Here is a 115,343-nt window from a genome sequence, read left to right as displayed (position 1 = left end):
AATCTACAATAAGAAAAATAATTAAACGCCTGAATTCTTTCTTATATCGTTATCACAAAGAAAATCTTATCCAAATCAAAACTCAACGACGAAAAATTTTACTTGTAGGTGACGAGTGTCAGATACATGTTTTGATAAATACGATCTATTGGCAAATATTTCGAGGACGGGTATGGCCATTTCAATCAGTGGAGAAGGATAAAATTACTGGTTTTTTTCGCGGAATAGCTAAGGATGAAGCGTTAATAATTAAAGATATTAGTATTCAACGATTATCTTATATTTTGGCAACAAGACTCATTCGCAGCCAAAAGGGGCATAAGATTCGCTACGCAAAAAAGTGGCAAGAATACATTGGGCTATATGATCATATTGATTTTAGAAATAAATATTCTCAACAGCTGATCAAATTAGGGTTTGACAAAGCTGAAGGCATGTTTATTATTTTAGAGTTTTTTAGTTATTGTAAATTGATCCAAAGCAGTCGACAGGAATCTTTTATTTCCATGAAAGTGTTAGAAGAAACACGAGCAGGAAATGGAGCGCAACTATTATTGAGTGAATTTGAATCTTGCTATGGCAACCTTACTAAGAGAGAGCGTGATCAATTCATAAAACAAACAACTGCGGTCAATATATATGCCGATTTGATCCCCAATATTAAATACAATATTATTGGGTATGATTTATATCGGCAATATGCGAGTCAATATCCCAGATTTATGAAAAAGATAGATAATATTCTTGACTCAATGTACAGAGAGAGGGGCTATACCTTTCTTTTGAACAAACGGTACTTAATCAGCAAATACCTTCTGATTTTTTCTGAATATCAAAATATCGCCCAATACGAAAGGCCAATTACGATCTACCTAGAAACCGATTTGACAGAGATTCTTGAAAATAATTTGATTAAGCAGCTGGAGAATTATTTTTCAAATCATTTCAATATCAAAATATGTACGGATAGTGAACTTCTAAAAAGATCGAATCAACACTTTGATGCTGTTTTTGCCACAAGTGTCATAGATTCTCTAAAAAAAAAGTATCCATTCTTTTTGATCCATCCTTTCTTGACAATGGGAGAGATTCAGGAAATTTTATCGTTTTTGACAAGTCGTACATTAACTAGAAATTGATAGCAGAAATAGAACGAATCAAGTTGGTTGACTAGTGATGATAGCACCAACTTGAACAATTTTTTATCAGAGGATCAAAACTCGAAAATTTTAATCTAGATAAAGGGGATACCATATGATACGTGTATTAGTTTTATGCAAAAATCCTTTGGCTGAGCAAAGGCTTCAAAGCATTCTTCAGCGCTTAAACTTAGAAGTCTACTGTTCGACATGTTTATTACAGCAAGTTTCGTCTAACTCCCAAGTTATTGATTACTTTGATTTGGTTTTTATAAGCGATACTGTCGCTACGGGAACATTAGCCAATATTTTGAAGAGTTTAAAGGCTTGTGATATTTCAATTATCAGAATGGGAAGCAAAAGTAGTTTGAATCATACAGAATTTGATTGGATCGTAAAAGAAATTGATGAATGGATTGATATAGAGGCAAAGGACGAAGAAATAATTGAAGCAGTATCAAATGTTCTTCTTTTGAAAAAGGGAAATGATGCTCCAATTGAAAAAGGTCAGGCTTCTAGGGAGAATTATACTCGATTTGTTTCCAAATTGTCTAAAAACGAACGGAAATTTTTATATCTGCTTTATCAGACGGAGGAAAATATGGTATCTCGCAGGGAAATGTGCAAAAATATCTGGAAATCTGAAGCTACGGGATCTTGTCTTAGTCAGCTTTCTTCTTTAGCATTTCGTGTTAAAACCAAGATGGCGGAGGCAGGGTACGGCGAAGAGGAACTGCAAACATGTTGGGGGAAAGGGTATCATTTAGGCGCCTCGATGGTGGCATTTTTAAAAAACAACTCCTTCTCACAAATATAAATAGTCAATGGTCATAGAGTGTTGACCATTCAGTGGTAATAGCTATCTATCTAATTGGTAAACCGTTCAGGCCCCCAGTCAAAAAGCACCTCTTCCTTGATTTCATTTTAGCTCGAATTCAAGGAGGAGGTGCTTTTTATTCTGTTTCAATTTATTGGATTTTATCTAAGAGTAATTGGGCACAGTCGATTTGGTTCGGAATATTGCCGTCTTCATCTTTGACGCGCCAAATATCAGGAGTGATTTCATCGACGACATACATTTTTCCATCTGTGTCATAACCAATTTCAATTTTGAAATCAATCAAAGTTAAATTCATTTCAGCCAATGCATTCTTAAGAACTTCACCAACCTTGGTTAAAATATCGAGAGCTTCATCGTATTGCCCAGGTTGCAGAATTCCTTTCATTTGACACAAACGATCAGTAATCAATGGATCACCTTGTTCGTCATCCTTTAAAGTCACTTCTAAGTATGGCGGGTCAAAAGGCAGCCCTTCTGGCAAAGTGAACCGACGACACATACTACCCGCAGTAAAATAGCGTAAAACAAATTCCAAATTCGGTACAGTTAACTGACGAACTTTCATGACACCTTTTTCGATATCTGCATCAAGGTAGTGTGTAGGAATGTCATTTTTTTCCATCAATTCAAAAAAGTATTTAGAAACAGTTAAGCCGATTTTTCCTTTTCCATCAACACTGCCGCCGACTGTGTTGGAACCTGGGTCAAAGACGCCATCTTCACCAGTAGCACTATCTTTAAACAATAAGTAGACTTCTTTGTTACCTTCATCAAGTAAGACTGTTTTTGTTTTGCCATCGTACAATTCTTTCATGTTTTTCCCGCCTTCTATAAAATATCAAGTGTTAAAAAAAGCATACCATTTGATATTTTAGCTGTCGATTGTTTTTCGTGCTTTCGTTCGTAAAGTCTGGATAAAGTTCGTGTTTTACTGGTTTGTTGGTTTAAAGTCGATTTAAAAGGATGATACAGATGTTTTTGTTCGGGTTTCAAATAGAAAGAAGACGTTTCGTTAGCATCTACTTAAGAAAACCTTTGAAGGGCGGCGTGTAAAATGTCAGAGCCAGTTTTACGACCATTAACGGATTCTGTGGAGCATTTTATTGAGGGGATTTCCCATCCTCGCAAACAAAAAGAGGCGCGCGAGATGATTGCTTTGTATAGCGAGGTGAGCGGTTTTACTCCGGTAGTTTAGGGGGTGGGATCATCGGATTTGGCCAGTACCATTATCATTATGAAACAGGGAGGCACCTTTGGCGGCTTTTGCACCACGCAACGCTCGCCACAGTATCTATTTAGCACCGATTTTTCCTGAGAAAAAGAACCTATGGGCATGTTTAGGGAAACATAAAGAGACTTTGTCCTGCGTATACATTAATAAGTTAGCCGATGTTGATTTAGCTGTTTTACGTGAGCTGATCCTGGCTTCTCTGGAAGAAATCATGCGGAAAAACGATTTATCCAAACAGAAGTGAAGGATAGAAAGCCGCTAATTTTGATTAAAGTAGCCGTTTCTTAAAAAGCGGGTTGCTTTTCTTTTCTAAAAAATACTCTCTGAATTTTCAATTTTCATTCTTTTCTAATTTGGTATACTTGTTTTATCGAAGAAGGAAGGATTAGTGAAGATGTTGCCGATCATTGCTATCAAGTATTTATCTTTTTATCACTTGCTCATTTTTGGGATTGCCTATTTTATCCTAGACGATATCAAAAGTAAAAAGAGAATCAACTATTTGTTGTTCCCATTGATTGTGTTGTTCGGAATCTTTGTAGGAATGTATTTCACGTATGTTGATTCAGTCGTTTTGTATCTCTTTTTCTTGATTTTATCAGTAAAAAATTCAGAAGAAAGGTCGGTTGTTTCTTCGTTGCTGATTGTTTCCAGTGCCTGCTCATTGGAAATTATCGTAAGTTGGCTAATGAAACCGATGCTTTCTTTCGTTATAGAAAATCCAAGTATGCCCCTTTTTTTAGGGTTCGTTTTGCTCTATCATTGTGTACTATTCTTTGGAATCATCCTTTATAGAAAGTGGCTGTTGCCGCTAATTAGGAGAAAGAAAAAAATCGATCTGCTTGCTTATTTATTAACGATCTCGCTGATCATCTATTTTTCTTATTGGACGATCGTCATCTATGCGTCAACCCCATTTTTAAAAATATTTGTCGCTGTTTTTTATCTCGTATTTATGGTTTTGGGCGGCGTCATTATCCAATCGATTTCAAGTAACCAAGAGTTAAGGATGGAAGCGGAAAAAAGGCAGTTAGAATACGATATCCATCAACGCTATATCGAGGATCTGAAAAATCAATATCAAGGGATTCGAGAATTTCGCCATGATTATGTCAACATTCTAGCTTCAATCGAATACTATATCGAAAAGAAGGAATTTGAATCTCTTGAAAAATTTTTTCATTCAAGTGCCAAACGGACAAAAACGATCTTTGAAAAAGACATGCTGCATGTGGATGAATTAAATAAACTCGATTCGCTCGATGTGAAAAGCATTTTGACGATGAAATTACTGGCGGCACAGGAACAAAATGTCCTTGTACAAATAGAAGCTGATGAAGGGATTAAGATCAATCAGGGTGTTGATTCGGTTCTATTGATTCGAATACTGGGAATACTTTTAGATAATGCGATTGAGGAAGCGGCAACTATTGAGAATGGAAAATTATCGATCGGTATCTTTTCAGTCAAAGGAGATACGATTTTTGTGATTGAAAACAGTGCACGGGAAAAGATCGAACCACTCCAGGATTTAAAACAAAAAGGCTATTCAACTAAAGGTGAGGGAAGAGGACTTGGTCTTTCCAATATCGCTGAATTGACTGCGATGGAGCCAAATATTCTTTTAGAAACGATGATATCTGATCGACGGTTTGTTCAGAAGGTCGTTGTGATCAGTGAGGAGGGTTAGCGATGCTGGGTGTTTTTATATGTGAAGATGATTTGATTCAACGAAATCAAATTGAATCATTTATTCGAACCTATCTGATGATTGAAGAGCTTGATATGACGATTAAATTAAGTACAGACAAGCCGGAGGATATCATTGATTATTTAGATGAGCATCCGGATAACCGGGGGATTTATTTTTTAGATGTAGATTTGAAGTGTGCGATGAACGGTATCCAATTGGGTGCGAAAATCAGAGAAAAAGATTTACATGGGAAAATCGTTTTTATCACGACTCATAGCGAGCTTCTTTCTCTGACTTTTAAGTACAAGGTAGAGGCAATGGATTATATTCTAAAAGAAGGCGAGATTGCCGAAATTCGGGAGAAAATCCAAGATGCACTGATTCAAGCACAACGACACTATCAAAAGGAAGCGACAAAGGGCGATGATTTTGTGCAGTTGAAGATTGGGAGCCAGATTCGTGTGTTTGATCTGCAGCAAGTCATGTTTTTTGAGACAGCATCAACTCCTCATAAGCTTATCCTGCATCTGGACAATGGTACGTTGGAATTTTATGGGAAAATCAATGATGTACAGACTTTGTCCCCCTCGCTTGTTCGCATCCACAAATCTTATGTGATCAATTACAAGAATATTGAGCTGATTGATAAGAAAAAGCGGGAAGTCACAATGAACAATGGAGAGAAATGCCTGCTTTCTTTTCGTTTGATAAAACAGCTTGAGTCAACGATTAAGACAAGATAAGGAGCGTTTAGGATAATTTTTATAAAGTCGATCGAATCCCCTATATAATTAACTGTATCAGGAGGGGGATTGACGATGAAGAAGAAAATGATAGTCGTCTTATTGTTAAGTGTGCTGACAGCGACTCCGGTGTCTGCGTTTGGGGCGGAAAAAGATATGGAGCACCTTGATATTCTAACAGGAGATATCAGGGAACGGGCGGTGACATTGAAGCAATGGTTTAAAGGAGTTCCTCCAAAGACCTATCGAGGAAAACAAAGAATAGATTACTACAAGGCCATTGGCGGCGGCTATATCGGCGTTTACCTATGAGAAAAAGGCTAGTTGTTATTGGTTGCTGTTTGGGACTTCTGCTGCTATTCTTCTTAATGAAAATTAATATTCATATTAGAATCATCCTTATACTGGCGACATTACTCTATCTTTTGATAGATGAGTCGTTGTGAGAAATTAAGAAAGATCATCGTTGTAGATAGCGGTGGTCTTTTTTGTTGTGAGCAATGTTCGAATGAAAAGAAAACTTTTATAGAGTTCTTCGCCAATTCGTGTTTGTTTGTACTTATAATATAAGTAGATGAATCACTTGTTGTACCCGTACTATCTGCAACAAGTTCGATGGATGTTGTAGCGACTTGTTGCAACGAATTGTAATATCCAATTTTAAAAAGCCCATCTATAATAAAGTCATGATCATGATAACGCTATCAAAGATTAAGGCCTTTATTTTAGATAGTTAGGAAGTGTGTCATTATGCTTACCAAAAGACAAAAAGAATTGCTGGAGTTGTTGACGCAGCAGAGTGATTTTCAGACTGTAGAGTATTTTGCAAGTAAACTGGGTGTCTCTAAACGAACAACACATAGCGAATTGGGGATTATTGACGAATATCTTCAAAGCTCGGGAGAATATCTTGAAAAAAAGCGCGGTGTTGGGATTGCACTAAAACGGTTTAAAGAAGTTGGCGTGATCAAGGAAGAAAAAGAAGGAAGTGACCTCTACAATACGTTCAATCGCAGAATCGAAATCATGAATATTCTGCTGTTTGAAGGAAAGGTAGTTAGTTTTAACCACTTATCGGATAATTTCATGGTGAGTAAAACTTCTATTATAAAAGATTTTGAGTTTATCATGAAGATTCTGAATGTTGGATCAAAAATCAAACTATGTAGCGATATTCATGGAACGTCATTATTGGGAACAGAAGAAGATACTCAGAAAGCGTTATTACAATTCAATCGCTATCTATTGAGTAATTCGGAGCTTTATGACGAAGACTTTGCAGAAAAAATCAAGTTGTTGAATTCTTATTACGGAGAAAGTTTGATCAGCGTGTGCTCGAATATTTTGTATACGTATATCCGAGAAAATGTGAACGCTATCTCGGATTATTATGTTCAGAATATTTTGAATATCTTTATTATTCTAGTCTTTAGAATCACTAAAGGGCACCATATCGAGGAGTTAAAGAAATCCGCTTCAAGTGAAACCACCATTTTCTTTGAGGAAAGCGCAGTTAGAATGCTGCATAAAGCGGCCTTGCGGTTAGAACTTTCTTATACCAATGAAGATGTTCACTACTTGTCGTTGCAATTGATCTCGAACCGCTTTGAACCTCTACCAGAAGAAGAGATTGATGAAGTGATCGTTGAACGATTACTATCAAGGGTATCGGCGGCGTTGAATATTAATTTTGCCAGTGACCAGAAATTAGAAGAGCAGTTGAAAAATCATATTCCGCCGATGATCTATCGTTTGCGCTCAAACAATAAAACAGAGAATCCTTTTACTTCACAGATAAAGAATGAATTCTCTTTGACCTTCAACGTCATCTGGGTAGTACTAAGCGAATATGAGCAAGAATTAGGAATCAGTTTTAATGAAGACGAAATCGCGTTTCTAACGATGTATTTCCAAGCGGCAATCGAGCGGGCACGAATGAATCGAAAAATTTTGATCGTTTGTCAAATGGGAATCGCGACTTCAGAGTTGTTGATCAATCGGATAAAAAATGTTTTGCCGTCACTGGATACCTTTGACGTGGCTTCAGTCGCGGAATTAGAACAAATGAATCTGGATGACTATGATCTGATCATCTCTACTATTAAAGTGGATTTTCCCAAGAAGGATGTCATTTTGGTTTCGCCATTTTTGACAAAGGAAGATATTGAACGAATAAAACATTCCGAGTTTCTGCCGACCGTAGACAATGAAGTATTGAAATTAGTTCGGGCCCACCATTTGATGAAATTTGTCGATAAAGACTTTGTTTTTGTGAATACCGATTTTTCTTCTAAAGAAGAGTTGATTGAACAAGTGGGCGATGTCTTGATTGAGAATGGGTTTGTGAGTCAGCAATTTATTCAAACGGTTCAAGAACGGGAAGCATTAGGAGGAACAGACTTGCCTACAGGTACAGCGGTTCCCCATGGAAATTCGACTCATGTTGATAAAACAATCATCGTTTTGATCAAAAATAAAAAGAAGTTTAAGTGGAATAAATATTATGTTGATCTGGTGTTTCTAATCTGTATTGCAAAACAGGATACCTTCCAAACTCGGAATATTTTGTCAGATATTTATAACATCATTGATAGTAGTGAGCAACTAAAGCAATTACGAGAAGCAACCACAAATGATGTGTTGTTTAGAAAACTTGGGAGTGATTAATGTGGAGAATGTTCAGGAAAGCGGTAAAGGTGTCATTACGACGGATTTAATTTTTTTAGATAGCACGTTGGATAATCAAGATGAAGCGATCCAGCATATTGTAGAAACAGCAGAATTTGTCGGATATGTAGAAGACGCTGATGATTTGTATCAGGCAGTGAAAAAGCGCGAAGCAGAGGTTCCGACAGCGATCGGGTATGATATTGCGATTCCTCATGGAAAAACAGAAGCTGTGCTGAAACCATTTATCGCATTTTTAAGAGTAAACAAGGCCTTTCAGTGGACGAAAGAAAATGAAGAAATGGTTCGTTTGGTCTTTTTGATCGGTGTTCCCAAAAATGGGGAAGGAACGATGCATCTAAAGTTTATCTCGCAATTAAGTAAAAAATTATTAGACGATGAGTTTAGAGAAAAGTTATTGACTGAAACAGATAAAAATAAAATTTATGAACAACTACGCTCGATCGAAATCTAAAAAAATGGTATACGGCATGAACATAAAACTTATTTTTCTGAAAGAAAAATAAATACATTAATAGGAATAAGGATGCCAGTTCTGCTTTTTGCAGTTCATCTCAAAGCCAAGACAATAAAAGAGCTACAGAAAAAAGAAGGATGTAAAAGCTAGCAGAATGGTATACGGCATGAACATAAAACTTATTTTTCTGAAAGAAAAATAAATACATTAATAGGAATAAGGATGCCAGTTCTGCTTTTTGCAGTTCATCTCAAAGCCAAGACAATAAAAGGGCTACAGAAAAAAGAAGGATGTAAAAGCTAGCAGAATGGTATACGGCATGAACGTAAAATTTATTTTTCTGAAAGAAAAATAAATACATTAATAGGAATAAGGATGCCAGTTCTGCTTTTTGCAGTTCATCTCAAAGCCAAGACAATAAAAGGGCTACAGAAAAAAGAAGGATGTAAAAGCTAGCAGAATGGTATACGGCATGAACATAAAACTTATTTTTCTGAAAGAAAAATAAATACATTAATAGGAATAAGGAGGAATTTTTAAAATGAAAATAGTAGCAGTTACGGCGTGTCCTACAGGGATCGCACATACGTATATGGCCCAGGAGGCAATTGAAAAAGAATGCAAAAAACGTGGTTACGAAGTACAGGTAGAAACGCAAGGCAGCATGGGGATTGAAAACGAGTTAGAGCAAGAGGACATCGATCAAGCAGACGTTTTGATCATGGCAGTGGCGATTGATGTGGAAGATGGCGAACGTTTTGAGGAAAAAATTGATTCAGGTAAAACGTTAACCGTGGAACCCGGCGATATGATCAAGTATCCTGCTAAATACATTGATGCAGCTGAAAAATTATAAAAAGGGAGACTTATAAAAATGAAAAAAGAGAATAAGTTCGTTAAAGACTTACAAAAAGCCTTTAATACTGGAGTATCTTTCATGCTACCAGCGGTTGTGGTCGGCGGTATTTTCTTAGCGGTAGCCTTAGCTACGGGGAAAGCTACTGATGCTGGGATGGAAATCACCAGTCCCTTCATGCAAAATTTGAATGATTTGGGTGCAGCAGGTTTTGCGATGATGATCCCGTTACTATCGGGTTATATTGCAAATTCATTAGCCGGTAAACCAGGATTAGTTCCAGGGATGATCTTAGGTTTTGTAGCGAATAATCCAATCGGAACAGGGCAAGTTAAGACAGGTTTTCTAGGCGCGATGATCATGGGTGTAGCCGCTGGTTATTTTGTTCGCTGGTGCAAAACTTGGAAAGTGCCTTCAACGATCAAAACAATCATGCCGATTTTGATCGTACCAGTTGTGACGACTTTTGTATTGGGAATGGTTTATATTTATGTCATCTCTGTGCCAATTGGAGTAGCAATGGACTGGCTGGTTCAAGTGCTGGGTCAAATGCAGGGCGGCAGCGCGCTTATTCTAGGTCTGATCTTAGGTGCGATGACCGCTATCGATATGGGGGGGCCAATTAATAAAACTGCGACGGCCTTTACTTTAGCATTGATGGCAGAGGGCGTATATGGTCCCAATGGCGCACACCGAATTGCTTGTGCGATTCCGCCATTGGCAATGGCTATCTCAACATTCATTGATCGAAAAAAATATACGCCAGAAGACAAAGACTTAGGGATTTCCGCATTTTTCATGTCATTGATCGGTATCACAGAAGGCGCGATCCCCTTTGCCGCAAAGGATATTAAGCGAGTGTTGCCAGCGATCATCATCGGCAGTGCTATTGGCGGTGCGATGGGGATGGCTACGGGTGTCGAAGCACTAGTTCCTCACGGAGGATTCATCATTCTGCCGGTAGTGAACGGGAAATTGTGGTATGCGCTTTCGATCATTGTCGGAGCTGTTATCTCAGCCGGAATTCTGCATTTTACGAAGCCGAGTTTAGTTGATGAAAAGAGTAAAGAGAAAAAAGCAGATGCTGCAGAACAAGCAGAGGTAGCGAAGTAGCTTGAACCATCTCCAGTAATTCATTTTAATAATGGCAAAAAGGTTGAGACACATTCACAAAATAGTGAGGTGTCTCTTTTTTAGAGTGAATTTCTTACTGTGTATAAAAATGTCACCGCTCAGTTTACTACCAATCGAGCGCTATAAATAACGATAAAGACATCAAAGAAGTCTGTCGGATTGCAACAAGTTCGACTAAATGTTGCAACAAGTCGAGGTGCTGATGCATTGGCTTGTTGCAGACAAATGTAATATTCACGTCGCTTTTTCCATCCTATAATTTAGGTGTGATAAAGAATGAAGACTTAAATTTAATTACAAGAAATGGAGATGTCAGGAAATGGAAAAGTTACCGATTAAAACAGTTGTAGAAGGTTTGCTAGATCTGCAGGCAACTGGTGAGAGTGCTACTTTACTGGGAATTGGACCGATGTCAAAAAACTGTGTACAGGCGACACTTGAATTATCAAAAGACGATGATTACCCTGTAATGTTTATTGCTAGCCGGAATCAAGTCGATGCGGATGAACTAGGCGGAGGTTATGTGAATGGCTGGAATCAATTCACGTTTGCTGAAGCAGTAGAAGAAGTCGCAAAAGAAATCGGATATGATAATTTGTACTACTTGTGTCGTGACCATGGCGGACCATGGCAACGTGATAAAGAACGAAATGATCATTTGCCGATTGAAAAAGCAATGGAATTAGGAAAGCAATCTTACGTTGCCGATATTGAAGCTGGATTTGACTTGCTGATGATCGACCCGACTAAAGATCCATTTGAAGTAGGAAAAGTCATTCCATTAGATACCGTGTTAGAACGGACCGTGGATTTGATCGAATTCTGTGAACAAGAGCGGAAAGCACGCAATTTACCAGAAATTGGTTATGAAGTAGGAACAGAAGAAACGAACGGTGGATTAACCTCAACGGCAACGTACGAAACATTTATTTTACGTTTAAAAGAAGAGTTGGAAAAACGTGGATTACCAATGCCGACTTTCATTGTTGGACAAACAGGAACGTTGACCCGTAAAACAGAACAAGTGGGAACCTTCAATTTCAAAAATGCGTACGATTTGGCACAAATGGCAAAAGCGTATGGCGTCGGCTTAAAGGAGCACAACGGCGATTACTTGGATGATGTAACGTTATTAGAGCACATCCCATCACAAATAACAGCAACAAATGTGGCTCCTCAATATGGTACCGAAGAAACACGGGCTTACTTAAACCTTGCAGCAGTAGAGGCAAAACTAGTGAAGTATGGATTAGTCAAAGATGTCTCGAATACTCGTGAGGTATTATTGGAACATGCAATCAAGAGTGAACGTTGGAGAAAATGGATGGTCGGTGAACAAAAGGAGCTGACTGTTGAAGAAATTATGACACAGAATGACGCAGAGCTTCAGGCTGAAATCTTAGATATCGCTGGTCACTATACGTTCAATGATGACGAAGTAAAAGCTGAAATCGAAAAGATGTACGCGAATTTGAAAGAGCACAATATTGATGGTCAGCGGTATGTCGTGGATCACATCAAACGTCCAATTCGTGACTATGCTGAATGCTACAATCTGAGCGGTGTTACTAGCCGTATCCGAAATTCAAATAAAGTAAACGTATAGAATTGTTGAGACTTTCACTGTAGCTGAAAGTCTCATTTTTTTGTATAAGGGATAGTCACAGGAGGTAGTAAAGGCCAATGCTCGATTTATCAAATAGCTGTTATTCGCTGCGAGTTTCTGCTATTTTTTCGACAGAAAAGCGGAAACAAGTGCAAATTGAAAAAAATTCTCTTTTTTCAAAGAAAAATAGTGTTTAAAAGTTTATATTTCTTAAGATGTCGGATGCACCTTTATATGTGTGTTTTTCATATTTTCAGAACTATAGACTTTCTGCAAAATAAACCCTCGTGCTTATTATTTGAATAAATAAAATATAACGATGGTAACTAATATAAAAATATCTTTTCGGAACACTAGGTGGGCAAATCCTTTATTTTTTTGAAAAAAGTTGAATACCAAAAATGACCTACTTTAGTGCATGATAGAGAGAATAAAGAAAACGGATACAGTATGAAAAAGGAGCGGTTTGTATGGAGGCAAAGCAATTAACAAGAAGGCAGATTTTCACAATGAAGAGAACGAGTTTGGAAACTAAAATGCACAAATTTTGGCAAGAGAGCCAAAATGTGGATTTATTTGTTGAATATATCGTAGCGATTTTACTACGAAATGCTTTAGTAGTAAGTGACTTTTCATTACCTTGCCAAGAACTTGTGCGGGAGTTGCTTTTTCAAGCTGAGCCGAGTGACACCTTAAGAAACTTATGTCCATTCTTGAAAGACTATGTAAATGAGCAGGAATGGCACACTATCATCAAGCGTTTATATAAAAATGAAACAAAGTACTTCAAAGCCACAAAAAAGACCCGGCTATATGACAGCTATCTTAAAAATAGAGGCACAGCAAAACCTGCGGATACGTATGACAGTTATCTGCTGGTATCGATTTTTGAAGATGCCAACGGGAAAAAACATACTTGGAAGCTAAGAGATGCAGATCCCAAGAATACCCTCGAAGAAGCAAAACGGATGCTTAGAATATTGACAATATTAACGATTTTTCATAACAAGGCAGAAGTGCGCAGCTTTGCAAAATTCCTAGATTGCGAATGCACAGGAACAACAACGATTTTCAGCTCGAAGTCGCCAAAAAAAGAAACCCAGAAGACATCTGCCCAAACGACAGCTGTTGAGTCGGTAAAACACGAGAATGATTTAAAGGATGAACTCAACTTAGCGGCAAGTTTTGATCTGCATTCACTGACTAAGGGCGACTTGATTGTATTGATCGAAAAAATCTTGGCTGAGGCAGCAACTGTTTTGGACGATGAGGTATTTTCTGATTCCAATGAGGAAAATGCTGAGAAATTATCGCCGAATAGAACAATTGGCCAGCAAACAGATTTGGATTCTCGGATTGTTCCTGCGGCTGTAGATAAAAAGGAGAGCCACCAGTTTTCGGAAGCAACAACTAAAGTTTCGCCTGAATCTAATTTGATCCCTTCTTCAGCATCGGCAGCTCCTGTTGCCGAAAAAGAAACAGAAAAACAGGCACCATCTATGAATCATCCAGCTGCTAAAAAAAAGAATAAGTATTATCGACATATTTTAGATAACTTCAATTCAAGGAAAAAAAAGAAATAAACCTCTGATTGACCTGAATGCATAATATACATTCAAAATCTTTTGAGTTTCTAAAAGTAAATGATTAATTAGTTAATGCCGTGCAGATTTGATTGAGTGCGAAGGCAGTGTGGAAATATTTTTTCTGCAACTTCGATTTGTTCTTCAGCTTTTATTGTATAATTATCGTTACAGTTAAGCAGATTGAATTGTATTGGAAGTAAGAATGGTTGAACGTACGCATTGTTTATTTTTCATTCTGATCATAACTTGAAAGAAACTATTTAGGAGAAAAGAGAATGTGCTTATCTTTTATTTTTGATGTGGATGATACTCTGTATGATCAATTAGCCCCTTTCAAACAAGCGTTTAGCGAATGCTTTTCCTTCCGTATCAACAACAGGGGAATTATTGAGGAAATGTTTAAATACTCCAGGAAAATCAATGATTCATTAATGGAGAATACTCAAAATGGCAAAATGAGCGTGTGGGAAAAGCGAATTTTTCGTACGACTAAAACGTTTGAACATTTCAACTATACTTTGAGCAGGGACGAAGCTTTCTTTTTTGAAAAGAGCTATGCAGACTTTCAACAGAAAATAGAGCTGGAAAAATCAATTAGGAGTATTTTAGACTATTGTACAAAGCAAGGATATTTCCTTGGGGTAATAACGAACGGCCCAGGCGAAAAACAAAGAAACAAGATGAGGCTCCTTGGACTAGATCAATGGATTGCTGAGGAGAATTGGATTATTTCTGGAGAAGTAAATGCATTGAAGCCTAACCCTAAAATATTCAAGGTTGCTGAAGAGCGCTTAGGATTAGCTCCTGAAACGAGCTATTATATTGGGGACTCTTTTATCAACGATGTTGTAGGAGCCAAAAAAGTCGGCTGGAATAGCATTTATTTGAATCGTAGATCACATAACTTCGAATACGGAGAAATTATCCCAGATTATACCTTAACTGAATCAATAGAACTTCTAGATGCGATTCATGAAATTGAAATGTTTCAGATCAATACAAAATGAATTTAATGAATACGAGCAAAACGCTATTGGATTGAACTGTTTCAAGTTGAACAGGTTCAGTCTGCGCTTTAGCTTATTTATTGTATAAAGAATTGAAAATCGATAACAAATACTTCCGAGCTTCAGAGAAAAATTTCTTTGAAACTAGGAGGTATTTATTTTTTTTGAAAAATGAATGGATCACTTTACTAGCGCAAATGTGTAGTTCGTATTCAACAGGGTGTTTCTGCAAATATAAGCCGAGAACTATATATTCAATGGCGAAAAATTTTGAGATAATCAAGTTATACAACAGCTGTCATGGTCAACAGTTAAAAAAGAGAGTAAGAACCATCATCAATATGCTTTTTCAACTAATGAAAATTGCAGGATTCATCCTGCAATTTTTCTGTCACTTCAAGCTTTTTAAGCGTTCTGTTCGCTCGATCATCTGGATATCAGCCTCAAAATCCCTACTAATAAAAGTGTTAATTCAGTATTTGCTCAGCCGCGATTCCATTATAGAAAAAATTGCATGATTCATCTTGCAGAATGTTCGGCGCCCACAGCGCAGCGTTCATTATATGATTCAGATAGCAAGAGAGAAAGAAGGGGACAACATGCAATTAGTGAATGGCTATAAGTTGATGGACTATGCGAAAGAAAAGCAGTTGGTCCTACCTGCATTCAACACAACGAATTATGAATTAACAGCCGGTATTATTCGCGGTTACCAGGAAAAAGGAATAGGTGGCTATATCGCAATCTCATCGAGTAATCTAAAACTATCCAGTCCGAAGATCATAGCGGATATGGTCAAGTCAGCGATGAAGGATGTTTCTGTTCCAATCGCGCTGCATTTGGATCACGGGAAAAGTTTTGAAGATGTGAAGGCGTGTATCGAAGCTGGGTTTACATCAATCATGGTGGATGCCTCACATTTGTCCTTTGAGGAAAATATTGAAGAGGTCAGACGAACGGTGGAATATTGCCATTTCTATGGTATCCCTGTTGAGGCGGAGTTGGGAGCGATCGGCGGGAAGGAAGACGATCATATTTCTGAAGAAGATGCCAAAACGAATGCGGCAGATGTGAAAGAGTTTGTGGAAAGAACGAATTGTGATCTGCTGGCGGTTTCGATCGGGAATGTTCATGGAATGGACTTGACGCCGAATTTGGATTTCCCATTACTGAAAGAAATCGCGGGCATTTCCTCAGTCCCATTAGTATTGCATGGCGGTTCCGGAATTCCCTTCGATCAAGTCCGAAGCGCGAAAAAACAAAATCTGATTAAAGTAAATTATGGTTCTGATCTTCGTCAAGCATTTATCAGGACATTCGGACAGGCCTACGAAAGCAATCACAATGAGTTTGACATTATGTCGCTTTCAAGATTGGCGATTGAAAATGTCGAAGCGCGAGTGAAGACAATCATCACTGAAATAAACGAAAAATAGTTTTTAAATCAAGGAGGGGGATAATGTGCTGAATAAACGGCAAAAAGAAATGATTCAAGAATTTGAACGATACAGTCCCTCTTTTTTAACTGCTGACCATTTTGTTGACAAGTTTCATGTAAGTATGCGAACGATCCAATCAGACGTCAAGAACGTGCGAGAGCATTTAACAGCTACCAGTTATGCCGAACTGATTTCTGTCGCCTCTAAAGGCAGTCAATTAATTATTAAAGATTATACGGCATTACAATCAGCGATTTATCAGAAAGAAGTTGTCAGTGAATCGAATCAGTCGGATCGAGTAAGAAAATTATGTGTCTTATTGTTGAATCAGAAAAGACCGATCAATCGTCAAAAATTGCTTGATCAGTTGTTTATCGCATCCTCAACATTAAACACGGATTTGAAGGAAGCCGATCAGCTGTTGAATAATTTTCATTTGAGTGTTGAACGAAAAAGAAATTCTGGGATTTTTATTCGAGGAAATGAATATGATAAACGAAAATGCTTATTAAAACTGGGACACTTGGATATTCATCAGGAGCAAAGCAACATGGGTACCGAAGAAACCATTCGTCAAGATATTGAAACGGTTTTAGTCAGTGTTCTATTGAAACATCATTTCCATATATCAGAAACACTTTTTCAGAACCTGATCGTTCACATTGAGATGGCGATCAAACGGATGAACAATGGTTTTTATATTGGTTCCGAAGAATTTGAAGGAATGGATGACTTTGACTCCGAGATGGAAGTATCGGTAGAGATTTTTCATCGTCTTGCTGAGCGTTCCTTTTTCAAGATTTCGAGGGAAGAGATCCTCAATCTGGCGATCTATATCAAAGGAAAGAGCGACTACGAAAAGGATGATTACATTTCAGAAGAAGTCAATACCTTCATTCTTCAAGCTTTAAAGGAAATTAATGAAAAATTTGATATTGATTTTCGTCAGGAGATTGATTTGCGAATCTCATTAGCGTTGCATTTAATGCCTTTGTTAACGAGGATCGAGTATAACATTCAAAATGAGAATCAATTATTGGATCAAATCAAACAGTCGTTTCCCTTAGGGTTTGATATTGCGGCTTACATGTGTTTGTTACTACAAAATTCAATTGGAAAGAAAATCGAAGAAGGCGAGATCGCTTATCTAGCGATTTACTTCAATCAATATTTAGCTAAGTACAATGATATTTCCGGCAAGAAACGAATTTTGATCATTACAAGTTTGAAGCGCAGTGAAAGTATTCTTTTGCGGCAACGATTCGCTACCTGGTTTTCTAATGAGATTACCGTGTTGACGTTAGTCAATACTCACGAGATAACGTCATTGGATATTGAGGATTATGATGTCATTTTTACAACAGAGCAAACTGAACTGACAGATCAAATGGGTGCAATTTTGATTAGTTTCTTTCCGAGTGAGCAGGAATATTCTAAGATCAAACTCGCTATCGACGGGTTCAACGATAAGTTTGAGATCGTTAATCTATTTGATGAAGAGCTGTTCCATTTTGGACAGTTCACGAAAAAAAATGAAGTGCTGGATAAGATTTGTTCCATCTCCGTTTCAAAAGTTGGCGATAAGGTATTTCAACTAAGAGAGGCGGTTGAATTGAGAGAGGAACTGGGCAGCAGTTATTTTGGAAATGGAATCGCGCTGCCACATCCGATCAATCCGATCCTTGCTGAAACATTTGTCTCTGTGATTCTTTTGAAAAATGAACTTGATTGGGATTCAGACGGCAACAAGGTACGTTTAGTTATGTTAGTGGCGATTGAAAAAAACAATGCGAAAGTATTTCAGCTGTGGAATTATCTAGCCAAAATCATTCAAGAAAGGGGCTTTGTTGACAGAGTCATCAAAGATCCGACATTTGAAAATTTTAAGGAAAATCTTTCCCACCTGCTGGACGAATATATTTAAGACGTAGTTAGTGAAATAGGAGGATGTAGCATGAACTATATTTTTGTGTCCCACGGAGATCTCGCGAAAAGTCTCTTAGGAAGTGCGCAGATGATCGTCGGAAATCAAGAAAATGCTAAGGCATTTGGCTTGTACCCTAAAGATGATATTGGCGGATTAAAGGATCAACTAAAGGCCGCAATTGAAGAATTTGGCGGAGGAGAAGATATCATTTGTTTCACGGATTTGTTTAGCGGCAGTCCCTTCAATGCCGTGGTCGCGTTAATGGGGGATTATCCGATCCGTCATATTACCGGAATGAACCTACCGATGGTACTGGAGGCATTCATGTCTAGAATGAATGAAAAAAATACAGCGGAAGCGATTAGTGCCAAATTATTGAGGGAAGCACCAGCGACCTTTATTGATGTAAATAATTATTTAGGTGTCAATCTAGAAGAATAAAAAATAGGATAGGAGAGAGAATCATGAAAAATATCGTATTTGCCAGAGTAGATGATCGCTTAATTCACGGAGAGGTAGTCACGGCCTGGACGCCAACATACAGCATCAACCACATCGTCATTATCGATGACATCGTAGCTAGCGATCCATTTCAAAAGAGAATTTTGAAAGCGTTAGCACCAACGAAAGTAAGAGTGGATGCCTTTACAACAGAAGAAGGCATCACAGAATTGAAGAAGCCCTTCACCGAAAAAGAACGTGTGTTACTACTAACGAAAACGCCGATCACTTATGCCAAACTCGTTGAAGAAGGAATTGAATTGCCACAGGTGAATCTTGGGGGAATGGGTATCCGCGATGAGCGGAAACCATTTATCAAAAATGTGGCGTGTGACGAAGCGGAAGTCAATGCGATTCGTCAAATGGTAGAGAAGGGAGTCCACGTTTTTTACCAATTAGTACCAGAGCAGCGTTTGATTGAGATTACGAATCTATTATAAAAAAGGAGGAAAAAGGTATGTCGATTTTTCAAGCATTTCTATGTGGGGTCGTGTATTTTCTAGCGATAGGAAATCTGCCCTTCGTCGGGTTATGGTCGTTGCAGCGGCCACTGGTATGCGGACTTATTACAGGTATTATTTTAGGTGATCCATTAACGGGAGCGATGACGGGTGCTTCAATCAATTTAGTTTACTTAGGCTTTATTTCTGCAGGCGGATCAATGCCCGCCGACATGGCACTGGCTGGTATTTTAGGAACAGCGTTTGCGATTACTGGCGGACTGGATGCTAAAACAGCATTGTCTGTCGCTGTACCAATCGGATTGTTAGGGACGATTGTCTGGTATGGGCGGATGACGTTTGGTTCAGTGTTTGTACATGTAGCAGATAATTATATTGAAAAAGGGGAATATCATAAAATTTGGCGAGCCAATGTTCTCTTTCCCCAGCTCATGACGGCACTGATCACGATCATACCTTGTGGGTTAGCCGCCTACTTTGGAGCAAGCTACATTTCTGGACTTATTGAAGCATTGAGTGGAACCGCTTTAACGATCTTTACTGTCATTGGTGGCATGATGCCGGCTTTGGGGGTAGCGATTACGTTGCAATACATCTTTAAAGGTGAAGCACGTGTCTTCTTGTTCTTAGGCTTCATTTTAGCGACTTATTCCGGTTTGGACTTATTACCATTAGGTGTTATCGCTGGGTTGACAGCACTGATCTATGTCCAAGCCACAGGCAATAAATCTGATTCAGAGGAGGATGAGATCTATGAGTAAAGAGACAGAAGGAAGTTTGATTCGTAAGAAAGATTTATTCCGCTCTTGGCTGATTTGGGAAAACCTTCCGCAAACATGCTATAACTACGAACGTATGATGGGACAAGCGGTTGCTCACGTGTTCGTGCCTATCTCAAAACGACTGCATAACGATGATCCGGAAAAGAAAAAAGAAATGATGAAACGCGAAATCGAATTCTTCAATGTCCACATTGAGTTTGGGGCGTGTATCATCGGCATGATCATCGCATTGGAAGAACAAAAAGCCAAAGGTGTCGAGATACCGAGTGAATTTATCACCAGTTTGAAAACGTCTTTGATGGGGCCTTTATCCGGGATCGGCGATACGATTTTTCAAGGAGTACTGATTCCGATTTTGCTGGCGATCTGTATAGATTTGACTTTGAAGGGGACGATTTGGGGCTCGATCATTTACGCTGTAGCCATTATCGCGATTGCTTGGGGAATGAGTTATGCCAACTTCATGTTCGGTTATCGAGCCGGGGCAGACGCCGTCATGGACTTTCTGGAGAAGGGGATTCTGAACAAGGTTCTGCGAGGCGCTGAAATCATGGGATGTATGGTTATGGGTGGTTTGATCTCCAGCTATGTAAAAATGCACGTAGCACTAAAAATCGTCAGCTCCACAACGACCTTTAAGGTTCAGGAACAATTCTTAGATGCGGTAATGCCGAATATCCTGCCATTTGCTTTTACGATGTTGATATATTTCTTAATGAAAAAAGGCTGGTCTTCATTAAAAATCATCGGATTGATCGTGGTTGTCGGGATTGTCACAGGGTTCTTTGGAATTTTAGGATAGGAGCGAGAAAATGAAAGCAATTGTTGAAACTGGAATCAAGCAGCTGGAGATCCAAGAGCTGCCAATGCCTGAGCTTGAAAGCGACGAGATATTAATGAAGGTCAGAGCGAACGGCCTCTGTACCAATGATTTACGTGACTATCTGGGCGACATGAAGTACACCTATCCTAGAATCGGCGGTCATGAATTCAGTGGGGAAGTAGTGGAAATCGGAGATAATGTAAACCCAGAGCATTTTGATGTGGGGGATCATGTAGTGAAATACATTATTCCTGCATGCGGTGAATGTCATTATTGTAAAACAGGAAGAGAAAATCTTTGTCTTGAAGTCGAAAAATCAACGACCTTTCAAAATCCAGATGGTATTTCAGGTTTTTTAGGGATGTCGCAATATGTTGCTGTTAAAGGCCGGGATCTCTATAAATATCCGAAAGAAATACCGTTTACCCATAGTGCCTTTACTGAACCCTTGGCCTGTGTGGTAAATAGTGTGGAGCGAGCACAGCTGATGTTTGGTCAGGATGTTGTCATTATCGGTGGTGGTGTGATGGGGTTATTCCATGTGATTTTGGCAAAATTGTCTGGAACGCGTGTGCTTCTCAGTGAACCCAATGCCGAACGTAGAAAACTGGCAGAGGACCTAGGAGCAGATGTGACCTTTGATCCGACCAAAATTAATGCCGTGGCTTTTGTCAAAGAACAAACAGAAGGGCGCGGCGCGGAAGTTGTCTTCAATACGACTGCACTTCCGCAGATTGCCAAACAGGCACTAGATTTTACCGCGACTGGCGGACAAACTTTTATGTTCAGTTCGCTGCATCCCAATGATCCTGTACCTACCGATATGGGAGCTGTCCATTCTTATGAAAAACTGATTACCGGAACAGTCAGTCCAAAGATCCCGACCTTTTATCGTTCCGTACAATTGATCGCCAAGGGGATCGTTGATGTAACGCCATTATTAGCGAAGACCTTTAATTATACTGAGGCTGTGGCGGCATTCGAATATGCGTTGCGGCCAGAAACACTGAAAACGATCATTACCTTTGATTAGCAGAAAGTGGGAAGAAAAATGTGTGCGTCTGTATATGTTGGATTAGATATCGGAACCACATCGATCAAGGTGGCTGCCTTAACCAAGTCATTAAAAACGGTTTTTGAAGAGCAGTATGCTTATGATTACTTGACTCCTCATAAAGGTTGGATCGAGATTGAGCCGGATATTTGGGTCGATATTGCAGTGAAGGGATTAGGAGAATTATTTCAACGAATTCCTGCCGAGACAGTCAGGGGAATTGGGATCACTGGTCAGATGCACACGACCGTGTTTGTAGACAAACACGGTTTCTCCGTCAGGCCAGCTATCATGTGGAATGATAATCGAACCAAAGAAAACCTTCCTAAAATTAAACAAAGCCTAAAAAGCAGTGAGAAAGCAGCTCATATCGCGAAAATCGTGTCCACCGGCAGCCCCTTAGCCAACTTATTATGGGTGAAGGAAAATGAGCCGACCCATTTTCAGCAGATCGCTAAGTTTTTGATCGCCAAAGACTATCTGAAGTTGAAGCTGACAGGAACCTATACGACTGATTATTGTGATGCTTCAACCTCCTCATTGTATGATTTACATACGGATCATTGGTCTAAAGAAGTGCAGGAACTATTTAAATTGGACAGTCATCTATTTCCGGATATTCGCCCCTCTTCCGCCATTATTGGTGAATTGACTAAAGATATCTGTAAGCGGCTGAATCTTAAAAAGTCTATTCCAATCGTTTCAGGAACCGGCGATAATCCAGCTTCTGCGTTAGTTTCTGAGAGCTTTGAAAATCGGCAGCCGCTGATTTCGTTAGGAACCTCCGGTGTGGTGGTCATTCCTAATAATCAGCATCAATTGAAATCGAACGGGAAGAATGTTGTCGTTAAAATCACTTCAGAAGATGACTCGATCATTACACAGGGAACTGTACAGGCGGGAGCAAAAATCAACAGCTGGTGGCTGGAAAAAATCTTGCGAACCGATAATTATCTGGCAGAACAGGAAAAAATTCCGCTGAATTTGCTTGGAACGAATGAGGTGTTCTTTTTTCCTCATATGAATGGAGAGAAAACTCTTTTTGCTGCTCCTGATTTAAGAGGCGCTTTTATTGGACTAGGATTGGAAACCGGCAGAGCTGAAATGTATCTAGCGGTGTTGGAGGGGGTGGCTTTTGGTATCCGGCAGCTGTTCGAAAGGATGAAAAATGAGGGACAACCAGAATATTTCACCATTGTTGGCGGTGGAGCAAAAAGTGAATTGTGGATCAAAATTTTTGCCAATATTTTAGGGTATCCAATCAAGCGCGTACTAACTTCTCAAGAAGCAGTCCATGGTGCGGCGATCTTAGCAATTATGGGTGTTGAAGGAGAATTTACGTTTCCTGAGAATGACGCCCAGATAATCCAACCTGATCCAACTCTTATTGCAAAATACCAACAACGCTATGAAAAATATTTAAAAATGACTCAGCTGTTACTACATTTCGGAGGTGACGAAAAATGAGGGAATGCTTGCTCTGTTACAGCCCATTAAAATGGATTAAGTTCAAATGTGCTGATGGCTACGTTTGTAAAAATTGTTATGAAAAAGTCAGCACCAATTTCACTCAAACGATCAAATCGAAAAATAAAAAAGAACTTTTGACTATTTTAGCGGACTTGCAAGAAGAGATGGTGGACTCGTCCTTTGAAATTTCTAGAAAGATCAATCAATTGATCTTTTTCGATGATAACAATCAGCAAATTTGTTTGCCGAACCATAAAAAATATACTAAAGAAAATTTGAAGCCAGAGGTTTATCCATTGGCGGCGATTTTAAATTGCGAGGTTGTTGAAGAGGAAATTGAAAGAATTGTGAAAAAAAAGAAGCAGCGTTTAGGGTGTATCAAAGTCGTCCTGCGTTTCGAAAATGATTCGCGTGATATTTGGCTGATTCCCAATTTTATCAATCGGGACAGTATGGCCTATAAAACGATGCGATCGTTAGCAAATAGTATCGTTGCTGAAGTCAAAAAATCGAAGGAGTGTATGGCATGTTAGTGAATATGAAGGAAGCCTTACTTGAAGCTAGGAAAGAGAAAAAGGCGATTGCGGCATTCAATGTCCCGAATTTAGAAATGGTTCGTGCCGCGATTCAAGCAGCCGAAGAGCTCAATGTACCAGTGATTCTGCAGCATGCAGAAGGACATGGTTCTATGATCTCATTAGAAGAAATTGGACCAATCATGCTGCAATATGCTCAACGCAGCAAAGTTCCGGTAGTTGTTCATTTAGACCATGGCCGGAGTTTCAAGGTGATCATGCAGGCAATGAAGCTGGGCTTTACTTCTGTCATGATCGACACCTCTGATCTGCCTTTTGAAGAAAATGTCGCACGAACAAAAGAAATCGTGAAAGCAGCACATAGTTTAGGAGTCAGTGTGGAAGCGGAATTGGGGCATGTTTTCACTTCTTCGATAGGCGGCGGTGAAGGACGCGCACCGGATGATAATCAGATCGGTGATATGGCTATCTATACGGATCCTCTTCAGGCCAAAGAATTTGTCGAAGCCACGGGTGTTGATTGCTTAGCAGTCGCGTTTGGGACAGTTCATGGAATTTATCTGAAAGAACCAAAGCTGGATTTGAAGCGCGTGGAAGAAATCTATGAGGCAGTCAAAATCCCCCTAGTTATGCATGGTGGTTCGGGAGTCGAAGCCCAAGATTATCAAATAGCGATCGAAAACGGCATCACAAAAATCAACTATTATACGTATACGAATAAAGCGGGAGCCATCGCTTTGAAAAACTTCTTGAATAATGAAGACACGCAGGATTATTTCTTAGATCAGTGTATCGATGTAGTGACAGAGGCACTGAAAGAGGACTATGTACAAGCGTTGAAAATCTTTAATAGACAATAGAATAAGCTTCATAAAAGAGTGTAATCAATCGTTTTATGATTATGCTCTTTAAAATTTTACAAAAATAAATAGGGTGGGAATATCTCTAGCTAGATTCTATTGGATTCTCTATAATAAGAGAATGATGTATTTTTGTTAATAAAAGATTAATGAAATAAAGGAGCGTTCAAATGAAAATAGCACCATTCAAAGTGGAATTATGGATGAACGAGCACGAAGATAAGGCGATTTACAATACAGGTGAAACTTGTGTCGATTCGATCAGTATAGATGAACTGTTTAAAATCGCTGGATTGGACAAGCAAGAAACACTCAATGAATTGACACAAAAACGGCTGACTTATGGCCATATTTTTGGCAACCCGCGGTTTAAAAAGGGGGTCGCTTCTCTGTATCAAACGATTCAAACTGAGGATATTACGACGACTCATGGAGCGATCGGCGCTAATCATTTAGTCTTGTACTCGTTGGTAGAGCCTGAAGACGAAGTGGTCGCGATTTTACCGACCTATCAACAATTATATTCTATTCCAGAATCTTTCCGAGCCACTGTAAAGCAGCATGTGTTGACACCGGAAAACAATTTTCTGCCTGACTTAGAAGATGTAAGAAACTTAGTCAGTCAAAAAACGAAACTGATCATTATCAATAATCCTAACAATCCTTCCGGCTCATTGATGGATCGGGATATGTTGGAAGAAATCATCGCGATCGCCAAAGAAGCGGACGCGTATATTCTTTCTGACGAAACATATCGCGGATTGACACAAGACGAGGTGGAAAGTCCATCGATTGCTGATTTGTATGACAAGGGGATCAGTGTCAGCAGCATGTCTAAGGTCTGGTCATTAGCGGGCTTGCGTTTGGGCTGGATCGCGACGAAAAATAAAGACGCTTTGGAGCAATGTCTGCTGCATCGCGATCATAACACTATCAGCTGCGGGATGATTGATGAAGAGCTAGCCGCGATCGCCTTAGAAAATAAGGATAAAATCTTGGCAAGAAACAAAAAAATCATTCGCGAAAATTTAAAAATTCTAAATGAATGGGTAGCTAAGGAGCCCCATATCTCTTATGTAAAACCTCAAGCGGGAACAGTGACACTCCTTTATTATGATTTTGACCGATCAAGCAGATCGTTATGTCTTGAGTTGATCAACAATCATGGACTGCTATTTACTCCCGGTGATTGTTTTGAATTTGAATCTTGTATTCGAATCGGCTATGGCTGCAGGACGGAAGAATTGATCGCCGGCTTGGAGAAATTTTCGGAGTTTTTGGCGACAGTCTAATCATAGAAGAGGTTGCAACAGAAATGGTCAGCTTCAACAAATAAGGAGAGATGGGCGATAGGATCGAACAATCTGAGGAATTCGAGCCATTGTTGCCTGATGAACACTTTCAGTTGTTGTTTGAAGAATTAAGAAATCTAAAGAAGAACATGCGTATTGAAAAAAATATTGGGCAAAAATGAACAGCGGTTGAGAAACCTAGATTTCTTAGCCGCTGTTCGTTTTATTCTGCAGGAAAGCTTTTCTCAAATCGCTGATAAATAATTATCGCGAACAGGCTAAATATTACTGGGCCTATAATTAATGACCAAAAGTTTGAATAGTTTCCAAGTTTTAATGGTTCATAAATTTGAAAGAGAATCGCGATAAAAATGCTGACACAGACACTGAGAGAAAGCAGCTGATTTACTTTCCGTGATTGGATGAACAGGTCAGTTTGACTGGCGATATTTTTACGTAAAAAGAAGAGAAAGCTTGCTGCAACGATAAAGTAAGGAATCGCCCGTGAGACGTTTGTCATATAGGTCAATTGGTTGAATAATTCTGTGATGAAGGAATTATTTGAAGCGATAAATGCAATAGATAAAATCAGTAAAACTGCTTGCACCCACAAAGCTTTTTCAGGCATTTTCCGTTGATTTAAGCGAGTAAACCGTTCGGGCCACAGCTCTTTCGGAGTTCCTTGAATCAGACTTTTCAACGGTCCATAGGTAATAGAGGATAGTAAACTGATATAAGCTAAAAGCATTGTAAGCGCGGTGTAGCGTGTGTAAAATTGTGTAACCAAATACGTCTGATTTGCCGAGAGCTGTAAAGCGGAGGCTACCTCCTGCGACATATTATGAACCAATCCGTACATCAGATTGCCCAGATGAAGAGCGCTGCTTTCCCGCAGTTGACTTAAATCACTTGCGCCGCTCCAAAGAAAGATTCCGCAAACATAGAGCAAAAAGATTACGCCCGCGCTGACAATCACCGCTTTAGGAAATCTAGTGCGGCTTTGTGTCGTTCGATCTGCTAAACTGGCGACAGTATCTAAGCCGCCAAACGCAGTAATCGAGAAAATAAAAAATGGCAGCTGGCCGACTAACTGATTATCGGAAGCTGAAAAAAATCCTCCGGTGTGAAAACTATTGTACAAATTAATTCCTAAAACGGTTGGATTATGCAAGATGATTAACACGTTGCTGACTAGCGACAAGCCTAGGAGTCCGATCATCGCATAGCTGCTGATTTTTAGAAATGACAAGATTGTATGGAAGCCTTGGTTAATCATATAGGTTAATAAAAGAACGATGATAATTGAGAAACCGGCGATCCAAAATTGAGAAAAATAGCCGAACCAATTCAGTTGTCCAGTGTAGTCTTTTCCAAAAAGCAAAATAGATAAGGGAATCGTTAGTTTCATGAACAGACTGATCATCCAAATAAAGTAACTGCAATACCACAAAAAAGCGGTCACGAAAGCGGCTTTGGCCGACAAGGAGTCTTTCAGCCAATCATATATGGAACCGGAGCGATCCCCATACTTCTTGGTATATTGAGCAACGATCAGTGCATAGGGAATAAAATAGCAGCAAGCACTAATAAGGAACCAGGGCAACGATTTGCTGCCCATCATAAAGAAAGCGGTCGTCATACTGGAAAAAGAATAGACCGTCGTAGTAATGATCAAAATCAAGTTTAGCAAGGATACTTCTTTACGCAAGGGGCTCTTCCTCCATTGAAAAATATTTATTTATAGGGTTATTACTGAGACTTTGGTATTATAATAGTGAATTCATGAACGATCAACAAGCCTAAGATAAAAATATAGGGAATTGGAGTAGTCATTATGAGTACCATTCAAAAATGGGTGGAAGAATATCAGCAGCAAGCGGCGTGTGATTTTGTGGGTATCGCCTGCAACGTAGCCGAAGAACATTTACCTAAGGAGATTCGGTGGCTGTATGTGACTGGCAATCATAGCGAGGCATATCAAAAGATCCGTTTGCAAATAGGCAGAGGAATCGCCGGTATGGTATGGAAAACGGCACGTACGCAATTAGATCAAGGGATTCTTGGGCAGCCGGAAAAATTGATCGAGTATCCCATTGCCCGACTCGAAAAGCTGCAGGTTGCTTTAGCCACTCCAGTAATCGATCAAGGTGAAGTGAAGGCGGTATTATTAACTGGGTATCGTGAGAATCATGTCGTTGATTTGGCTGAGCGAGCAGATTTAGAAGCTGTCGCAGTTGAATTGGGACAGTTGTTGAAGGAGGAAATGGATGAGTGAATGGCCTAGGTCATTATTTCATCTCATTCAAGAAGCTGTATGGATCTTGGATCAAGCGGATGAAGTAGTGGCCGCAACACAGATAGCAGAACAAATCGAAAAAGAACATCAATTTAGTGTGAAATCAATTTTAGAGATCAGCCGAGGTGAAGGGTGTGCACTCCACAGCACAAAAGAAGAGTGCTTAAATTGCTCGTTATCTGGTCAAGTTTCGCCTCTGGGATTTCCCTTTGTGCTATTAGATTTAAATGGGAATAGTGAAGAATTTTGGGGAAGCGTTCATCACGAGAACGGACAGAAAATCTTACAAATACGAACCAGATCTGGTTTTTCTAGAGAAGCATCTTTTTTCGATTATTTAAATAATGCGCGGGAATATGAACGAAAAAAAATCGCGCAAGATCTCCACGATGGGATTGCTCAAAGTGTTTATAGTTTAATGCTGGAAACCCGAGGATTGAAATGGCTGTCTGAGGAAGAACAGGTTGAGAAGTTCAAAAAAATCGATCAGCATTTTTCAGAAGTGCTAGCAGAAATCAAAACTATGGCTAGTGACTTGCGTCCGTTGACGATTGATGCGTTTGGGCTGGTTCATGCACTGGAACAATTTATTGATCGAATCAGTGAGATGACCGGATTTGAGATTGATCTGCTGATTGATGGAGAAGAGCCGCCAATCAGTGAAACTGTTCGAATCACGCTTTATCGAATCATTCAAGAAGCCGTCAACAATGCGATGAAATATTCAGGTGAGAACCAAATGGATTTGCATCTTTCTTTTCAAGCAGATGACTTAATGATTGAAATAGAAGACCACGGTGTGGGATTTGATTTGGAGCATAAAGAAAGCGGTTTTGGGCTGGCCAATTTAAAAGAGCGGGCTCACTCCATTGACAGCGAGATAAACATTTATTCTAAACCACAGTGTGGAACGCGGATTCAACTTCAGGTTCCTTTGAAGGAGGTTCTTGAGACATGAAGATTTTAATCGCAGATGATCATATGATGATACGGAACGCTTTGGCTTTCCTAGTTAATGCACAGCCGGATATGGATGTTGTGGCAGATGCTGCGGATGGACATGAGGCGTTTATGATTATTGAAAACAGCGCCATTGATATTGTTTTGATGGACATCAGTATGCCCCCAGGGGAGAACGGTCTTTTGACGACCAAACGGATGAAGGAAACCTTCCCCCAAGTCAAAGTCATCATCTTAACCATGTATGATGACCGTTCCTATGTACGCGAGGCGGTGGAAGCTCAAGCCGATGGTTTCATTTTGAAAACGGCGAATGACGAAACCTTGACTAAAGCTATCCGAAAAGTCCATGCAGGTGAACGATACTACGATGGCTATAGCGAGCAAGAGTTGAGCGAGATTACCTTGGAAAAAGAAGACCCGCTATATGCCAGTCTGTCAAAACGCGAGAAGGAAATCCTGCCCCTGATCGCATTAGGCTATAATAACAAACAAATCGCCGAACGCCTTTTCATCTCTGTTAAGACAGTAGAGGTTCATAAAGCCAATGTCAGAAAAAAATTAAAACTAGAAAGTTACGCGAGTCTATTACAATATAGTTTAAGAAATCATCTGGTTGATTTTTAAAAGAAGCCAGTATTAAACGCTTTAAGTGAGGAGAAGAGAAATGATCGGAATCATCTTTGTTTTACACGGTCGCAAAAATCAACTTTCTAAGGCCAATCTTTCAGTGATTGAAAAAGCCGCGAAGCCGCTCAAGGTTCCTTATGAGGTAGGGTTGTTGGAAGGTGAATTCCAAACATTGGAGGATGCGATTCAGTCGTTGCGAATTCGAGAAGTAGACAAAATCGTTTTCTTACCCGTTTTGCTTTTTCCCGCAACGCATGCAAAGGAAGACCTGCCTGAACGTGCCAAACATGTTCTAGAGAATCAAATACCTTATCAAATTTTACCTACACTAGGCACGACGAAGGCTGTTGAAAAATTTTTAGTCCAGCAAGTTCAGTCCGTGAAAGATTCAGCGGCGGAAGTGTTATTGATCGCCCATGGAACGCCGCATTATCCAGAACCATTTCAGCAATTGGAGCAAATCGCGAGCCAAATGGAAAAACAAATAGATCGGAAGGTCCATCCTGCCGCCTATCATGGACATCATCACTACCAACGGATACTGGAAGAACACAGTGAAGCAATGATCATCCAGCGATTGTTTCTAACTGAAGGGTATCTGGCTAAAAAAATAAAAACTGAAATCGTTGAACAAAGAGGCTCGCGAGATTTCCTATTGCCGACTATGCAAGATAGCGAAGCACTGGTTTCAGCAATTATCGAGCGATTAGAGGAAATTCCATGTATCCAATCTTGATCGATATCCAAGCATTTTCTGTTTTGATCGTCGGCGGCGGGAAAATAGCGACGAGAAAAGCAAAAAATTTAATTGAAGCAGGCTCTGTACCGACGATTATTGCTCCGATAGTTACCGATGAACTACAGTCATTGGCAGAAGCGAAACGGGTGATTATAAAACAGCGTGTGTTCAGAAAGGGCGACACTAAAAATTTTCACTTCATCTTTATCTGTACAAATGACGAAATCACGAATCAACAAATACTCAAGGAAGCCACTCCCGAACAGTTAATCAACGATACCACGAATCAAGCACGAAGCAATTTCTTCAACATGGCCGTCATTAAGGAGCAGGATGCGGCTATCGCAATCACCACTCAAGGAAAGTCACCAACCCAAACCAAAAAATTAAAAGAAAGACTTCAGGATTTTTTAAAGTCAGCGACTTAATGTCGTTGGCTTTTTTTGAATAATTAGGGGATTCCCTTATATAAAATTCGAGCATTTTCCTTTATTGTGATGGTGTGAACAAATAGAAGCCGAGGTGGAGACATTGAAAGAACGTTTAGTGGTAATTGGAAATGGTATGGCAGGGGTGCGTACAGTAGAAGAAATTCTAGAACGTGACGCTGATCGGTATGAAATAACAATTATTGGAAATGAACAATACCCAAATTACAATCGGATCATGTTATCAAATGTACTACAAAAAAAGATGACTGTTGATGAGATCATCACAAATCCAATGGAGTGGTATGGGGAAAATCAGATTGCCCTGATCAATGACGATCCAGCTGTCGGTGTTGATGTAGAAGTGAAAACCGTCACAACCGAAGCGGGGGAAATCATTCCTTACGATAAAATTATTTTTGCGACAGGATCGCATCCTTTTATTCTGCCGATTCCCGGTGCGGATAAAGAAGGCGTGGTAGCTTTTAGAACGATTGATGATACGGCAGAAATGTTAGCGTCAGCGGCTAAATACAAAAAAGCCGTAGTCATTGGTGGTGGTCTATTAGGACTTGAGGCGGCTAAAGGTCTCCAAGAACAAGGAATGGATGTAACCGTAGTTCATTTAGCGAAGTGGCTAATGGAAACGCAATTAGACGAAAAAGCCGGAAAATTGCTGCAGGCGGAACTAGAGGATCAAGGGCTGCATTTTTTGATGGAACACAGTACACAAGAGATTCTAGGAGCAGATCGTGTAACAGGCATGCGCTTTGCAAACGATACGGAAATCGAAACGGATTTGATCGTTATGTCGATTGGTATTCGTCCAGCAGTTGAATTGGCTCGTGAGATTGGATTAGAAGTCAATCGCGGAATTGTAGTAAATGACTATATGGAGACAAGTTTGCCAGATATTTATGGCGTTGGCGAGTGTGTCGAACACAATGGGATCTGTTATGGGTTAGTGGCTCCGTTATTCGAGCAAGGGAAAATCTTGGCTGATCTGCTTACGGATCAAGCAGAAGTAAAGGCGTATCAAGGCTCAAAAACCTTTACTTCCTTAAAAGTTTCAGGAGCAGACCTCTATTCGGCAGGGAATATATTAAACACTGAAGGCATGGACAGCATTGAGGCCTTTGACAGTGCGTCTAGAAAGTATAAAAAGATTTTCCTGAAGGACGGAAAAATCCAAGGAATCGTGCTATACGGAGATACGGATGACGGCAGCCGCTACTACAATATGATGAAAAAGGGACAAGAAATCAGTGAACTCGATTTACAAACGATTGCTGTTCTGCAGGCGATTGGAGAAGGCGCTGGTATGGGTGCTGATGTTATCGAATGGGAAGATGACGAAACAGTCTGCGGCTGTAATGGCGTAGACAAAGGATCAATCCTGCGTTCGATTCGTGAAAAAGGCTTGTCCAGTGTTGCTGAAGTCGGAAAAGTGACCAAAGCTGGTACGTCTTGTGGTAAATGTAAACCACAAGTACAGACTTTATTAGAATATGAATTAGGCGATGCGGTCACTACAGCAACTGGAATCTGTCCGTGTACAGATTTGAATCGAGATCAAGTCGTTACACAAATCTACGCGAAGCATCTATCCAGCACGAATGAAGTATTTGCTGCATTAGAATGGCGCAATCCAGAAGGATGCTCAAAATGTCGTCCAGCGGTCAATTTTTATTTGAATGTAGCATGGCCGGCGGAGCATGAAGATGAAAGAGATTCACGTGTGGCGAACGAACGGATGCATGCCAACATTCAAAAAGACGGAACTTTTTCGGTCATTCCGAGAATGCGCGGCGGTCAAACGACGCCTCAGCAGCTGATTAAGTTGGCTCAGGTGGCTGAAAGATATAATGTGCCGCTAGTAAAAGTAACCGGATCGCAAAGAATCGGTCTTTATGGTGTGAAAAAGCAGGACTTGCCAAAAATTTGGGAAGAACTGGATATGGTAGCTGCGCAAGCCTACGGTAAAGTCTTCCGGTCAGTGAAGACGTGTGTTGGTCAAAGCTTCTGTCGATTTGGCACCCAAAAAACAATGGAGCTGGGTGTCAAGATTGAGGAGAACTTCGAGTATATCGACACCCCTCATAAATTTAAAGTAGGGGTCTCTGGTTGTCCGCGAAGTTGTGTCGAATCTGCGGTAAAAGACTTTGGGATCATTGGTGTAGAGAACGGTTTCCAGATCTTGATCGGCGGCAATGGCGGAACAGAATTAGTTGAAGCGCAGCATTTAGTGACTCTTGAAACAGAGGAAGAGGTTATTGATTTGTGTGGAGCTATGCTGCAGTACTATCGTGAAACAGGAATCTATGGCGAACGAACAGCTCCTTGGGTAGAACGCATGGGATTTGAAAATGTGAAGGCCGTATTATTAGATTCTCAAAAGCGTCAAGTGCTTTGGAACAGCCTTAATCAAGCAATTGCTGCGAAAGAGCGTAAAGACTCATGGGGACCAATTACTAAAGACGTTGATTTAAGGGAAAAAATGTATACCATTGAAAATCCAGAATTAGTAGGAGTAGGTGAATAGATTGTCGAAAGTATTAGCAACAACAAAAGCAAAACTAGTTCCGCGGATTGGCCGTTCAGTTGTTTTACAGGATCAAAAAATTGCGGTTTTCCAATTGTTAGATGGCAGAATTTTTGCAATTGAGGATCATTGTCCCTTAACTAATGGGCCTATCTTAGAGGGCATTGTGTCCGGTGAATACCTATACGAACCGATGCGTGAATACAAAATTTCATTAGTTGATGGGAAAATTCAGGAACCAGATGAGGGGCAACTAAAGACTTTTCCTGTAGAGATCATTGGCGATGAAATCTTCGTTGAGGTCTAGCGATGATTTCATTTGTGGGAGCAGGTCCGGGAGATATTGAATTAGTGACTATCAAAGGGAAGAGACGGCTGGAAGAGGCTGAAGCAGTGATTTACGATCGATTGGTAAATCCGTTGCTGCTGTTCTATTGCAAACCAGATTGCGAGTTCATTTACGTTGGCAAGACGCCTTACCAGAAAAGTATGAAGCAAGAGACGATCAATCAATTGCTGTTAGACACCTCAAAAGAAAAGACCAAAGTTGTTCGCTTAAAGGGCGGAGACCCCGAAATATTTGGCCGCTTGACTGAGGAGCTTGAAACAGCTGCTGGTAAAAATATCGAGTTTGAGATTATTCCTGGTATTACTTCTGCTAGCGGAACGGCGGCCTATAATGGAATCCCTCTGACCGAACGGGGACAAGCAAGATCCGTAACATTTATGACGGGGCATTTGAAAGAGGAGCAATCCGCAGCATTCCCGCTGCTTTCATCAGAACAGACGGTATGTGTCTATATGGGAATTGAGGCCTTACCAGATTTTATCCCCCATTTGTTAAAGAACGGCTTTACAAGCAGTACAAAAATTGCGGTAATCAGCTGGGGGACATATGGTCGGCAAAAGAAAGCGGTAGGGACTCTCTCAACAATATTATCGCTGATTACTGATGAAAAGATTACAAATCCAGCGATGATCCTGATCGGAGATACAGTATCAAGAGAGTCGCAATTTAATTGGTTTGAAAAACTGCCAAAGTTTGGGCAACGATATTTACTTGTTTCTACACGTTCGCCCAATATCGACGAATTGATTCAATATACCAGTGCTGGGGCAGATATTTGGTGGCATCAGGTTGGAGAAAAACGGGATACACGATTCGATGCTGTTAGTGAGCGCTATTTAGCAGAACAACAATTTGAGGAAATCATATTCGCGGATCAAGCTGCGGAGAGGCTGTTTTAATAAGAAAAGGGAGAGTGAAAGGATGTCATTATCACCAAAAGATCTAGTAGATGAGGCGATTGCCCGAGGAAAGGCCAAGGCCAATTACAGCTTTTTGACGATTGCTGTGTTGGGAACGATGGCGGGGATATTTATCGGTCTAGCCGGTGTTGCGATGATCCGTACCATGGGGTCAATGCCCAAAGAATGGGGCACATTAGTGAACTTATTAGGAGCTGTGGTTTTTCCTTTTGGACTAATCTGTTTGTTGCTTGTTGGTGGAGAGTTAGTTACGGGAAATATGATGGCTGTGAGTATGGCCTTGTTTGCCAAAGAAATTACGTTTAAGCAATGGGGCCGGAATATGTTTTTAGTTACGTTGTTTAACTTGGTTGGGGCGGTCGCTGTAGCTGCCTTTTTTGGCTATTTCTCTCAGACGTTGCAAGGAGCTTTTGTTGATCGGACTATTGCAGTGGCTCAAGGTCGTGTCGCGGATGGTCCATTACAAGCTTTCTTATCAGGAATTGCCTGTAATATTCTAGTCTGTACAGGGGTATATATGAACATGGCTTCACGTGATTTTGTAGGGAAAATCTTTGGAACCTGGTTGCCTGTCGCGGGCTTCGTAATCGCAGGGTATCAGCACGTTGTGGCGAATATGTTCTTAGTGGCTGCTGGAGTGTTAGCTGGAGGTGTTACGATCGGCCAATTCATTGAAAATATGGTGTTCGTCTGGTCGGGAAATCTGGTCGGCGGTGGAGCAATTTTAGCCGGTATGTACTTCCTTGCGTTTAAGGTTGGAATGAAACCAAAGACTGAGGGTTTGGAAAACAAGAAGCCTTCGCCTATAATAGTAGAGGAAAAATAATAGATCGAGGCATACTATGAGACAACTAAAAGTGGGTACGAGAAAAAGCCCATTGGCCATGAAGCAGACGCAGATTGTGGTAAATTTATTAAGAGAACGTTGTCCGCAATTAGAAATTGAAATTGTCGGACTTTCAACAAAAGGAGATCGATTGCAACAGGCACCTTTGACTCAAATTGGAGGAAAAGGTGTCTTTGTTAAAGAAGTAGAATATCAGCTCCAGCAAAAAAATATTGATTTTGCCGTACATAGCTTGAAAGACATGCCGGCAGTACTTCCTGACGATCTTATTTTGGCAGCTACTCCTAAACGTGCATTGCCGTGGGATTGTCTGATTTTGAAGGATTCTGCTGTGCTTGAATCAAAAGAGGAGATCGTGATTGGAACCAGCAGTGTTCGAAGGGCAAAACAATTAGGAATGCATTATCCTACGATGCGTTTTGTTCCTATCCGTGGAAAAATTGAGACTCGCTTGGAGAAGATGGTTAAGGAAAAGATGGATGGGACGGTTTTGGCCTGCGCCGGATTAGAGCGGATGAATTATTTTGAACGGTTGCCAGACTATCAAGTATTAACACCTGAAATATGTGTTCCTGCAATCGGCCAGGGTGTTCTTGGTGTTGAGTGCCGAAGAGCGGATCGAGAGCTGTTCGAACTGTTGTCGCAAATTACGGATGAAGAAACACAAGCGGCGGCAATTGCAGAACGTTTTTATCTTCAACAAATGAATGGAAATTGCGATATCCCTATTGGCGCATTTGCGGAAAAAGATGGAAATGATTGGAATTTTTACGCCTTCTTAGCGGAAAATCTAGATTCTCAAGGAAGAAAGATTCATTTGACAGGAAGTGATCCGTTATTATTAGCAAAACAAGCAGTCGCGCGGCTACATCCACAAAGACCATATTGTTAACTCGAGTTGAGGGATTAAATCTAGAGGATAGGCACCTGTTCGAAGGGTGCAACTATCAGACTGAAGTTCTTCCACTGACCGCGATTCATTTTATCCCTATGTCGAAGGAACAAATGCTGCAGCTGAAAAAAAGTCAGTGGGTCTTTTTCACGAGCCAGTCAGCTGTACGAGAAACGTTGAAAGTCGCTGATAAAAAGATAAAAATAGCAGTGATTGGAGAAAAAACTGCGGAAGCGGTCAGAGAATGCGGGAGACAACCGACCTTTATTAGTTCCGTTGAAACAAAACGAGCAATGCTCTCCGAATGGTCAGAACGTTACCAAGAACCGACGACTATTTTCTATCCGAAGAGTCAATTGGCTGATAATTATTTGGAAGACCAACTGAATGAAGATCATGTTGTTACCTCGTTTATTTCATATGAAAATAAGTTTCCAGCAGAGTCTAGCCAAAAATTGGTACATTTATTGCGCTATAAAAAAATTCAAGGGGTCTATCTTACAAGTCCTTCAGCCTGGCGCCGCTTCTTTTCAGTATATCGTTTTTTTGATAATGAATTGGCTATTTTTGTCATTGGAGAAACGACTAGACGAGCAGTTTTGAGTGATGGTTATGCGAGTTCATTAATTACGAACCTTAGAGATCATCGATTTGTTAACGATTTAAAAAGGATCGTACCGTGATTACTTTTATCACGATACAGCCTTTTTTTTTGCGTTTTGGAGAAGGTCTTGTGGTTGAATTTCCCATCTCTAGGAAAAAACTAAGTTTGTGAGCCATACCGGAAATTACCTATAATAAACATGTAAATAAATGAAAGTGGTGAATAAAATGAAAAACATCTTATTAATTTGCGGGTCAGGTGCTTCAAGTGGATTTATGGCGGCGGCGATCAGAAAAGCAGCCAAAAAAAGAAAGGTCGAGGTTATCGTCAAGGCGGCGAGTGAATCTCAGTTGGATGATCGGATTAATGAAATCGATTACTTGTTGATTGGTCCGCATTTGTCCCACATGTTAAATGACCTTCAAGAACAAACAAAGGATAAAAATGTCAAAGCGGCAGTAATTCCACAAGCGGTGTACGGCACGTTGAATGGAGAAAAAGCGTTAGATTTGATTCTAAAATTGGAGGATTAGACTATGATGGATAAAATTATGAATTTTATGACGAATACCTTTGCTCCAAAAGTAAATAAGGTGGTTAAAAATCCTTGGATTTCGGCTATCCAAGACTCGATTATGATCGCTTTACCTTTAGTTTTTGTAGGGTCGTTAGTGACTGTCGTTTCCTTATTAAAAAATATTTTCAGCGGCATGCCGGATTTCTCAATGATCAGCAATTTCTCATTCGGTATGTATGGACTGGTTGTTGCTTTCTTAATTCCTTATTATCTAATGGAGAAAAAAGGGCACGGTGGTCAAAAACTAATTTCTGGTTCGGCCTCATTGGTATTATTCATGATGTTATTATTTCCAACGATGACAGCTGAAGGGGAAGCGGTATTCATCATGTCTCGTTTCGGCGCTACAGGAATGTTCTTATCAATGATCACAGGGTTATTTGTAGCTTTTGTCATGAACTTTGCCGTGAAATATTCTTTCTTCGATGAAGATACACCGATTCCAGATTTTGTGGTTGGCTGGTTCAACAGTTTATTGCCGATTACTTTTGTGCTGCTGGTCGGTTGGTTGATCACTTTCCAATTCAAAATTGATTTCTTTGAAGTGGTTTTACTAGTTTTCAGCCCATTAGCAAGCATTGTCCAGTCGTATCCAGGTTTTGTGCTGTCTGTTTTTATTCCAGTCTTCTTGTATACATTCGGTATTTCTGGCTGGGTAATGATGCCCGTGGTTTATCCAGTTTACATGTCCGGTTTAGCTGCAAATGCCGAAGCTGTCGCAAATGGTGGACAAGCGATGAATATCGCTACACAAGAAACTTGTTATGCCTTTTCTTCCATGGGAGGGATCGGAACCACCTTGGCGTTGTCTGTAATGATGTTGCTGTTAAGTAAATCGGCGCAATTAAAGGCGATCGGAAAAGCGGTGATTATTCCATCGATTTTCAATATTAATGAACCTTTAGTATTCGGCGCACCGATTGCCTTCAATCCGTATCTAATGGTACCGATGTGGATCAACAGTATCATTGTTCCAACGATTGCTTATGTCACTATGTCGTTTGGATTAGTTAACATCCCGTCAAATACATTCTTATTATGGTACATGCCTTATCCAATCACGTCTTATTTAGCGACACAAGATTGGCGAGCAATTGTTGTCTGTGCGTTGATTTTCGTAATTACGTGGTTAGTTTTCTTACCATTCTTCAAAGCCTATGACAATTCATTAGTAAAACAAGAAGCACAAGAGGTTTTGGAAGAGGCGGAAGCAGAGGCAGAGGTCGTTCACTAGAAATAAATAATCATATTAATGAGAAACAGCAGGAGGTCACCTATGGAAGAGACAAAACATTTAGAAGAAAATGATCAATTAAATCAACTGTCGATGAACATTCTTGTTCATGCCGGCAATGCCAGAGATCATCTGGTGCAATCATTAGAAAGTTTAGAAGCAATGGATTTTGGAAAAGCAAAAGAAGAAGTAAAAGCAGCACGCAAAGAGGTCGTGATCGCTCACGGATTACAGACAGACACTTTGCAGTTGGAAGCATCTGGCGAGCAAATTCGTTATTCAACTTTGTTCTGCCACGCGCAGGATACACTGATGACCGCTCAAAGCGAGATATTGATCGGAGAACATCTAGTCCGTTTATTTGCAGCATTTAGTCAAAAATAGCAAACGATTAAACAGTTAATCATATCCGGTTTTCGGATATACAAGGAGGAATTTCATTGAAAAATTATCAAATGCCTAAAGACTTTTTATGGGGCGGAGCGATTGCGGCCAATCAAGCAGAAGGTGCTTATAAAGTAGCCGGAAAAGGAATCAGTTTGGCGGATTTGCATAAGTACTATCCAGATAAAAGCAATGCTGAAATTGCGGAAGAGCAGCATAAAGGAATGTCTTTAGCTGATGTTAAAGCAAACTTAGCTGATAAAGACGGATATTATCCAAAACGTCATGGGATTGACTTCTATCATACGTATGAGTCAGACTTGGAATTACTCAGTGAAATGGGATTCAAAACCTTCCGAACGTCCCTTGACTGGACACGTATTTTTCCTACTGGTGATGAGGATGAGCCAAATGAAGAAGGATTGGCATACTACGATCGTTTAATTGATAAAATCATTGCGTTGGGTATGGAACCGATCATTACCATTTTACATTATGAAACACCTGTCGAGATTACACTGAAATACGGTGGTTGGAATAACCGTAAAGTGATTGATCTATTTGTCAAATACGGAAAAGTTGTTTTAGAGCGTTATCAATCAAAGGTGAAGTATTGGATCGTGATCAATCAAGTCAATTTGATTCAATTTGAACCCTTCAATTCTACTGCGATACCGTATGATACCGTCGATAACTATGAAGAAGCGAGTTTCCAAGCAGTGCATCATCAGTTTGTCGCTAGTGCAAAACTAGCTGCTCATGCTAAAACACTCAATCCTGACATGATGATCGGGACGATGATGGCTGATTGTACAGCCTACCCATATTCTTGTGATCCAGATGATGTGAATTTGGCTTTGCGACGCAACCGGATGCAATATTTTTATACGGATGTTCAATTCCAAGGGGAATATCCGCAATATGCATTAAATTACTTTGCCGAAAATGGCATTCAGTTAGACATTACATCGGAAGATAAACAATTGCTGAAGGATTATCCAATGGATTATTTAGCTCTTTCGTACTACTATTCGCAAATGGTAGATGCTTCCAAAAATACTATGAGTCCATCTTCAGTTACTCCAAACCCTAATTTAAAAGCGAATCCTTGGGGCTGGGCAGTTGATCCGCAAGGACTGTATAATTCGTTGTCACAATACTGGGATCGCTATCACAAATCGATCATCATCGCTGAGAATGGTTTTGGGATGTATGATAAATTAGAAGAAGGTCAAGTTCATGACGATTATCGGATCTCTTATTTATCCGAGCACATCGCACAGATGAAGCGGGCGATGTACGATGGCGCCGATGTTATCGCGTATTGTGCTTGGGGGCCAATCGACATTATCAGCTGTTCTTCTGCTCAGATGGAAAAACGCTATGGCTTCATTTATGTTGACCTAGACAATGAAGGCAAAGGATCGGGTGAACGAATCAAAAAAGACAGTTTTGACTGGTACAAACAAGTGATTGCTTCAAATGGCGAAACGTTATAACCAATTGAAAAGTTGATCTTTATGATCAACTTTTCTTTGAATGGAGGTGTAAACGTGCTGACAAAAAAAGAAAAAGAGTTGATTGATTATTTAACGAAGAAAAACCGCTGGGTAACTTCTGATGAACTAGCAGAATTTAGTAATTGCACGACTCGAACAATTCGCAATCGTGTCGCTAGAATTAATCAGAATAATCAAGCGCTCATTTTGACCAGTCATTTAGGCTATCAATTAAATATAGAAGCAAAGGTTCAGGGAGATGGAACAGAGGATCGCAAATCTCGAATCTTTTTAGAGCTGTTGAAACATTCTTCGGAAGGCGTTGATTTTTATGAATTGGCTGAAAAATTATATATTTCAGAATCAACATTGAAAAATGATATTCAACAATTAAAAAAAGAAATCACCAATGATGCCATTCAAATTGTTTTTGAGCAAGAATATATCAAACTTACAGGTCCAGAACGGGCAAAAAGGCGTTATCTTATTTCGCTTTTATACAATGAAAGCGACTTGCAGGAAAAGCTTAAGGTAAGTATTCAGCAAATGATTGGTTATATTTCATTAGAGAAACTGCAGCAGACGATCCAAGAGGTGTTATCTGAACACAAGATTCAAATCAATCAATACTCATTGAACAATATTGTCTTACATTTTGCCATCAGCATTGAACGAATTCGCCAAGGGCATAGTCTGAAGAAAAGCTTAAATAATGACCAAGCACAAAGCAGCCCAGAATTTTTAATAGCTGAAGAAATCAGCGATAAGTTGGCACAACAATATGACATTCATTTTTCCCATGCAGAGCTAGAGCAATTGTCCCTATTATTTATTGGAATGCAAAATGAAACATTGACGAAACAAAACAGTCAGCAATTATCGCATTTTGTTGATCGGAAGATCATCACTGCCCTACAGGATGTTCTGGCAGAAGTCGAGCGAACATACTTAGTCGAACTGCATGATGAAGAATTTTTCAATAAGCTGGCGATCCATTTACAAAGTCTCTATTACCGCTCCCATTACGAAACATTCACACGCAATAGCAGCTTGTTAGATTTGAAAACGGCCTATCCATTAATCTATGATTTAGCTGTGTACATCTCTTCCTTGATTCAGGATCGGCTAGATATTTGGTTCAATGATGATGAGATATCTTTCATTGCTTTACATATAGGTTCTTTTCTTGAAACACAAAAGAATTTCCGTAATCAAGTAACCATTCAGCTGGTTGTGAATGATTATCATGATATCGGTGCTAATCTCAGTAAGCAAATTGAAGAACGTTTTGGAGAAAATGTTAATGTTTTAGTGACAGAAAAGTGGAAAGCAGCTGCTACAGATCATGATTTATTATTGACGACTGATCGAAAAACGGCTTCTGAGTATGCGGGTTCGGTTTTCATCCATCCATTTTTAACAAGTAAAGACATCAAAAAAATTGAAAAACGAATTGACTCATTAAAGTCGCAACGCGAGAAAAGACGCATGTATCAGGCGATTGAAAAATTTATTTTGCCGGAACTATATTTTAATCAGATCGATCCGGCTGGCTTGAAACCCATCGAAATCCGTAAACAGATCAATCAGCGGATGGTAAAAGAAAGGTTTGTCGACGAAGGTTTCCTTGAAAGAGTGGAAAAACGTGAACGAATGTCTCCTACGAGTTTTCCTTCTGGAATCGCGGTTCCCCATTCGGTCGAGTTGGAAGCCGAAAAAAGCGGCGTTGCGATCATGACGTTACAAGAACCGCTCGTTTGGGCTGATCATACGATCAAGCTGATTGCTTATATCGCGATCAATAAAGATGAGGCAAATGAATTCAATGATTTTTTTGAGAAATTTATTGAGATCGTTTCAGAACCGATCAATACAAAGCAATTGAGTATGAGTGAGGACTATGAGGAATTTGTCTTGCGATTAAAAACGATGGTGGATGCGGATGAGTAAAAATAATTTATCGCGCGTAATCTTAGTGATTGTTGGAACTATCTTGATGGGGATCGGCATCGAAATAATTGTGACCGCCAATCAAGGGTTTGACTCAGTCAGTACGTTGATTTTAGGATTAATGAATTTTTCATCGATTCCATTCGGCCGTTGGAGTCAATTGATCAGCTTACTATTCTTATTAATTACCTTTTTTTACAAACGTGATATGTTGGGAATAGGCAGTATTATCAATACTTTATTAGTCGGTGAGACGATCAATCAAACAGCTTCGATGATTCAATCAATCGATTTTTTGCAAAATAATATTTTTGCTTCATTCTTAGGTTTTTGTGTCATGGCACTGGGAACAGCAATCTATTTAACCGAAGAATTAGGATCAGGGCCGTTGGAAGGGATGATGTTTTGTGTCTGCGACCTTTTACAGGTATCTTTACAGAAGGGGAGAGTTATACTCGATTTTCTAATCGTTAGTATTGGGGTTCTGTTAGGTGGAACATTCGGAGTTGGAACAGCTTTCGCCATTTTTTTATTAGGACCTTTGATCCAAATCTGCTTATCGCTTATAAAATATAGAAAAGTTTCTATGCGTATTCGCAGAAATAAAAAGCAATGGTCTGAATAATACGATTACTACGGAAAAGCCGGAACCAACTTTCTCTTATAGCAATATCAATAAAAAATTCCTCTTATGGCTTGTTTGGATAAACTCAAACGGATCATAGGAGGAATTTTTTTACTATTAAGGAAGTATAAAAATTTTATATAAATAAATCGCTAAACTGCAGTGAAATACATGTCCGGTTTTACAAACTAGCTTTTGAGCAATAAGCAAAAGCTGAGCGAGTTCGCGAAGCCTTTCTTAATCAGGTTTGTTTTCTTTTAGCGTTTGAATGACTTCTCTAACTTTTGAAATCGTATTTTGAGCATTTTTTCGATTATGGAACATAAGAATCACATACAAAGAGTCAATGATACTTAATTGTGCGATCCGCGAGGCTAATGCTTCAGAGCGAAATTCGATTTCCGCAGAAATGGAGATAAAGACCACATCCCCCAATTTTGCCAGCGGTGAGTTTGCTTGACTGGTCACGACAATTACTTTTGCCCCGTTTTTCTTAGCTGCCTCAGCAATATGAATGGTCTCTTTAGATTTACCCGAATGGGAGATAAACATCGCACAGTCTTCTTCTGTAAGTAGCGAAGCTTCCATCAACTGAAGATGATAATCCGTGCTGTGCCCAACAGGGATAGGAGAACGTAAAAATTTATGATAGGCATCCGTCGCCACGATTTCAGAACCGCCTACGCCAAAGAAATACAGACGCCGAGACGCAGAAATCATTCCGACCGCTTTATTTAAATCCACTTCTTTCAATAATTTTTTCGTGTCGGTCAAAGTGGTCATATTTGAATCGAAAACTTTTTGTGCCATGACTAATTCAGAATCATCTTTTTGAACATTTTCGTGGATTGTAATCGCGGTCAAATCGTTTTCTTGTTTCAGCATAGCCATCTTAAAATCTTTAAATCCATTGAAACCCAATTTTTTTGTGAATTGAAAAAAGGTAGAGTCGGCAATACCCAGTTCAGCGGCGAGGTCGCTAATAGAACTATGGCTAACCTTACTTGGATTTTCCAATATGTAGTCGGCGATTGCTTGTTCTTTTGGGCTAAAGTCTTTGTACATTGATTTAATTTGCAAGTGAATAGGGCTAGACATTGGCACCCCTCCTTCATTGGAATATCTATTTATTCATAAGATACTAGGAAACGAAAAAAAAATCAACAAAAATATTTTTTATTTTTTTTGTTTACAAAAAAATATTTTTTTGTATAATAGAGTCATAATATGTATGCGTTATCAGAAATCGGTTTCTATGTTGTGAGTCAATGTGAAGAACGGTTTGAACGATTTATAAAGAAGGAGATGGAGCAAATAAGGCCAGTTGATTAAGGTGGTACGGAAGTGAATTTGTCAGTCAAGAATCAAACAAGACTAAAGGAGCTTTGAGGATGGGAAAATACAAAATAGCGATTGTAAATTCAAGTAGTTTTGGCAAGATTTTTCACGATCAGTTGGAGCGGCTTGAAAAAATCGGTGAAGTTCGTTCATTTACTGTTGATGGAGAAATCGGCGGACAGGAATTAGCAGAATTGTTAACAGGCTACAATATCATTATTGCAAGTGTCACACCATTTTTTACGCAAGACTTTTTTGATCATAAGGATGAACTTATTTTGATTACCAGACATGGAATTGGTTACAACAATATTGATATTGAAGTTGCTCGCAGCCATGACACGATTGTTTCGATCATACCGGCTTTAGTAGAACGAGATGCGGTTGCTGAAAACAATATAACGAATCTGCTAGCGCTGTTGAGAAAAACAGTCGAAGCCGATTTGAGTGTTAAGAACGACAGCTGGGAGGATCGTGCTAACTTTGTCGGTCGGACGCTTTTCAATAAAACAGTTGGTGTCATCGGTGTTGGCAATACGGGCAGTTGTGTCGTAGAAACATTGCGAAACGGATTCCGTTGCAATGTCTTAGCTTATGATCCATACAAATCGCCATTGCACATTGAAAGTTATGGGGCCAAAAAAGTCGATCTGCCTCAATTATTGCAGGAATCAGATATCATTTGCCTTTGTGCCAGTTTAAATGAAGAGAACTACCACATGATTTCTACTAAAGAAATCAATCAGATGAAAGACAATGTCTATCTTTCCAATAGTGCTCGCGGAGCGTTGCTGGATGAAGAAGCAATTGTCGATGCTTTAACATCTGGAAAAATTGCTGGTTTGGCGACAGATGTTCTAGAAGAAGAGCCGGGACGGAAAGATCACCCTTATCTGACTTTCAACAATGTGGTTATGACTCCCCATACTTCTGCTTATACGATGGAATGTCTACAGGAAATGGGCGCAAAATGTTTACGTGATGTCGAGGATGTTGTTGCAGGGAAAATCCCTGAGCGTTCTGTTCAAGCGGAAAGCAAGGTTGCCAATTAGGAAGGAGCGTACGGAATGTTAACCGATTTAAAGGTTAAGGTTGGGCCGCAGTTTTATCGGTATCATATCGGTGCGATTGATTTTGTACCGGATCTATTACAAGAATTTTCAGCGAATAATGTATTAGTGGTTCACGGTCAGATTTCTTTTGAAAAGGCCAAACCTTTTCTGAGTTTTCTAAACCAAGAAACCTATAACTTTCATTTTTTACAATACACTGGCGAATGCAGCTATTACGGAGCGGAACGAATTGTTAAAGCGGTGAAGGATCATTCGATTGATTTCATTATTGGTGTAGGCGGGGGGAAACTGACTGACCTGGTTGGATATGCAGCTCATATAGCGAATGTGAATTTCGGAGTGATTCCTACACTAGCTAGTAATTGCGCACCTTGGACACCACTCTCAGTGATGTATAAGGAAAGCGGGGAATCTGAAGGAAAAAGTGAACATTTCTTGCGGCAGGCTAGCTTTTTCATTACAGATCCTGAGCTGGTTGTGGATGCACCAGTGAACTATTTTGTCGCCGGTTTAGCAGATACAATCGCAAAATGGTATGAATCAGATGCGATTTTACAGCAAGAACATTTGAAGAACGAGCCCTTTTTACAGTTAGCGGGATATACATCAGAACTTTGCAAATCCGCAATTTTAACCAACTCTGTTAAAGCGATCCAGGATATGAAAGCTGGTGAAGCGACGGAAGAATTCATTCATCTTTCGGAAATTGTCTTTGCGGTCGCCGGGCTAGTTGGCGGATTGGGTGACAAGTATGCTAGAAACGCGATCGCCCATGCGATGCATGATGGAATGAGCAAGTACCTTCCGAACAGTCATGATTTCTTGCACGGAGAAAAAGTAGCTTACGGCATTTTTTATCAGTTAGCAGTTGAACAGAAATGGGGGCAAATTGATGCATTACTGCCATTTTATCAAGAATTAAACTTGCCAATGTCATTAAATCAAATGAAGCTCTTTCCAGACGACGAAGCAGTCATTGATCAAATCACAGCATTTATTGATTCGAAAGAAAAAGTTCATCTGCTGCCAATACCAATTACAGTGGATTTATTGAAAAAATCCATTTTTGAGTTAGAAGACTATCTCAATAAGAAATAAATGGACCGAAAATCAGTGTTATTACGATGAGAACCAAATTATTTTTAAATACATTTATACGAACTAGGAGGAAATTATGGATACTTTAAGTGTAATGCAGAGTCTGTTGATTGCTTTATGGGTCGCTGCAGTAATGTCAAGGTGGCTTGGAGGTGGGGCAACCCTAACCCTTCGTTTTTCACCTCTTATGACAGGTTTGGTTGTCGGAATCATCATGGGAGATGTTGCTCAAGCGATGATTGTTACAGCTGCTTTGCAAATGATTTATATGGGGGTTTTCTCTCCAGGCGGATCTATGCCGGCGGAACCATCAATTGCTGCGGCAATTGCGGTGCCAGTAGCGCTGCTAGGCAATTTGAAGCCGGAAGCGGCGATTGCGGTTGCGGTGCCAGTCGGTTTGCTTGGAAGCTATTTATATCAATTCCGTTTCTTTATCAATACATTCTTAGGAAAATATACCGATAAGGCCGTTGAAGATCTGAATGCAAAGGCGATGAAACGCTCGATCATTTTATATCCAACGATTGCTTCATTTGTTCTATTTGTTCCATTAGTATTTATTGCTCTTTATTTAGGAGCACCAATTATCGCCGATGTCATCAATGCTTTAGAAGGAACCGTAGTCATTCATATTTTAGAAGTGGTCGGTGGTGGTTTAGCTGCTATCGGTATCGCGACAACGGTCTATGTTATTGGCCGAAAAGATTACATGGTCTTTTTCTTCCTTGCTTATTTCATGAGTGTTGTATTGAAATCACTTGAGATTACCATGGTTACTTACGCTATCTTTGGGATTTTGATCGCCTTGATCTTCGTGCAATCACAAAAAGGAAAAGGTGCTGCTCCAGCTGCAGAATCTGCGGGCTCCGGTTCCAGTGCGTCCTTTGATGATGACGATGATTATGATGACGGATTTTAATTAGCATACGAATTAGGAGGGAAAAACATGACGGAAGTATCAAATAATCAAGCAGTAAATAATAATTTAGCACCTGAAGAAATTACTAGTAAAGATGTTACTAAAGCGTATCTAAGATGGCATTTCGCCAACGAAATTCCTCACTCATTTGAACGCTACTTAGCACCATCCTTGCTATATGCCATGATGCCGATCTTGAAAAAATTATATAAAGACGATGATGCATTAAAAGCGGCCTATAAACGCCAACTGCTCTTTTTCAATACACAGTTGAGCTGGGGCGGCGGGGTTATCACTGGTTTGATGTCATCAATGGAACAACAACGGGCGCAAGAAGAGTATGAGAAAAAAGAAATACTGATGCAAGATGATTTAATGTACAACACAAAAGCTGGTTTGATGGGAGCATTGGCCGGAATCGGTGATGCGATCGATTCAGGAACTGTTCAATATATCTTCATTGCGATTGCTGTACCGTGGGCGCAGCAAGGTAGCGCGTTAGGCGCGTTATTCCCATTCGTATTCTTTGCCCTTTATCAAGCGGCATTAGGCGTTTTCTTTGCAAGACAATCATTCACGATGGGACGAAACGCAACTGGATTAATGCAAAGCACGGGTGTCCAAACGGCCATTGAAGCACTCTCGGTACTAGGTTTGTTCATGATGGGGATTTTGGCCGGAAACTATGTAAAAGTCGAATCGACGCTAAAATTTGCGATCTCAGGGCGAAAGTTTGTTATTCAGGAGATTCTTGACCAGATCGTTCCAGGTATTTTGCCTTTAGCAGTCGTAATGGGTGTGTATTGGTTCTATACGAAGAAGGGCTTGAAAGTAACCCAAGCATTGCTTTGGCTGACCTTAATTTTAATCGTTTTAGCCGGCGTCGGAATCTTATAATTTAAAAAAAAGTATCTCTTTCATTGCTCTCAACTAGAACAATGAAAGAGAAAATCTAATCTGAAAAGGAAGTGTGTTAAATGGGTGTAGTTAATTTAGCTCGAGTGGATGAGCGTTTAATCCATGGACAAGTAATGATGACCTTATCACAAAAAAGTGGTGTAAACTCGATTTTTGTCGTTGATGAAGTTGTAGCAAAGGATAAGTTTATGCGGGATTTGTATAAGAATGCAGGTAGTCGAACTGGTCAGAAAACGATCGTGATCACACCAGAAAAAGCAAAATTCTATTGGGATGAGTTCAATTTTAAAGAATACAACTGTATTTTGATCACAAAAACAGTAAGTGTAATCTATGAATTAGTAAAGCATGGCGTTCCAATGAAAGAATTGAATATCGGCGGAATCGCTCAAAAGGATCCTGAAAAAGATTTATTAGTAACAAAATCCGTTTATTTAAATAAAGAAGATGCGGAAAGATTAAAAGACATGAATGAAAATTATGGTGTTGAAGACATTTATTTCCAGGCAACACCCTCAGCACCGAAGTCTAGTTTGAAGGATGTATTAAAACAATTTGGTCTTTAAGAGGCGCTAACTGAAAGAACAGGAGAGAGAACGGATGGAGCAAACAGAGGTATTCAAAGATTGGCTTTTTCGGTATCAATATGTTTATCGGCTGCGTCGAACAGAAAAGAGCAAAAAAAGATTTCTTGGAGCGTTGGTAACAGATATCGCAAAAATGCGGGAAGATGTTCAAGTAATTGAATACAATCAGCAGAAGAAATATGCTGCGCAAAATGTTTATGTCGGCGACATCAAGCAGGCTGATCGAGTGATTTGCACCTTCTATGATACTCCTCCTGAAAGCGTGGGTTCCTATCAGTTGTTTGATCGTAAAGATCAAGCTAGAAAGACTACCAAGTTTATTTTAGCGAGCACAATACTCGCGATTCTTTTAGGCATCATCGGCACGCTGATCTATATGCGCTTTTCGGCAGATTCCTTCAATTTCAATTCACCGAGTACGCTTGTGATCATGGCGATCTATGCAGGATACTTTGTATTATTTGGAAAAATTACCAAAGGATTGTCAAACCGAAAAACGCTGGTTCGCAATACGTCGTCGCTATTAGCAATGCTAAAAATGATCGCTGAAAACAAGCAAAAAAATATTGCCTATGCTTTTCTAGATGAGGGAAGCTATGGCAATAAAGGATTGGATGAATTACAAAGTCAGGTCAATGGAAACTGTAAAATTTATTACTTAGACAGCGTTGGTGCTGCGGCACCTTTGCATTTAGTTGGCGAGTCGCCAAACCTTCGAATGACCAATGAAAACATTGACTATCAATCTACGGAACAAAAGATAAGCTATATCTTCAGTGCTAGAAGAGATCAAGAGAACTCAGCGTTCTATTTAGATCCAGCTGATTTAAAACAGAAACAGCTGAATATGGAAAATATCACCACTGTAACGAGTTTGTTTCAGTGAGAAAGTGGAGGAATCCTATGTTAGGAATCGTAATTGCTACACATGGAAAATTAAGTGATGGTTTGAAAGACGCAGCGGAAGTGATTATTGGTGAAACCAATAATATTGCGACAGTTAATTTGAATCCTGGTGATGATGTTCAAGAATTAGGAATTCAAATTGAAGCGGCGGTCAAAGCGGTAGATAAAGAAGCCGGAGTAATCGTGTTAACAGATTTAGTTAGTGCGAGTCCTTACAATCAATCTGTCTTGATTACTAACGGATTAAATCAAGAACTGCAAGAAAAAGTATATGTTATCGGCGGCGTAAATTTGCCGATGCTGCTTGAAACGATCAATCATCAAATTTTGAGTACACCTGTAGCAGAGGCTGCGCCAGCGATCATGGCCCAAGGTGCAGATAGTTTAGACATCTGGCATGCTTCAGAAGTTGAAGAAGCTGATGACGAAGACGACTTTTAAATCAGAATGGGATGCGAACAGTGATCCTATGGATTTTTTAGGTTAGATATTTTGACACATACTAAATAGGAATAGGAGACTAGAATTAATGAGATGGGGCTTTAGATGGTATGGAGAGAAAGGCGACTCCATTCCTTTAAATCATGTTAGACAAATCCCAGGCATCAATGGTGTCGTCGGCACATTGCTGAATAAGCTGCCAGGTGATGTGTGGGAAGTTTCTGAGATACGAGAGTTAAAAAAATCAATTGAAAAAGAAGAATTAGAATTATTAGGGATTGAAAGCGTCGCGATTCATGATGCGATCAAGGCGGGAACAGACGAACGCGATCATTATATCGACAATTATATTCAAACAATTCGAAATCTTTCTGAATGCGGAGTAGATTTAATCTGTTACAGCTTCAAGCCGATTTTTGGCTGGGCGAAAACAACTCTTAATTATGAAAATGAAGATGGCAGTTTTGCATTGTTGTACGATCAAGCGGTAGTAGACAATATGGAACCAGGTGATATGTATAAATTAATCAGCAGTCAATCTAAAGGGTTCCAATTATCTGGTTGGGAAGAAGAACGTTTGAGTAAATTCAATTCGCTAGTCGAGATGTATGAAGGTGTAACGGAAGAAATTCTGTTTGAAAATTTGAAGTACTTCCTCGAAAGAATCATCCCGGTTTGTGAAGAGGCTGATGTGAGAATGGGGATTCACCCGGATGATCCGCCGTGGGAAATTTTTGGTTTTCCACGAATTACCAAGAATCTAGATGATTTGCAACGCATCATCAATATGGTGGATTCTCCGTACAATGGTATTACTTTGTGTACAGGAGCATTAGGCGCGGATCCTAATAATGACATGGTGAAAATCGTTCATGCCATTGGTGATCGAATCAATTTTGTTCATTTTCGTAATGTGGAATTTTTAGGTTACCGCAAGTTCAAAGAAACCGCTCATCCATCTACTGAGGGTTCACTTGATATGTATGCGATCATGGAAGCTTTGGTGGAAGTTGGTTTTGACGGCGTGATCCGCCCAGATCATGGACGAACGCTTTGGGGGGAAGTTGCCAGACCAGGGTATGGATTATACGATCGAGCGATGGGCATTACTTATATGCAAGGATTACATGAAGCGATCACCAAAAACAAGAAGAAAGATGCGTAGAAGGTGAGAGAAAAAATGCCAGTAAATACAAAGCATAAAGTCTATGAACAACTAGCACAAACTCAATTATTGCCGCTTTATACCGCAACTGATTTAAGCTATTTACCTAAAGTTGAAGAGATTCTGTTAGAAAATAATGTCCCTTTAATTGAAGTAACTTTCCGCAGTGATCTAGCTGCAAAGGCAATCAAGCGATTATCAAGGTCTGGTAAGCTTATCGTTGGAGCGGGGACGGTTCGAACATTAACAGAAGCAAAAATCGCTATCGGAAATGGCGCGCAGTTCATTGTTTCACCGGCAATCGTGCCTTCTGTGATTGAATATTGTTTAGAACAAGCTATCCCGGTCTTTCCCGGTACTGCGACACCAAGAGATATCCAACTAGCGTTAGATTACGGAATCCATGTAGTGAAGTTTTTCCCGGCAGATATTTATGGCGGATTGAAAGCGATCAATGCATTAAGCGGGCCTTTCTATGATGTGAAATTCTTACCGACCGGCGGGATCAATGAAGAAAACTTTGTTGAATATCTTGAGAACCCGCATGTATTGGGAGTGGGTGGTTCATTCATTCTTTCAGAAAAAGTAATTAAAGCAGACGACGGGAAGACAATGAATCAAATCCTCCAGTCACTGGTGGCTAAGATAAATTAGTTTAAGAATTTAAAACTGAACATCCATGCAACCATTCTTGAAAAAGAGAAAAGGACATGGATGTTTTTTGTTTGATTATTAGAAAAGAACACTCTTCATAATAACGCCACATTTTTTTCTAACTTTCCATAAAAAAGCTCATAGCTTTTTCAAAAGTTTGGCGTAAGATGAACTTAACCCTAAAAATAATTCTTTTTCCCCTGTGAAAGCAGGAACCCCCAAAAAATAGAGTCGACGCAGAGGCGTCGGCTCTATTTTTGTTCATTATATTGAAAAGATTGTTTTTATGTTAGCTATATACCCACGCATTAGCGAGCTGCGGCATAAGCTGGTCTAAAGAATATTTTTGCAGATAGTGTTCTTTCTCCGGCCTATCGTTTGGATCATAAACGATCAACTGATCGCTTTGCAGATCTTTTTTAATCACCATGATGTGACCGACATCCGTGAATTCTCCTGGATTGACGGAAATCACTAGTGGTTGATTTTGATTTAAGTGTTGTTGAATTTGTGCTTGATCTTTGCCGAGATCTTGAATATTCAGGCCATAATTTTGAGCAAAGGCAGCAAAAATGGACCACGCCGTTCCTTGACCATTTTCATAATAGCGATCACCGCTCCATTGCAAGATTTCAGTTGGATAAACGGTTCTTTTTTCCTGATAGGAAAGAATCATTGCTAAAGAAGTAATCGCACAGCCATTCGTAGCTAAATCATTTTGATCAGATCCGCTGCCATAGGCTTTGCTAGCCCACCGTGAGTCTGTTTGGAGCAATAATGAGAAATCTTGACCATGCTCTTGCAGATATTGGTTGGCACTAGCTGAAAAATCTTGCTGACTATTGGCTTTATTATTGAAGGGAAAGAATCGAGAAGAAAGAATCCCCAGACTAGCGATCACTAACACAATTCCGAATAAAATTGAAAAAGGTCGAGTTCTTCGCCTCATAAAAAACACCTCCACTCTTTTATTAAAACGAAAAAAGAGTAAGGTGTCATCGGTCAAAAGTTGTAAGTTATTCAAATTCCTCTAATTCTAGGCTGAGTTCTTCCCAACTTGAAAGCTGTTCTTCTTGTTCCGCTTTTTTTGTTTCCAGCTCATTCGTTAGTTCCAGTAGTTGAACATGGTCATTCAAAATTTCTGGCTGACTCATTTGCGTTTCCAGTTCATCGATCTTTTCATCTAAAACAGAAAGATTCTCTTCAATTGCTTCGACCTTGCGCCGTAAACTGCGGATCAATTTTTGCTGTTCCTTGTCTTGATAAAATTTCTTTTTCGGAGCTTCAACAGGAACCGCTTCTTTTGCTTGCAATTCAGCAATTTCTTCTTCTTCCTTTTTCTTTTCCAAATAGTAGTCGTAGTCGCCAAGATATAATTTGCTGCCTTCTGGAGATAACTCGATTACTTTGTTAGCAATACGATTAATGAAGTAGCGGTCATGAGAAACGAATAGCAGCGTTCCTTGATAATCAATCAAGGCATTTTCCAAGACTTCCTTATTGTCAATATCTAAATGGTTGGTCGGTTCATCCAGAATTAAAAAGTTTTCTTTATTCATCGATAATTTTGCTAAAGCAACCCGAGCTTTTTCACCACCGCTTAATAAGGGAATTGTTTTTTCTACATCTTCACCGCTGAAAAGAAAGCCGCCTAAAACATTCCGAATATCTTTTTCTGGAGTAGTGGGATGCTCATCCCAAAGTTCGGCCAAAATGGTCTTATTGCCATGCAAATCAGCTTGTCCTTGATCATAGTATCCGATAGTAACGTTTGTTCCAAAATGAGGTTTTCCTTTAATAAATGACAATTGTCCAATCAAAGATTTCAATAAAGTAGACTTTCCGATTCCATTCGGACCAACTAATGCAATCGCATCTTCACGCCGAATATCTAGATCGATTGGTTCAGATAATGTTTCTTCATATCCAATCGCAGCTTCTTCAACCTGTAAAACGACGTTGCCAGAAATTTTATCAATATCAAACATGAATTTTGCTGATTTTTCCTTGCCATCGGGTCTGTCTAAGCGATCCATTTTTTCTAACGTCTTGCGTCGGCTTTGAGCTCGCTTCGTTGTTGAGGCACGTACTAGATTACGCGCAACGAAATCCTCTAATTTCTCAATTTCTACTTGTTGCTTTTCGTAAGCCTTCCAATCAGTAGCAAGTTGTGCTGCTTTCAAGTCTAGATAGCGAGAATAGTTCCCAGTGTAGTGTCGAATCTTGTGACGTGAAATCTCATAAATTTCATTAACGACCCGGTCTAGAAAGTAACGGTCATGAGAGACGATCAGCAGTGCGCCTGAATATCCTTGCAAATAATCTTCCAGCCAAGCCAATGTTTCAATATCCAAATGGTTGGTTGGTTCGTCAAGGATCAAGATATCGGGTTTAACTAACAACATCCGAGCTAAAGCTAATCGTGTTTTCTGGCCACCAGACAAAGTATTGATTTCTTTATCATAGAAACTTTCATCAAATTTGAATCCGTGAAGAACACTACGGATTTCATTTTCGTAGCCATAACCATTTTGATCATTGAAATCATGTTGAAGTTGATCATATTCTTTTAATAAAGAAGCGTAACGACTGTCGCTTTCGGGTGTTTCCCCGATTGCGACTTCCACTTCACGCATTCTTTTTTCCATTTGCCGCACCTTATCGAAGGCCTTCAGCATTTCGTTCCAGATAGTTTCGGCTGAATCTAGACCCGTATCTTGAGCCAAATAGCCTAAGCTTGCTTGTTTATTTTTGATAACCTGTCCAGCATCTGGGGCTTCGATATTGGCGATGATTTTTAATAGGGTAGATTTACCGGCTCCATTCCGGCCAACTAACCCGATGCGTGCTTTACTAGCCACTTCTAAATGTATATTCTCAAATAAAGTATCAGCGCCAAAGTAGCGCGCGATTTGATTTGCTTGTAGTAAAATCATTGGATATCTTCCTTAAATTTATTTTTCCGAATGGATTCAGTCTAACATATTTTTGAAGACCTTGCGATTGGAAGCGGTCATTTCGATAAATCGTGATTTTTTCACAAAATTTCGAGCAAGTGCGTTGCAATTTCACTAAGATTCTTGCTATTATAGTGCAGTAGTCAACATTTACGAAATTTTTTAATAGAGGAGAGTTATTGTGAAAGAACATTCAATTCCAAAAGCGACTGTTAAACGATTGCCGTTATACTATCGGTATTTGCGTATTTTAAATAATGCTGGAAAAACCAAAGTATCATCTACAGAACTAAGTGAGGCGATCCAAGTCGACAGTGCAACGATCCGTCGCGATTTTTCTTACTTTGGTGAGCTAGGCAAACGTGGATATGGATACGATGTCGAAGATTTAATGCATTTCTTTGGTAAAATCTTAAACGACGATCAATTGACTAATGTAGCATTAGTTGGTGTAGGTAATCTGGGCAGCGCCTTATTGAAATTCAAATTTCATCAAAGCAACAGTATTCGTGTAAGCTGTGCCTTCGATGTCAAAGAAGATATCGTGGGACGCATTGTTGATGGTATTCCAGTATATCCATTAGATAATATGGTAGAGCAGATCAAATTGCAGCAAATAGAGATTGCCATTCTTACTTTGCCAGCACAGCAAGCGCAGCAAGTTGTTGATCAATTAGCTGATGCAGGAATCAAAGGGATCTTGAACTTTACTGCAGCTCGATTGACTGCGCCAGAAGATGTAATTATCCAAAGCGTTGATTTGACCAATGAATTACAAACATTGATTTACTTCTTGCATCATAATACAGATAACAAATAAAAGACTGCGCAATTAAACCGACCTCCAAAAGCTAGACCAAAAATCTAACTCTTGGAGGTCGGTATTTTTATAGCTGAATCTAGCTTCTAATTCAAATTGAAAGTGTTCCAAGAATATTTATCAGCAGAGATTCCTTCAGTCAACAAATAGAGATAAATAAGAAATGGGGGGAATCCTACCATGAGTTTATCAAAGTATGTCTTCTGAGTGCTCATTTTTTTTACTTAAATAAACTTTGATAGTCCGGTGTTTCTGAATCTTTTGGCAGTTGTTGTAAAAGACCTTCCATTGATTTGAAATCTATAAAACGAGCCTGCCGCGCAATTTCTTTTCCATTATGATAAACCAAAACAGCGGGTACTGTTAAAACTTCAAAAAAACCGGCCAATTCTGGTTCTTGCATAATATCTAAATGATGAAATGGAATATCGTAGTTTTCAGCAAGTTCTCTTGCTTTCGGCTCATCCACGTGGCAAATGCTGCAGGTCGCTGAAGAAATAAAGACCACATTATTTGTTTCATCAATAAGGGATTCTTGAACACTGGTTAAGTGATTCATTGTAGACTTCCTTTCTTGAAACTATACTTACTATCTGTAAGATAATCAGATTTGGTCAAAATGTCAATTTTATTGTCTGATAGAAATAGTTGTTTGATTCCTTAAAAAGCGTTATACTCTCTATTGTATCGCGGGTGTAGTTTAGTGGTAAAACAGAAGCTTCCCAAGCTTCCGTCGCGAGTTCGATTCTCGTCACCCGCTTCAATGGAATCACCACAGCTAGATTAGCTGTGGTGATTTTTGGTATTAAGTACTTTTCTTTTAATGGACTCTTGCTATTCAAACCGTGATTGATGTATGCTAAGGGTGATGTGAGGGGAAACCTTCACTTAGGGTAATATATCCTGATTAAACCAACGTTTGTGGCTGAGCGTTGGTTTTTTTATATGTTCATAAAAAACGGATTATGCAAAAAAGAATAATTCTGATTAAAAGAAATTGATTTAAGACGGTTACTTTAATGTAGGAAATAGTTTGCATTAGAAAAGCAGATTTTTCTATTTTAAAATTGCTAGAGTTCTTGTGAAGTGAGAGATATACTATGAGCAAATAATCGAATAAGGGAAAAAGATAGACCTTAAAAGCTTTTATCGCTGGTTAAGGTGACTCAGCATAACTTTTACTGCAGTACTTCATGGTTTAGGAATTCTTTTTTATACTTGATTACCTGCTGAAGTTCCGGTTCAGTTTGGATTTGATGGAGAAGTAAGCAGTTGGTGATATAAAGTTTTTCTTTTTCCACCCCTTTTATTATTAGTAACTTCAATCAGTAGAAGTAAATATGTTGACGTGAAGTATCCCGTAACGAGCAAAGAGAACCAATTGCACAAAATTATTCTATGCGCTCAGCTGTTAGAATAAAAAAATCCTCACGAGGAGGATTAAATTTTAAAATCGAATAGACTAAGAATCAAAAGCAGCAGTGCCGGCAGCATTGAATTCATCGTATTTAACATCAAGTGAACAATTATAGAGTTCCAAATGTTTTTGGATAACAGATAAATCAAACCCAAATAAACGCCGAGAGCCATATAAGGAATCATGGCATAAATATTACCATTAAAATTATTCCAATGAACGAGCCCAAATAAAATTCCTTGAATGAAAAGCATCAAGATACGTAATACTTTATTCGTTAGTTTTCCCAATAGTAAATAACGAAAGGTCAGTTCTTCTGCAAAAGGAGCGATGAAGGGTGCAATTGCGGCTAAAACAGTCCAACTTGGACTAAGAGCTTGTGGAGAATAGGCTGTCGAAGAGCGGAGTTCAAGCAGTTCGCTTGGAATCAATCCGCGAACAATACGCAGTAGTAAAAAGATACCTGCGACTAATAAAATGCTTATTAACAACCTTCGGAAAAGTTTTTGCCGATACAATTTCCATTGAATCTTCAAAAAATCATGAAATAAATAAATCATAATTAGAAACCCAGACATGAAGAGCAGCGTGGATGACAATAACGCAATCTTAGGATCTTCTGTTAAGTGAAAGAACGGGAAAATATAATCGCCAATCCATAATTCTAATGGAATGATACAAAGGCCCCACCATTGTTTTCTATTTGTTTCCATGTTTTATCCCCCTTTCTTTTTTTAGTTTAAAAAAAGAGAAGAATTGTGTAAAGCAATATGAAATAATAATAAATTTGTTTCTGAAAATTTTGGTATACTTATAAAAAGGGAGGGAGATTGTGTTGGATTATCAAATGCAGAAAACGATGGGGAAATGTTTTCGCAGTAAAGGTTCTAGTATTACTGGAATCGTTCGAATCTTGGGAAGTTGGTATGATTATAAAGTGATCAATGGGCCGCCTGAGTCGGAAGATATGCTAGAGGTCATTGATTTTACTAGCCGAGAGTTATTCGTCATCATTAATAATAATTTAGAAGAAAGCGATGTGAATTATATTGTTAATTTTTAATATCATCTTACTTGCGATTGTAGTTATTGTGCTTTTGTTTATCATCAGTCAATTAGTCGTGATCGTACAACAAGGAGAAGTCAAGGTTGTTGAAAGTTTTGGTAAATATGTTAAAACATTAGATCCTGGATTGCATTTTTTGATTCCAATTTTGTATGTGGTTCGTCGACGTGTTTCGTTAAAACAAACTCCGATCCAAATCGAACCTCAAAGTGTTATTACTCGGGATAATGTAATTGTTGAGATCGATGAAGCAATCAAATATCATGTGACGGATGCAAGAGCATTTGTATATGATAATGAAGATTCAGTTACCTCAATGATCCAAGATTGTCAATCGAACTTACGGGGAATTATCGGTAAGATGGAGTTGAATGAGGTGTTGAACGGTACCGAAGAGATTAATGTAAATCTTTATGAAAGTGTGAAAGATATTACTGCGGGTTACGGTCTCTCGATTGACCGAATTAATATCGGTGAGATATCAGTTTCAGATGAAATTGTGAACTCCATGAATAAATTAATCACAGCAAGTCGAGACAAAGAATCATTGATTACGATCTCTGAAGGTAAGAAGCAATCTGTGATTTTAGAATCGGAAGCGAAATCATCTGAAATGCAGATTGATGCAGAAGCACGGGCAAGACAAACAAAAATCGATGCCGATGCACGAGCGGATCGGACACGGATTGATGCGGCAGCAGAAGCAGATCGAATTGCAAAAATTACTGAAGCTGAGACTGCCCGGATCAAAGAAATTAATAAAGCAATTGCTGAAAGTAATTTAACAGATGAAATGATTGCATATCTGGGAATTGAAGCGTTCAAACATGTCGTTGAAAACAATGGGAATACCGTGATTATGCCAAGTAATCTGACAGAACTCGGAAATGTGCCGGCAATCAAGGAAATCTGGCAGCAAACGAAGTAAATACATTTATCATTATAGAAATAAAGAAAAACAGCCGCAATTTTTGAAAATTGTTTGCTAATCTGTCAAATAGATTTTTAGGAAAAAAGAATCTGATAGAGTATAGTAAGATGGTATTTACTGGAAATCGAATTTATTCTTCTTTCTAGAAAAAATAAATTCTGTAATTGGATTTAGGAGTTGAAATACTATCATAGTAAAAAAACAGACCTCGAAAATTATTTCGGCAATAGTTGTAGTGTTAGCAGGGATTTATGGCATTTATTCACAAGTAACCTCTAACAATGAAGCGAACGAGGCAGTAAAAGAAGTAACAGTTAATCAAATTTCAGAACTTCCTGATTATGACGGAAAGCATCAAACGATTCAATTGAACCAGAATAAACCTAATTTTTCTAAAGAGGATCTTTCGTTGGAAAAAGGGACATGGACACGCTTTTCCAATTTGGATCAACTGAATCGTGTCGGCGTTGCAGACGGGATGTTAGGGAAAAATCTGATGCCCCATCAAAAGCGAGAACGGTTATATGTAAAACCGACTGGCTGGCATCAGAAATTTTATAATGATAAGCCGTTGTATAACCGAGCACATCTGATTGCTTATCAATTTTCCGGAGAGAACAATAATTTGAAAAACTTGATGACTGGTACAGCTTCAATGAATGATCCAGGAATGAATGACCATGAGATTGAAATTGGAAACTATATCCGCGAAACCAATCACCACGTACGTTATCGCGTGACACCGTACTTCAAGGGAGACGAATTAGTCGCTCGTGGAGTTCAAATGGAGGCGCAAAGTATTGAGGATAATCAAATCTCGATTAATCTCTTTATATATAACGTTCAAGAAGGTATTAAGATTGATTATCAGAACGGGTACTCACAAAAATAATAGAAGAAAATCAGCCGAGTTTGTCTTGGCTGATTTTTTTATAAAAAGAGCACTGTGGGACAAGAACGTAGCTATTTGGTTAGGTAAAATTAATAATGTCCACGAACTAATATAAAGAAGGCTGGTGTTATTATGCAATGGAGCGAGCTGTTTAACGCTGATCGGGAACCGTCAGAAAAACAAATTACAGATTTTATTTCAAATCCCTTATGGATTGAACTGTCTGATCATTTAAGACAAACGTATAATGTAAAACCAAAACATGTTTATAGTGGTTGCTCAATGGGCGATGGTTATTGGAAGGGATGGAACATTAAGTTTAAAAAGAGTGGAAAAGCCCTATGTACCGTTTATCCAAAACAAGGTTACTTTGTGGCAATGATTTCTTTCAGTGTGAAAGAGTTGGATAAAGCAGATGCATTGGTAGAACTTTGTTGTGAATACACTAAGAATAAGTATCAGCAAGCTAAGAGCAGTAAACTAGGGAAATCAATTTCTTTTGAGGTAACCGATGAAAAAATATTGCAAGATATCAAAGAGCTTGCTGCATGCAGAGCAGAATCAACTAAAAAATAAATTTCTAACCGCCTAAGCTATTTTCTTAGGTGTTTTTTTGAGCTATTTTAAACTTGATATTGCTTATAGACTTTAAATGATTGAAAATAGAGTAGGAAATCTAAAATACCAAATAAAAATTTATATCATCTATACAATTTTTTATGACTATTATTTAATCGTTATGCAGGAAGACTTGAGAGTAAAAAGCATGAATAGGAGTTAGCAAATGGAAGAGTATCAGAGAGCAAGATACAGGGCAACGGCATTGAGTTTGAGTAAAAAATTAGAGCGCCGTAACTTTCAATCAATTATTTGCCAAAACTTGGTTGAAGCAAAAGAACAAGCTTTGCAAATCATCGCTTCAAAGAAATCAGTAGCTTTTGGTGGGTCGATTACAGTAGAGCAGTCAGGTATCATTGAAGCCCTTTACAATCGCGGTCAACCGATGATCGACCGCGAAAAAACGAGTTCGCCGGAAGAACGACATCAAGTAATGAAACAGGCGTTGACAGCCGATTATTTTTTGACCAGTATAAATGGTGTTACGGAAGATGGAGAACTAGTGAATGTTGACAGTGTAGGAAATCGCGTTGCTGCTATAACATATGGGCCTGACAAAGTGTTAGCCTTTGTCAGTATGCAAAAAGTTTATGGCAGTTTGGATATGACTGTGGAGATGGTACGAAAAAACACAGCCCCGTTAAATGCCCATCGCTTGGGATTGCAAAAGACACCTTGTATTAAGAAAGGTCTTTGCGGAGATTGTCTACAAACGGAATGTATCTGTAATACAATCGCAATTACACGACGATCAATGGTAAAAGATCGTATCGTCATTTTTTTAATCATTGAAGAAGTTGGCCTATAGTATTAGTAGAAAAAGTAAACAAAAAACCGAGGGAAATCCTCGGTTTTTTAGCTGCTATTAATTTAAAGCGCTGCTGTTTTCCATAACTTCATCAATCAAGCCGTAAGCTTTTGCTTCTTCAGCAGACATGAAGTTGTCACGATCTGTATCGCGTTCGATCACTTCGATTGGTTGACCTGTGCGCTCAGCCAAAATATTATTCAAACGTTCGCGTGTTTTCAAGATATGACGTGCAGCAATCTCGATTTCTGTTGCCTGACCCTGAGCTCCGCCCAATGGTTGATGAATCATAATCTCGGCATTCGGCAATGCAAAACGTTTGCCTTTAGTGCCGGCTGTTAATAGGAAGCTACCCATTGAGGCTGCCATACCAAGTACAATCGTTTGTACGTCAGCTTTAACAAAATTCATCGTGTCAAAAATTGCTAAGCCGGCAGAAACACTGCCACCTGGCGAGTTGATGTAAAGGTAGATATCTTTTTCAGAATCCTGGGCATCCAAGAAAAGCAACTGGGCGATGATGGTATTCGCCATATCATCGTTTACTTCGCCGCTTAACATGATGATGCGGTCTTTCAATAAACGAGAATAAATGTCGTAAGCGCGTTCGCCACGAGATGATTGTTCAATGACTGTAGGGACTAAATTCATAGTGAATCCTCCTTAAAATATTGTTCGTAAATTATTTTAGCACAAACAAGGTTAGATTGCTAAAACTTAAAGAAAGTATACAACGTTGGTCAGTTTTGGTCAAATAGAAGGCATCGTTCTTTTAAACGGGTCAAACTATCCTAGAAACAGAAAAATATGGTACTATTAATGACGATGATAACAGGATGTCAGATTGCCACATTATGTAAAATGCCAGTGGGATGATGAGCGTGTTGAAAATCAGTTGATTTTTTTGTAAGAATTAATTTTAAAAGTATGAAAGCAGGAGGGAAAAACGTGGAAATCGCATTTATTGGACTAATCGGCGTATTGATTGGAGCAGGATTAACGGGAATTGCAGTCTATTTTGTTTTTAAGTATATCGACCTACGCCATCAGCGTGAAAGAGAGTTAGAGCACCAGGTTAAAGAAATTGAAACAATTAATCTCTTAAATAAAAAGGTTAATGAAATTTTATCCAAACGGAATGTTTTAATGCAAGACTATGTAACGTTTAATTCATTTGATGACTGTTACATTACGATCGATGATTTCATTTACTTGAATTCTTTTGCCGCTCAGAATAATTTTTATTTACCAAATTATTTGATTGAAGAATTTTTCAAAAATATTTCTCATCGCAAAGTTATTTTATCTCCCGAAGAAACGGTTAAAATCGGTGGATATACTTACAAAGGCGGGCGGATCGTTATGGAGACTTTTTCTGAACAGCTTCTGGAAATTTTAGACGAAAAAAAACAGCAGCTATCTCGATCAACAAAGCAACCTTTACGCTATTTCAAGGTACAGTAACATGTTGCTGTAAAATTGTGAACAGATTTGAATTATTTTAGGTAATTACGAACGAGGTGATATTAGATGACAGTAATTATTGCTCATCGCGGGAGTGCAGGGACTCATCCAGAGAATACATTGCCAGCGTTCATGGAAGCGGTACGGACTGGTGCGGATGGAATCGAATTGGATGTTCATCTAACTGCTGACCAGCATTTGGTTGTCATCCATGACGAAAGTGTCGATCGAACAACTGATGGCAAGGGTCTGATTAGAGAGTTAACATTGGAAGAAATTAAGAAATTGGATGCAGGAAGTTGGTTTGATGAGAAATACCAAGCAACTAAAATATCCACATTGCAAGAAGTTTTGAATTTATTGCTGCAGATGCGTTTCCGCGGCTTTTTATGTATTGAGATCAAAACAAATAAGTTTCATTATCCTGGAATTGAGGAGAAAATTTCTGAAGTCATGACAAGCAAGACTTGGCCCTTTACTTATTGGTACACGAGCTTTAATGTGGATTCATTGCGGATCATGCATGAGTATGAACCGAACGCACAATATGATCTAATTCAAAAAAATGATTTAGAAAAATATCAAATTGTATTAGATACTGATTTTATTGAAGGACTTCATCCAAGCTGTGATTGGGTTAAACAACATCCCGAGGTCGTTGAAAAATTTGAAAAATCAATTCGCCCATGGACACCGAATCTTTATGAAACTATGATGACTTGCTACGAGAATAATCTAGCGGGTATCATTACGGACTTTCCGGAAAAAGCACTCCGTACGAGAAGCAGGTTCAAACAATGAAAGTAATTGCAATTGTTGGACCGACGGCTGTTGGCAAAACCAGCTTAAGCATTGAACTGGCTAAACGTTTCAATGGAGAAATTATTAGTGGCGATTCCATGCAGGTATACCGAGGGTTAGATATCGGAACGGCTAAGGTGACACTTGCTGAGATGGATGGAATTCCTCATCATTTGATTGACGTGCGGGATATTGATGAAAAATATTCTGCGGCTGATTTTCAGAAGGCGGGCAGACAGGCGATTGAAGAAATTAGTCAACGAGGAAAACTGCCGATCGTCGTCGGAGGAACCGGGTTATATATCCAATCTTTATTGTGGGATTATAAACTTGGCAGTGAGGGCGAACCAGAAGATGATTCACTACGGGGAAAATATGAGAGTTTTGCAGAAAAAAATGGTAATCGAGTACTGTGGGAACAATTACAAACAGTTGATCCGTTGGCTGCAGAAAAAATACATTTTAACAATCGTAAAAAGATGATTCGAGCCTTGGAAGTTTTTGAAGTAACTGGTCATTCGATACTAGAACCCAAAGAACAGCCACAGAAAATTTATGATAGTTTTTTGATTGGTCTCAATACAGATCGAGCTTATTTGTACCAGCGAATCAATCAACGAGTTGACTTAATGGTCACGGAGGGGCTCTTAGAAGAAGCGAAGAGGCTTTCGGAAACACCTGATGTTCAAGCAGCTCAAGGAATTGGATATAAAGAATTGTTTCCTTATTTCACTGGTATTTCTTCACTGGATGAAGCGCTTGATGAAGTAAAGCTGCACTCGCGACGTTATGCTAAACGCCAATTGACTTGGTTTCGTAACCGCATGTCAGTTCATTGGTATGATTTAGTTCAACAACCTGATGCGATTATTGAGATTGAATCAGCAATTACAAAATGGCTGGTTAATGAAGTTGATGAAGATGGAACAAAAGAATAGAATTGCTGTTTTATAACTATATTAAATGAATTTATCAGGTTTCAATGTAAAAGAAAAACGATAGTAATACAAATTAGGAGGAAACGGATTGTCAGAAAGAGTCATTTTAGTCGGCGTCGAAACAGACGAGAGTAAGTTTAACTATTTAGAATCAATGCATGAGTTGGCCGGACTAACCAAGACGGCTCATGGCGAGATAGTTTTTTCATTAACACAAAAGCGCCCTAAGGTTGATCGACAAACGATTATCGGTAAAGGGAAAATCGAGGAGCTTGCTCAGTTGGTTGATGCACATGAAGCGGAACTTGTGATCTTCAATCATGCCTTATCTCCCCGACAAAGCCAAACGATTGAAACTCAAGTGGGTGTGCCGGTGATTGATCGGATTCAGTTGATTTTAGACATCTTTGCACAACGTGCCCGCTCAAAGGAAGGGAAGTTGCAGGTTGAACTTGCACAATTAGATTATTTATTACCGCGTTTAGTAGGACAAGGACAGAGTTTATCTCGACTTGGCGGTGGTATTGGAACTCGAGGTCCCGGTGAAACCAAGTTGGAAACAGATCGTCGCCACATTCGGCGTCGTATCTCTGCAATCAAAAAAGAATTAAAGGAAGTCAAGGCGCATCGTGAACGAAGCCGCCAAAAACGACAGCAGTCTAGTATTTTTCAAATGGGGCTGATTGGATATACGAACGCAGGAAAGTCAACGATTCTTAATTTGCTAACAAATGCTGATACATATTCTGAGGATCAATTATTTGCTACATTGGATCCCTTGACGAAACGTTGGCACTTGCCGCAGGGGATGGAGACGACTATTACTGACACCGTTGGTTTTATTCAAGATTTACCGACGCAATTAGTAGATGCTTTTCAATCGACCCTAGAAGAAAGCAAGGGCATGGACCTTTTGTTGCATATCGTAGATGCAAGTGCTGAAGATCGCCAGCAACAAGAAAAGACTGTAATCGATTTGTTAAAGGAGCTTGAAATGGACGACATACCAATGCTTACTATCTATAATAAAGCCGATCGGATCGATGAATTCACCTTTGCTCCAACGCTATTTCCTAGTGTTTTGATCTCTGCAAAGACGAATAAGGGGAAAGAATTACTAGCGGATGCTATTAAGCGAGAAATCATGGATCTATTGGAGCCATATATGTTGCTCCTGAATGCTGATGAAGGGCAAGCGTTGAGTGAAATGAAACGAGAAACCCTTGTCTTAAGTGAAACCTTCGATGAAGAGAAGGAACAATATATCGTGCGGGGATTTGCTAAAAAGAAATCTCTATGGATTAGGAGAATGGAAGATGAGTTGGACAACTAAGCTGGCACCTGAGCTGGTTGGGAGAATTGACAAAGTCGATCAGAAAATTGCTGAACGACTGCAGGAAGTTCGAGAAATTGCTTTATCAAATCAGGCCAAGGTATTAACTGCTTTTCGTGAGAATCACGTTTCGGAAAGTCACTTCCTCCCATCAACAGGTTATGGGAACGACGATCAAGGTCGGGATGTCTTAGAGGCTATTTATGCCCAAACTTTTGGTACAGAGTCCGCTCTTGTTCGTCCGCAAATTGTATCAGGAACTCACGCAATCGCTACATCCTTATTCGGCGTGTTGCGTCCAGGGGATGATTTGCTTTATATCACAGGGACACCTTACGACACATTGTTAGAAGTGATTGGTGTACAAGGAAACGGAATCGGTTCTTTCAAAGAGTATGGTATTGGATATGACGAAGTAGGTCTTTTAGAGGATGGCAGTGTTGACTTTGATGGAGTCAAAGAAAAGCTTACTAATAAAACAAAAGTTGTTGCAATCCAACGTTCGCGAGGGTATGCTTCAAGACCTTCATTTACGATTGAAAAAATCAAAGAAATGTGTAATTTTGTTAGAACTATTGCACTACAAGTTGTGATTTTCGTCGATAATTGTTACGGAGAATTTGCAGAGTTGCTGGAGCCTGTGCAAGTCGGTGCTGATTTGATGGCAGGCTCATTGATAAAAAATCCGGGTGGTGGAATCGCGAAAACGGGCGGCTACATCGCTGGAAAACAAGAATGGATCGAACGATGTGCTTATCGTTTAACTACACCAGGTGTAGGAGCAGAGGGTGGGGCAATGCTAGGCAGTGTTTTTGATATGCTTCAAGGTTTTTTCTTAGCCCCACACGTAGTTAGTCAAGCGATTCAAGGAGCAATCTTTTCTGCTGCGCTGTTGGCAGAATATAATTTGGAATCAACACCGAAGTGGGATCAACCGCGAACCGATTTGATTCAGCTGATTGATTTCCGTGATCGTGAGAAAATGATTCAGTTTTGTCAGGCGATCCAAAAGTATTCTCCGATCGATGCATATGTCGCACCAATTCCCTCTTATATGGCGGGATATGAAGATGACATCATTATGGCGGCGGGTACTTTTATTCAAGGGGCTAGCATTGAATTAAGTGCTGATGGACCTTTAAGGGAACCATACTCACTGTATCTTCAAGGCGGATTAACTTTTGAGCATGTCAAGGTTGCTGTGACAAATGCTGTGAATGAAGTCTATTATTAATAATGAAAACCATCCGAAGTCCAAAAGACTTCGGATGTTTTTTTATTAACGACTTCAGTCAGTTTCGCTCGCGGTAGCGAGTGAAACAAAAAAACCGCGCGTTTCTACGCGTGGACGAAAAAGCTTTAGCGTTAAAAACTCCTTTCGATATACTAATAAGTGGCTACCAACCGCTCATTTTATCGAAAGGAGTTTTTTTCATGTCATCAAATGACGACAAAAGTTTATCACATACAAGATGGAATTGTAAGTACCACATCGTGTTCACTCCAAAATATAGAAGGAAAGTAATCTATGGAGAATTGAGAAAGGATATCGGAAGGATTTTGCGCAAGCTCTGTGAAATGAAAGTAGTAGAAATCATCGAAGCTCATGCAATGCCAGATCATATTCATATGTTAGTAAGAATTCCACCCAAAATAAGCATTTCCTACTTCATGGGATTTTTAAAAGGGAGAAGCGCGACACTGATCCATGAACAGCATGGAAACTTAGTCTATAAATATGGGAATAAAAGTTTCTGGTCAAAAGGTTATTACGTAAGTACAGTGGGTTTGAATCAGAAAACAATCGCAAAATATATACAAGAACAGGAATCAGATGATCGTATTCGAGATAGTATAAGTAAACGAGAATACGTTGATCCGTTCAAGAGTAAGAAAAAGAAATAAAGTAGCGAGCGACGAGCGGTTGGCGGTCTTTTAGAAAGCTCCATTTATGGAGTATGTGAGCGGCGACCTCTTCTAGAGGTGTTAAAAAGCCACCCGTTTTCACGGGTGGATGGGTTACATCTCTCTAACTTCGATATCATCTTCGTGGAGGAATATTTTATGATCATGGCTGAAACGTACAAGATAGGTATGGTTCTCCTTGTAACACTTTAGGATGACTCCGATTAAACCTGTCATTGGATATTTATTCTTTATTTGAACGATCTCGCCAACCTTAAATTTGGACAACTGGACACCCTCTTGATCTTTTTTATAGTATAACAAATTTTTCTAGTTTTAAAAACGTTGAATTAATCGAATTTTTTTGAAAAAGCGAACGTTCGGGAAACCTATGTCATAAAATCTTACATTAATCCTTGACGATTGGTCTATCGGGTGGTATTCTTTTTTCAACATCAAAATACAAGGAGGAGATGTTATGCGGGAAAAAGAATTGCGCCGTTCACTTGCTGTTTTTCCAATTGGTACAGTTATGAAGTTGACAGATTTGACTGCACGGCAGATTCGGTACTATGAAGAGCAAGAATTAATCCACCCGGAACGAAGTGAAGGCAACCGTAGGATGTATTCTCTTAATGACATTGATGTGCTGTTAGAAATCAAAGACTATCTATCCGATGGACTTAACATGGCAGGAATCAAGCGTGTCTATCAAATGCGTCAAGAAGAGGTCAAGGCCGCTAAAGAGAAACCACCGTTGACGGATAAAGATGTCCGACGAATTTTTTATGATGAAATGCTGACTCAAGGTGGGTTCCAACAACAAAATCCATATCAATCACAAGGTCCAAAACTGTAGTGATTGTGGAATATAAAAAATGAAGTGCGAGGAAGGGATTAGATATTATGCCGAAAAGAGATCTAAGTAAAGAGGATATTAAACGAATTGTCGAAGAAGAAAACGTCCGTTTTTTACGTTTGATGTTTACAGACATCATGGGAACTATTAAGAACGTTGAAGTACCTGTTAGCCAAATGGATAAAGTCCTTGATGACAAAATGATGTTCGACGGTTCATCTATCGAAGGATTTGTCCGTATTGAGGAAAGTGATATGTATTTATATCCAGATTTAACTACTTGGATGATTTTTCCATGGGAAAGCGATCATGGTAAGGTAGGCCGTTTGATTTGTGATATTTATGGACCAGATGGAACACCTTTCCCAGGAGATCCGCGTGGAAACTTGAAACGTGTGTTAAAAGGAATGGATGAATTCGGCTTCACCTCATTCAATTTGGGACCTGAACCAGAATTTTTCCTATTCAAAATGGATGAAAACGGTGATCCAACACTGGATTTAAATGATAAAGGTGGCTACTTCGACTTTGCACCAACTGACTTAGGTGAAAATTGTCGTCGAGATATTGTTCTAGAACTTGAAAGCTTAGGCTTTGAAGTAGAAGCTTCGCACCATGAGGTTGCTCCAGGACAACATGAAATTGATTTCAAATACGCAGATGCAATCGAAGCTTGTGACAACATTCAAACCTTCAAATTAGTTGTTAAAACAATCGCTCGCAAGCATGGTCTTCACGCAACATTTATGCCAAAACCTTTATACGGTATCAATGGCTCTGGTATGCACTGCAATATGTCATTATTTAATGATGAAGGCAATGTTTTCTACGACGAAGACGGTCCGATGAAATTGAGCAAGACAGCTTATCAATTTTTAGCTGGACTTTTAAAACACGCACGAGCATACACGGCAGTATGTAATCCAATCGTAAATTCTTATAAACGCTTAGTTCCTGGCTTCGAAGCCCCAGTTTATGTAGCTTGGAGCGGACGTAACCGGTCACCGTTGATCCGTATCCCAGAATCTCGCGGCTTATCTACACGTCTGGAATTACGTTCAGTCGATCCAGCGGCTAACCCATACTTAACAATGGCTGTTTTACTAGAAGCTGGTTTAGATGGTATCCGTAATGAATTGACGCCACCGGCAGCAGTTGATCGTAATATTTACGTGATGACTGAAGAAGAACGTAAAGAAGCAGAAATTTATGACTTGCCTTCTACGATCCACAATGCAATTAAAGCATTGCGTAAGGACCAAAATATGATTGATGCATTAGGTAATCATATCTACACAAATTTCAATGAAGCGAAGCGCATGGAATGGGCTGCTTTCCGTCAAACAGTGTCAGAATGGGAACGCGATCAATACTTAGAACTTTACTAAAACTAACTCGCAAAACTCTTGAGGAATTCCTCAAGAGTTTTTTTATGGACAAAATCTTATCGCTTCACTTCTACTCGTTTAACATTCCATAAAGCACCGACTAAAAATAGACAGCTAGAAATTAACAGGATCATAATAGGTAAAGCAATGTCATTTTGACTATTCATTACGATACCTAATTCTTCTTTGATTGTAGCTACTGCGGGTTTATCAGCTGAGGTAAATACATTATCTGTTAGAATACGTCGGATCAATACTATTCCACTAGTTAATGGGAAGTATTCTACCACTTTTTGAACATTATCTGGTAGACTTCCTATTGGCACATAACAGCCAGTTAGAAAACCAATTAATGGTCCAATCACGGATGTCATAGTAGAGAACGTATCGATTCTTCTGAAGAAGCTGGCAATAAAAAACATAAAGGCCGATGAACAAAAGACGGTCAAAAGGCTAACAATGAATAGTAAACCGAATTGTGATAAGGTCAGTATTTCTCCTTTTGAGAAAACAACGATATAGATTTCAGCTATAACGATCACAACTAAAGTGATCAACAACGAAATCAAGAAAGTACTAAAGAAATACCCCAGCATGATTCTGCCTTTTGAAATCGGGGAGATCATAAAGTCGGTATAAACATTGCGCTCTTTATCGCGAATCATCAAACTGACTGAACCAAGTGTAGAACTTGCTGAAGCAATGCCAATGACTCCTGCTAACATCCAAGTATCTACGACCAATTTTGGATGAGAAAGAACAGATAATGAATCAACAAGACTATCTCCTAGCAAGAAAACGTATAAAATAATCATGATCAACGCACCAACAAATGACCCAATAACCGCCTGTTTATTTTTAAAAAATAGTAATAATCCTCTATAGACTAATGCATTCATAATTTTCTCTCCCTTTTTCCATGATTGTTAAAAAGACATCTTCCAATGTTAAGCATTGATAGTTTTTCTTTAAGGTTTCTGGTGCATCATAGGCCATGACTTTTCCTGCATTTAGCATCAGAATATTATCGGAATCTCTGGCTTCTTCCATATAATGTGTAGTCAATACGACTGTCATATGATATTTTTCCTTCAATTGATGAATCAAGTGCCACATATCTGCTCGTGACCCAATGTCTAAGCCAGTGGTCGGCTCATCTAGAAATAATAGCTTCGGAGTATTAAGTAAAGCGCGAGCAATATCGATTTTTCTTTTTTCACCGCCTGATAACACACCATAGCGTTTATTTAAGAGATGTCCAGCTTGTACGTCAGCTAACTTATCCTGTGCCAATTGTTTAGCTTCTTTCCAATTATTGGTATAGAAGTAAGCGCGAATAAACAAATTTTCTTTAACGGATAGATCGGGGTCTAAAATACTATTTTGAAAAACTACTGAGATCATGGATTTATGTTCGACGGATTGAGACGTAAGCTGTTTTCCTTCAAATAGAATCTCACCATTATCCGGTTTTTCCAAACCGAGAATTAAAGAAATTAAGGTAGATTTTCCAGCACCGTTTGGTCCGAGAATTGAAAATAATTCGCCTTCTTTGATAGAAAATGAAATGTTTTTTAAGACATCTTGCTGGTTATATTTTTTTGCTAAGTTTGAGATTTTTACGAGTTCATTCATGTAGATTACCTCTTTTCCCTTTTTATCTGATTGAATTCTTCTAATTTAAAATAATCAATCTATACATTATTCATAACTGTTGTTCTTCTTGATAATCCCACTATAATCAACTTTTTTTGCCGAAACAATGGAATTTATCTAAGTGGTCGTTAACTCCATCTAAGGTGAACATTGGCAGTGTCCTCGCTTGCTTATCTTGGTGACAATGCTTATTTGCTAGGTTATTTTTGCTATAATAGATTCAATATTAGTGAGGTGAGAGAGATGGAAGATAGATATCAATCATTTGCTTATGACTATGATGAGTTTGGCAGAATTGAAGAATACTTAGGTGCTGAAGCAGCTTTTTTTCAACAGGTATTCTCAGAAAATAAATTTAAGAGTGTGTTGGATTGTGCCTGTGGTACAGGCCAACATTTATATATGTTATCGGAAATGGACTTAGAGGTAACAGGATCGGATTACTCAAAGGCTATGCTGGAGGTTGCTGAGAGAAACTTGTCCGAAAGAGGCAAAGAAATCCCTTTGACTCAGTGTGATTTTAGATATTTAGAGGAAGTGCATAAAGAAAAATTTGACGCCATCGTCTGCTTGACGACGGCTTTACCGCACATGCATACGGAGCAGGATTTAGTTACTGCGCTGAAATCAATGAAGGGCAGACTCAATAAAGACGGGATGCTGATACTGACACAAGGAACGACACATCATAATTTGTCTTTGCCGCCAATTGAGGTCATAGTGAATCGAATGGATTTTTCACGGATCTTTGTCAAAGAGCAGAATGACGAATTCCAAACAATCCATGTTTTAGATTTGTACCATTCACCTGAACGAATGGAAAACAACCAATACGATATCGTTTATAAAATCATTTTGGATGAAGAATATCACCGACTGTTGACAAAAGTTGGTTTTAAGAAGATTCAAATTTACGGTGATTACGATAGAAGTCCATATGACAAACAAAGTAAGCGGCTAATCGTCGTTGCTCAATAAAGACAAAAGAGAAACAGATCAATCTGCTTCTCTTTCGTTTGTATCTTTTTTTTGTTGGATAAGTTCATTGATTTCAGCAGCTTCTTTTTTATCATTACTATAAATAAAAAATTTGATGAAGGCATAAATTAATAGTGTAAGGCCAAAATTTTTCATTAACCCTACAATACCAAGGTCCCAACCATACCAAACATCACCAATAATAATTTGCAGTAATATCAGCCCGATATAGATTAATTGGTTTAGAACGATTCGGGGGTTGGAATAGGTTTCATCATCCTCAATGATAAATCTCAGAAGTCCGGATATTACCGAAACAACCATCATATATTCAATGATTTCGAATAGTGTTTGTTTATCGATCAATAAATTTATGAAGGCTAACAAGGTGAAGATCATGGAGGATAATCGGAAAACACTTTTTAGATAGTTTACTAGTCTCATATTCGTTTCCTCATTCCTAGACCTTTTTTTAAATCAGGGACATATTTTCTTGATACCGCGACTCGTTCGTCATTTACTAAGGTGGCTTCAAAACGTCCGCTCAAAGTTGGAGAAACTGCTCGAATAGATTCGATATTCAGCAACATTGACTTCCCAATACGAATAAATTTATGCGGGAACAATTTTTCTTCAAGTTGATAGAGTTTTTCAGCACTTTGACAAACCATATCCTGTGTGTAAATAAAACTCTTTTTATCGACAACTTCAATATAGAGAATTTCTGAAAACGGCAACTTATAATGCTTCCCATTTTCTTCGCCGACTAAAAAAAGTTTTTCTTTATTAAGAATGGAAAGAACATTTTGGAGAGAAGTGGTTACTTCGTGAACCTTAAAATTGGCAAGTTCTTCTTCAGTTTGCGCAATAATTTCAACTGTTGTCTTCAAAAGACGCTCCTTTCTATCAATAGTTTCTATTTTTAAAAGTATAGCAATTCTGTTTAATCTAGGTCAAATCACGATAACGATTTATCAAAGGGTGACGTATAATAAGGGAAATGATAACAATTGTAAAAGGGGATGGATACGTAATGATCAAAGGAAATAAAATTAATCTACTCCCTGTAAGATTAACAGAACGTCAAAAAATTTATGAGTGGTGTTTTCATTCAGAAACAACCAAATCGCATAGTGGTCCACCAGATTATCCTGACATAGCAATTGCTACGTATCAAGAATTTTGTGATGAATATTATGAAGAGTACTATTTCACCGGTGCTCATCCAGAAAAAGGTCAGGGATTCTTAATCATGAGTAATCAAGAAGCTGTCGGATTTATTAGTTATTCAGCTTTCCACTTAAAGTCTTCCTTGGCAGAGTTGGATATCTGGATGAAGGACGAAGCAAGTTGTGGAAAGGGTTTTGGCAATGATGCGCTTTATGCCTTGAGTAATTATTTGAAGAAAGAGTTGAATATCAGACTTTTACTGATAGCTCCTGCAAAGAAAAACACACGTGCCGTCAAATCCTATGAAAGAGCCGGCTTCAAACGAACCGATAAGAAAATGAATGCGTTTTTAGCAGAAGAATTTCAATTGATGTATGGGAATGGAGATTACGGAGTAGACGAAACAATGATATTAATAAACCATTTGGATAAATAAAAAACGGCATTAGAATTACATTCTGATGCCGTTCTTATCGACTTAATTTAAAATCGCTAAACCAAACGAAAGATATGTTGCGTAAATAATCCAGAGTAAATACGGGCTGAAGCAGAAAGCAGCGCTAGAAGAAATCTTGCTAAATTCACGAATACTAAAAATAATAGTAATTAATAAGAATAAGCTGATGAATGAAGCAATCCAGAAGTGTGATCCGCCGAAGAAAATAATACTCCAAATAAAGTTAAGGGTCAGCTGGATTCCGAAAAGAAGGTAAGAATGTTTCTTATTTTTTGTCTTTTTACTATCAATCACTAAAAATAGAGCTAATCCTATCAAGGCATAGAGAATGATCCAAATAGTACCAACGACGCTTCCAGGTGGAGCTAGAAACGGTTTGTTTAGCTGAGCGTAGACGGCGGGAATATCTCCAGCAAAAAAACCTGATATGGAACCAATTAATTCTACTCCAATAATACAGGCAAAAAATTTCATTAATTTATTTAACACAGTGGAACCTCCTTTTTTATTAAGACTCGTGGTTCTCTTCATTGAACTTGTCTTATCAATTCAGTATAACGAGCCTTATCCTTAAAAGAAAAAAAGATGCTTGGAAAAAACCATATGTAAGTGAAAAGAATGTTATAATAATTTGGAAGATTTTCTAAAGCCAAGAGTTTGGCAACTTGCAAAATTTGTAAGTTCTGTCTTCTTTTAGTAGAATATAATTGTTGATAATTCCAAGGAGAGGTGTGAGAAAATGGGATACACAGATGAAACAGTCCGTTTTGATTTTGATGATAATCGTAAGAAAGAAATTAGTGAAACACTGACGATTGTCTACAATGCTTTAGCTGAAAAAGGGTACAACCCGATCAACCAAATCGTCGGCTACTTATTATCAGGAGATCCTGCGTATATTCCTCGTTATCAAGATGCACGAAACTTGATTCGTCGTCACGAACGCGATGAAGTCATGGAAGTTTTGGTAAAATACTATTTGAAAGATCATGGTATTGATATTCGATGAGAGTGATGGGATTAGATGTCGGCTCAAAAACTGTCGGAATCGCAGTAAGTGATCCATTCGGTTGGACGGCTCAAGGAGTCGAGATCATCCGAATCGATGAAGAAAATGGGGAGTTTGGTTTTGCACGCTTAGGCGAGCTTGTCAAAGAATACAAAGTCACTAAGTTTGTAGTAGGACTTCCTAAAAATATGAACAATTCGATCGGTCCGCGGGCAGAAGCTTCTATGGAATATGCTGATAAAATCAAGGAACTCTTTGATTTACCAGTCGATTTTCAAGATGAACGGCTGACTACAGTACAAGCCGAACGGATGTTAGTCGAACAAGCGGACGTTTCACGTTCGAAAAGAAAAAAAGTTATTGATAAGCTTGCGGCGGTAATGATTTTACAAAATTATCTTGACCGTACTGGCAACAAACTTTAGAAAAGAGGAAAAAGAATGGCACACGAGCACACACATGACCACGATCACGAGCATGACCACGAACATGAAGTGATTACTTTAGTAGATGATGAAGGAAACGAAACCCTCTACGAAATTCTTTTGACCATCGACGGGCAAGAAGAATTTAATCGCAATTATGTATTGCTTTATCCAGCAGGCGCGCCTGAAGACGAGGATGTTGAATTGCAAGCTTACGCATACGTTGAAAACGAAGACGGCAGCGAAGGCGAATTACAACAAATCGAAACCGACGCAGAATGGGATATGATCGAGGAAGTTTTCAATACATTCATGACCGAAGAAGAGTAATAGAGTAAAAAAAGAGGAGGCCTGATTGAAGAGGCTTTCTCTTTTTTTAATTTTTTGCAACTTATCCATCAGAAATGAAATGATCGTAACAATAAGAAAGTCAAAAATAAAATAGATGAACCTGAATAGAACCAAGTCACCTCTGGATAAATAAGTACTCAGCGATGCAAGAAAACATAAGCTGCCGACCGTTCAATCTTATCAGTCAGTGAATAAATGATGAGCAGTCTATGGTTCATCAAAATAAAAGCTGGATCCGAAGGATGTTGAATTTATCGCTAGTCAGTTTGCTCTCCCTATTTAGGTGAAAGCTGTCCAATCTGAGGAGGATCTCGAATGGCTCTAGGTTTTCGGTGTAAATGATCTAATCAGGTGGATGTCAGCTTGATGGTACTCCCGGCGTGCGATTTCTTTAAAAGAGAATTGGTGATGGTGATGTAGCTTGCCAGTACTCAGACGGTATAGAGTATTAAGAAAATTACTTTGCGTGAGAATCGATACCTATAGAAAAAGATGAATGAATAGATTAATAACTCAAATTAGTCCTGTTATCCGTTTATAAATGAATACCCAAAAGGTAGTCGGAAAGTTTGTGAAACTGTCTTTTCATTTCCTGGAAAATGCTGATTTGACAACAATGTAAACCACTAGGTGACATATTTCCACCTCTGTTATATAGGCATGTTTTAACGCTCTTGTTATACTCAAAATTAGTTAGAAGGAGGAGATAATATGGATTTAGCCAAAAAAATCTTACAACTAAGAAAATCACGAGGGATGTCACAAGATGAACTAGGGGAGCAGTTAAGTGTGTCACGGCAATCAGTTTCTAAATGGGAATCGGGTCAAGCAACACCTGAGTTAGATAAACTTGCTAAATTAGCAAATTTTTTTGATGTTACGACGGACTATTTGATCCATTCTAGCGAAACGGATGAGTTGATATTCAAAACAATGACACTGGAACGGGAACAAAAAAAGATACTTGAAGGACAAACTCAGGTAAGAAATCGACAATTTTCAATTATGAGTATTGGGATTTCTTTGTTGCTGATAGTAGCACTATTCGTTATCAGTAAGTATGTCATGTTTCCAGATTATGGAGATGGTCATGTCTTTTTAGGCAAAGCCATTCTGGTTAGCGGCAGTCTTGTGATTGTTTCACTGAACATTTTTACAAACTGGCGGATCAGAAATAACCCAAAAAGCATTTCATCTGAGAGAAACTGAAGCAACTGTTTAAGCGTAATAACTAATCTATTCTGGTAACGGTCGCATAGATTTCTTGAGTGTAACTGTTTTGATACTCTAAGTGCAGAGTGTTATAAAATAGATTGTTGTATGACACATGTACTGAATAAGTAGCTGTTGTAACAAAGAGTTCCTATCTCGTCATGAGCAACTTGTTAGTCTCTTTTGTTTTTTATATGCTATAAAAGAGAAAAGTGATTACTAATAATTGATGAATAGGATGGGTGTGGCAATGACGAAAAAATGGTGGACGGGTATAGTACTTATCGCAATAAGTTTATTTTTGACAGCCTGCGGAAATAGTGAGACAAGCAAGGATAATAGTTGGGAAAAAGTAGAGGATAAGGAGATGCTAACAGTTGCGACCTCTGGGACGCTGTTTCCTTCGTCTTATTACAATGATGAAAATAAATTAGTTGGTTATGACTTGGATGTCGCCAAAGCAGTCGCGAAGGAGTTAGGATTGAAAATTAACTTTAAAGAATACAATGTGGATGGACAGGTAACTGCGGTCAATCGCGGTGAGGCTGATTTTGCAGCTAATGATTTTGGGATGTCCAAAGAACGCAGCAAGAAGTTTACTCTTTCATTTCCAATTAAGTATTCCTTTGACAGCATGATCGTTAGGAAAAGTAATGATTCAGGTATTCATTCATTGAAAGATCTAAAAGGGAAAAAAGCGGCTGGCGAACCTAATACTAGTTATATGAAGCTGGCGGAAAAATACGGAGCCAAAGCGGTGACTTACGACAATGCAACCAATGATCAGTATTTGACAGATGTTGCTAATGGTCGAACAGATGTCATTCTGAATGATTATTATCTACAAAAAATGTCGGTAGCAGCACTCCCCGATATTCCCGTAAAGATTTTGGAAGATGTCTATTTCAACGCGAATTCCACAGGCTTTCTTTTCGATAAGAAGAATCAAAAGTTGAAAGAGAAAATCGATCAGGCACTGAAAAAATTACAGGACAAAGGCATATTGAAGAAAATCTCAGAACAATATTTTGGTACGGATGTTTCAGTCGAGCCAAAACAAAAAGTAACGGAAACGGTCTCGGCAGAGTAATGTATATTCCAATGATCGATTTATCCCTAATGTTTGATTCGTTGCCATTTTTATTGAGCGGGTTAGGTTATACATTAAGCATCAGTTTCTCAGCTTTCTTTCTGGGAAACTTGTTGGGAGTGATCATAATGCTCCTGAATTTTGTCCCATTGCGATCGGTAAAACTGTTTGCTCGTTTTTATTTATCCTTTTTAAGAGGGACACCGGCATTAGTGTTACTGTTTCTATTATATTTTGGATTGCCTTATCAGTTGAATGCTGTGGTCGCCGCAGTAATATGTTTTAGTTTGACCAGTAGTGCATTTATTGGTGAGATTTATCGGGGATCAATCGCTGGAATCAGTGCCGGTCAGCGGGATGCGGCCTATGCCTTGGGAAATCGTTTCATTCCTACGATGCGTTATATCATTTTACCGCAAGCCTTACGAATTTCGATCCCCGCATTAAGCAATGTGGCGATGGACCTAGTGAAAGGATCATCTTTAGCAGCGATGATTACTGTACCAGATATTTTTCAAAAGGCGAAGATCATTGGCGGCCGAACCTTTGACTATTTATCAATGTACATTTTGGTGGCATTGATTTACTGGCTATTATGTATTGGCATTGGTCATATCCAACATCGTTTGGAAGACTTCTTTCAAAAAAAATATCAGTAAAACTACTACAGTTCAAACAACATATCTGAATTGTAGTAGTTTTTTTGTATGAAGTTTACGATTTAAAGCATCTAAAGCCGTTTGGGTGATTATCTCGTAATCGTATTATGACTAAATGAAAAAATGTTAGTAAATCACGTACCAGCAGCGTTTATAAGATTAGTAAATATCAAAGGAGTTCTGACGATATATATGTAGCTCTTGCTGATGAAAATACTAATAAAGTATTGTTTTTACTTTCAACGCTCTTATATTTATTCGAAAGTTAAAAAACTTACTATCGTCACTTAGGCGATAATTGGCTCAAAGCATTTCTTGATTTGATTATTCAGATATTTTTCACTACGAGAAGCAGTTTATTGTTTGGCATGATATTTGTTTCGGTCGGTTTCTTATTTATTTTTACTAGAAAAGGCTAAAAAAACTTATAAGATACTTTCCTGTTTCAAAGGTCTTACCTACCGGCTTGTTGATCATTGAAGAAATCGGCAAGGCCTTCAAATTATTATTTTTATCATCTGGTCTGCTGAGCTTTGCGTTGCTCTTTTTACTCACTCATTTCTTGTGTTTGATCATCATTCGCATTCAAAAGCAAGAAATCAATGTTCAACGTATTTTGAAGACGCTCCTTTTGAGAACGATCACAACCTTCATTTTTTTCAGTTTAATCTATTCCTTAAGGAGACTGGCAATATTTTGAAATTTGAGTTAGTTCTCAGCATTCTATTTTTCAACAGCTTTTTCATTCATTACTTTTTGCAAAGCTGAAATTCTGTACCAAAAATAGAGAAATGAATGATAAAAACTGATTTGGATCCTTTTTTCTTGATTTCTAAACTATTTTGGGTAAAATATTAAATTAATTGCTGAATTGTCAAATTAATTGCAACATTTCTTCTTGAAAGACTTCCCAACAATTTTTCCAGTTCAATGTTTTTTTAGGACGCATATTTATCTTGCGTAATGCTTCCTGTTTCTCCGTAGGGGGTACCTTTGAAAAATCAGTTCCCTTAGGGAAGAATTCTCTAAATAAACCATTCCCATTTTCGTTAGATCCGCGTTGCCATGGGGAGTATGGATCACAAAAATACATAGGTACGTCTAAATCTTTCTCAATTTCTTTCCAGCAAGAAAACTCTTTCCCACGGTCGACCGTAAAGCTTAAAAATGCCTTGTGACTCCCTAGGTCTTGCACAAAAGCTTTAATCGCTTGTGCCATTGACTTCGCGGTACGATCCCTCATTGAGATCGCCCAATAAAAGCGTGTTTTCCGTTCAATAAACGTTGCTTCGCAGGCTTTGCTTTCCCCTCTGCTAGAAACAACTGTGTCCAACTCCCAATGTCCAAATTCTTCTCGAGTTGACACAGAAGCTGGGCGTTCATCAATGGTATGCCCTACAGTCATTTTGCCTCGTGCCTCTTCTTGTTTTTCTTGTCTTCTGCCTTTATGTCTCAGACACTGTTTAGACACATTAAGAATACCGGCATAGAGCCAATTGTAAATGGTTTTGAATGAAACTATTTGACGATCATTCGCAATTTGTTCAGGGGACCAGCTGTCTTCAAGATCACATTCAATCTGATAAGCGAATTCAGAAGTCCATTTGGACTTCGCACCACAGGCACTGCGCTTCATTTCCGCATCTAATTGCGCATTGTCGGCATTATAGATCAAATCTTCGGGTACTCGTTTCAACTCACGATCAATCGTTGTTCGGCTAACACCAATTCTGTCCGCTATTTCTTGAATACTCTTGGCATCATAAATCATCGTCTCTATACATTTTCGATTATCTCGTGTAAGCTTTTTGTGTGAACCCATCAAAATCACTCCTAGTAGTTTGTTATCCTAAACTCATTTTACTAGAAATTTTTGATGGGTTCTTTGTTGCGATTAATATTACAATTCAGCAATTAAAAAGAATTGATAAAATGATTAATAAGAATACAAAATAGATTGGATGTGTAAGCTATGGGACATTTGCCTCCTTCGAAATTTTCATTGAACGACAGTGTACAATTTAGAGTTGCGGATAATATATTTACTGGTGTGATCGAGCATACGAATTCTGCTCGTTTTACTCAGAATACGTATCATTCTTACGATATTTTCGTAGAAAATAGAGGCTGTTCTTACGCCCACATCCCGGAGCAGGATGTTTTGAGAAAATGTGGATAGTCTAAGTTTTGTCATGGCTTGATAAGTAGATCAATGATCAGCTTGTCAGGCTTTTTGCTAGTTCAATTTTTCGCAGTTACTCAAAGTATGAAGGATGTATAGACATTTATCACTGGCATCGTTCAAGATGGATAGTTGGATAATATGCGTACGAAAAAAACTTACTTAAAACTGAGCTAGCTGTTGGTTACCAGATCTGTTTTAGATTATTAGAAAAATACCATACATATGATAATAAAATTTTTTCTGCTCTTCAAAATAACCACCTTCAACCGATCCTACCTATTTAACTAGTATTAACTCATGATTTTTGTGATAATAAAGCATAAAGTTGGAAGGGGTGTTAGTGATGAAAGACGGCTTATATTGGGCAGAAAAATTACAGAATAAGGAAATTAGTTTTCGTGAGCTGCTAGAATTATTTGAGGAAAAGGCTCGCAAACAAAATCCCATGTTAAATGCTTTTGTTACGATGATGGATTATGATGCGGTGGAAGAATACCAACGCCAAAGTGATATTTTTGAGCGACCATTCGCTGGTTTACCGATCCCGTTAAAAATGTTGGGACAAGAAAAAAAGGACTGGTTGAGTACTTCAGGATCAAAATTATTGATGGAACATCGGGCTGGTCATACAAGTAATTTTACGAAGCAATTGATCGCGAATGGTTTGATTCCTTTCGCTCAAACAAACAGCCCCGAGTTTGGCTTTAAAAATATCACGGATGCTAAAATTTACGGCCCAGCTAAAAACCCTTGGAATCTTGATTATTATTCGGGCGGCTCCAGCGGCGGAGCAGCGAGTGCAGTTGCAGCTGGAATCGTACCGATCGCCGGAGCAAGTGATGGCGGTGGTTCGATCCGCATCCCAGCCTCTTTTAGCGGATTGATTGGTCTGAAGCCAACACGTGGTGCGATGCCTGTTGGTCCCAGCGGTTGGCGTGGCTGGCAAGGAGCCGCGATCGATTTTGCTTTAACAGTTTCTATGCGTGATACCGAAAAGCTTTTTTATGGTATGCGAGGAATCGCTAGCAGCGCTCCTTATCAAGCACCTCAGACTGAGTGGAAACATTTTCAGGCCGCTCAGAAAAAAAGATTAAAAATAGCAGTAATAATCGATTCACCAGTTGATTCAAAAATTTCTCCCGAAGCCGCCGGTGCGGTAGAGCAGGCGCATGATTTCTTAGTGGCTCAAGGCCATCAAGTCGAAGTGATCTCTTATCCGCTTGACGGACGGAAATTGTATGAGAGCTATTATTTAATGAATGGAGCCGAAACAGATGCAATGTTTGTCGGGATGGAACAGGGTTTGGGTCGACCATTAGAAAAAAATGATATGGAATTGACAACTTGGGGAATCTATCAATATGGGAAAAAAATTCCAGCCAGTCATTTTATCAATGCACTGAGTCTTTGGGATCACGCAGCGTTAAGAATGGAAGAATTATTTGTAAACTACGATCTTTTGCTAACTCCAACCACTGCAGCGACTGCGCCCAAATTAACGGACGATATGCAAAGTGATGAAATCCGTGATGCGTTAGAAGCATCGGCAAGTTTGTCCGAAGCTGAATTGAGCAGTTTGATTGAGCGAATGTTTGAAAAAAGTTTGCAAGTCACTCCTTATACAATGTTGGCAAATCTAACTGGGCAACCGGCGATCAGTTTGCCGACTCATTTGACCAAAAAAGGGTTGCCTTTAGGGATTCAATTTATGGCGGCACGGGGACGAGAGGATTTATTATTGCAGATCGGTCAATTATTTGAAGCTGAGTTTGGCTTTCAATTGCCCGCCTATTATCACGAAAAAGAATAAAGTACGATTTATTAAACCGGCAAAATTAAACAACAAATTTGTCGGTTCTTTTGATACACTTAACTTATGAATGAAAACGTTTCTATGAACTAGCAGAAGGGAAGAGAAAGATGATTTTACTAAAGGCTCAAAAAGTTATTACTGGTGACGGAAAAACTGTAATTGAAAATGGTGGCGTCATTTACGCTGCGGATAAAATTTTAGCGGTGGGTGAGGCGGCTCAATTGTTAGCCGAATTTCCGCAAGCGGAGGTTCGTGATTATGGTGCAGGAACGATTTTACCAGGATTAATGGATGCTCATATTCATCTTGGGTACTATTGGACACAACCAGACTTGCATCGCTACAATGATTTTATGATTGCTTACTATGCTCAAAAGCAAGCGGAAAAATGTCTTGCTAAAGGAGTGACGACTATTCGTGATTGTTGCGGACCACAATTTCTTTTAGAGACACTGAGATTAGCCTCAGAGAAAGGATTTGTTAAGGCACCTAGAATTTTGCATACTGATCGCGGTATTTGTATTACTGGTGGTCATGGTCATGAAGATGGGATAGAAGAAGTGGATGGCGCCGAAAATATTTGCCATACAATTCGCCGTCAGAAAAAAGATGGTGCAGATTGGATTAAGTTGTTAACCACTAATCGTGATGATATTTGTGAATTTACTCAAGAGGAATTGGATGTTGGGGTGGCGGAGACTCACCGTCTTGGAATGAAATGCGTAGTACATTCAGGGACTCAACCGGGTATTCAAATGTGTATAGACGCAGGTTTTGATACAATCGAACATGGCAATTTTTTAACAGTAGAACAAGGGAAACAAATGGCAAAAGCTCAACAGTCGTGGACACCAACAATGTACGCATATCATTTTTTAGCTGAGTACAATCAAAAAGTACAAGAAGTCGGAATTGATCATTCCAACCAATCGACTGAAACATATTCTCATCATTTAGACTTTTTTGAAAGTTCTGTCCAAGCCTATTCGCAAAATTTTAAAGCAATTTATGATGAAGGTGTAACTATTTTAGCAGGGACGGACATGGTTATGCTAGAAGCACCAAGTGTTCCTATCGTGGAGGAATTAGAATTAATGGTGCGTTATGGATTAACACCGATTGAAGCAATTCAAACGGCCACTCAAAATCCAGCGAGGGTTTTTGATTTGTCAGATGTAACCGGAGAATTAAAAGCTGGTTTACAAGCAGATATACTAGTTGTTGAAGGTGATGTGTCTAAAGATATCGAAGCGTTACGTAATGTTCAGCAAGTTTTCTTAGCAGGAACAGAAGTATAAACAGATACCTCAGTAGAGCGAATAAGCATTCTACTGAGGTATTTGTTTGTTAGATCATTTTTTGTGCTTTTTTTGTATTCGCAAAATGAAGTTTGGCATATTTTCGTAACAGATTCAAACCTCCTTGACGTAATAGCTCAGCGGCTAATTCATCTGATGGCTTTCCGGCGCCAGAAGGAACTTTTGTCCCAATTTCTATTGATGCTTTATCTAATTCTTCAAGGAAACTCGCTCTGCTGATAATTGAGGCTGCTGCTACAGAAAGATGATACTGTTCTCCTTTAGTGGCGAAATAAATTTTTTGATCGACACGTTCTGTTTCTTGTTTAACGTATTTCATGTAATTTGCTTCCGTAGTAAATTGATCAATTAAAATCGCATCGGGTTTCGTTGGTGCAAGTTGCTTTAGTAATACGCGAATCGCCTGGTTATGTAGAGCGACTTTCATACGGACAGCGTTGTATTTTGGCTGGATTTCATTATATTTTTCTGGATTTACGACTAGTAATTTATAGGGTATCAATTCCTTGATCGCTATTGCCATTCTGCGAATTTGGTCGTCAGTGAGCATTTTTGAATCTTTCACACCAAGTTGTTTCAATGCGGAGAGGTCTTTCTTATCAGCATATGCTGCACAGACACACAAAGGACCAAAATAGCTACCGTTACCAACTTCATCACTACCAAGAACGGATAGTGATGCGAAATTAACGGGTAAAGTACTGTCTTTTTTTGTAGTAGAGGCTTCAGTATTCCCCCAACGTGCAGCTTCTTTTTCAGCGTTATTTCCTTGAAATAAAACTTTTCCCGAAGTGTAAGCAGTGATGTTTATACCATTTTTTTTTGCAGAAAACTCACTGTAGGGTACTTTTTTACTTGATAAATAATTAGAGTAGTACTTTTTTAGTTTTAGTATTTCCGATTTTGATAGCTTTAAGACAGTAGAACTCATATTTTTTTCTCTTTTCTTTAAATTAATTGGCTTTTAATTGATGAAAGTTGTACATATGAAAGGTTTTAGCATATAATAAATTAGTATTTTTGAAACTGAAACAATAAAAAATCGTATTAGAAAGGTTGATCGATATGGCGCAAAATCGCTATAAGGCAATCGTTGCCGGTCAGACTTATACTATCATTGGACAAGAATCCAAGCAACATATGGATATGGTTACTGCTTTAGTCAATGAACAGTTGAATGAGATCATGTCGTTATCACCTGAGATTACGCAAGAAAAAGCTACGATGTTGTTGGCAATCAATGCAGTCTCGGATCAACTAAAAAAGCAAGAAGCCTTAATGAAATTAGAAAAGCAACAATACACACTTGACGGGCAAGCTGCTCATAATTTAGAATTGGAAAATCGAATTAAAAAGATTGAGGCAATTGAGGCTGAAGCTAAGGAAATCATGCGAAAGAACGGAAAAGAAAATGTTCCGATTCGAAATCATGTAGAAGCGCAGCAAATTGTTAATGAGAACCGAAAACGTGAGATTCAAAAAAGAGCAGCAAATAAATAAGTGAGGGATACTATGTTAACATTGGTAATTTTATTTGCATTACTGCTATCTTTTTATGTTGGTTATCGACGAGGGGCAGCCTATCAGATAGTATTTTCAATTGGATATTTACTATCATTTATTGTTGCACAAATGTTTTATCAACAATTAGGTTCTCACTTGGACTTATTCGTTCCGTATCCGTCTGTTACGAGCAATTCAAAGATGGTCTATTATTCTGTAGAACAAGCGTTCAATTTAGACAAAGCATTTTATGCAGGTGTAGCATTTGTTATGATATTGATAGTAGGTTGGCTTTTGACACACTTAATCGCAATTTTCTTCAAAGACTTGTTGTTTAAGGTGATCATTCCTCAATATGATGGGATTGTTGCTGGAGTCTTACAATTGTTCGTTTGTTATGTGTTTATTTTTTTGATTTTGAAGCTTGTTAGTTTCGTGCCAATGGCATTGATTCAAAATCAGTTAGAGGGTAGTTGGTATGCTCGTTTTATGATTGAGCATTCCTTGTTTTTAAGTTCTCAGTTTGAAAATTTATGGATAACAAAAATTATTGGATAAAGTAAAAACCGGGACGCTGTTTGACAGGTTTCGGTTTATTTATGTATAGAAGGTGAAAAAATGAATGAGCGTATTCTAAAAACATTAGAGTTTGAACAAGTAAAGAAAATGATTCTACACTATTTAACAACTGAACAAGGAGAAGAAGAAATTCGCCAACTAGCTCCTTCTAGTGACAAAGAGACTGTTCAAGCTTGGCTGGATGAAACAGAGGACGGGATGAAAGTCCAACGTTTACGTGGAGGATTACCAATCCCTAAGTTAAATAATATTAAGCCGCATATGAAACGAATTGAGATCGGTGCAAATCTAAACGGGTTGGAACTGGCAGAGGTCTCTAGGGTTTTGTCAACGACCAGTGAGCTGGTTCGTTTTATTGATGATTTAAAGGACAGTGAATTAGAATTTTTACGTATCTACTTTTGGGAAGAGCAATTAACGACATTACCGGAGTTAAGTGGGAAATTACGACGCTCCGTAGAAGAAGATGGACGTGTGCGGGATGAAGCTTCGCCAGATTTACGTACCATTCGTAGCCAAATTCGACGAAGTGAACAGACAATTCGTGAACAATTGGACGGATTGATTCGCGGGAAAAACGCAAAGTATTTAAGTGATAGTTTGATTACTATGAGAAATGACCGTTACGTCATTCCTGTAAAACAAGAGTATCGTGGGATTTTTGGTGGAGTAGTTCATGATCAAAGCGCTTCTGGTCAGACTTTGTTTATGGAACCAAAACAAATTGTCGAGTTAAATAATCGTTTACGTCAACAACAAATCGCTGAACGAACGGAGATTGAACGTATACTAGCTGAGTTATCTGCTGAATTGGTTGCTCCGCGTAAAGACATTCTGCATAATGCATATGTTCTAGGTCGTTTTGATTTGATGAACGCTAAAGCTCATTTTGCAAAAGCTTTGAAAGCAATTGTACCCGCGGTAAATCAAGAGAATCATGTATTCTTCAAACAAGCACGTCATCCATTATTGGACCAAGAGAAAGCTGTCGCAAATGATATTATGATAGGTCAGGATTTTCAGGCAGTTGTTATTACAGGACCAAATACAGGGGGTAAAACAATTTCCTTAAAAACACTCGGACTTTTACAACTAATGGGACAAGCTGGATTACCTTTACCTGTGGCCGAGGAAAGTGAAATGGGTATCTTTGCAGAAGTTTTCGCCGACATTGGTGACGAACAATCTATTGAGCAAAGTTTATCGACATTTTCATCTCATATGACAAACATCGTTTCGATATTAGATAAAATCGACGAACATAGTTTAGTTCTATTTGATGAATTGGGAGCGGGGACAGACCCGCAAGAAGGAGCGGCACTAGCAATCGCTATTTTAGATGCAGTAGGAGCAAAATCCTCTTACGTAATGGCGACAACCCACTATCCAGAGTTGAAAATTTACGGCTATAATCGATCCAATACAATTAATGCAAGTATGGAATTTGATGTAGATACTTTGAGTCCTACTTATCGATTGTTGATTGGTGTGCCAGGACGTAGTAATGCCTTCGAAATTTCTCGTCGACTTGGCTTAGATCCAATGGTCATTGAGGGAGCTAAACAAATCATTGATGAAGAAAGTCAAGATTTGAATGAAATGATCTCAGATTTAGAAAATCAGCGTAAAGCTACAGAGACAGAGTATTTAGAGATTCGTCATTATGTGGATGAGTCGGAGAAATTATATCGTGATTTAAAAAATGCATATACTTATTTCTTCGATGAACGCGAAAAAGAGATGGACAAAGCGCGTAAAGAGGCCAATAAGATAGTCAATGAAGCAGAAGAAAATGCTGAAAAGATTATTAAAGATATTCGCAAAATGCAATTGGATGGTCAAGGTAATGTAAAAGAACACCAATTGATTGATGCAAAAACGCAATTAGCTGATTTAAAACAAGACGAACATCTGAAAAAAAATAAAGTTCTACAGAAGGCTAAAGCTAAAAAGCAGTTCAAGCCCAATGATGAGGTTATCGTAGAAACTTACGGACAACGAGGAACTTTAATCCAGAAGGTCGGTGACAACGAGTGGCAAGTACAACTAGGTATTTTAAAGATGACTGTTGCTGAAGCTGACTTGACGCTGACAACACCAATAGACGAACCAAAACAACGCGTGGTCACAGGTGTTCAGCGAGGAGCGAGTGCCCGAGTGAAGCCAGAATTAGATTTACGAGGGAAACGATACGAAGAGGCGCTTTCTGAGGTAGATCAATATATTGATGCGGCTCTTTTAGCAAATTTTGCTCAAGTACGAATCATTCATGGAAAAGGAACAGGTGCTTTACGCAAAGGAATTACAGATTATCTTAAGAATAATCGTAATGTGCAAAGCTTTGAATTTGCACCAGCAAATCAAGGTGGCAGCGGTGCTACAGTCGTAACTTTTAAATAGTTTACAAGTGTAAGCAGAAGAGTAGCGAAGAAAATGCGACCGTGATATACTACTTTTAGTAAGAAAAAGGATATCTGTCATAAAGTATCCGATTTATATAGGAGGAATTCAAATGTCACAAGTAGTTACTGATAAAACTTTTAGTGAAGAAACAGATAACGGTCTTGTTTTAATCGACTTTTGGGCAACTTGGTGTGGTCCCTGTCGTATGCAGGCTCCAATCTTAGAACAATTATCTGAAGAATATGATGAGGATGAATTCAGAGTTGTAAAAATGGATGTGGATGAAAATCCAGAAACACCATCATCATTTGGAATCATGAGCATCCCAACACTTGTTTTGAAGAAAGATGGACAAGTTGTTGATAAAGTCATTGGTGTTCATACGAAAGACCAATTAAAAGAGCTTATCCAAGCTCACATGTAAATTATTGAGCTGGACTTTATGTCCAGCTTTTTTCAATTCATGCTCTCCGATTAAAGAGATATATAGCTTTACTACTTGGTAAATTGGTTTGGAGCAGAATTTCTAGATTTAAGGCATTACTATTTTGGGGATTGCTGTGAAGGGAAGCTACTTATGAATGAACGAATCAAAAATAAATTAGCATTATTACCAGATCAACCGGGCTGTTATCTGATGAAAGATAAAAATGGCACGATCATTTATGTGGGAAAGGCTAAAATTTTAAAAAACAGAGTACGCTCCTATTTCAGGGGCAGTCATGATACAAAGACGGAACGCTTAGTTAGCGAGATCGTTGATTTTGAATACATTGTGACGGAATCTAACATTGAGGCTTTGCTGCTTGAAATCAATTTGATCAAGAAAAATGATCCTAAGTATAATATCATGCTGAAAGACGATAAGACCTACCCATTCTTGAAGATCACGAATGAAAAGTATCCCCGTTTGATGATTACACGGAAGGTTTTGAAGGATAAAGCCCATTACTTTGGCCCTTATCCCGATGTGAATGCTGCAAATGAAACCAAAAAATTATTGGATCGATTATTTCCATTACGAAAATGTAAACCATCACAAAAGACTCCGTGTTTGTATTATCATTTAGGGCAGTGTCTGTGTCCATACGCCTTTCATGTTGATCCGCAGGTCTATAAGGATATGGTGGAAGAAATCAAGCGCTTTTTGAATGGCGGGCACACTGAAATTCAAAGTCAAATAAAAGAAAAAATGAATCAAGCCGCTGCTGACATGGAGTTTGAAAAAGCTGCGGAATATCGTGATCAAATCAAAGCTATTGAAACAGTGATGACAAAACAAAAAATGACTAACACTGATTTAGTTGACCGTGATATTTTTGGTTATGCAACAGATAAGGGATGGATGTGTGTTCAAGTTTTTTTTGTGCGCCAAGGGAAGCTGATTGAACGGGATGTTTCGATGTTTCCGTTTTATAATGATTCTGAAGAAGATTTTCTAACTTATATTGGACAATTCTACCAAGAGAATGAACATTTCATTCCTAAAGAGGTTTTGATTCCCAATAATATTGATAAACCAAGTGTGGAAGCAATGTTAGAAACAAGAGTTTTGCAACCGCAACGTGGTGACAAAAAGAAACTTGTAAAGTTAGCAGGAAAAAATGCGCAAGTCGCTTTAAATGAGAAATTTGATTTAATTGGACGTAGCGAGGCTCGTACGATTGGAGCTGTAGAGAAACTAGGAGATGCTATGAATATTCCGGCACCGATCCGAATTGAAGCATTTGATAACTCTAACATTATGGGAACCGATCCAGTATCAGCGATGGTGGTTTTCATCGATGGAAAACCAGCCAAAAAAGAATATCGTAAATATAAAATCAAAACGGTTACGGGGCCAGATGATTACGCCTCTATGAGAGAAGTTATTTATCGCCGTTATTCTAGAGTATTAAAAGAGGGCCTACCATTTCCCGACTTGATTGTGATTGATGGCGGGAAAGGGCAAGTCGATGTTGCAAAGGATGTATTGGCTAATCAGCTTGGAATTGATATTCCAATTGCTGGTTTAGCAAAAGATGACAAACATAAAACGAGTGAGCTGTTTTTTGGACCTGAATTGGGAGTAGTTCCATTGGAACGAAATTCTCAAGAATTCTTCTTGTTACAGCGAATTCAAGACGAGGTCCATCGATTTGCAATAACTTTCCACCGCCAACTACGCAGTAAAAATAGCTTTGCTTCAAAATTAGATAATATTGATGGGCTAGGCCCAAAACGCAAAAAAGCGCTATTGAAGGAATTTAAATCGTTGAAGAATATTCAAGCAGCTTCAGTTGAGGAATTACAAGCAGTCGGACTCCCAAAAACAGTTGCTGAAAAGACACTAAATCAATTAAAAGAAAAATAATGTATAGCACCCTTTACATTTTGTGTAAAGGGTGCTATACTTTTTTGCAAGATGTAAAGTGAACTATACATTAAGGGGTGATCGTTTGCAAAATAGAATTCAGGTTTTACGTAAGGAACGCAAGCTGACCCAAAGTGATCTTGCTCAAGAATTAGAGGTCACCCGTCAAACAATTATTTCATTGGAGAATGGTCGATACAATGCTTCGTTAATATTAGCTCACAAAATCGCTCAATATTTTAATTGTAAAATTGAGGACATTTTCATTTTTGATGATGAGGAGGAAGAATGATGGATGAACTATCAAAACTTGATCGTGATTACCGCGAAATACTAAAAAAGAAAAACAGATATTATCTAGTGGTAATTATTTTGTTATTGATTTGTACAGGAATTCTATTAGTTGGTTCAAATTGGTTTGAACTGAAAATTAACGAACATGCCAGTGGCTTTTTAACTGGAATGTTTAGTTCTATTTGTTTGATTTTCGCTCTGTTCATTTTTAAAAATCATCGTATTATGGATAATCCTAAACTGTTAAAAGAGTATCGAATTGCAAGAACGGATGAGCGCAATTTGGAAATTGTGAGTATGACACTACGCTCCTCAGCTTATGTGATGGTTGTTGTGTTGTTGATCTTAAGTGTAGTCGGCAGTTTTGTATCAAGAATTTTAATGCTGACTGCAAGTGGGTTGCTTTATGTATTTCTAATTAGCTATCTAATTAGCTACTTTTATTTTAGAAAAAAATTATAAGGAGTGAGAAAATGTTACAGGTTAAGAATTTGAGTAAAAGTTTTGGATCCTATAAAGCGCTGAACGATATGAATTTTACGATCGAAGATGGGAAAATATTAGGATTGATTGGCCAAAATGGCGCAGGGAAAACAACGACATTTCGTTTGATTTTAGATTTTCTATCCAAAGATTCAGGAACTGTATCTTGGAATGGGCACACGCTTTCTGGCAAGGATTATAATATGATCGGATATTTGCCAGAAGAACGCGGATTATATCCAAAGGTAACAATTGAAAATCAATTACTCTTTTTTGCTTCATTACGTGGAAAGAGTCGACAAGAAATTGCACCTAAAATAGATGAGTGGATGGAAAAATTTCAAGTCAAAGGAAAGAAAACTGACAAAGTAAAATCGTTGTCAAAAGGTAACCAGCAAAAGGTTCAATTGATTTCTACATTAATTCATGAGCCTAAGTTAGTTATTTTAGATGAACCTTTTAGTGGTTTGGATCCAGTTAATGCTGAATTATTAAAAAATGGGATCATTGAATTAAAAGAAAAGGGATCATGTGTCATATTCTCCAGTCATAACATGGATAACGTTGAAAAAATATGTGACCATTTGATTATGTTGAGAAATGGCGAGACCGTCTTGAATGGCAAGGTCCATGAGATTCGCGAATCTTTTGGACGCAGCAAATTGTATTTAGAGTCACATTTAACAAAAGAAGATATTGAGTCTTTTGACGGCGTGCATAGAGTGATTCAAAAAGAGGATGGTAGTCTTGATATTACTTTAGAAAATCCAGATGCCGGACAAGCCATTTTCGCTCAAGCTACAAAAGACGGCTACATTCCAATGTTTAATCAACAACCGCCAACACTAGAAGAAATCTTTAAATGGAAAGCAGGTGCTGTAAATGAGTAAAATGGGAATTATTATCAAGGATGTATATAAAAAGAATGTAAAATCAACGGCTTTCGTGATTATGATTCTAGCACCATTCCTACTTATGGGAATATTCTACTTGTCTCAGCATTTCTTTGGCGATGCAAATGATATTAATAAAATTGGAATTGTAAGTGACCAACCTGCTGTGGCTGAACAATTAGCAAAAACAAAAAATGAGGATTACAGCTTTAAAGTGGTAACTAGTGATAAAAAAGCTCAAAAACAGCTCGAAGATAAAAAAATCGATGCTTATCTTGATTTGAAAGTAGGCAAAGATAAAGTCTCAGGCAAGCTTTACAGTAAAGCCTCTCTGGGAACATCCACTGAAACTCAATTGCAACAAATTTTAAGTTCAATGCAAGCAAGTATTCGTGCGAGCCAGTTGAATTTGACTACAGCGCAAGTTCAAAAAGTTATGGAGCCTGCAAAATTTGAATCGACAAAAGTCAATTTTGAAAATGGAAAAATGAAGAGTGACGGTGGGGACTCAGGAACCCAATTTGTTTTGAGTTTTTTAACAACGATTATCATGTTTGTCTTTATTATTAGTTACTCATCAATTATTGCTCAAGAGATTGCATCGGAAAAAGGTACACGGATTATGGAAGTATTGCTTTCTAGTATGAAGGCGAAAACCCACTATTATGGAAAACTGTTAGGCGTATTGTTAGTAGCTCTAACACAATTGTTGATCTATGGTGTAGCTGTGGTCTTTGGTTATCGGCAATTTAAAGATATGCCTATGGTGAAGGATCTTATTAATAACGTATCTATTAAATCACTATTGGGTAGTGGTGCTCTGGCAATTATTTCCTTTATGTTAGTGGGACTCTTTTTATATGCAGTTCTTTCAGCATTGTGTGGTTCTTTAGTAAGTAAGCCAGAGGACACCGCAAAGGCGATTCAGCCAGTAATGTATCTCTCAATGATTGGCTATATGTTAGGATTGATTCTAGGAACTTCTGATCCTACCAATATAATCATCAAAGTGACTTCGTACATTCCATTTCTATCATCCTACAGCATGCCGTTACGTTTAGCTTCTGGGACAGCGGCTATGTCCAGTGCTTTCGTGTCATTGGGGATTTTAGTAATATTTACAATATTATTAACATTGTTCTCAGCACAATTGTATAAATCGAATGTATTGGTCTATAGCGAAGGCGGAACTCTTAGTGCTCTGAGACAATCAATTTCTATTATGCAAAATGATCGAAAAAAGAAATAGACAAATCTGTTGACCATTGTTTCAAAGACTCTCACAATAGAGGTGCAATACAAACCGTGAGGAGGAGATTTGATGGACAACATGAAAAAATTAGCAAATGGTATCGAAATGCCTCGGTTAGGTTTAGGTGTTTGGCGTGTAGAAGAAAATGACGCGGCGAATTCTGTCCGATGGGCTATTGATAGTGGGTATCATTTGATTGATACTGCAGCAGTGTACAAAAATGAAAAAGGTGTCGGTGAAGGGATTCGTCAATCTGGAATGAAGCGTGAAAACTTATTCATTACGACAAAGCTTTGGAATGCTGATCAAGGATATGATTCTGTCCACCGAGCTTTTAATGGTAGTTTAGAGCGTTTGGGATTAGAATATGTAGATTTATATTTAATTCATTGGCCTGTTGAAGGAAAATTCAATGATTCTTGGCGAGCAATGGAAGAAATTTATGAAAGCGGTCGAGCAAAAGCAATCGGTGTTTCGAATTTTCATCGACACCACATTGAAAAACTAATGACAACTGCGAAAATAAAACCCATGGTTGATCAAATTGAGCTGCATCCTACTTTGACACAAGTTGATTTGCGTGATTATTTAGAAAAAGAAGGTATTGCTGTTGAGGCTTGGTCTCCGCTCGGACAAGGAAAAATTTTACAAAAACCTACACTTACTGAGATTGGTAAAAAATACAATAAGTCGGCTGCACAGGTGATTATCCGCTGGCATTTGCAAAGTAATACTATTGTCATTCCAAAGTCAGTTCATGAAAAACGGATTAAAGAAAATTTCGATGTGTTTGATTTTGAGTTAAATGCTGAAGAGATGCAGCAAATTGATGGATTGAATATCAACGAACGATTAGGAGCAAACCCTGATAATTTCGATTTCTAATTGAATTGTCAACCTACTATCTTGTTATAAGTAAAACATATGAAGCGGATATTTTCTTATCTGTTTTGTATGTTTTTTTGTAGTTTTCCTAAGTTTAGTTGGATTATATTTCTTATTCAATATGAGCACAAAGAAAATTTTTTCAGTGAAAAAGAGTTTGTGAATTAATTTTATGATAAAATGGCAAGAAAAAGGGAGGAATTTGATGGGTGATATTTTATTGAAAATTAATTCTGTGATTTGGGGTGCCCCGATGATCATATTAATTTTAGGAATTGGTATTATTTTAACTGTTGGTTGTCGGATGATCCAAATTCGTCGCTTGCCTCTATCACTAAAGTACATGGTGAAAAATGAAGAGGGCGGGCAAGGTGATGTCACTAGTTTTCAAGCACTATGTACAGCATTGTCCGCTACAATTGGTACGGGTAACATTGTTGGGGTAGCAACTGCGATCGTTGCAGGAGGGCCTGGAGCACTCTTTTGGCTAGAACTAGCAGGATTGTTAGGTATGGCAACTAAATATGCTGAAGGATTATTAGCGGTAAAATACCGTACTTTTGATGATCATGGCAAAGCATTGGGTGGTCCGTTCTATTACATCGAAAATGGACTTGGTCAAAAATGGAAATGGCTAGCGAAAATGTTTGCCTTCTTTGGAGCGATAGCCGGACTAATTGGAATAGGAACAATCGCTCAAATCAATGGCATCACTTCTGCCGCGGAAACTTTTTTTGATCCTGAAAAGTTAAATACGATTTCATTATTTGGAAATGAGTATTCTTGGGCAGTAGTTATTACTGGGGTTATAGTTACGATCCTTGTTGCAATTGTTTTAATTGGTGGTGTTCAGCGAATTGCAAGAGTTTCAGAAATAATTGTTCCTTTAATGATCGTGATTTACGTGAGTTTGTGTCTATTCATGATCATTATTAATATTACAAAATTACCGGGAGTAATTGTTGAAATTATCCAAAGTGCGTTTGGGTTGCGAGCTGTTTCAGGTGGGGCAATGGGAGCGATGATGATTGCCATGCAAAAAGGAATCGCTCGAGGTATTTTCTCTAATGAGTCTGGTTTGGGAAGTGCTCCGATTGCTGCAGCTGCTGCACAGTCTAAAGAACCTGTACGACAAGGTCTTGTTTCAATGACGGGCACGTTTATTGATACATTGGTTGTTTGTAATATGACTGGTATGGCAATTATTTTAACGGGTGCTTGGAAAACAGGGTTAGAAGGTTCAGCTGTAACGATCTTTGCCTTTTCTGAGGCCTTGCCGATTTCACAAACTATTGCTTCACTTTTATTAATGATTTGCTTGGCCTTCTTTGCCTTCACAACTATCTTAGGCTGGAATTATTACTCTGAGCGTTGTTTAAGCTATCTGACAGGCGGAAACACCAAATTTTCTGCGATCTTTCGCTGGGTATACATTTTTGCGGTATTTATTGGTCCATATTTAACAGTTTCAGCTGTCTGGACAATTGCCGATATTTTCAACGGATTAATGGCATTTCCCAATATCATTGCCTTGATTCTCTTAAGCCCAGTGGTATTTAAAGAAACAAAATCTTATTTTGATCGTTTGTCTGCAGGTGAAATAGAGGAATTTGCATCTGTATCATTGACAGATGCATCCTTTGATGATGAATAAGCGATAAAATAGCAGCGGCAAATTTTTAAATTTGCCGCTGCTATTATTTTTATTCGTAACGTAAAGCATTGATTGGGTCTAAACGAGCTGCACGATTGGCAGGAAATGTTCCGGCCAAAAAAGCGATAAGCATAATGATTAATAAGATTATTAACATGGATGGCCATGAGAACTGCAATAGAGTCAAGCCTGTTAATCCATCTAAAAATGAAGTCGTAGCAAAGTTATTTAGGAAATGCCCCGCAACAACAGCTCCCGCTATTCCTGTAATACCTCCCCAAAAACCGATTAATAATGCCTCGATACTAAAGGTTAGAAAAACTTTGAAACGTCCCATTCCCATTGCTTTCATCAATCCAATCTCACGCGTACGATCTTGGACAGACATGTACAACGTATTGATGATACCAAAGCTTGCGGCCAGTAAAGCGATAGCTCCGAATAAAGTTAATACGCCTGTGATAGCATTGACAACTTGACGAATCATACCGATTTCATCTTCAACAGTCATTGCACTAAAGCCTTTTTTGGTTAAGCGTTTCTTTAACTGCTCAATTTGTTTTCCTGATAAATTGCCATTCATGGTAGCGAAAAGAGTTCCATACTTATTTTTCATATTTTCTGGCATTCCTTTTTCGTTTACACTAACAATTTTATCTGATAATGCTTTGCTCATAATGGACTGACCTTGTTGGATCAAACTAACATTTCGAACGCCTACAATGGTTGCATTTAGAATTTCTTGTTCACCGGTAGCTTGACTGCTGACAGCAACTTTTATCTTTTGATTGAGAGCATCCTTTGCTGTTTTAAATCCTAAAGATTTCATATATTCAGGAGCAATATTAATCTCATAGTTATCGCCAGTGCTATTTACTTCTCGACCAGCTTCTAAATCAATAGAGATGTCACTAACACTTACAGCAGATAGAAGATATTTTTTTCCATCATCTCGTTGGACGTAATCTGTTGATAGGAAATGAAAGGGTTCAACTTTCTTGATTCCTTTTGTCGACTTGATTTTTTCGAGATCCTTTGTTGTCAAATAATCAGCGTCTGTTCCAGATGCTTTATCAGGATCGTATTCTTGGGGATCATCGTCAGTAGACCCCATTTGAGATTCAGGAAAAACCATTAATTGGTCTTCACCACCAACCCCATTAATTTGCCGATCAATGTAATCGTTGACGCCGTTATTGACGCCAGTAGTTAATGCAATCGTGAAGGCTCCGATGAAAATTGCGATCACCGTTAAAACTGTTCGGCCCTTGTTGCGCCATAAATTGGAGCTTGCTGATTTAATAATGTCAAATAGTTTCATGTTAGGCATCCTCCAATAGTAGACCGTCTTTAATATGGATCTGACGATCGCAACGAGCGGCTAATTCTGGATCATGAGTGACAACGATTAACGTAATCCCCTTTTCTTGATTCAAATTGAATAAGAGTTTTTCGATTTTATCCCCGGTAGTTGAATCTAGATTACCTGTAGGTTCATCGGCAAAAATAATGTCCGGTTGATTTACAATCGCACGAGCAATACAAACCCGTTGTTTTTGTCCGCCAGATAAGTCGTTTGCCTTATTATTGGCCTTATCGCTTAGTTCGACAGCTTCCAAAGCATCAATAGCCATTTGTTTTCTTTTTCGACTAGGAATGCCAGCAATTTTTAATGGCAGTAGAACATTAGATAAAACAGTATCTTTAGGATTTATAAAAAATTGTTGGAAAACAAAGCCAAATGTTTCATTGCGCATTCTATTCAAATCATTATTTTTTATTTGTCGTGTATCTTGATTGAGCAACGATATTTTTCCAGAACTTGGTCGATCCAATAATGCTAATATATGCATCAAGGTAGATTTACCTGATCCACTTTTACCAATAATTGCGACGGATTCTCCTTTTTTTATCGTAAAATTAACGCCTTTTAATGCTTCGAAAGTCGACTGCCCGGAACCATAGACTTTTTTCACATCAGTTACTTCAATTGCATTCATTATTTTCCTCCTCTTAGCTAAAAGCTATGGATTGATTCTCCCATAAGTCGAAAATAATAAAATGGTACTAAAGTAGTATTTTTCATTTTTTGTAAAAAAAATGAAGCTATATGGATAATCAATGTGCGGAAGATAAAGAATAAAAAAAGAGTAAATCGATGATTTACTCAAAGTCTTGAACAAAATAATCAAATAAAGATTGTTCTTTAGGATCTTTTTTACAGGTTAGTTCAGGGTGCCATTGCACACCAAGAATTTTTGTGTTTTTTTCTCGGCTTTCTACAGCTTCAACAATATCGTCATGGGCCCAAGCAATAGGTACGAGACTCTCTGCTAAATCCTTGATTGCTTGATGATGATATGAGTTAACCTGAGCGCTCTCACCAAAAAGTGGAGCCAAGGCCGACTCAGTTTTGATAGTGATTGAATGAAGACCGAAATCTGGAACAGTAGGAAACATGTCATGTTTTACTTTCCAATCAGAATATTGAGACAAATCTTGATATAGGGTTCCACCTAAAGTAACATTCAATAGTTGTGTACCACGACAAACCGTAAAGATTGGTTTGTGCTGTTTGATAGCCTCTTTAATTAAGGCCATTTCGAATATATCTCGTTCAATACTTGTAGGTCCCAGTTTTGGATGAGGTTCTTCGTTGTAAAGAAAAGGTGTCACATCCTGACCGCCTGCTAGTAGTAATTTGTCGATCGATGAAATATAATTACTGGCTAACTCAGGATCGCTAATAGGAAATAGGACAGGAACACCTCCAGCTCGGTGTACACCATCGATAAATCCTTGCGGGCTGTAAGTAAATTGTTGATCAAAAAAATCTTGATTATTTTGATAGTGCTGATTTGCTGCGATTCCGATAATATTTTTTTTCAAATCCTACCACTCCTCTATTATTTGATACCACAGACGAAACTCAAAAAGCAAGTAATTTGGTTCTTAATTTTTTACTCATTTTTTCCTTTTGAAAGTCTACTATAGAATGTGGGATAATTTCATTATTCAATGTATGAAATTTTTAACCTTTTTACAAAAAATAGTTACGAGTATTCCTTTTTTTGATATACTATATTCAATGAATAAATACAAAATGGTTGGGCGTAAGCTTCAAGGATCGTGTTCTTCAAGGGGTGAGAAGAATAACTTTGAGAGTTTTGCGCTCTTTTTTTGTATATAAAAGGAGGGTTTGTGTGTTAGAAGCTTTAGAAAAAATAAAATCTGCTGAAGAACAAAATGAAAGAAAAAAAGAAGAATTATTGGCAGGGTTAGTAGCTTATGAGAGAAGTAAGAAGCAACTACTGCAAGAAAAACGTGAAGAGCTAAGAACGAACTTCTCTGCTGTTTTATCAGAGAGGGAAGAATTATTGGCAAAAGGATTGGAGGCTGAAGAGCGAGAACTGACTAGCAATGCAGAAGATGCGATTAAGATGATGGAAGATAAATATCTAGAAAAAAAGGACCAAACGATTCAAAAAATTATTGAAAGGGTGATCTCAGAATATGGCAGTCAGTAAAATGAGTAAGCTGACCTTGATTGCCCAACAGGGATATAGTGAACGAATTCTATCTGCAATTCAGGGATTTCAAGGAGTAGAAATTAGAAATCTTTTTGAGCAAACGGTTAGTAATGATTGGGTAACGGAGTATTTTGACGAAGTAGACCCGCTGTCTAGTCAAGATGTGCTTGGAAGAATTGATTATCAGTTAGAACAAATAGCACATGCTATACAATTCGTAGAGCATCATGGTAGTAGTCGTGAAAAAGGACTTCATCTCAAACGCCAACAAGCTACTCTGCGAAAATTGGAAGAGGATTTTGATGAACCATCACTCTCAGCGGAACTAGAAAGTATTCAGGATTTGGAACAGCGTTTTTCAGATGTTAGTGCAAAACAACAGGATCTATATGACCGTGAAAGCCTTTTGCAAAAATGGCAAGTATTAGACTTTTTACCAAGAGAATACTCACTACACTCGACTAAGTGTTTCTTAGGAACAGCAGATGCAAGTATTTGGAATTTATTAGAACAACAAGTTAAGGATAGACAAATTCATTATGAAATCATTTATAGTGATGAACGTATCGTCAATTTTGTTCTCTTATATTTGCGTGCTGAACAACCAGAGGTTCAAGAATTAGTTCGTCAGTTTAGCGTATCTGTATTCACCTATAATGAACCTCAATTGCCTAAAGCTGAACTTACAATCATTCAACGAGAAATTATTGAGTTAGTTGAAGAGCAGAAAAAATTGGCCCGATTGATTGGTCAGAAAAAAAATGTGATTAAAAGCTTGGAAACCGCGGAAGAGGTCCTGCTAGCTCGTAAAAATCGTTGGATGATCCATGATCGTTTTATTAAGGATGATAAATTATTCTTGCTTCAAGGATGGCTTGAGACGGAGTCTTTCAACGCATTCGAGGATTTTGTGGGTAACTTGATTGGTAAAGAAAATCTTTATTTAGAGATAGAGGAACCTACAGATATAGAAATCAATGAAGAAATTCCGACAAAACTTAAAAATCATGTATTAGTAAAGCCTTTTGAAATGTTGACGGAAATGTACAGTTTACCAAAGTATCACGAAGTGGACCCGACGCCGTGGTTTATGCCTTTTTACTTTGTGTTCTTTGGAATGATGGTAGCCGATGCGGGATACGGTGCATTAATGTTAATAGCTACTACGGTGGCCTTGCGAACAATTTTGCCACGAGGTACTGAGCGATTTATGCGTTTTTTTCAAATTTTAGCTATTCCTACCATTATGTGGGGGCTAATTTATAATTCATTTTTTGGATTTTCGTTAGGTTATACACCTATTCTTTCAACCAGTGAAGATGTGATCAGTATTTTAATTCTATCGATTATCTTTGGAGTAATCCAAATATTTATTGGTCTAGGCTTAACGGCGAAAGAAAACATTAAAGCGAAGAACTATATTGGTGCTGTTTCAGACGGATTTGCTTGGCAAGGAATTATGATTGGAGCAATAGTAGGCGGATTAGGGAAAATGTTGTTGAATAGTCAATCTTTATTTTTTATTGGTGTAATTTTAGCTGTGTTAAGTGCTGTATTGATCATTGTGACACCGATGTTTCAGTCTAAATCAAAGATTAAGGGATTAGCCAAAGGAGCGTATAACTTATACGGAATTACAAGTTACATTGGTGATTTAGTTAGTTATACACGTTTGATGGCTTTGGGAATATCTGGAGGAAGTATTGCCGCTGCATTTAACATGTTAGTGGGATACATGCCGCCGATCGCGCGATTTAGCGTGGGCATAATACTAATGCTCGCTTTGCATGGATTAAATATCTTTTTATCTTTGCTTTCGGCCTATGTTCATGGAGCCCGATTACAATATGTAGAGTTTTTTGGGAAATTTTATGAAGGTGGCGGACGTGCATTCCGTCCATTAAAGACAGAAGAAAAGTATGTAAATATAGAACAAGAAAAATAATTGGAGGAATTTTAGACAATGATGGATTATTTGATTAACAATAGTGGCGGTATTATTTTTGCAATTTTAGGAATGGCGACAGCGACGATTTTTTCTGGGATCGGATCATCAAAAGGGGTAGGTATGACGGGTGAAGCAGCAGCAGCCTTAACAACTAGCCAACCAGAAAAATTTGGTCAAGCATTGATTTTACAGTTACTACCAGGAACGCAAGGATTGTATGGTTTCGTTATTGCCTTTTTGATTTTTACAAATCTATCTAATGATTTGACAGTAGTTCAAGGATTAGGTTACTTGGGGGCGTCATTACCGATCGCATTTACCGGATTATTCTCAGGGATTGCCCAAGGTAAAGTAGCAGCGGCCGGTATTCAAATCTTAGCGAAAAAACCTGAACACTCAACAAAAGGAATCATCTATGCTGCTATGGTTGAGACCTATGCAATTCTAGGATTTGTTATCTCATTCTTGTTAGTCGGACAAGTGTAAGGAGTTTTTTTGATGGAAGCAATCGAAAAGATAGTCGAACAATTGAAACTGCAATCTGAACTGGAGCAACGTCAATTGAAAGAGAAAGAAACAGTTCGGATCGAACAAGAATTTCAAGCAGAATTAGCAGAAATAGAGGCGGAACATCATAAACGCTTGGAAAAAAATCTACAGAACTTGGAAAATAATTATAAACAGGCTACGAATAGGAAACAGGTTGCTCAAAAACAAACGATCCTAAATCAGAAACAAGCTATTTTGGAACGAGTTTTTGTTGAAGTGGTATCTCAGATGGAAAACTGGACAACGGAGCAGCAGCAAGAATTTGCAAACAGCGCTCTAAAAAAAATGCAATTACAAGGTGAAATGGTTTTTGTTCCAGGAGAAAAATCGCAGATGATCTTCACCCAAGAATGGTTGAATAAACAAAAAGGCTCACTTACCTATCAACTAATTCTTGGAAAAGATCCTATTGCTGGTCAAGCTGGATTTGTTTTGGATAAAAATGGCGTGCAATACAATTTTCTATATCAAAGTTTAGTTAGAGAAATTCAGCAGCGAGAGAGTTTCCAAACGGCCCAGTCACTTTTTGAATAAGAAAACTATATAGTTAATTAGTTATAAAACCACGAATTAGGAGGCTTTGAATGAAACAATCTACGTATCATGAATTGAATCCACTGGTTCGTTTGAAAGAATTGGAATTATTGACGCCTGAACTGATGAAGCGAATGATAAAGGCCGAGGATTTGACTGAGATTGAGACTCTTTTTAGAGGAACGATATATGGTGAGTATTTGTCAGATAATTTTTACGAGAGTTTTGAAGAGGCTTTAGGGGAAGCGCAGGAAGATTTGTTAGCTGAATTAGTTAAAATCATTCCTGATCCAAACATTGTTTGGATTTATACAATGCGTTTTACCTTTCATAATCTCAAGGCGTTGATTAAAGCTGATTTGTTAAATCAAAATTTTGACGAACTATATATATATGATGGCTTCTATTCTTTAGATCAGATTAGGACAGCAATTCGAACTGGACAAGCTAGCGGGTTGCCAGATATTTTACTTGAAAGTATTCAAGAGGTTCGAGAGCATTTTGAGGAATCTAACAGCTTACAAGGAATCGATATCATTTTAGATCGCAAATATCTGTATTGCCAACGTAAAATAGCTGATATGATAGATGAGCCAGAATTGACACAAGAAGTTATTAGTTTCATTGATTTTACTAACATCTTGATGGTGGCTCGTGGAATCAATCAGAAAAGAAACCGTAACTTTATGTCAACAGCATTATCGAGTCACGGGAGTATTCCTAAAGAGGAGTTGCTAGATTACGTTGAAGTTGGTTTAGAAGAGTTGACAAACTATCTAAGAACTACATCATATAGCGAACTAATCGAACAAATTATTGAAGATAACATAATGGACTTGAGCCAGTTGGAGCGTCTATGCGATGATTATTTGACTAGTTTTTATGAGACTGCACAAACGCAGGCATTTGGGCCATTGCCGGTGTTAGCATTATTAAATGCGAAGTCGATTGAAACAAAAAATCTTCGTTTGATAATTACTGGTAAAAGAGTCGGATTGACGGATGAGCAGATAAGAGAGAGGATGCGTGAGACATATGGCACATAAGATTGGTGCTATTGGTGATAAAGATTCAGTCTTGCCCTTCAAACTCTTTGATTTTGATACCCGAACTACAAAGGACAAGCAAACCATTCGACAGCAAATCGATGAAATGGCTAAAAATAAGTACGGCATCATTTATATTACTGAAGAATTTGCTCAGCTTGTTCCTGATACAATCAAACGTTATGAGGAAAAGATGATTCCGGCGATTGTATTGATTCCTAATCATGAAGGAACATTAGGAATCGGTAAGTCCATGATTCAAGGACAAGTCGAACGAGCAGTTGGACAGAATATTTTATAAAGGAGCTAATGACTTGCGAGAAGGTAGAATAATAAAAGTATCTGGTCCACTAGTACTGGCAGAAAATATGGAGCAAGCGGCTATTCAAGATATTTGTTACGTGGGTGACCTAGGGGTTATCGGCGAAATTATTGAGATGCGTGGCGATGTTGCGTCTATTCAAGTATATGAAGAAACTGCTGGTATTGGACCAGGAGAACCAGTTAAGACAACAGGAGAAGCACTTTCCGTTGAATTGGGACCAGGGATTGTTTCTCAGATGTTTGATGGCATCCAACGTCCGCTAGACACATTCAAAAAAGAAACTGATAGTAATTTTTTGAGTCGAGGTATTCAGATACCTGCTTTAGACCATACAAAAAAATGGAACTTTGAAGCAACGATTGAAGAAGGAACGGCTGTGTCGGCAGGAGACATAGTTGGAACTGTTAAAGAAACTACGATTATCACACATAAAATAATGGTACCTAATGGAATTAAGGGAACTTTGAAAAAGATTTCATCTGGTGAATTTACGATTGACGATATTGTTTATGTAATTGAAACAGCAAACGGTCCACAGGAATTCTCCATGTTGCAGAAGTGGCCGGTGCGTCGAGGACGCCCTGTATCAGAGAAGTTGAATCCAGAAGCACCAATGATTACTGGTCAGCGAGTCATTGATACATTTTTCCCAGTTGTAAAGGGTGGGGCAGCTGCAGTACCCGGACCATTCGGGGCTGGAAAAACGGTCGTTCAGCATCAAATTGCTAAATGGGCCGATGTAGATATAGTGGTATACGTAGGTTGTGGCGAACGTGGGAATGAAATGACTGATGTATTGAATGAATTCCCTGAATTAGTTGATCCTACAACGGGTGAGTCTTTAATGGAACGAACGATTTTGATTGCTAATACCTCAAATATGCCTGTGGCTGCACGGGAAGCCTCCATTTATACGGGGATTACGATTGCCGAATATTTTCGCGATATGGGATATAACATTGCGATTATGGCTGATTCTACTTCGCGCTGGGCAGAGGCTCTGCGCGAAATGAGTGGACGCTTGGAAGAGATGCCGGGTGATGAAGGATATCCAGCATATCTAGGGAGCCGTCTAGCAGAGTATTACGAACGTTCAGGACGCGTTATTGCTTTAGGTAATGATGGTCGTGAGGGTTCAATTACTGCAATTAGTGCGGTATCGCCTTCCGGTGGTGATACTTCTGAACCAGTGACGCAAAATACGTTGAGAGTTGTAAAAGTTTTCTGGGGCCTAAGTGCCACACTTGCTCAGCAACGTCATTTCCCAGCTATTGATTGGTTACAAAGCTATTCTTTATACTCTTCCGAAGTCGGAAAGTATTTAGACAATGATTTGCAAGCAAATTGGTCACAAATGGTTACGGAAGGTATGCGGATGCTGCAAAAAGAATCAGAACTAAATGAGATTGTTCGTTTAGTCGGAATAGATTCTCTATCAGAAAAAGATCGTTTGACGCTTGAAGTCTCGAAATCGTTGCGAGAAGACTACTTGCAGCAAAATGCTTTTGATGATATTGATACTTTTACATCAAGAGAAAAGCAATTCAAAATGATTCAAAATATTTTGACCTTCAATAAGGAAGGGCAACGAGCTTTAGAGCTAGGAACTTATTTGAAAGAGATTATGGATGGGACGGTTACATTACGAGATCGCATCGCTCGAAGCAAATATATCCCGGAAACCGCGCTAGACAAACTGGATCAAATCAATTTAGATATTATATCTGAAATTCAAGCGATTGTTGCTGAAGGAGGAATGACCAATGATTAAAGAATATCGCACCATCAATGAAGTGGTCGGACCTTTGATGGCAATTGATAAAGTAGAAGGAATCAAGTATGAAGAGTTACTGGAGATCCGATTAAATAATGGCGAATTGCGCCGTGGTCAGGTATTGGAGATCCATGAAGATAAAGCTCTAGTTCAAATTTTCGAGGGAACGAGTGGTATCAACCTGAAGGAATCCACGGCTCGCTTTTTAGGTCATCCGCTAGAACTAGGTGTTTCTGAAGATATGGTTGGGCGTGTTTTTGATGGATTAGGTCGTCCAAAAGATGGCGGACCAGAAATCTTAGCTGAAAAGAATGTTGATATCAATGGTGAGGTAATCAACCCTGTTTCTCGAGATTATCCCGATGAGTTTATTCAAACGGGTATTTCAGCGATCGACCACTTAAACACATTGGTTCGCGGACAAAAATTGCCAGTATTTTCAGGTTTTGGTTTGCCTCATAAGGAATTAGCTGCGCAAATTGCTCGTCAAGCAACAGTTTTAAATAAAGATGATGATTTTGCAGTTGTATTCGCTGGTATTGGAATCACTTTTGAAGAAGCAGAATTCTTCATGGAAGATTTTCGTCAGACGGGAGCAATTGATCGTTCTGTCGTCTTCATGAACTTAGCAAATGATCCGGCAATTGAACGGATCGCGACACCACGGATGGCTTTAACCGCTGCGGAATACTTGGCATACGAAAAAGGCATGCACGTACTTGTTATTATGACGGATATGACCAACTATTGTGAGGCATTACGTGAAATTTCAGCTGCTCGTCGTGAAGTGCCAGGTCGTCGTGGATATCCCGGGTACCTATATACCAATTTAGCCACATTATACGAACGTGCCGGTCGAATTCGCGGTTTGAAAGGTTCGGTTACTCAGATTCCAATTCTGACAATGCCAGAAGATGATAAGACTCATCCGATTCCCGATTTGACTGGGTATATTACGGAGGGGCAGATCATATTATCGCGAGAATTGGATAAAAATGGTATCCAACCTCCAATCGATGTTTTGCCCTCGCTTTCTAGGTTGAAGGATAAAGGAACTGGTGAAGGCAAAACTCGCAAAGATCATGCACCTACAATGAATCAATTATTTGCGGCGTACGCACAAGGAAAACAAGCAAAAGAATTAGCGGTTGTGTTAGGTGACTCTGCATTATCAGATGTTGATAAAATTTATGCAAAATTTGCGGAGCGATTTGAAGAAGAATATGTTAATCAAGGTTTTTATGAAAATCGTTCGATCGAAGAGACTTTGGATCTTGGTTGGGAACTTCTGGCGATGTTGCCACGTACAGAATTGAAACGGATTAAAGATGATATGTTGGACGAATATTTAACAGAAGGAGTTTGATCCTATGGTGAAATTAAATGTTAATCCGACACGAATGGAACTCACGCGACTAAAAAAGCAACTGACGACTGCTAGTCGAGGACATAAGCTTTTAAAGGATAAGCAAGATGAGCTGATGCGCCGTTTCATTTTATTAGTCAAAAAAAATAATCAAATGCGTGGCGAAGTTGAAGACGAGCTACAACAAGCGATGAAGAATTTCTCGGTAGCAGATGCTTTGCTGAATGATAAGTATATTGAAGAATTATTAGCTGTTCCTAAAGAACGGGTAACTCTTGATGTGATCGAAAAGGATATTATGAGTGTTAAAGTACCAATAATGAATTTTCAACATGAATCGGAATTATCAGATGATCCGCTGGAATATGGCTTTCTGAATTCAAATGATGATTTAGATCAGAGCATTAAGAAGTTCACGACGGTATTGCCCAAACTATTGGAACTGACTGAAATTGAAAAAACTTGTCAATTGATGGCAAAGGAAATTGAAAAGACTCGACGTCGAGTGAATGCATTGGAATATATGACAATTCCTCAACTTGAAGAAACGATCTATTTTATCCAAATGAAATTGGAAGAAAATGAACGCGCGGAAGTTACTCGCATGATAAAAGTTAAAAATATGGGTACTACTTGAGAAAGTAGTACCTCAGACTGTAGACAAAAGACGTCCCAAACTCTTGATTTGAGTTTAGGCCGTCTTTTTATCTGATTTCTTACGAAATTCAGAACAAAAAAATAAAGGCTCTTTGCCTTTCCATAACCAAGTGGCCAATTTCTTTAAATTCATTGCAGCAAACACTAGCATCGTATGCGTCGCAACTTTTTCCAAGCCTCGATACTTGGTCCAACGCATTCCATGCTTTTCTTTTGCATCCGCAAATATTCGTTCAATCGTTTCTTTTCGTTTTCTGTAAATGGCTTTATTCAAGTCTGTCAGACGAAGATGCTCTATCTCATCCATCAAAGCTCCCCAAACATGTCTTGTGATGACTCGTTGATGATTCTTACTTTTGGTACATTGTTTTAGTAAAGGACAGTGGACACATTCTTTTGGATTAGATTTGTATTCTCGGTAGCCTTCTCGAGTAACCGTTGAAAAATTGAGCATTTGATCCTGCGGACAAATATAACAATCAAAATACTCGTCGTAGAGAAACTTATTTTTTAATAACAGGTCCTTTTTCCCTTTGGACCTTGAATAAGGCAAACAAGGCCGAAGGTTCAAATGAGTCAAAAAGTGAACAAACTTTGGTGTCTTATAGCCGGCATCCGCAACCACTCGTTTGATTTCTGGAAAAAGTCTCTTCGATTGTTTGACGAGTTGAAACGCGACTTGACTGTCATGAATATTTCCTGGAGTCACGATTGTGCTGAGAACAAATCCGTTGTCGTCGCATGAGGTATGGGCAGAATAAGCAAATTGTTTTTCTCGTTCGCCTTTGACGTAGTAGCCGCTTTCCGGGTCAGCCTTACTTATTTTTCTTTCTTTCAGCTTCACTTCCTTTTCTAAGTCCAAAGTAAAAGGGCGTTTTCCGGCTTCGATTCGTTGGCGATTGATTTCATCTTCTAGTTCATCCTGATAGGCTTTCGCTTCATCATGCGTCATTTCTTTCGTAAACCTATGTTTATTGGCATTGGCTTTGATGTGAGTCGAATCAAGATACAAATTATCTTCTGTTACAAAACCGGCTTTAATTGCTTGTTCCAAAATATAAGCAAAAATATCCTCAAACAGTGTCGTTTCTCTAAACCGGCGTACGTAATTTTTTCCAAAGGTTGAAAAATGGGGGATTTTCTCTTCGAAAGAATAACCTAAAAACCAGCGATAAGCGACATTGGTGTCGACTTCCTTGATGGTTTGTCGCATGGAACGGATGCCGAATAAATATTGGATAAACACTAATTTGATCAGAATCACCGGATCAATACTTGGCCTACCTAAATCGGAGTAAGTGGCTTCGACGATTGGATAAATAAATTCAAAATCAAGCGAGGCGTCAATCTTTCGAACGAGGTGGTCTTGAGGGACCAGGTCATCAATCGTGAGCATCGCGAATTGATTTCTGCCGTTCGTATTTTTTTTAGACATCATAAATACCACTCCTTGTATTCGGTTTCATAAATCTATTATAAAAGAAAAGACTGTAGACAGCATCCATAAAGTGGACTTTGTCTACAGTCTGGGGTACTACTTGAGAAAGTAGTACCTTTTTTTGAAGGTAGGACTTTATGAACAAAGAAAAACGCTGGCCATTTAAAATATACCCTATTCAATTTATTGCGTTAGGCTTTGGAGGAATTATTTTAATTGGCAGCTTATTGCTGACATTGCCGGTATTTTCCCAGTCTGGGAAAGGGACTCCCTTTATCGATACATTGTTTACGGCAACATCAGCTACTTGTGTGACAGGATTAACGACTCTTACAACTAACGAGCATTGGAATATGGGGGGACAACTGATTATTTTATCTTTGATCGAAATTGGCGGACTTGGCTTTATGATGATGCCGTTTATTTTTTTCGCGTTGATGAAGAAAAGAGTAGGTCTATTAACCAGAATAATTTTACAAGAATCGTTAAATTTGGATAGTTTATCTGGAGTGATGAAACTCATGTTTTATATATTTCGTTTCGCAATGGGATTTCAGTTATTAGGTGCGATTTTATTAGCCTTTGATTTTATCCCGACATATGGTGTTGCAAAAGGTTTGTGGTATTCGATTTTTCATTCTATCTCTGCTTTTTGCAATGCAGGATTTGATTTGTTTGGTGATAGTTTGATAGGGTTTAAAGATAATGCTTATGTGTTGCTGGTTATTTCGGGATTGATTATTGCAGGAGGATTAGGTTTTATTGTTTGGCAAGATTTAATGAATTTTCGTAGGACGAAAAAACTTAGTTTGCATAGTAAGTTGGCTCTTACTGTTTCAACAAGTCTATTGATTATTGGAACACTGGTCTTTTATGTTTCAGAATCAGGAGGGTACTCTATCACAGAAGACTCTTCGGCGATCGATCGTTTTGCTAATATGTTTTTCATGTCAGTAACTGCTCGTACAGCTGGGTATTTTTCTGTGGATTATGGAAATGTCAGTCAAGCGGGAATTCTGTTCACAATCGTTTTAATGTTCATTGGAGGAACCCCCGGTTCTACGGCAGGCGGATTGAAGACGACGACTTTTGGTGTTCTATTGATTCAAACAATTTCAATGTTGAAGGGAAGGGAACATGCGGAGGTTTTTCGACGCACGATTCGTCCTTCGGTAGTTTCCCGTGCCCTCACGTTGTTTTTTATCACTTTGAGTTTATGTATTGCTGTAACCATGTTGATGTCTGTTACTGAAATATTGCCGCAATATCGTGGAATAGAATACCTGTTGTTTGAAACGTTTTCTGCATTCGGAACGGTTGGATTGACGATGGGATTAACTCCAAGCTTGAGTCTTATGGGGAAACTTTTGATTATTGGTTTAATGTATATCGGTAGGGTCGGTATTTTGACAGTTGGCTTCTCCTTGACAATGCGCTTAATGAAAACTAATGGTGGACACTATAAGTTACCAGAAGAAAGTGTCATGATTGGCTAATGATAGCCGCAGGTTCGGTTTGTGATTCAGAAGAAATGCGTTATCCTTCCGATGATTTGTTTAATAGTGGATTATTGATTACTGAGGTTGCTTTGTTCCTTTGGGTACTTTCTATTTTAATTAAAATTTAAAACAAAAAAATAAGCCAACTCCGTATAGAGCAGGCTCATATCTTTTTTAGCGAATAACTTCTATTTTGTAGCCATCAGGATCCGTGATGAAATAGTAAGAAGGGTCAGTACCTGGTAACCCCTTCATATCAGTTACGTTAAACCCTTTAGCTTTTTGTTCGCCATGAAGTTTTTCAATATCTTCAGAGCGAATCGCGATGTGGCCATAGCCGTCACCTAAATCGTATGCTGCATGATCGTAATTATAGGTAAGCTCCAATTCATAATCATCACCTGGTAAAGTTAAATAAACTAAAGTGAATTTTGAATCTGGGAAATCACGGCGGCGAGACTCAACAAAGCCGAATGCTTCTTGATAAAATTTTACAGATGCTTCCAAATCTTTTACCCGAACACAAGTATGTGCCATTTTCATAAATAGATATCCTCCTAATAATTATTAATTTCATGATAACATAAAAATTCAATTTGCCAGTATTTATGCTCAGCGGTTGTTTATGAGTTTTTTTTAATGTAAACTAACAAGTAAATACTTTTAGCAGGAGGGCATCAATGATCCCAGTGTTTGGCGTAAAGGAAGCTGAAAAGAATTATCAAGCGCGCTATGCAGCTTACGCGATTTTAGTGAATGATGAAGAGGAAATTGCACTTGTACAAGCTCCTAATGGTGCATTTTTTTTACCTGGAGGAGAAATCGAGGGGAATGAAACGAAAGAAGAGGCCATCGAACGTGAAATGCTAGAAGAATTAGGCTTTGAAGTAGTTTTAGCTGATTACTTAGGACAAGCTGATGAATACTTTTATTCACGTCATCGGACGACCTATTTCTACAATCCGGGTTATTTTTATTCCACCAAAAGTTGGGTACAAGTTTCTGAACCTCTGGAGGAAGGAAATAACAGCAGCTGGGAATCGCCAAAAAAAGCGATTGAGTTATTAAAACGCGGCAGTCACAAATGGGCCGTAGAAGAATGGTTAAAAAAGAACACTTTCTGAGCGAAAGTGTTCTTTTTTTTATTCTACTAGAGAGCCATTTCTAATATGTTTAGCGAATGCTTGATAATAGTCATCGAACAGGTCGGAGTTTTTACTATCTTGTTGTGTCATTTCTTTTGGATAATAAAAACGAACATCACCTTGTCCTTGACCAGTCAGTGCTGACACTAATTGACTGGCCTTTGATAATTCGATTAACGTGCCATCTTTTTGCATTAATTCGATCTGAGTTCGATGGCTACCTTTTTCTGGATGGTAAAGATCATATGGCAGGTCATAGCTGGAATTGATAGCAGTATAGTAACGAGGGTTAAAACCAGCTTTCTCAACTAATGCTTTCATTTCAATTAATAATGGGTTCTCACTAGAATCGATAGTTATAGATTTCAAGGGCTTTCTATTTAAAAAACGATAAGCTAAGTCACTCAAAATCAAATCCTGTTCATCCATCCATTGAGCAAAATAGGTATTTAATACACCATCATCTAGTTTCAGATAATCCTCTAATGAAAATTCTTGATTCAAAAAAGGAATCAAGAATTGCGAATGGAAAGAAAAGATTTCCGCATCCTCTTGATACAATTCGTGTGCACGATCTAACAAATGCTCTAATAACACTTCCATCGCTCGAGAAACTGGATGAAAATAAACTTGAACATACATTTGATAACGGCTGACGATATAGTCTTCTACCGCATGCATTCCATTCATCGAAAAAGCGATTCCTCCTTCATAAGGGCGAATAACTCGTAAAATTCTGGTTAAATCAAAAGTACCGTATTCGGTCCCCGTGTAGTAAGCATCTCGTAATAAGTAATCCATTCGATCGGCATCAATTTGGCTTGAAATCATTTGGACAACTTGTGGATTTTCATAAGTTTTAGTAATCACGCTGGCAACTTTTTCGGGAAAACCTTCTTCAACATTATTCAAGATTTGGAATACTTCTGTTTCTGGTGAAGTGATGATAGCTACGGTTAGGGCCTCGTGATCAGTGTGAAAGATGTGTTCAAATGTATGAGAATAAGGACCATGTCCAATATCATGCAACAATGCCGCACATAATGCGACTAAGCGATGAGAGTCGTCCCAGCCATCTTTCCCGTATTTCTCGTTAGAATAGTTCCGTTGGAAAATATCACAAATTCGACGAGTGATATCATAAACACCTAAAGAATGGGAGAAACGACTGTGTTCTGCCCCATGAAAGGTGTAAGAGGTCGTTCCCAACTGCTTTATTCGTCGCAAGCGTTGAACTTCCTTAGAATTAATCAGATCAAGGATCACCTGATGTTGGACGTGAATGTAGTTATGAACGGGATCACGAAAAACTTTTTCTAGTGGAAGCATTTGATATTTATAAGTCATTGAGAACCTCCTGAATAATCAAGTTTCGTTGCTGCATATTTTCAATGCGGCGTTGGTATTCTTTTAATTGATAGAAGTTTGGTAGAAAACTTGTTTGATCATTGTGAGACATCACCTGCAGCAGTTCTTTTTTTACCGAGTCAACTGTTACATTTACTGGAGCTGTGTCGTTCAGTGTTGTCATACTTGTTGGATTAACTGCGGGATACTCGTTTCCAAACTTTTCCTGCAATCCACTTTGATAATAGGAACGAACAAGCTCACCACGAAAATTTTGGTCACCGTTGACACTAAGGTACATCATGATTGCTACACCATCTTTGACTCGTCGTTGGGCAATACCAGCAATTTTCTTTCCATTAATAGAAAGGTCATACTTTCCTGGACAATATGAATCACGAACTTCACCAATTTGTAATCCCAACTTGCCAAAACTGGTGTGCTCTAGCCAGTCTACCATTGCTTCGTACCCATCATAAATTGATAAGGTGGAAATCGTATCCTTAGGAAGAATCAAAGAAACATTTAATATTCCGGAATCATTGACTACTCCTAAGCCTCCAGCGTTACGTAATAGTAAATGATAGTTTTTCTTTTTAATGGTTTTTAATGCTTCATTGAAATAGTTGACACGGCTATCTTTCATTCCTAAGATTAAAGTTTG

At 38.6% G+C, this 115,343-nt stretch carries 122 protein-coding genes, 1 tRNA gene and 1 other annotated feature (2 of these 124 cut by a window edge); of the genes, 100 read left to right on the top strand and 23 right to left on the bottom strand.

The features are described 5' to 3' along the window. Together IGI38_RS08575 and IGI38_RS08570 are read left to right on the top strand one after the other, a co-directional pair. Nucleotides 1–1,139, top strand: partial view of a helix-turn-helix domain-containing protein gene (locus tag IGI38_RS08575; RefSeq protein WP_438728832.1) — the 3' portion only. 373 nt of this gene lie to the left of the window's left edge; the window shows 1,139 of its 1,512 coding nt (coding positions 374–1,512); the start codon falls outside the window, past its left edge; its stop codon occupies nt 1,137–1,139. A gap of 115 nt (nt 1,140–1,254) precedes the next feature. Next, the gene (locus IGI38_RS08570) at nt 1,255–1,956 is read left to right on the top strand and encodes a winged helix-turn-helix domain-containing protein (protein WP_438728830.1); all 702 of its coding nucleotides are present in this window, start codon (nt 1,255–1,257) and stop codon (nt 1,954–1,956) included. Between the two features lie 151 nt (nt 1,957–2,107). Here the strand turns inward: IGI38_RS08570 and IGI38_RS08565 are convergent, their stop codons facing one another. Then, nucleotides 2,108–2,794, bottom strand: coding sequence for a phosphoribosylaminoimidazolesuccinocarboxamide synthase (locus IGI38_RS08565; RefSeq protein WP_438728828.1), 687 nt, complete (start codon nt 2,792–2,794; stop codon nt 2,108–2,110). Between the two features lie 240 nt (nt 2,795–3,034). On the opposite strand from IGI38_RS08565, the gene IGI38_RS08560 reads away from it, so the two are divergent. From IGI38_RS08560 to IGI38_RS08445, 24 genes are all read left to right on the top strand, one after another. Then, the gene (locus IGI38_RS08560) at nt 3,035–3,175 is read left to right on the top strand and encodes a hypothetical protein (protein ID WP_438728826.1); all 141 of its coding nucleotides are present in this window, start codon (nt 3,035–3,037) and stop codon (nt 3,173–3,175) included. A 58-nt stretch (nt 3,176–3,233) separates the two neighbouring features. Continuing rightward, nucleotides 3,234–3,455: a hypothetical protein gene (locus IGI38_RS08555; RefSeq protein WP_438728824.1), complete on the top strand. Its 222-nt coding sequence runs from the start codon at nt 3,234–3,236 to the stop codon at nt 3,453–3,455. 150 nt (nt 3,456–3,605) lie between these two features. Then, nucleotides 3,606–4,901, top strand: coding sequence for a GHKL domain-containing protein (locus IGI38_RS08550; RefSeq protein ID WP_438730376.1), 1,296 nt, complete (start codon nt 3,606–3,608; stop codon nt 4,899–4,901). Between the two features lie 2 nt (nt 4,902–4,903). After that, the gene (locus IGI38_RS08545) at nt 4,904–5,647 is read left to right on the top strand and encodes a LytR/AlgR family response regulator transcription factor (protein WP_438728822.1); all 744 of its coding nucleotides are present in this window, start codon (nt 4,904–4,906) and stop codon (nt 5,645–5,647) included. Nucleotides 5,648–5,722: 75 nt separating this feature from the next. Then, a complete protein-coding gene (locus IGI38_RS08540; protein ID WP_438730373.1) occupies nt 5,723–5,959 on the top strand; it encodes a hypothetical protein in 237 nt (78 codons plus the stop codon). Nucleotides 5,960–6,397: 438 nt separating this feature from the next. Beyond that, nucleotides 6,398–8,314, top strand: a complete 1,917-nt coding sequence (locus IGI38_RS08535; protein WP_438728820.1) for a BglG family transcription antiterminator — start codon at nt 6,398–6,400, stop codon at nt 8,312–8,314. Then, on the top strand, nt 8,280–8,789 hold the full coding sequence (locus IGI38_RS08530; protein WP_438728818.1) for a PTS sugar transporter subunit IIA: 510 nt from the start codon (nt 8,280–8,282) through the stop codon (nt 8,787–8,789). Before IGI38_RS08535 ends, IGI38_RS08530 begins: the two co-directional genes overlap by 35 nt. A gap of 544 nt (nt 8,790–9,333) precedes the next feature. Then, entirely contained in the window at nt 9,334–9,648 is a 315-nt protein-coding gene (locus tag IGI38_RS08525) for a PTS fructose transporter subunit IIB (protein ID WP_438728816.1), read from the top strand. A gap of 18 nt (nt 9,649–9,666) precedes the next feature. Beyond that, nucleotides 9,667–10,761 (top strand): PTS fructose transporter subunit IIC, encoded by a 1,095-nt coding sequence (locus IGI38_RS08520; protein WP_438728814.1) that lies wholly within the window; start codon nt 9,667–9,669, stop codon nt 10,759–10,761. Between the two features lie 340 nt (nt 10,762–11,101). Next, nucleotides 11,102–12,388 (top strand): class II D-tagatose-bisphosphate aldolase non-catalytic subunit, encoded by a 1,287-nt coding sequence (locus tag IGI38_RS08515; protein WP_438728812.1) that lies wholly within the window; start codon nt 11,102–11,104, stop codon nt 12,386–12,388. A gap of 470 nt (nt 12,389–12,858) precedes the next feature. Further along, nucleotides 12,859–13,971 (top strand): hypothetical protein, encoded by a 1,113-nt coding sequence (locus IGI38_RS08510; RefSeq protein ID WP_438728810.1) that lies wholly within the window; start codon nt 12,859–12,861, stop codon nt 13,969–13,971. A 278-nt stretch (nt 13,972–14,249) separates the two neighbouring features. Further along, nucleotides 14,250–14,981: an HAD family hydrolase gene (locus IGI38_RS08505; protein ID WP_438728808.1), complete on the top strand. Its 732-nt coding sequence runs from the start codon at nt 14,250–14,252 to the stop codon at nt 14,979–14,981. Nucleotides 14,982–15,580: 599 nt separating this feature from the next. Beyond that, a complete protein-coding gene (locus IGI38_RS08500; protein ID WP_438728806.1) occupies nt 15,581–16,417 on the top strand; it encodes a class II aldolase in 837 nt (278 codons plus the stop codon). A gap of 25 nt (nt 16,418–16,442) precedes the next feature. Next, a complete protein-coding gene (locus tag IGI38_RS08495; RefSeq protein WP_438728804.1) occupies nt 16,443–18,344 on the top strand; it encodes a BglG family transcription antiterminator in 1,902 nt (633 codons plus the stop codon). Between the two features lie 30 nt (nt 18,345–18,374). Continuing rightward, nucleotides 18,375–18,788 (top strand): PTS sugar transporter subunit IIA, encoded by a 414-nt coding sequence (locus tag IGI38_RS08490; RefSeq protein WP_438728802.1) that lies wholly within the window; start codon nt 18,375–18,377, stop codon nt 18,786–18,788. Between the two features lie 23 nt (nt 18,789–18,811). Beyond that, entirely contained in the window at nt 18,812–19,288 is a 477-nt protein-coding gene (locus tag IGI38_RS08485; RefSeq protein ID WP_438728800.1) for a PTS system mannose/fructose/N-acetylgalactosamine-transporter subunit IIB, read from the top strand. 17 nt (nt 19,289–19,305) lie between these two features. Continuing rightward, nucleotides 19,306–20,070, top strand: coding sequence for a PTS mannose/fructose/sorbose/N-acetylgalactosamine transporter subunit IIC (locus tag IGI38_RS08480; RefSeq protein ID WP_438728798.1), 765 nt, complete (start codon nt 19,306–19,308; stop codon nt 20,068–20,070). Continuing rightward, entirely contained in the window at nt 20,063–20,893 is an 831-nt protein-coding gene (locus IGI38_RS08475; protein ID WP_438728796.1) for a PTS system mannose/fructose/sorbose family transporter subunit IID, read from the top strand. The genes IGI38_RS08480 and IGI38_RS08475 overlap by 8 nt, the downstream gene beginning before the upstream one ends. 10 nt (nt 20,894–20,903) lie before the next feature. Beyond that, nucleotides 20,904–21,947 (top strand): alcohol dehydrogenase catalytic domain-containing protein, encoded by a 1,044-nt coding sequence (locus tag IGI38_RS08470; RefSeq protein ID WP_438728794.1) that lies wholly within the window; start codon nt 20,904–20,906, stop codon nt 21,945–21,947. 18 nt (nt 21,948–21,965) lie between these two features. Continuing rightward, nucleotides 21,966–23,435, top strand: coding sequence for a xylulokinase (locus tag IGI38_RS08465; RefSeq protein WP_438728792.1), 1,470 nt, complete (start codon nt 21,966–21,968; stop codon nt 23,433–23,435). Further along, the gene (locus IGI38_RS08460) at nt 23,432–23,971 is read left to right on the top strand and encodes a DUF4428 domain-containing protein (protein ID WP_438728790.1); all 540 of its coding nucleotides are present in this window, start codon (nt 23,432–23,434) and stop codon (nt 23,969–23,971) included. Before IGI38_RS08465 ends, IGI38_RS08460 begins: the two co-directional genes overlap by 4 nt. Further along, nucleotides 23,965–24,834, top strand: a complete 870-nt coding sequence (locus IGI38_RS08455) for a class II fructose-bisphosphate aldolase (protein WP_438728788.1) — start codon at nt 23,965–23,967, stop codon at nt 24,832–24,834. The genes IGI38_RS08460 and IGI38_RS08455 overlap by 7 nt, the downstream gene beginning before the upstream one ends. Before the next feature lie 170 nt (nt 24,835–25,004). Next, nucleotides 25,005–26,126 carry an aminotransferase gene (locus IGI38_RS08450; RefSeq protein WP_438728786.1) on the top strand — a complete coding sequence of 374 codons (1,122 nt, stop codon included), beginning with the start codon at nt 25,005–25,007 and terminating at the stop codon, nt 26,124–26,126. A gap of 50 nt (nt 26,127–26,176) precedes the next feature. Next, the gene (locus tag IGI38_RS08445; protein ID WP_438728784.1) at nt 26,177–26,308 is read left to right on the top strand and encodes a hypothetical protein; all 132 of its coding nucleotides are present in this window, start codon (nt 26,177–26,179) and stop codon (nt 26,306–26,308) included. A gap of 41 nt (nt 26,309–26,349) precedes the next feature. Here IGI38_RS08445 and IGI38_RS08440 read toward each other — a convergent pair whose 3' ends face one another. Then, nucleotides 26,350–27,834 (bottom strand): amino acid permease, encoded by a 1,485-nt coding sequence (locus IGI38_RS08440; RefSeq protein ID WP_438728782.1) that lies wholly within the window; start codon nt 27,832–27,834, stop codon nt 26,350–26,352. A 126-nt stretch (nt 27,835–27,960) separates the two neighbouring features. On the opposite strand from IGI38_RS08440, the gene IGI38_RS08435 reads away from it, so the two are divergent. The 17 genes from IGI38_RS08435 (at nt 27,961) to IGI38_RS08355 (ending at nt 43,602) form a co-directional block, all read left to right on the top strand. After that, nucleotides 27,961–28,401, top strand: coding sequence for a GAF domain-containing protein (locus IGI38_RS08435; RefSeq protein ID WP_438728780.1), 441 nt, complete (start codon nt 27,961–27,963; stop codon nt 28,399–28,401). Beyond that, nucleotides 28,394–29,380, top strand: a complete 987-nt coding sequence (locus IGI38_RS08430) for a sensor histidine kinase (RefSeq protein WP_438728778.1) — start codon at nt 28,394–28,396, stop codon at nt 29,378–29,380. The genes IGI38_RS08435 and IGI38_RS08430 overlap by 8 nt, the downstream gene beginning before the upstream one ends. Continuing rightward, the gene (locus IGI38_RS08425) at nt 29,377–30,009 is read left to right on the top strand and encodes a response regulator transcription factor (RefSeq protein WP_438728776.1); all 633 of its coding nucleotides are present in this window, start codon (nt 29,377–29,379) and stop codon (nt 30,007–30,009) included. The genes IGI38_RS08430 and IGI38_RS08425 overlap by 4 nt, the downstream gene beginning before the upstream one ends. 40 nt (nt 30,010–30,049) lie before the next feature. Then, nucleotides 30,050–30,748: a sirohydrochlorin chelatase gene (locus tag IGI38_RS08420; protein WP_438728774.1), complete on the top strand. Its 699-nt coding sequence runs from the start codon at nt 30,050–30,052 to the stop codon at nt 30,746–30,748. After that, complete coding sequence (locus IGI38_RS08415) at nt 30,733–31,179, top strand: precorrin-2 dehydrogenase/sirohydrochlorin ferrochelatase family protein (RefSeq protein WP_438728772.1); 447 nt, start codon at nt 30,733–30,735, stop codon at nt 31,177–31,179. Before IGI38_RS08420 ends, IGI38_RS08415 begins: the two co-directional genes overlap by 16 nt. Nucleotides 31,180–31,282: 103 nt before the next feature. Continuing rightward, nucleotides 31,283–33,721 (top strand): nitrite reductase large subunit NirB, encoded by a 2,439-nt coding sequence (gene nirB, locus IGI38_RS08410; RefSeq protein WP_438728770.1) that lies wholly within the window; start codon nt 31,283–31,285, stop codon nt 33,719–33,721. A 1-nt stretch (nt 33,722) separates the two neighbouring features. Then, complete coding sequence (locus tag IGI38_RS08405) at nt 33,723–34,028, top strand: nitrite reductase (NAD(P)H) small subunit (protein ID WP_438728768.1); 306 nt, start codon at nt 33,723–33,725, stop codon at nt 34,026–34,028. A gap of 2 nt (nt 34,029–34,030) precedes the next feature. Continuing rightward, entirely contained in the window at nt 34,031–34,969 is a 939-nt protein-coding gene (gene cobA / locus IGI38_RS08400; RefSeq protein WP_438728766.1) for a uroporphyrinogen-III C-methyltransferase, read from the top strand. 22 nt (nt 34,970–34,991) lie between these two features. Next, the gene (locus tag IGI38_RS08395) at nt 34,992–35,816 is read left to right on the top strand and encodes a formate/nitrite transporter family protein (protein ID WP_438728764.1); all 825 of its coding nucleotides are present in this window, start codon (nt 34,992–34,994) and stop codon (nt 35,814–35,816) included. Between the two features lie 16 nt (nt 35,817–35,832). Then, complete coding sequence (gene hemC / locus IGI38_RS08390) at nt 35,833–36,729, top strand: hydroxymethylbilane synthase (RefSeq protein WP_438728762.1); 897 nt, start codon at nt 35,833–35,835, stop codon at nt 36,727–36,729. Next, nucleotides 36,723–37,412 (top strand): uroporphyrinogen-III synthase, encoded by a 690-nt coding sequence (locus IGI38_RS08385; protein WP_438728760.1) that lies wholly within the window; start codon nt 36,723–36,725, stop codon nt 37,410–37,412. The genes hemC and IGI38_RS08385 overlap by 7 nt, the downstream gene beginning before the upstream one ends. A 148-nt stretch (nt 37,413–37,560) precedes the next feature. Then, a complete protein-coding gene (locus tag IGI38_RS08380; protein ID WP_438728758.1) occupies nt 37,561–37,866 on the top strand; it encodes a PTS sugar transporter subunit IIB in 306 nt (101 codons plus the stop codon). 6 nt (nt 37,867–37,872) lie between these two features. Then, nucleotides 37,873–39,144, top strand: a complete 1,272-nt coding sequence (locus IGI38_RS08375) for a PTS sugar transporter subunit IIC (protein WP_438730370.1) — start codon at nt 37,873–37,875, stop codon at nt 39,142–39,144. A 42-nt stretch (nt 39,145–39,186) separates the two neighbouring features. Continuing rightward, nucleotides 39,187–39,528 (top strand): PTS lactose/cellobiose transporter subunit IIA, encoded by a 342-nt coding sequence (locus IGI38_RS08370; RefSeq protein ID WP_438728756.1) that lies wholly within the window; start codon nt 39,187–39,189, stop codon nt 39,526–39,528. Nucleotides 39,529–39,584: 56 nt separating this feature from the next. Next, complete coding sequence (locus IGI38_RS08365) at nt 39,585–41,027, top strand: glycoside hydrolase family 1 protein (RefSeq protein ID WP_438728754.1); 1,443 nt, start codon at nt 39,585–39,587, stop codon at nt 41,025–41,027. 54 nt (nt 41,028–41,081) lie between these two features. Then, nucleotides 41,082–42,977, top strand: coding sequence for a BglG family transcription antiterminator (locus tag IGI38_RS08360; RefSeq protein ID WP_438728752.1), 1,896 nt, complete (start codon nt 41,082–41,084; stop codon nt 42,975–42,977). After that, a complete protein-coding gene (locus IGI38_RS08355) occupies nt 42,970–43,602 on the top strand; it encodes a YczE/YyaS/YitT family protein (protein ID WP_438728750.1) in 633 nt (210 codons plus the stop codon). Before IGI38_RS08360 ends, IGI38_RS08355 begins: the two co-directional genes overlap by 8 nt. A gap of 237 nt (nt 43,603–43,839) precedes the next feature. On the opposite strand, the gene IGI38_RS08350 is transcribed toward IGI38_RS08355, so the two are convergent. Further along, nucleotides 43,840–44,700: a MurR/RpiR family transcriptional regulator gene (locus IGI38_RS08350; protein WP_438728748.1), complete on the bottom strand. Its 861-nt coding sequence runs from the start codon at nt 44,698–44,700 to the stop codon at nt 43,840–43,842. A 293-nt stretch (nt 44,701–44,993) separates the two neighbouring features. Here IGI38_RS08350 and IGI38_RS08345 point away from each other — a divergent pair, with 293 nt between their 5' ends. The 9 genes from IGI38_RS08345 to IGI38_RS08305 all read left to right on the top strand — a co-directional run bounded on the left by IGI38_RS08345 (nt 44,994) and on the right by IGI38_RS08305 (nt 52,701). Beyond that, nucleotides 44,994–45,992, top strand: coding sequence for a D-isomer specific 2-hydroxyacid dehydrogenase family protein (locus tag IGI38_RS08345; protein WP_438728746.1), 999 nt, complete (start codon nt 44,994–44,996; stop codon nt 45,990–45,992). A 15-nt stretch (nt 45,993–46,007) separates the two neighbouring features. Further along, nucleotides 46,008–47,111, top strand: a complete 1,104-nt coding sequence (locus tag IGI38_RS08340; protein WP_438728744.1) for an iron-containing alcohol dehydrogenase family protein — start codon at nt 46,008–46,010, stop codon at nt 47,109–47,111. Between the two features lie 76 nt (nt 47,112–47,187). Beyond that, nucleotides 47,188–48,030 (top strand): PTS mannose/fructose/sorbose/N-acetylgalactosamine transporter subunit IIC, encoded by an 843-nt coding sequence (locus tag IGI38_RS08335; protein ID WP_438728742.1) that lies wholly within the window; start codon nt 47,188–47,190, stop codon nt 48,028–48,030. Between the two features lie 27 nt (nt 48,031–48,057). Further along, nucleotides 48,058–48,927: a PTS system mannose/fructose/sorbose family transporter subunit IID gene (locus tag IGI38_RS08330; protein WP_438728740.1), complete on the top strand. Its 870-nt coding sequence runs from the start codon at nt 48,058–48,060 to the stop codon at nt 48,925–48,927. Nucleotides 48,928–49,007: 80 nt separating this feature from the next. Next, entirely contained in the window at nt 49,008–49,514 is a 507-nt protein-coding gene (locus IGI38_RS08325; RefSeq protein ID WP_438728738.1) for a PTS system mannose/fructose/N-acetylgalactosamine-transporter subunit IIB, read from the top strand. A gap of 34 nt (nt 49,515–49,548) precedes the next feature. Next, complete coding sequence (locus IGI38_RS08320) at nt 49,549–50,421, top strand: hypothetical protein (protein ID WP_438728736.1); 873 nt, start codon at nt 49,549–49,551, stop codon at nt 50,419–50,421. Nucleotides 50,422–50,438: 17 nt separating this feature from the next. Beyond that, entirely contained in the window at nt 50,439–50,882 is a 444-nt protein-coding gene (locus IGI38_RS08315) for a PTS sugar transporter subunit IIA (RefSeq protein ID WP_438728734.1), read from the top strand. 88 nt (nt 50,883–50,970) lie between these two features. Further along, the gene (gene uxuA, locus IGI38_RS08310) at nt 50,971–52,047 is read left to right on the top strand and encodes a mannonate dehydratase (RefSeq protein ID WP_438728732.1); all 1,077 of its coding nucleotides are present in this window, start codon (nt 50,971–50,973) and stop codon (nt 52,045–52,047) included. A gap of 15 nt (nt 52,048–52,062) precedes the next feature. Next, complete coding sequence (locus tag IGI38_RS08305) at nt 52,063–52,701, top strand: bifunctional 4-hydroxy-2-oxoglutarate aldolase/2-dehydro-3-deoxy-phosphogluconate aldolase (RefSeq protein WP_438728730.1); 639 nt, start codon at nt 52,063–52,065, stop codon at nt 52,699–52,701. A 289-nt stretch (nt 52,702–52,990) separates the two neighbouring features. Here IGI38_RS08305 and IGI38_RS08300 read toward each other — a convergent pair whose 3' ends face one another. Beyond that, nucleotides 52,991–53,650 carry a C39 family peptidase gene (locus IGI38_RS08300; protein WP_438728728.1) on the bottom strand — a complete coding sequence of 220 codons (660 nt, stop codon included), beginning with the start codon at nt 53,648–53,650 and terminating at the stop codon, nt 52,991–52,993. 67 nt (nt 53,651–53,717) lie between these two features. Further along, on the bottom strand, nt 53,718–55,637 hold the full coding sequence (locus IGI38_RS08295) for an ABC-F family ATP-binding cassette domain-containing protein (protein ID WP_438728726.1): 1,920 nt from the start codon (nt 55,635–55,637) through the stop codon (nt 53,718–53,720). A 202-nt stretch (nt 55,638–55,839) separates the two neighbouring features. On the opposite strand from IGI38_RS08295, the gene IGI38_RS08290 reads away from it, so the two are divergent. Further along, nucleotides 55,840–56,478, top strand: a complete 639-nt coding sequence (locus tag IGI38_RS08290; RefSeq protein ID WP_010739685.1) for a redox-sensing transcriptional repressor Rex — start codon at nt 55,840–55,842, stop codon at nt 56,476–56,478. 220 nt (nt 56,479–56,698) lie between these two features. On the opposite strand, the gene IGI38_RS08285 is transcribed toward IGI38_RS08290, so the two are convergent. Next, a complete protein-coding gene (locus IGI38_RS08285; protein ID WP_438728723.1) occupies nt 56,699–57,037 on the bottom strand; it encodes a thioredoxin family protein in 339 nt (112 codons plus the stop codon). Between the two features lie 130 nt (nt 57,038–57,167). On the opposite strand from IGI38_RS08285, the gene IGI38_RS08280 reads away from it, so the two are divergent. Further along, nucleotides 57,168–57,238 (top strand) — tRNA-Gly (locus IGI38_RS08280). 680 nt (nt 57,239–57,918) lie between these two features. On the opposite strand, the gene IGI38_RS08275 is transcribed toward IGI38_RS08280, so the two are convergent. Then, nucleotides 57,919–58,608 carry a lysostaphin resistance A-like protein gene (locus tag IGI38_RS08275; protein WP_438728721.1) on the bottom strand — a complete coding sequence of 230 codons (690 nt, stop codon included), beginning with the start codon at nt 58,606–58,608 and terminating at the stop codon, nt 57,919–57,921. 119 nt (nt 58,609–58,727) lie between these two features. On the opposite strand from IGI38_RS08275, the gene IGI38_RS08270 reads away from it, so the two are divergent. From IGI38_RS08270 to IGI38_RS08250, 5 genes are all read left to right on the top strand, one after another. Continuing rightward, a complete protein-coding gene (locus IGI38_RS08270; RefSeq protein WP_438728719.1) occupies nt 58,728–58,958 on the top strand; it encodes a hypothetical protein in 231 nt (76 codons plus the stop codon). Further along, on the top strand, nt 58,945–59,889 hold the full coding sequence (locus IGI38_RS08265; RefSeq protein WP_438728717.1) for an SPFH domain-containing protein: 945 nt from the start codon (nt 58,945–58,947) through the stop codon (nt 59,887–59,889). The genes IGI38_RS08270 and IGI38_RS08265 overlap by 14 nt, the downstream gene beginning before the upstream one ends. 193 nt (nt 59,890–60,082) lie before the next feature. After that, nucleotides 60,083–60,784, top strand: a complete 702-nt coding sequence (locus IGI38_RS08260; RefSeq protein WP_438730367.1) for a DNA/RNA non-specific endonuclease — start codon at nt 60,083–60,085, stop codon at nt 60,782–60,784. Nucleotides 60,785–60,916: 132 nt separating this feature from the next. Beyond that, nucleotides 60,917–61,360 carry a DUF3788 domain-containing protein gene (locus IGI38_RS08255; protein ID WP_438728715.1) on the top strand — a complete coding sequence of 148 codons (444 nt, stop codon included), beginning with the start codon at nt 60,917–60,919 and terminating at the stop codon, nt 61,358–61,360. Nucleotides 61,361–61,568: 208 nt separating this feature from the next. Then, complete coding sequence (locus IGI38_RS08250; RefSeq protein WP_438728713.1) at nt 61,569–62,210, top strand: lactate utilization protein; 642 nt, start codon at nt 61,569–61,571, stop codon at nt 62,208–62,210. A 57-nt stretch (nt 62,211–62,267) separates the two neighbouring features. Here the strand turns inward: IGI38_RS08250 and clpP are convergent, their stop codons facing one another. Further along, nucleotides 62,268–62,861, bottom strand: a complete 594-nt coding sequence (gene clpP / locus IGI38_RS08245) for an ATP-dependent Clp endopeptidase proteolytic subunit ClpP (protein WP_438728711.1) — start codon at nt 62,859–62,861, stop codon at nt 62,268–62,270. Between the two features lie 297 nt (nt 62,862–63,158). Between clpP and IGI38_RS08240 the strand changes: the two genes are divergently transcribed. The 6 genes from IGI38_RS08240 (at nt 63,159) to tnpA (ending at nt 68,651) form a co-directional block, all read left to right on the top strand. After that, nucleotides 63,159–63,674 carry a hypothetical protein gene (locus IGI38_RS08240; RefSeq protein ID WP_438728709.1) on the top strand — a complete coding sequence of 172 codons (516 nt, stop codon included), beginning with the start codon at nt 63,159–63,161 and terminating at the stop codon, nt 63,672–63,674. A 66-nt stretch (nt 63,675–63,740) separates the two neighbouring features. Then, entirely contained in the window at nt 63,741–64,475 is a 735-nt protein-coding gene (locus tag IGI38_RS08235; RefSeq protein ID WP_438728707.1) for a glycerophosphodiester phosphodiesterase, read from the top strand. Further along, nucleotides 64,472–65,413: a tRNA (adenosine(37)-N6)-dimethylallyltransferase MiaA gene (miaA, locus tag IGI38_RS08230; RefSeq protein ID WP_438728705.1), complete on the top strand. Its 942-nt coding sequence runs from the start codon at nt 64,472–64,474 to the stop codon at nt 65,411–65,413. The genes IGI38_RS08235 and miaA overlap by 4 nt, the downstream gene beginning before the upstream one ends. 88 nt (nt 65,414–65,501) lie before the next feature. Beyond that, entirely contained in the window at nt 65,502–66,746 is a 1,245-nt protein-coding gene (gene hflX / locus IGI38_RS08225) for a GTPase HflX (protein ID WP_438728703.1), read from the top strand. Further along, on the top strand, nt 66,730–67,980 hold the full coding sequence (locus IGI38_RS08220; RefSeq protein WP_438728701.1) for an aminotransferase class I/II-fold pyridoxal phosphate-dependent enzyme: 1,251 nt from the start codon (nt 66,730–66,732) through the stop codon (nt 67,978–67,980). Before hflX ends, IGI38_RS08220 begins: the two co-directional genes overlap by 17 nt. Before the next feature lie 200 nt (nt 67,981–68,180). Continuing rightward, nucleotides 68,181–68,651 carry an IS200/IS605 family transposase gene (gene tnpA / locus IGI38_RS08215; protein ID WP_438728699.1) on the top strand — a complete coding sequence of 157 codons (471 nt, stop codon included), beginning with the start codon at nt 68,181–68,183 and terminating at the stop codon, nt 68,649–68,651. Nucleotides 68,652–68,765: 114 nt separating this feature from the next. Here tnpA and IGI38_RS08210 read toward each other — a convergent pair whose 3' ends face one another. Then, complete coding sequence (locus IGI38_RS08210; protein ID WP_438728697.1) at nt 68,766–68,939, bottom strand: hypothetical protein; 174 nt, start codon at nt 68,937–68,939, stop codon at nt 68,766–68,768. Between the two features lie 190 nt (nt 68,940–69,129). Here IGI38_RS08210 and IGI38_RS08205 point away from each other — a divergent pair, with 190 nt between their 5' ends. Both IGI38_RS08205 and glnA read left to right on the top strand, forming a co-directional pair. Beyond that, the gene (locus tag IGI38_RS08205) at nt 69,130–69,510 is read left to right on the top strand and encodes a MerR family transcriptional regulator (RefSeq protein ID WP_010744471.1); all 381 of its coding nucleotides are present in this window, start codon (nt 69,130–69,132) and stop codon (nt 69,508–69,510) included. 47 nt (nt 69,511–69,557) lie between these two features. Then, nucleotides 69,558–70,898, top strand: coding sequence for a type I glutamate--ammonia ligase (gene glnA / locus IGI38_RS08200; RefSeq protein ID WP_438728694.1), 1,341 nt, complete (start codon nt 69,558–69,560; stop codon nt 70,896–70,898). Nucleotides 70,899–70,954: 56 nt separating this feature from the next. On the opposite strand, the gene IGI38_RS08195 is transcribed toward glnA, so the two are convergent. Beyond that, the gene (locus tag IGI38_RS08195) at nt 70,955–71,797 is read right to left on the bottom strand and encodes an ABC transporter permease (protein WP_438728692.1); all 843 of its coding nucleotides are present in this window, start codon (nt 71,795–71,797) and stop codon (nt 70,955–70,957) included. Further along, nucleotides 71,778–72,533: an ABC transporter ATP-binding protein gene (locus IGI38_RS08190; protein WP_438728690.1), complete on the bottom strand. Its 756-nt coding sequence runs from the start codon at nt 72,531–72,533 to the stop codon at nt 71,778–71,780. The genes IGI38_RS08195 and IGI38_RS08190 overlap by 20 nt, the downstream gene beginning before the upstream one ends. 264 nt (nt 72,534–72,797) lie before the next feature. Between IGI38_RS08190 and IGI38_RS08185 the strand changes: the two genes are divergently transcribed. After that, nucleotides 72,798–73,532 (top strand): class I SAM-dependent methyltransferase, encoded by a 735-nt coding sequence (locus tag IGI38_RS08185; protein ID WP_438728688.1) that lies wholly within the window; start codon nt 72,798–72,800, stop codon nt 73,530–73,532. An 18-nt stretch (nt 73,533–73,550) separates the two neighbouring features. On the opposite strand, the gene IGI38_RS08180 is transcribed toward IGI38_RS08185, so the two are convergent. Both IGI38_RS08180 and IGI38_RS08175 read right to left on the bottom strand, forming a co-directional pair. Further along, nucleotides 73,551–73,976 carry a DUF3021 family protein gene (locus tag IGI38_RS08180; protein ID WP_438728686.1) on the bottom strand — a complete coding sequence of 142 codons (426 nt, stop codon included), beginning with the start codon at nt 73,974–73,976 and terminating at the stop codon, nt 73,551–73,553. Then, nucleotides 73,973–74,422: a LytTR family DNA-binding domain-containing protein gene (locus IGI38_RS08175; RefSeq protein ID WP_438728684.1), complete on the bottom strand. Its 450-nt coding sequence runs from the start codon at nt 74,420–74,422 to the stop codon at nt 73,973–73,975. Before IGI38_RS08175 ends, IGI38_RS08180 begins: the two co-directional genes overlap by 4 nt. Nucleotides 74,423–74,532: 110 nt before the next feature. On the opposite strand from IGI38_RS08175, the gene IGI38_RS08170 reads away from it, so the two are divergent. Then, a complete protein-coding gene (locus IGI38_RS08170; RefSeq protein ID WP_438728682.1) occupies nt 74,533–75,138 on the top strand; it encodes a GNAT family N-acetyltransferase in 606 nt (201 codons plus the stop codon). A gap of 42 nt (nt 75,139–75,180) precedes the next feature. Here IGI38_RS08170 and IGI38_RS08165 read toward each other — a convergent pair whose 3' ends face one another. Further along, complete coding sequence (locus tag IGI38_RS08165; RefSeq protein ID WP_438730364.1) at nt 75,181–75,633, bottom strand: TspO/MBR family protein; 453 nt, start codon at nt 75,631–75,633, stop codon at nt 75,181–75,183. Between the two features lie 265 nt (nt 75,634–75,898). Between IGI38_RS08165 and IGI38_RS08160 the strand changes: the two genes are divergently transcribed. The 6 genes from IGI38_RS08160 (at nt 75,899) to IGI38_RS08135 (ending at nt 79,905) form a co-directional block, all read left to right on the top strand. Further along, a complete protein-coding gene (locus IGI38_RS08160) occupies nt 75,899–76,168 on the top strand; it encodes an IreB family regulatory phosphoprotein (RefSeq protein ID WP_010739601.1) in 270 nt (89 codons plus the stop codon). Then, nucleotides 76,165–76,593, top strand: coding sequence for a Holliday junction resolvase RuvX (ruvX, locus tag IGI38_RS08155; protein ID WP_438728680.1), 429 nt, complete (start codon nt 76,165–76,167; stop codon nt 76,591–76,593). The genes IGI38_RS08160 and ruvX overlap by 4 nt, the downstream gene beginning before the upstream one ends. Before the next feature lie 15 nt (nt 76,594–76,608). Beyond that, nucleotides 76,609–76,923 (top strand): DUF1292 domain-containing protein, encoded by a 315-nt coding sequence (locus IGI38_RS08150; RefSeq protein WP_438728678.1) that lies wholly within the window; start codon nt 76,609–76,611, stop codon nt 76,921–76,923. A 732-nt stretch (nt 76,924–77,655) separates the two neighbouring features. Next, entirely contained in the window at nt 77,656–78,153 is a 498-nt protein-coding gene (locus IGI38_RS08145; RefSeq protein ID WP_438728676.1) for a helix-turn-helix domain-containing protein, read from the top strand. Nucleotides 78,154–78,406: 253 nt separating this feature from the next. Next, the gene (locus IGI38_RS08140) at nt 78,407–79,246 is read left to right on the top strand and encodes a transporter substrate-binding domain-containing protein (protein ID WP_438728674.1); all 840 of its coding nucleotides are present in this window, start codon (nt 78,407–78,409) and stop codon (nt 79,244–79,246) included. Next, entirely contained in the window at nt 79,246–79,905 is a 660-nt protein-coding gene (locus IGI38_RS08135) for an amino acid ABC transporter permease (protein ID WP_438728672.1), read from the top strand. Before IGI38_RS08140 ends, IGI38_RS08135 begins: the two co-directional genes overlap by 1 nt. Nucleotides 79,906–80,779: 874 nt before the next feature. Here IGI38_RS08135 and IGI38_RS08130 read toward each other — a convergent pair. Next, complete coding sequence (locus IGI38_RS08130; protein ID WP_438725454.1) at nt 80,780–81,727, bottom strand: IS30 family transposase; 948 nt, start codon at nt 81,725–81,727, stop codon at nt 80,780–80,782. A 150-nt stretch (nt 81,728–81,877) separates the two neighbouring features. On the opposite strand from IGI38_RS08130, the gene IGI38_RS08125 reads away from it, so the two are divergent. From IGI38_RS08125 to IGI38_RS08115, 3 genes are all read left to right on the top strand, one after another. Beyond that, complete coding sequence (locus IGI38_RS08125; protein ID WP_438728670.1) at nt 81,878–82,084, top strand: hypothetical protein; 207 nt, start codon at nt 81,878–81,880, stop codon at nt 82,082–82,084. Between the two features lie 349 nt (nt 82,085–82,433). Continuing rightward, on the top strand, nt 82,434–83,900 hold the full coding sequence (locus IGI38_RS08120; protein WP_438728668.1) for an amidase: 1,467 nt from the start codon (nt 82,434–82,436) through the stop codon (nt 83,898–83,900). Nucleotides 83,901–84,010: 110 nt separating this feature from the next. Further along, the gene (locus IGI38_RS08115) at nt 84,011–85,201 is read left to right on the top strand and encodes an amidohydrolase family protein (RefSeq protein ID WP_438728666.1); all 1,191 of its coding nucleotides are present in this window, start codon (nt 84,011–84,013) and stop codon (nt 85,199–85,201) included. Between the two features lie 49 nt (nt 85,202–85,250). On the opposite strand, the gene rnhC is transcribed toward IGI38_RS08115, so the two are convergent. Further along, nucleotides 85,251–86,153 (bottom strand): ribonuclease HIII, encoded by a 903-nt coding sequence (gene rnhC / locus IGI38_RS08110; RefSeq protein WP_438728664.1) that lies wholly within the window; start codon nt 86,151–86,153, stop codon nt 85,251–85,253. 134 nt (nt 86,154–86,287) lie between these two features. Between rnhC and zapA the strand changes: the two genes are divergently transcribed. From zapA to IGI38_RS08055, 11 genes are all read left to right on the top strand, one after another. Further along, nucleotides 86,288–86,722, top strand: a complete 435-nt coding sequence (zapA, locus tag IGI38_RS08105) for a cell division protein ZapA (protein WP_207106703.1) — start codon at nt 86,288–86,290, stop codon at nt 86,720–86,722. Nucleotides 86,723–86,734: 12 nt separating this feature from the next. Next, nucleotides 86,735–87,283, top strand: coding sequence for a CvpA family protein (locus IGI38_RS08100; RefSeq protein ID WP_438728662.1), 549 nt, complete (start codon nt 86,735–86,737; stop codon nt 87,281–87,283). Nucleotides 87,284–87,343: 60 nt separating this feature from the next. Then, nucleotides 87,344–89,704 carry an endonuclease MutS2 gene (locus IGI38_RS08095; RefSeq protein WP_438728660.1) on the top strand — a complete coding sequence of 787 codons (2,361 nt, stop codon included), beginning with the start codon at nt 87,344–87,346 and terminating at the stop codon, nt 89,702–89,704. 112 nt (nt 89,705–89,816) lie between these two features. After that, entirely contained in the window at nt 89,817–90,131 is a 315-nt protein-coding gene (gene trxA / locus IGI38_RS08090; RefSeq protein WP_438728658.1) for a thioredoxin, read from the top strand. Nucleotides 90,132–90,284: 153 nt separating this feature from the next. Next, nucleotides 90,285–92,060, top strand: a complete 1,776-nt coding sequence (gene uvrC / locus IGI38_RS08085) for an excinuclease ABC subunit UvrC (protein WP_438728656.1) — start codon at nt 90,285–90,287, stop codon at nt 92,058–92,060. A gap of 85 nt (nt 92,061–92,145) precedes the next feature. Next, complete coding sequence (locus IGI38_RS08080) at nt 92,146–92,352, top strand: helix-turn-helix transcriptional regulator (RefSeq protein ID WP_438728654.1); 207 nt, start codon at nt 92,146–92,148, stop codon at nt 92,350–92,352. Further along, nucleotides 92,352–92,816, top strand: coding sequence for a hypothetical protein (locus IGI38_RS08075; RefSeq protein ID WP_438728652.1), 465 nt, complete (start codon nt 92,352–92,354; stop codon nt 92,814–92,816). Before IGI38_RS08080 ends, IGI38_RS08075 begins: the two co-directional genes overlap by 1 nt. Nucleotides 92,817–92,827: 11 nt before the next feature. Continuing rightward, on the top strand, nt 92,828–93,727 hold the full coding sequence (locus tag IGI38_RS08070) for an ABC transporter ATP-binding protein (RefSeq protein WP_438728650.1): 900 nt from the start codon (nt 92,828–92,830) through the stop codon (nt 93,725–93,727). Continuing rightward, entirely contained in the window at nt 93,720–94,979 is a 1,260-nt protein-coding gene (locus tag IGI38_RS08065) for an ABC transporter permease (protein ID WP_438728648.1), read from the top strand. Before IGI38_RS08070 ends, IGI38_RS08065 begins: the two co-directional genes overlap by 8 nt. Before the next feature lie 72 nt (nt 94,980–95,051). Further along, nucleotides 95,052–95,867, top strand: coding sequence for an aldo/keto reductase (locus tag IGI38_RS08060; protein ID WP_438728646.1), 816 nt, complete (start codon nt 95,052–95,054; stop codon nt 95,865–95,867). A gap of 205 nt (nt 95,868–96,072) precedes the next feature. After that, the gene (locus tag IGI38_RS08055) at nt 96,073–97,521 is read left to right on the top strand and encodes an alanine/glycine:cation symporter family protein (protein WP_438728644.1); all 1,449 of its coding nucleotides are present in this window, start codon (nt 96,073–96,075) and stop codon (nt 97,519–97,521) included. A gap of 49 nt (nt 97,522–97,570) precedes the next feature. On the opposite strand, the gene IGI38_RS08050 is transcribed toward IGI38_RS08055, so the two are convergent. The 3 genes from IGI38_RS08050 to IGI38_RS08040 form a co-directional block, all read right to left on the bottom strand. Further along, complete coding sequence (locus IGI38_RS08050) at nt 97,571–98,842, bottom strand: ABC transporter permease (RefSeq protein ID WP_438728642.1); 1,272 nt, start codon at nt 98,840–98,842, stop codon at nt 97,571–97,573. A 1-nt stretch (nt 98,843) separates the two neighbouring features. Then, nucleotides 98,844–99,521 (bottom strand): ABC transporter ATP-binding protein, encoded by a 678-nt coding sequence (locus IGI38_RS08045; RefSeq protein ID WP_438728640.1) that lies wholly within the window; start codon nt 99,519–99,521, stop codon nt 98,844–98,846. Nucleotides 99,522–99,684: 163 nt separating this feature from the next. Continuing rightward, a complete protein-coding gene (locus IGI38_RS08040) occupies nt 99,685–100,410 on the bottom strand; it encodes a gamma-glutamyl-gamma-aminobutyrate hydrolase family protein (protein ID WP_438728638.1) in 726 nt (241 codons plus the stop codon). 216 nt (nt 100,411–100,626) lie between these two features. After that, nucleotides 100,627–100,674: a sequence feature (sodium ion sensor (DUF1646 type); this cis-regulatory element may regulate processes involved in with the transportation of sodium ions), on the top strand. Between the two features lie 50 nt (nt 100,675–100,724). On the opposite strand from IGI38_RS08040, the gene IGI38_RS08035 reads away from it, so the two are divergent. Genes IGI38_RS08035 through IGI38_RS07995 form a run of 9 tightly spaced genes read left to right on the top strand, consistent with a single transcriptional unit; the run spans nt 100,725 to nt 109,230 of the window. Continuing rightward, on the top strand, nt 100,725–101,048 hold the full coding sequence (locus tag IGI38_RS08035) for a hypothetical protein (protein ID WP_438728636.1): 324 nt from the start codon (nt 100,725–100,727) through the stop codon (nt 101,046–101,048). Beyond that, nucleotides 101,035–102,996 carry a V-type ATP synthase subunit I gene (locus IGI38_RS08030; RefSeq protein WP_438728634.1) on the top strand — a complete coding sequence of 654 codons (1,962 nt, stop codon included), beginning with the start codon at nt 101,035–101,037 and terminating at the stop codon, nt 102,994–102,996. Before IGI38_RS08035 ends, IGI38_RS08030 begins: the two co-directional genes overlap by 14 nt. Nucleotides 102,997–103,014: 18 nt before the next feature. Then, nucleotides 103,015–103,485, top strand: coding sequence for a V-type ATP synthase subunit K (locus tag IGI38_RS08025; protein WP_438728632.1), 471 nt, complete (start codon nt 103,015–103,017; stop codon nt 103,483–103,485). Between the two features lie 12 nt (nt 103,486–103,497). Beyond that, on the top strand, nt 103,498–104,082 hold the full coding sequence (locus tag IGI38_RS08020) for a hypothetical protein (protein WP_438728630.1): 585 nt from the start codon (nt 103,498–103,500) through the stop codon (nt 104,080–104,082). A gap of 50 nt (nt 104,083–104,132) precedes the next feature. Then, entirely contained in the window at nt 104,133–105,128 is a 996-nt protein-coding gene (locus tag IGI38_RS08015; RefSeq protein ID WP_438728628.1) for a V-type ATPase subunit, read from the top strand. Then, on the top strand, nt 105,118–105,429 hold the full coding sequence (locus IGI38_RS08010) for a V-type ATP synthase subunit F (protein WP_438728626.1): 312 nt from the start codon (nt 105,118–105,120) through the stop codon (nt 105,427–105,429). The genes IGI38_RS08015 and IGI38_RS08010 overlap by 11 nt, the downstream gene beginning before the upstream one ends. Nucleotides 105,430–105,442: 13 nt before the next feature. Beyond that, nucleotides 105,443–107,224 (top strand): V-type ATP synthase subunit A, encoded by a 1,782-nt coding sequence (locus IGI38_RS08005; RefSeq protein ID WP_438728624.1) that lies wholly within the window; start codon nt 105,443–105,445, stop codon nt 107,222–107,224. Then, nucleotides 107,217–108,593 (top strand): V-type ATP synthase subunit B, encoded by a 1,377-nt coding sequence (locus IGI38_RS08000; protein WP_438728622.1) that lies wholly within the window; start codon nt 107,217–107,219, stop codon nt 108,591–108,593. The genes IGI38_RS08005 and IGI38_RS08000 overlap by 8 nt, the downstream gene beginning before the upstream one ends. Nucleotides 108,594–108,597: 4 nt before the next feature. After that, nucleotides 108,598–109,230, top strand: a complete 633-nt coding sequence (locus IGI38_RS07995; protein WP_438728620.1) for a V-type ATP synthase subunit D — start codon at nt 108,598–108,600, stop codon at nt 109,228–109,230. Between the two features lie 54 nt (nt 109,231–109,284). On the opposite strand, the gene IGI38_RS07990 is transcribed toward IGI38_RS07995, so the two are convergent. Further along, nucleotides 109,285–110,688 carry an IS1182 family transposase gene (locus IGI38_RS07990; protein ID WP_438725998.1) on the bottom strand — a complete coding sequence of 468 codons (1,404 nt, stop codon included), beginning with the start codon at nt 110,686–110,688 and terminating at the stop codon, nt 109,285–109,287. A 137-nt stretch (nt 110,689–110,825) separates the two neighbouring features. Here IGI38_RS07990 and IGI38_RS07985 point away from each other — a divergent pair, with 137 nt between their 5' ends. Beyond that, nucleotides 110,826–112,184: a TrkH family potassium uptake protein gene (locus tag IGI38_RS07985; protein WP_438728618.1), complete on the top strand. Its 1,359-nt coding sequence runs from the start codon at nt 110,826–110,828 to the stop codon at nt 112,182–112,184. Nucleotides 112,185–112,361: 177 nt separating this feature from the next. Here the strand turns inward: IGI38_RS07985 and gloA are convergent, their stop codons facing one another. Continuing rightward, the gene (gene gloA, locus IGI38_RS07980) at nt 112,362–112,730 is read right to left on the bottom strand and encodes a lactoylglutathione lyase (RefSeq protein ID WP_438728616.1); all 369 of its coding nucleotides are present in this window, start codon (nt 112,728–112,730) and stop codon (nt 112,362–112,364) included. Nucleotides 112,731–112,867: 137 nt separating this feature from the next. Between gloA and IGI38_RS07975 the strand changes: the two genes are divergently transcribed. Beyond that, complete coding sequence (locus IGI38_RS07975) at nt 112,868–113,311, top strand: NUDIX hydrolase (protein WP_438728614.1); 444 nt, start codon at nt 112,868–112,870, stop codon at nt 113,309–113,311. 18 nt (nt 113,312–113,329) lie between these two features. Here IGI38_RS07975 and IGI38_RS07970 read toward each other — a convergent pair whose 3' ends face one another. Together IGI38_RS07970 and IGI38_RS07965 are read right to left on the bottom strand one after the other, a co-directional pair. After that, on the bottom strand, nt 113,330–114,679 hold the full coding sequence (locus IGI38_RS07970) for an HD domain-containing protein (protein WP_438728612.1): 1,350 nt from the start codon (nt 114,677–114,679) through the stop codon (nt 113,330–113,332). After that, nucleotides 114,669–115,343: the 3' portion of a lipoate--protein ligase family protein gene (locus tag IGI38_RS07965; RefSeq protein WP_438728610.1), read on the bottom strand. The gene runs 135 nt beyond the window's last position; 675 of the gene's 810 nt are visible here — the last part of the coding sequence; the start codon falls outside the window, past its right edge — the gene reads right to left on this strand; the stop codon is at nt 114,669–114,671. Before IGI38_RS07965 ends, IGI38_RS07970 begins: the two co-directional genes overlap by 11 nt.

The organism is Enterococcus sp. AZ128, assembly GCF_051714485.1.
Taxonomy (GTDB): domain Bacteria; phylum Bacillota; class Bacilli; order Lactobacillales; family Enterococcaceae; genus Enterococcus_A.
Note: the sequence above shows the minus strand (reverse complement) of the source record. Positions and strands in the feature narration are given on the sequence as shown.

Coding starts and splice junctions, on each gene's coding strand:
- IGI38_RS08285 (WP_438728723.1), bottom strand. CDS start 57,037: ATGAATCACTTAACCAGTGTTCAAGAATCCCTTATTGATGAAACAAAT.
- IGI38_RS08415 (WP_438728772.1), top strand. CDS start 30,733: ATGTATCCAATCTTGATCGATATCCAAGCATTTTCTGTTTTGATCGTC.
- IGI38_RS08550 (WP_438730376.1), top strand. CDS start 3,606: ATGTTGCCGATCATTGCTATCAAGTATTTATCTTTTTATCACTTGCTC.
- IGI38_RS08020 (WP_438728630.1), top strand. CDS start 103,498: ATGGAAGCAATCGAAAAGATAGTCGAACAATTGAAACTGCAATCTGAA.
- IGI38_RS08340 (WP_438728744.1), top strand. CDS start 46,008: ATGTTAACCGATTTAAAGGTTAAGGTTGGGCCGCAGTTTTATCGGTAT.
- trxA (WP_438728658.1), top strand. CDS start 89,817: ATGTCACAAGTAGTTACTGATAAAACTTTTAGTGAAGAAACAGATAAC.
- hemC (WP_438728762.1), top strand. CDS start 35,833: ATGAGACAACTAAAAGTGGGTACGAGAAAAAGCCCATTGGCCATGAAG.
- IGI38_RS08025 (WP_438728632.1), top strand. CDS start 103,015: ATGATGGATTATTTGATTAACAATAGTGGCGGTATTATTTTTGCAATT.
- IGI38_RS08320 (WP_438728736.1), top strand. CDS start 49,549: ATGGAGCAAACAGAGGTATTCAAAGATTGGCTTTTTCGGTATCAATAT.
- IGI38_RS08160 (WP_010739601.1), top strand. CDS start 75,899: ATGGGATACACAGATGAAACAGTCCGTTTTGATTTTGATGATAATCGT.
- IGI38_RS08130 (WP_438725454.1), bottom strand. CDS start 81,727: ATGGGTTCACACAAAAAGCTTACACGAGATAATCGAAAATGTATAGAG.
- IGI38_RS08445 (WP_438728784.1), top strand. CDS start 26,177: ATGGGCGATAGGATCGAACAATCTGAGGAATTCGAGCCATTGTTGCCT.
- IGI38_RS08375 (WP_438730370.1), top strand. CDS start 37,873: ATGGATAAAATTATGAATTTTATGACGAATACCTTTGCTCCAAAAGTA.
- IGI38_RS08145 (WP_438728676.1), top strand. CDS start 77,656: ATGGATTTAGCCAAAAAAATCTTACAACTAAGAAAATCACGAGGGATG.
- IGI38_RS08015 (WP_438728628.1), top strand. CDS start 104,133: ATGAAACAATCTACGTATCATGAATTGAATCCACTGGTTCGTTTGAAA.
- IGI38_RS08055 (WP_438728644.1), top strand. CDS start 96,073: ATGGGTGATATTTTATTGAAAATTAATTCTGTGATTTGGGGTGCCCCG.
- IGI38_RS08300 (WP_438728728.1), bottom strand. CDS start 53,650: ATGAGGCGAAGAACTCGACCTTTTTCAATTTTATTCGGAATTGTGTTA.
- IGI38_RS07995 (WP_438728620.1), top strand. CDS start 108,598: ATGGTGAAATTAAATGTTAATCCGACACGAATGGAACTCACGCGACTA.
- IGI38_RS08380 (WP_438728758.1), top strand. CDS start 37,561: ATGAAAAACATCTTATTAATTTGCGGGTCAGGTGCTTCAAGTGGATTT.
- IGI38_RS07985 (WP_438728618.1), top strand. CDS start 110,826: ATGAACAAAGAAAAACGCTGGCCATTTAAAATATACCCTATTCAATTT.
- IGI38_RS08510 (WP_438728810.1), top strand. CDS start 12,859: ATGGAGGCAAAGCAATTAACAAGAAGGCAGATTTTCACAATGAAGAGA.
- IGI38_RS08455 (WP_438728788.1), top strand. CDS start 23,965: ATGTTAGTGAATATGAAGGAAGCCTTACTTGAAGCTAGGAAAGAGAAA.
- IGI38_RS08430 (WP_438728778.1), top strand. CDS start 28,394: ATGAGTGAATGGCCTAGGTCATTATTTCATCTCATTCAAGAAGCTGTA.
- IGI38_RS08140 (WP_438728674.1), top strand. CDS start 78,407: ATGACGAAAAAATGGTGGACGGGTATAGTACTTATCGCAATAAGTTTA.
- ruvX (WP_438728680.1), top strand. CDS start 76,165: ATGAGAGTGATGGGATTAGATGTCGGCTCAAAAACTGTCGGAATCGCA.
- IGI38_RS08125 (WP_438728670.1), top strand. CDS start 81,878: ATGGGACATTTGCCTCCTTCGAAATTTTCATTGAACGACAGTGTACAA.
- IGI38_RS08295 (WP_438728726.1), bottom strand. CDS start 55,637: ATGATTTTACTACAAGCAAATCAAATCGCGCGCTACTTTGGCGCTGAT.
- uxuA (WP_438728732.1), top strand. CDS start 50,971: ATGAGATGGGGCTTTAGATGGTATGGAGAGAAAGGCGACTCCATTCCT.
- IGI38_RS08135 (WP_438728672.1), top strand. CDS start 79,246: ATGTATATTCCAATGATCGATTTATCCCTAATGTTTGATTCGTTGCCA.
- IGI38_RS08195 (WP_438728692.1), bottom strand. CDS start 71,797: ATGAATGCATTAGTCTATAGAGGATTATTACTATTTTTTAAAAATAAA.
- IGI38_RS08000 (WP_438728622.1), top strand. CDS start 107,217: ATGATTAAAGAATATCGCACCATCAATGAAGTGGTCGGACCTTTGATG.
- IGI38_RS08560 (WP_438728826.1), top strand. CDS start 3,035: ATGTCAGAGCCAGTTTTACGACCATTAACGGATTCTGTGGAGCATTTT.
- IGI38_RS08565 (WP_438728828.1), bottom strand. CDS start 2,794: ATGAAAGAATTGTACGATGGCAAAACAAAAACAGTCTTACTTGATGAA.
- IGI38_RS08460 (WP_438728790.1), top strand. CDS start 23,432: ATGAGGGAATGCTTGCTCTGTTACAGCCCATTAAAATGGATTAAGTTC.
- IGI38_RS08350 (WP_438728748.1), bottom strand. CDS start 44,700: ATGTCTAGCCCTATTCACTTGCAAATTAAATCAATGTACAAAGACTTT.
- IGI38_RS08500 (WP_438728806.1), top strand. CDS start 15,581: ATGCAATTAGTGAATGGCTATAAGTTGATGGACTATGCGAAAGAAAAG.
- IGI38_RS08030 (WP_438728634.1), top strand. CDS start 101,035: ATGGCAGTCAGTAAAATGAGTAAGCTGACCTTGATTGCCCAACAGGGA.
- IGI38_RS08095 (WP_438728660.1), top strand. CDS start 87,344: ATGAATGAGCGTATTCTAAAAACATTAGAGTTTGAACAAGTAAAGAAA.
- IGI38_RS08010 (WP_438728626.1), top strand. CDS start 105,118: ATGGCACATAAGATTGGTGCTATTGGTGATAAAGATTCAGTCTTGCCC.
- IGI38_RS07990 (WP_438725998.1), bottom strand. CDS start 110,688: ATGATGTCTAAAAAAAATACGAACGGCAGAAATCAATTCGCGATGCTC.
- IGI38_RS08420 (WP_438728774.1), top strand. CDS start 30,050: ATGATCGGAATCATCTTTGTTTTACACGGTCGCAAAAATCAACTTTCT.
- IGI38_RS08540 (WP_438730373.1), top strand. CDS start 5,723: ATGAAGAAGAAAATGATAGTCGTCTTATTGTTAAGTGTGCTGACAGCG.
- IGI38_RS08070 (WP_438728650.1), top strand. CDS start 92,828: ATGTTACAGGTTAAGAATTTGAGTAAAAGTTTTGGATCCTATAAAGCG.
- IGI38_RS08170 (WP_438728682.1), top strand. CDS start 74,533: ATGATAACAATTGTAAAAGGGGATGGATACGTAATGATCAAAGGAAAT.
- IGI38_RS08355 (WP_438728750.1), top strand. CDS start 42,970: ATGAGTAAAAATAATTTATCGCGCGTAATCTTAGTGATTGTTGGAACT.
- IGI38_RS08470 (WP_438728794.1), top strand. CDS start 20,904: ATGAAAGCAATTGTTGAAACTGGAATCAAGCAGCTGGAGATCCAAGAG.
- IGI38_RS08570 (WP_438728830.1), top strand. CDS start 1,255: ATGATACGTGTATTAGTTTTATGCAAAAATCCTTTGGCTGAGCAAAGG.
- gloA (WP_438728616.1), bottom strand. CDS start 112,730: ATGAAAATGGCACATACTTGTGTTCGGGTAAAAGATTTGGAAGCATCT.
- IGI38_RS08395 (WP_438728764.1), top strand. CDS start 34,992: ATGTCATTATCACCAAAAGATCTAGTAGATGAGGCGATTGCCCGAGGA.
- cobA (WP_438728766.1), top strand. CDS start 34,031: ATGATTTCATTTGTGGGAGCAGGTCCGGGAGATATTGAATTAGTGACT.
- IGI38_RS08115 (WP_438728666.1), top strand. CDS start 84,011: ATGATTTTACTAAAGGCTCAAAAAGTTATTACTGGTGACGGAAAAACT.
- rnhC (WP_438728664.1), bottom strand. CDS start 86,153: ATGAGTTCTACTGTCTTAAAGCTATCAAAATCGGAAATACTAAAACTA.
- IGI38_RS08220 (WP_438728701.1), top strand. CDS start 66,730: ATGAGTTGGACAACTAAGCTGGCACCTGAGCTGGTTGGGAGAATTGAC.
- IGI38_RS08335 (WP_438728742.1), top strand. CDS start 47,188: ATGGATACTTTAAGTGTAATGCAGAGTCTGTTGATTGCTTTATGGGTC.
- IGI38_RS08205 (WP_010744471.1), top strand. CDS start 69,130: ATGCGGGAAAAAGAATTGCGCCGTTCACTTGCTGTTTTTCCAATTGGT.
- IGI38_RS08480 (WP_438728798.1), top strand. CDS start 19,306: ATGTCGATTTTTCAAGCATTTCTATGTGGGGTCGTGTATTTTCTAGCG.
- clpP (WP_438728711.1), bottom strand. CDS start 62,861: ATGAATTTAGTCCCTACAGTCATTGAACAATCATCTCGTGGCGAACGC.
- IGI38_RS08255 (WP_438728715.1), top strand. CDS start 60,917: ATGCAATGGAGCGAGCTGTTTAACGCTGATCGGGAACCGTCAGAAAAA.
- IGI38_RS08060 (WP_438728646.1), top strand. CDS start 95,052: ATGGACAACATGAAAAAATTAGCAAATGGTATCGAAATGCCTCGGTTA.
- IGI38_RS08065 (WP_438728648.1), top strand. CDS start 93,720: ATGAGTAAAATGGGAATTATTATCAAGGATGTATATAAAAAGAATGTA.
- IGI38_RS08190 (WP_438728690.1), bottom strand. CDS start 72,533: ATGAATGAACTCGTAAAAATCTCAAACTTAGCAAAAAAATATAACCAG.
- IGI38_RS08515 (WP_438728812.1), top strand. CDS start 11,102: ATGGAAAAGTTACCGATTAAAACAGTTGTAGAAGGTTTGCTAGATCTG.
- IGI38_RS08075 (WP_438728652.1), top strand. CDS start 92,352: ATGGATGAACTATCAAAACTTGATCGTGATTACCGCGAAATACTAAAA.
- tnpA (WP_438728699.1), top strand. CDS start 68,181: ATGTCATCAAATGACGACAAAAGTTTATCACATACAAGATGGAATTGT.
- IGI38_RS08535 (WP_438728820.1), top strand. CDS start 6,398: ATGCTTACCAAAAGACAAAAAGAATTGCTGGAGTTGTTGACGCAGCAG.
- zapA (WP_207106703.1), top strand. CDS start 86,288: ATGGCGCAAAATCGCTATAAGGCAATCGTTGCCGGTCAGACTTATACT.
- IGI38_RS08315 (WP_438728734.1), top strand. CDS start 50,439: ATGTTAGGAATCGTAATTGCTACACATGGAAAATTAAGTGATGGTTTG.
- IGI38_RS08275 (WP_438728721.1), bottom strand. CDS start 58,608: ATGGAAACAAATAGAAAACAATGGTGGGGCCTTTGTATCATTCCATTA.
- IGI38_RS08490 (WP_438728802.1), top strand. CDS start 18,375: ATGAACTATATTTTTGTGTCCCACGGAGATCTCGCGAAAAGTCTCTTA.
- IGI38_RS08545 (WP_438728822.1), top strand. CDS start 4,904: ATGCTGGGTGTTTTTATATGTGAAGATGATTTGATTCAACGAAATCAA.
- IGI38_RS08370 (WP_438728756.1), top strand. CDS start 39,187: ATGGAAGAGACAAAACATTTAGAAGAAAATGATCAATTAAATCAACTG.
- IGI38_RS08505 (WP_438728808.1), top strand. CDS start 14,250: ATGTGCTTATCTTTTATTTTTGATGTGGATGATACTCTGTATGATCAA.
- IGI38_RS08530 (WP_438728818.1), top strand. CDS start 8,280: ATGATGTGTTGTTTAGAAAACTTGGGAGTGATTAATGTGGAGAATGTT.
- IGI38_RS08425 (WP_438728776.1), top strand. CDS start 29,377: ATGAAGATTTTAATCGCAGATGATCATATGATGATACGGAACGCTTTG.
- IGI38_RS08180 (WP_438728686.1), bottom strand. CDS start 73,976: ATGAGACTAGTAAACTATCTAAAAAGTGTTTTCCGATTATCCTCCATG.
- IGI38_RS07975 (WP_438728614.1), top strand. CDS start 112,868: ATGATCCCAGTGTTTGGCGTAAAGGAAGCTGAAAAGAATTATCAAGCG.
- IGI38_RS08520 (WP_438728814.1), top strand. CDS start 9,667: ATGAAAAAAGAGAATAAGTTCGTTAAAGACTTACAAAAAGCCTTTAAT.
- IGI38_RS08185 (WP_438728688.1), top strand. CDS start 72,798: ATGGAAGATAGATATCAATCATTTGCTTATGACTATGATGAGTTTGGC.
- miaA (WP_438728705.1), top strand. CDS start 64,472: ATGAAAGTAATTGCAATTGTTGGACCGACGGCTGTTGGCAAAACCAGC.
- IGI38_RS08475 (WP_438728796.1), top strand. CDS start 20,063: ATGAGTAAAGAGACAGAAGGAAGTTTGATTCGTAAGAAAGATTTATTC.
- IGI38_RS07970 (WP_438728612.1), bottom strand. CDS start 114,679: ATGACTTATAAATATCAAATGCTTCCACTAGAAAAAGTTTTTCGTGAT.
- IGI38_RS08235 (WP_438728707.1), top strand. CDS start 63,741: ATGACAGTAATTATTGCTCATCGCGGGAGTGCAGGGACTCATCCAGAG.
- uvrC (WP_438728656.1), top strand. CDS start 90,285: ATGAATGAACGAATCAAAAATAAATTAGCATTATTACCAGATCAACCG.
- IGI38_RS08525 (WP_438728816.1), top strand. CDS start 9,334: ATGAAAATAGTAGCAGTTACGGCGTGTCCTACAGGGATCGCACATACG.
- IGI38_RS08150 (WP_438728678.1), top strand. CDS start 76,609: ATGGCACACGAGCACACACATGACCACGATCACGAGCATGACCACGAA.
- IGI38_RS08045 (WP_438728640.1), bottom strand. CDS start 99,521: ATGAATGCAATTGAAGTAACTGATGTGAAAAAAGTCTATGGTTCCGGG.
- IGI38_RS08250 (WP_438728713.1), top strand. CDS start 61,569: ATGGAAGAGTATCAGAGAGCAAGATACAGGGCAACGGCATTGAGTTTG.
- IGI38_RS08325 (WP_438728738.1), top strand. CDS start 49,008: ATGGGTGTAGTTAATTTAGCTCGAGTGGATGAGCGTTTAATCCATGGA.
- IGI38_RS08465 (WP_438728792.1), top strand. CDS start 21,966: ATGTGTGCGTCTGTATATGTTGGATTAGATATCGGAACCACATCGATC.
- IGI38_RS08165 (WP_438730364.1), bottom strand. CDS start 75,633: ATGAAATTTTTTGCCTGTATTATTGGAGTAGAATTAATTGGTTCCATA.
- IGI38_RS08050 (WP_438728642.1), bottom strand. CDS start 98,842: ATGAAACTATTTGACATTATTAAATCAGCAAGCTCCAATTTATGGCGC.
- glnA (WP_438728694.1), top strand. CDS start 69,558: ATGCCGAAAAGAGATCTAAGTAAAGAGGATATTAAACGAATTGTCGAA.
- IGI38_RS08100 (WP_438728662.1), top strand. CDS start 86,735: ATGTTAACATTGGTAATTTTATTTGCATTACTGCTATCTTTTTATGTT.
- IGI38_RS08120 (WP_438728668.1), top strand. CDS start 82,434: ATGAAAGACGGCTTATATTGGGCAGAAAAATTACAGAATAAGGAAATT.
- IGI38_RS08450 (WP_438728786.1), top strand. CDS start 25,005: ATGAAAATAGCACCATTCAAAGTGGAATTATGGATGAACGAGCACGAA.
- IGI38_RS08330 (WP_438728740.1), top strand. CDS start 48,058: ATGACGGAAGTATCAAATAATCAAGCAGTAAATAATAATTTAGCACCT.
- IGI38_RS08345 (WP_438728746.1), top strand. CDS start 44,994: ATGGGAAAATACAAAATAGCGATTGTAAATTCAAGTAGTTTTGGCAAG.
- IGI38_RS08435 (WP_438728780.1), top strand. CDS start 27,961: ATGAGTACCATTCAAAAATGGGTGGAAGAATATCAGCAGCAAGCGGCG.
- IGI38_RS08305 (WP_438728730.1), top strand. CDS start 52,063: ATGCCAGTAAATACAAAGCATAAAGTCTATGAACAACTAGCACAAACT.
- IGI38_RS08485 (WP_438728800.1), top strand. CDS start 18,812: ATGAAAAATATCGTATTTGCCAGAGTAGATGATCGCTTAATTCACGGA.